This window comes from Mesorhizobium sp. M1396, assembly GCF_040317725.1.
In the GTDB taxonomy this organism is placed as follows: domain Bacteria; phylum Pseudomonadota; class Alphaproteobacteria; order Rhizobiales; family Rhizobiaceae; genus Mesorhizobium.
In genome coordinates this window covers 1-93,005 of record NZ_JAMYLA010000024.1, presented here as the reverse complement: position 1 = coordinate 93,005, position 93,005 = coordinate 1, and the positions used below count along the sequence as shown (strand labels likewise).

The window sequence follows — 93,005 nt, the reverse complement described above, 5'->3', positions numbered from 1 at the left end:
CCGTGGGCGTGGGGGGGCGCCCGGCCCCACCCCTTGCCCCCCCCGCCGCCAAATTGGGGCGGTTGGGGGGGGCCCCCGCCGCCGGAACCCGCCCCCGGCCGGGCCGACCTTCGCCAGCACGCCGCAGCCCACCCCGCAATAGGGGCAGGTGGTCCTCACCTCGCGCGCTTCGTCGATCTCCATGGGTTCAGGCCGCGCGGCTGGCCAGCGCTTCCAGCGCAATGAACAGATGCTCGCCTTCGACCCGCACCGGAATGGTGCGCACCGCGCCCTCGTCGGCGCCGAGCGCCTTGCCCGTCTCCAGCGAAATCACCCAATTGTGCAAGGGACAGGTCACTGCCGTGCCATGCACGATGCCCTGGCTGAGCGGTCCGCCCTTGTGCGGACAATGGTCGTCGATGGCGTAGACCTGATCGTCGGCGGTGCGGAAGACCGCGATCTTCCCCTCGGGCGTGGCGACGCAGCGCGCGCCACGGCGCGGGATGTCGGAAATGGAGCCAATGGCGATCCAGTTCATCATGATCACTCCGCCGCCTGCGCAAAGCCGACCGAGGCCATCGGCCGGAATTCGTGCTTGTCCTTGCCGGATACGCGTTCCGACCATGGATCGACCTGGGCGAATTTCTGGCTGAAGACGAAGCGGTCGTAATAGGCCTTGCGCTTCTCCCCATCGTCCATGATCTGGCGCTTGATCTCGGGGATGCCGACGCGCTTGGCCCATTTGTAGATGCGCTCCAGATAGCGGCCCTGCTCGCGGTACATCTGCGTCAGCGCCACGATGTGCTCCAGCGCCTCGTCCTCGGTCCTGACCAGTCCGAGCACTTCGGTGCCCTTGATGTCGAGACCGGCAGCACCGGCAAAATGGATCTCGTAGCCACTGTCGACGCAGATGACGCCGACATCCTTGCAGGTCGCCTCGGCGCAGTTTCGAGGACAGCCCGACACCGCCATCTTGACCTTGGCCGGGGTCCACGAGCCCCACATGAATTTCTCGATGCGGACACCAAACCCCGTCGAATCCCGCGTGCCGAAGCGGCACCAGTCGGAGCCGACACAGGTCTTCACGGTGCGCAGGCCCTTGGCGTAGGCATGGCCGGAGACGAAGCCGGCCTGGCCGAGATCGGCCCAGACCGCCGGCAGGTCCTCCTTGCGGATGCCGAGCATATCGATGCGCTGGCCACCGGTAACCTTGACCATCGGGATCTCGAACTTGTCGACGACGTCGGCGATGGCGCGCAGTTCGGCGGCGTTTGTCACCCCGCCCCACATGCGCGGCACCACCGAATAGGTGCCGTCCTTCTGGATGTTGGCGTGGACGCGCTCGTTGATGAAGCGCGACTGGTAGTCGTCGGCATAGTCGTCCGGCCAGTCGCAGACGAGATAGTAGTTGAGCGCCGGCCGGCATTTGGCGCAACCGCAGGAGGTCGTCCATTCCAGCTCCTGCATGACCGCTGGAATGGTCTTGAGGCTCTTGGCCTTGATCAGCCGGCGCACCTCATCATGGCCGAGCGTCGTGCAGCCGCACATCGGCTGCACCGCCGCCGGATTGTATTTGTCGCCGATGGTCAGCACCATCAGCTTCTCGACCAGCCCGGTGCAGGAGCCGCAGGAGGCCGACGCCTTGGTGTGTGCCCTGACATCATCAAGCGAGGTCAGGCCCTTGGCCGTGATCGCGCCGGTGATCTTTCCCTTGCAAACGCCGTTGCAGCCGCAGATTTCCGCATCATCCGGCAAGGCTGCAACGGCCGCCATAGGGTCCAGTGGGGCACCCCCCTGGTAGGACTGGCCGAAGATGAGCGTATCGCGCATCTCTGAAATATCGGTCTGTTTCTTCTTCAGATCGTTGAACCAGGCGCCGTCGGCCGTTTCGCCATAGAGCACGGTGCCGATGATGCGGTCGTCCTTCAGCACCAGGCGCTTGTAGACGCCGGCGGAGGCATCGCGCAGCACGATCTCCTGGCGGTCGTCGCCCTCGGCGAAGTCGCCGAGCGAGAACAATTCGATGCCGGTGACCTTGAGCTTGGTCGGCGTGTCCGAATGGACGAAGGCCGCGGCCTCGTCGCCGGCAAGCTGGCTGGCGGTGACGCGTGCCATCTCGTAGAGAGGGGCGACCAGCCCGTAGACCTGGCCGTTGACTTCGGCGCACTCGCCGAGCGCGTAGATGTCGGGGTCGTTGCTGCGCATGCCGGCATCGACGACGATGCCGCGATTGACGGCAATGCCGGCCTCCTTGGCCAGCGCCGCGTTCGGCCTGATGCCGACCGCCATCACCACCAGGGTCGCCGGGATGATGGTGCCGTCGGCAAGCTCAATCTGCTCGACCTTGCCGTTGCCGGTGATGGCCTGCGTGTTGGCCTTGGTGATGACCTTGATACCGCGCTGCTCGACGGCGCGCTGCAGGAGATAACCGGCGGCCGGATCGAGCTGGCGCTCCATCAATGTCGGCATGACATGCAGCACGGTGACGTCCATGCCTTGCGCATTCAGCCCGGCTGCCGCCTCCAGGCCGAGCAGACCGCCGCCGATGACCACGGCCTTGGCCCGCGATTGGGCGGCAAGCATCATCGCCCGGACGTCGTCCAGATCGCGATAGGTGAGCACGCCGGGCAGATTGTGGCCGGGCACCGGGATGATGAACGGCACCGAGCCGGTGGCGATGACGAGCTTGTCATAGGGCTCGGTAACGCCATGATCGGAGGTGACGGTCTTGGCTTCCCGGTCGATGGCAACGATCTTGTGGCCCTTGTAGAGGGTGATGTTGTTGGCGATGTACCAGCCATCGCCGTGGATGATGATTTCCTCATAGGCCTTCTCGCCCGACAGAACGGGCGACAGCATGATGCGGTCGTAATTGACGCGCGGCTCGGCGTTGAAGATGGTGACTTGGTAGCGGCCGGGAGCCTTTTCCAAGAGATGCTCAAGCATGCGCCCAGGAGCCATGCCGTTGCCGATGATGACGAGTTTTTCGGTCATATTCCTGATCCGCTCCGGTGTCACTCAGCCGCGTATGAAAGGGCTGGGGCTTCGGAAGATGCCGCGCGCTCCATCCGCCGAATGCTGAACTGCATCCAGGCAAAGCAAGCGACGACGATGACAAAGAGCAGCATGAAGCAGCTCGACCAGACGCCCGTGAGGTCGTTGAGCGCGCCGAAGGCAATCGGCAGGACGAAACCGCCGAGCCCGCCGATCATGCCGACGACGCCGCCGACCGCGCCAACGCTGCCTGGATAGTAGGCCGGTATGTGCTTATAGACGGCAGCCTTGCCGAGGCTCATGAAGAAGCCGAGCACGCTGGCGACCGCGATGAAAGCCACCGGCCCGATGGCGAAGTGGAAAGCGATCGGCCCGGTAATGCCGTGCACGATATAATCGGTGGGTGGCAGCGACAGGATCAGCGTGGCGACGGACGACACCGCGAAGGTCCAATAGAGCACGGTGCGAGCACCGATCCGATCGGAAAGCACGCCGCCATAGGCACGGAAGACACTCGCCGGGATCGAATAGGCTGCGCCGATCATACCGGCGGTCGCGATGCCGAAACCGTAAACACCGATCAGGTAGCGCGGCAACCACAGCGACAGCGCCACGAACGCGCCAAAGGCGAAGAAGTAGTAGAAGGCGAAGCGCCAGACCTGCACGTTCTTCAGCGGCGCGAATTCCTGCCAGAAGCTTCTCGCCGGTGCCGCCTTGCCGGCGCGGCGCTCGCGGATGACCGGATCGTCGCCGGTGGTGAACCAGAAGACGGCAGCCATGACGACGAGTGCTGCCGCCCAGATCAGCGCGACCGACTGCCAGCCCCAGGACAGAAGCACGAACGGCGCAAGGAACTTGGTGACTGCGGCCCCGACATTGCCGACACCGAAGATGCCGAGCGCCGTGCCTTGCTTGCCGGCGGGGAAGAAGCGCGAGACATAGGCGACGCCGACGGCAAAGGAGCCACCGGCGAGCCCGACGCCGAGCGCGGCGATCAGCATCTGCCCGTAGGTGTGCGCAAAAGCCAGCAGGAAGGTCGCGACCGCGGCCGCAAGCATGGTCGCGGTGTAGACCAGCCGTCCGCCAAAGCGGTCGGTCCAGATACCGAGCAGCATGCGTACGAGCGAGCCGGTGAGAATTGGCGTGCCGACGAGCAGGCCGAATTGCGTCTCGTTCAGCCCAAGCTCCGTCTTTATGCGGATGCCGATGATTGAAAAGATCGTCCACACCGCGAAGCAGACGGTGAAGGCGATGGTGGACATCATGAGCGCCTGCCGGGAAGCATTGTCCTGGCTCGGCGCGGCTGGGAGATTTGCGGTCATTATTGGGCTCCGGTTTGCGGCATGGGAGGCACCGCCCTTGTCTGTTCGTTCGCGACTGTCAGCGGCGCGGCATCGGCGAACTGGTTGAAATCGACGTTTGCGCGGTCACTTCGAGGCCCTTGCCGTCAGTCTTGGCGCCTGCGGGAAAGAGGATGAGCGCAGCGGTGAACAGCGCCGCCGTCAGCGCGCTACTGGCCAGAAAATCGCGGCGCGTGAAGTCCGCGAGGGACGCGCCAGTTCCGATCCGTTTCGTCATCGTCGTCTCCGGTTGGGCGCTGCTTGGACCAGCGCCGTCGATTGCGTGTTCGGTCAAAACAAAAAAGCTGCCGGCCAGGCCGCCGCGTCCGTCTATCCGGAATCGCGTATTGACCTGAGCAGCAGCTTTGCTTGTGGCGCCCGCCATTGGACGCCGTGTCACTTGGCCCTTGCGGGCCTACATTCTGAAACGCAGGAAACGTGCCAATTCGACAGCGCTCTGAATTATCGAGTGAAATCAATGAGAACCGCAGCCGCGCGACTTTTGACCAAGCCCGGCAGCGGATCAAAGATTAGTCAGAATGCCTTGCAGGGCAGCATAATATTTGTGCAATGCGGTATGTTGCCCATTGCCGATGCGGATTGCTTTTCGGCCATGGCTTACTCCGCTGCTTCGACGAAGCGGTGGCGTTCGTAGAGGAACTTCAGCACCGCCTCCCGGCAGCGCAGGAAGGTGCGGTCGGAAGAGAGTTCGACGCGGCGGCGCGGCCGGGCAAGCGGCACGGCAAGCACCTCGCCAATGGTCGCCGCCGGGCCGTTGGTCATCATGACGATACGGTCGGAGAGCAGCACCGCCTCGTCGACATCATGGGTAATCATGATCGTCGTCGAGCCGAGCCTGGAATGGATGTCCATCACCGCGTCCTGCAGATGGGCGCGCGTGAGCGCGTCTAGCGCGCCGAACGGCTCGTCGAGCAGCAGGATCTTCGGCTCCATGGCCAGCGCCCGGGCAATGCCGACGCGCTGCTTCATGCCGCCGGAGATTTCCGCCGGGCGCTTGTCCTTGGCATGCGCCATCTGCACGAGGTCGAGATTGCGCATGATCCAGTCATGCCGCTCGGCCTTGCTTTTCGAGCGACCGAAGACCTTCGACACGGCGAGGTTGATGTTTTCGTAGACGGTCAGCCACGGCAGCAGCGAGTGGTTCTGGAACACCACGGCGCGTTCGGGTCCGGGGCTGTCGACCTCCTTGTCCTCGAGCAGCACGGCGCCGGCGGACACCTTGGTCAGCCCGGCGATCAGGTTCAGCAAGGTCGACTTGCCGCAGCCGGAATGGCCGATGATGGAGACGAATTCACCCTTGTCTATGGTCAGCCGGATGTCCTTCAACACCTCGCTGACCTGGTTGCCGCGGGCGAAGGACTTGTCGATATGGTCCAGTTTCAGATAGGCCGTCATCGCCCCTCTCCTCACTTTGCCGTTGCGCCGCGGGTGACGAAGGCGCCGACCGCCGCGACCAAACGGTCGAGGCAGAAGCCGGTGACGCCGATATAGGCGAGCGCGACGATGATGTCGGGCAGCCGCGACGAGTTCCACGCGTCCCAGATGAAGAAGCCGATGCCGACGCCGCCGGTCAGCATTTCGGCGGCGACGATGGCGAGCCAGGAAAGGCCGATGCCGATCCTCAAGCCGGTGAAGATGTACGGCGCGGCGGCCGGCACCATGATTTTCACGAAGAACTCGAACTGGTTGAGCCGCAGGATGCGCGAGACGTTGCGGTAGTCCTCGGGGATGTTGCGCACGCCGACGGCGGTGTTGATGATGATCGGCCAGATCGAGGTGATGAAGATGACGAAGATCGCCGACGGGCTGGAATCGCGAAACGCGGCCAGCGACAGCGGCAGCCAAGCCAGCGGCGGCACCGTGCGCAGGATCTGGAACACCGGGTCGAGACCGCGCATCGCCCAGATCGACTGGCCGACCAGCGCGCCGAGCGCCACGCCGACGATTGCCGCCAGGCCGAAGCCGATGGCAACGCGCTGCAGCGAGATCAGCACGCGCCAGGCGAGCCCGATATCCTGCGGGCCATTGTCGAAGAACGGATGCGCGATCAAATCGTAGGCCTCGTTCCACACCTGGCTCGGCGGCGGCAGGCTTGACGTCGGCGACGAGCAGGCGATCTGCCAGACGACCAGCATGAGGGCGATGACGATGGCCGGCGGCACCAGCGCACTGGCCAGTTTGCCAGCGATGGCGAGCAGATCGAAGCGGCGCCGCGCCTTGGCGGTGAACGCGATGACCGCCGCCGGTTTCGCGGGGAACGCCTTCACCTTTGTGTCCTCGATAGTCTGGATCGACATGTCCGGGAAAAACTCCGTGGTCGGGATTTGCGACAAGCGGCGCGAGCGCTGCTTGCGTGCGACAACGGCGCGAGAGGCGCCGTTGCACTTTGGGTCGACAAACGGCGCATTGCGCCGTTTGCGACGGTCAAGCCGAAGCCTTTATCTTCAGGCTGTCGAGATAGGCGGATGGGTTGGCCGGATCGAAGACCTTGCCGTCGAAGAAGGTCTCGACGCCGCGCGACGGCGACGCCGGGATGTCGGCTGCCGCGACGCCAAGGTCCTTGGCCGCCTCGCGCCATAGATCCTCGCGGTTGACCTGGTCGACCAGCGCCTTGATGTCGGTGGTCGGCGCGAATTTGCCCCAACGGATGTTCTCGGCGAGGAACCACGAATCGTGGCTCTTGAACGGATAGGAGACGCCGCCTTTCCAGAATTTCATGTAGAGATCGGTGCCGTTGGCGACGCGGCCGTTGCCGTAATCGATGTCGCCCTTGAGGCGGCCGATGATGTCGGCGACGGGCACGTTCATCCATTGCCGCTTGCCGATGATGGCGGCCATCTCGTCCTTGTTCTCGCTGGCCTCGCACCATTGCTGGGCCTCCATCACGGCCATCAGGATCGCCTTGGTGGCGTTGGGGTATTTGTCGATGAATTCGGCGCGCAGGCCGAGCGCCTTTTCCGGATGCCCCTTCCACAATTCACCTGTCGTGGCGGCGGTGAAGCCGACGCCCTGGTGGACAAGCTGCTCGTTCCATGGCTCGCCGACGCAGAACACGTCCATGTTGCCGACCTTCATGTTGGCCACCATCTGCGGCGGCGGCACGACGATGGTCGAAACGTCCTTGTCGGGATCGATGCCGCCGGCGGCCAGCCAGTAGCGCAGCCACAAATCATGCGTACCGCCCGGGAAGGTCATGGCGGCCTTGATCTCCTTGCCGGCCGCCTTCTTGGCGGCGAAGACGTCCTTCAGCTTCGAGGCATCGAGGCCGACACCGGTGCCGGCATATTCCTGAGCGACCGAAATGCCCTGGCAGTCGTAGTTAAGCCGCGCCACGATCGCCATCGGCATCGGCTGGTTGTTCTGCGTCACCTTGCCGGTGTGCATGAGGTAAGGCAGCGGCGTCAGGATGTGCGCGCCGTCGATGCCGTTGGCCGCACCGCCGAGCATCAGATTGTCGCGCGTCGCGCCCCAGGAGGCCTGTTTGAGCACCTCGACATCGGGCATGCCGAACTTGGCGAACAACCCTTTCTCCTTGGCGATCATCAGCGGAGCCGCATCGGTCAGCGCGATGAAGCCGAGTTTGGCGCCGGTGACTTCCGGAGCGGCCGTTGCGGCATAGGCGCCGGAGGGCAGCAGCGCGCGCGCGGCCGCCAGGGTTGCTGCGGTGGCAGCACTTGCCATCAGGAAATTGCGGCGAGTCATTCCCTCGATAGGGGCTTCAGTCTTGATGCGTTTCGTCATCATCGTCTCCCGTTGGGCACTGCTTGGGATCAGCGCCGTCGATTGCGTGTTCGATCAAAACAAAAAAGCCGCCGGCCAGGCCGCGCGCGTCCGTACATCCGGGATCGCGTGTTGACCTGAGCGGCAGCTTTGCCTGTAGCGCCCGCCATTGGACGCCTGTTCCGTGACCCTGAGAAGAGTCTGCTTATTGCAAAGCAGGAACCATGCCAGTTTCGGGCTGGATGACAAACGTCAATGAGATCAACGAGATGCCACAATCATCGGCGATCCGGCTCGCCGGGCAAGCAAGCCAAAGATTGTTCATTAGCGCAGGTGCACGCACAACTTTTGTGCAATGCACAAGAATGGCGCGGAAATGATCAGGCTTGGATCTCGGCGGATTTCTGGCCGGCAATGTAGGCATCGATCTCGTCGGGATCGAAGATCTGACCGTCGAAGAACCCGTCCGGTCCGAGCACCAGGCCGGCCCCTGTCGCGCCGACCGCGGTCGCTGCCTTGAGCGCGCCCTCGACCTTCGAATTGGCGCCGGGAAGTGCGACGCCAAGCGGCTTCAGTGCAGAACGATAAAGGTCCGGCCGGTAGCAGTTGCGGGCGATGGCGAGATTTTCCGGCGTGTGCGCCACATGCCCCCAGCGCACCATCTGCGTGTAGAACCACAGCGCATGGCTCTTCCAGGGAAAATTCGCCGCCTTTTCGAAGGGCAGGAAGAAGTCGTCGATGGTCCGATCGGCCCCGCCGCCCAATTGGAGATGGCCGGTCAGGATCGGCATCTGGACGGCTGGCGGAAGGCCGAGGAAGCCGGGCTGCGCCATCACGGCGGCCAATTCGCCATGATTGGCTGGGTCCTGACACCAGCGCGCCGAATGATGGAGCGCGCGCAGCAATGCCGCCAGTGCCTCCGGGTTTTCATCAGCCCACGCCTTGCGCACGCCGATCACCTTCTCCGGGCTGTTCCTCCACAGCAGCGCCTTGACGGTGACGATATGGCCCGTGCCGGCGGCCACCGAGGCGCTGTTCCAGGGTTCGCCGACGCAATAGCCGTCGATCCGCCCAGCGGCCAGCGCGTCGGCCATGAAGGGCGGCGGCACGATTACGATCTCTATCTGCCGCTCTGGATCGATGCCGCAGGCGGCGAGCCAGTAGCGCAGTTCGTAATTGTGCCCGGAATGTGGATGCACCACCGCGAAGCGCAACGGGTCGTAACCGGCCATAGCACGCTCGCGGATGAGCGCGCCAAGTGCCGCACCGGCGCACGCCGGGTCGAGATCGGGTTCGGCGCCATGCCCCGCCATGCCGGCCCAGACGGCGTTGGAGATGGTGACGCAATTGCCGCCGAGCCCGAGCGAAAACGGCACTATGGTCTCCGAAGCGAGCGGCGTCAGCCCGAGATTGCAGGCGAGCGGCATCGGTCCCAGCATATGGGCGAGATGGAAATGGCCGATGGCGATGCGGTCGCGGATGTTGGCCCAGGACGTCTCGCGGTGCAGCGTGAGGTCGATGCCTTCGCGCGCGGCAAAGCCAAGTTCGCCGGCCGCGACCAGCACGGCGCTGTCGAAAAGCGGCATGAAGCCGGCGGTGATCTGGTGCTCGGCGCCCATGCTCATTCGTCCTCCGCCGGTCCCAGCAGCCCGGCGGCGGTCACCAGGCTCTGGGCGATGTCGCTGATCTTGCGGTTCTGGTTCATTGCCGTCTTGCGCAGCAGCGTGTAGGCGGCCTCTTCGGAGAGGCCGCGCGATTTCATCAGGATGCCCTTGGCGCGGTCGATCACCTTGCGGCTCTCGAGCTCGCCGCGAACCTCTTCCAGTTCGCGCGCCATGCGCGAAAAAGCGTTGAAACGGCTGACGGCCATGTCGAGGATCGGCTTGACGCGCTCTTGCCTGAGCCCGTCGACGACATAGGCCGAAACGCCGGCATCGACCGCCGCCTCGATCGAGGCCTGGTCGGAACGGTCGACGAACATGGCGATCGGCCGCTTCACCGCGCGCGACAGCTGGAACATATTTTCCAGCATGTCGCGGTTCGGGTTTTCGAGATCGATGACGATGACATCGGGCTCGATCTCGGCGATCCGCCGTGCAATGCCGGTCACGTCGTGGATGACGGTGACCCGCTCATGGCCGGCCTCGCGCAAACCCGCCTCGATGATCGCGGCGCGGATGCGGTTTTCGTCGATCACCAGGACGGCGAGAGAAGTTCGGACCATGCCTGCATTGTGACCAAGCGAGGGAATTGTGCAATGCGGTATGATCGAACAATCCCGACATTCGCTGAGCGCGGCGATTGCTGCCTGCCGGCGCGCACAGCGGCGATCGCCACCGCCAGGCCGAAGCAGGTCGTCGTCGACCTCGGCGCCCGCGCCTTCCGTTTTGGCGAGCGGGACACGCCCACTATCGCCCCTTGCGGACAGGAACTCCAAAATCGTCCACGAAAACGATTGCCCTGGTCCATCCTGAGCTTTCCAAGTTCAGAGGGGTTCGAGTCCCTGACTTAATTGAGCTTTTTGTGGGCAGAAATCAGAAATCTTCCCGTATCGTTCCGTATGATTTCCGCGACCGCCTCGTCCAGTCGAATTTCACTTAGCCTATACGCGCCCAAGAAAAGCCTGAACTGAAAGTCAGGGACCGCGCCCAGAAACGGACAGCTTTTGATCTGCCCCAGCCAATGGCGAAAAATCGAACTTGGCCAGCACCCCAGCTATCCTGGCAAAGCTGACAAATGCCTGTCGCGCCTGTTCGGTTGTCATCTGCCCGGCAATCGCGGCGTTGCAGCTTCTCACCGCGCAACTGTATACCGGTCCGCGACGGGCCTTCGGCCATTGATTCAAGAATACGAGCGCCTCCCGAACAGAGTTGATGTCGTTTATCGCGTCACTGGTCTTAACCTGCACCGGGGCAAGGAAAGCCAGACTGTTCATTGTTGCCTCCCTGTGATTGTAAGGGTTGATTCAGCTTCCCATGATGCGGCTCTTTCGTTTGAGGCTATCGGACGTCATTTGACCATCCTCGCTGTCCTGCGAGGGCCGGGGCTCGCCCCGGCCCTCCTTCGCGACCGTTAGTTGGTGCCGTTGATCGCAATGCGCTTGGCGCTTGCCTGCGCCTTTTCGGACTTCGGCAGCGTTACGGTGAGCACCCCGTTCTTGAACGTCGCTGCCACCTTGTCCTCGTCGATCTCGCGGCCCATGCCAAAGCGCCGTTCAAAGCGTCCGTAATAGCGTTCGCTGAACTGGCGATCCTTGTCCTCGGTTTCGGATTTCTTCTCGCCGCGAAGCGTCAGGACGCCGTCTTCCAGCATGACCTCGATGTCTTTTTCCTCGAGGCCCGGCACTTCGGCTATCAGTCGAATTTCCTTGTCATTCTCCGAGAATTCGACGCTTGGCCAACTGCCGTTTCCAGGAGTCATCCGGCCGAACACCGAGGGGGTGTCAAATCCGCGTAAGACTTCATCGAAGAGCTTGTTAACGTCACGATGCAACGACATGAATGGATCCACGTCACCACCGCGGTAGACACTGGGGTGGTTGTTGCCCCGGTTCCAAGGCACCAAGTCACGTACACTCATTGTCTTTTCTCCTTTTCTTTTGTTTTTATGGGTCGTAGCCCACCCGTCGGGACGGGAGTGTTCGCGAAGGCCGATCGCCGAAGGTCAGGCGGCTACGTTGCCTTCAATCCGCTTCGACGCTGGCCCGTTGCCGGGTTCGGTATTGATGGCGATGCGGCGCGGCTTCATCTCCTCGGGAATTTCCTTCTTGAGGTCGATGATCAGCAGACCGTTTTCGAGCCTGGCTCCGACAACGCTCACATGATCGGCCAATTCGAAACGGCGGAAGAACGGCCTCAGTGCCAAGCCATGATGGAGGTACTGAACCTCCTCGTTCTCCGCCTTGGTGCCCTCGATCACGAGCATATTTGGCTCATGCGTGATCGTAAGCTCGTCTTCACCGAAACCTGCGACCGCAACGACAATGCGGTAGGTATCCTCACCGAGCTTGGCGATATCGTAAGGCGGCCAGTTATCCGCATTCTGTGAAGGGCTGGCGTTTTCGAGCAGGTTGAAAATACGGTCAAAGCCGATGCTCGACCGGTAGAAGGGTGAAAAGTCCAGGTTCGTTCTCATAACTACATCCTCCTTGGAGCAACATAGATACGAGGGAACGCCAAGAAGCTTGGCGCTCCCTGACACATCGGCCCCATAACGGCGACCGATCAAAAATAAGTTGGGAATCGATTTCCGCAGCGTCAAGGGGGGAAAGACTGCCGAGGCAGTTTCGCGGCCGTCTTCAAATATCTATTGGCAAGCGCTCCATCGAATACCCATGTGCTTCGCTGGTATTTCGAACGGAGGAAAAAAGATGACCATGACGCGCCAAGACGTTATCTCGGTCCTCGGGCCCGTGGACGACGCGACGATTGCCGAAATCATCACGTCCGGTGCCTCGCTCGAGGAATTGAGAGAGGCATGGGCATGGGCCTTTGGTGACGAGGCATGGATGAACCAAGGCCGGCCGCTGCCGGGAACACGGGTGGCAGCGCTAATCGACCTGATCGAGCCCGACGACGAAGGCGACCTAGCAGATCTGGCCCAGGGGGACCCGGGCAAATCATGAAGATGCCGCCGGCGGCTCACCATTCAGGCAGCAGCGTTTAATCGTTTGATCCGTTTGGCAAGTTCCTGCTGAAGGCAATCTATGGCAACGATAAGGAGGTTCGGCTTCCGCTCCCGTTGCCGCGATGTCGCACCGTTCCGCGGCGGTAAATTGCCGCCGCGGTGAATCCAGCGTCCCCCTCTTAAAGGAATTTAGCCATCACTTTCTAAAAGATAGTCTCCTTGGATCTTCGGCCCTGTCATCCATGGCGGCGCTGCGGGTACGGCCTCAATGACACCCACCCTATGTGCCCAAGTGGCAAAGGCCTTATGTGCCGCCTCGACAGACTTTCTGCCATCGTACGCAGAGTAGCATGCATCAGACGCCGCTGCGTGGAGAAGCCCGCGCCTTTCAACCGGCCATTCTTCCAGAAACTCTATCGCATCCATGGCACAGCCGATCTTTTGGATACCATAGCCGTCGTCTCTTACGAAAACCGGCTGTTTGAACGTCGCATTTTCCATTGGTGACCTCCCTTCAAACCGTGCGGCAACTGATCCTGCCTCACCGTGTGCGGCGACGATGTCAGTTCCCGGCATGCCGTCGAGCTTGGCAACGCCATGGCAGACCGGGACGGAAACGGGATTTTCAAAGAAAATCGCCTCCATGCGCTCCTTCCGCTTCTGTTCGATTCGACATCCGGCAACCGCACATAGGAAAAAGATTGGAAACACCTCTTTTCAGTTCAAGGGGAGTTTGGCGAAACGAACAGAAGACCTCCCGAAGCACCTTCGCACACATGCCGGGCTGCTTCGGGATCGCTGCTAGTGTCCTGATTCCGAAGTTTGAGCCATTTCGGTTTGGTGTTGTGCGACTTGAAGCGTAGCCAGACAGAAGCGCTTGATGGTGTTGAGGATATCGTCGGCCGACTTGGTCCATCTGAAGGGCTTTGGATCGGCATTGACAGCTTCGATGTAAGTTCTGATTGCCGCCTCCAACTCCTGTGTCGACCTGTGGACGCCGCGCCTGATCTGCTTTTCGGTCAGGTTTGCGAAGAAGCGTTCGACCTGGTTGAGCCATGAGGCGGCTGTCGGTGTGAAGTGAATATGCCAGCGGGAACGCTTGAGGAAGAAAGCGCGCACGGTGCTGGTCTTGTGGGTGGCGTAGTTGTCCATGACGATGTGGATATCGAGGTCAGCCGGGACATTGGCCTCGATCTCGCGCAGGAATTTCAGAAGCTCCTGCGCGCGGTGGCGCTTAAAGCAGCGGCCGATGATGGTGCCGGTGGCGGCATCGAGGGCAGCAAACAGGGAAAGGGTGCCGTGCCGCGTATAATCGTGGCTGCGCCGCTCGATCTGGCCGGGGCGCATCGGCAGCACCGGCTGCGTGCGATCCAGCGCTTGGATTTGGCTCTTCTCGTCGACGCACAGGACCAGCGCTCGCTCGGGCGGGACCAGATAGAGGCCGACAATGTCACGCACCCTTCTCCACAAACAGCGCATCCGATGATAGTTTGAAGCTCTCTGCGCGGTGCGGCTGAAGGCCGAAGGCCGTCCAGATGCGGTGGATGGCAACTCGCTTGCCAACGTGATCACCGGCAACACCGGCAACAACACCTTGGCAGGCCTGGGCGGCGCCGACACACTCATCGGTGACGCAGGCACCGACACGCCCAGCTATGCGGCGTCGGCGGCCGGTGTGAATGTCAGCCTGATGACCGGTGTGGCTCAAGGCGGCGATGCCGAAGGCGACACCTTCTCCAGCATCGAGGGCCCTCTGGGCTCTGCACAGAACGATACGCTCGAAGGCGATGGCGGCAACAACGTGCTGAATGGCGGCGCCGGCATCGATACGCTGAACGCATTCTGTGGCCAGCTTATGAGCCAAGTCGTCATCAAACGCTCTCCGGGCTGTACATATCGAACGGAAACGTGATCCTAAATACCCCGTTATCGGGACCTGCGTTCTTCGCTTTCACCAGAGTTGCAATAGTCTCTGATGCAAAACGCTCTATGGGGTGTGACAGGATCAGCGAAATCGTACCGTCTATCAAAGCAGCCCGCGTATCTTCAAAGAGTTCATAGCCTACGGTAACGAAGTCTTCCCGTTTTGGAGTAGCCCTGAGTGCGGCTATCGCACCTGTAACACCACCCCCTGAGATGAATAGTCCGCACATATCCGGATGGTCCGTCAGCAGCTTTTCGACATGTTCACGGGCAACCACGGCTGACTCGTAAGTTGGCAGCGGTTCGAGCAGCGTGAATCCCGAATTATGTTCACGGAAGTAAGAACGAAACCCGCTTTCGTTCATTTCCTGGTTTCGCAATCGGTGGCTGCCCAAAAGAATGCCTATTTTCCCCGGCTGTCTCACCATGCGGTCAAACGCCCAGGCAGCGGTGCGTCCTACTTTCCAATTATCGAGCCCCACAAAGCTGATGCCTCCCTTGGCCGTAAGGGGGCCGATAAGTGAAACGACCGGCACGCCGCTTTCAAGAACTGCGTCAATCGCGTCAGCAACGGCAGGATGCTGCGGCGCTACAATCGCAAGTGCTTCGCACCGCCCGCCGAGCGACTGAATATGTGCCGCGACTTTCTCCGGCGTGAGGTCTTCCATGTACTCGACCGTTAGATCGATATTGCAGGCAGGATAAGCTTCCGCAGCTTGCGCAATTGAATCGCCGAGTAGGCGATAGAAGCGTCTCTCCCGTCGCTGCAGCAAAACCCCGACACGGTGGATCACCTCTTGTGCCTTCGCCGCCTGCTTGATGGTGCCAAGTCCGTAGAAGCCGATTTCCTCAGCGGCTGCCAAAACGCGTGTGCGCGTATTGCTCCGGACCGATTCAGGCTCGGACAGTACACGATTGACCGTTGACACGGATACACCTGCGGCTTTTGCCAAGTCTGGAATGGTTGGTCTCTTCATGTCAAAAATTCCATTACTCTGGTTTCGGCATCTCAAAAAATATCATTCATACAAATTTTCGAAATGATTTGAGACGAATTTCTGAAGCGATAGTAATCCAGATTGACCTGAAAGATGTCAACGTAGCATTCATTGCGCGTTGACGGTGCTCAGCGATCTAGGAGCCGTCAGCGCTTTGGGGGGAGGCCCGGCGCACAATTTGGACGAGGAGGCTCAACGTCGTTGCGTTGAGATCGCGGACTTGCGCGTGCCTGCCGGGATCGGCCGCACGGCCAAAAAAGGCAAAAAGTATGTCGAGCCGCAGCCATGCGGCTTTAACCTGAGGAGGAATTCGACATGTCGTTCACCAAGAAAATAGCCACCGCAGCCATGGCATTCATGCTGGCATCCAGCGCTCATGCGGGTGACACGGATATCGCCGTCATCGTGGGCTCGGCCCAAGATGGCTTCTGGAACATGGTCAAGAAGGGCGTCGATGATGCTTCGCTGATGGTCAAGGCTAATGGCGGCACCGTCAATTTCATGCAGACCCAAAACTATGACAACTTCGGCCCGGACCTCGCTTCGCTAATCGAACAGGCTGTAGCCCAGGGTGCTAAAGGTATTGCTATCCCGAACTGGCTGCCAGAATCCGAAACCCCTGCCCTCAAGGCTGCGCGGGACAAGGGCGTGGTGATCATCTCCTTCAACGCTGGCCAGAGTGAGATGGATAATTACGGCTCGCTAAACTATTTCGGGTCGGACGAATATCTGGCAGGTGTTGAGGGTGGCAAGTATCTGGCTTCTCATGGTGCAAAGAAAATTCTCTGCCACATCCAGAACCCAGGTGCCGTAAATCTCGAGACCCGCTGCAAGGGCGTTCAAGACGGTGCGAAGAAGGCTGGCGCAGACACCTTCATCCTCCGTGTTCCTGCTAACCTTGACCAGGACATGAATGGTACCTCTGAAGCAATCAAATCCGAGCTGATCGCCGATCCGTCCATTGACGCCGTCATCACGCTCGCTGCATGGGCTGCAGATGCTGCCGCTAGCTCCATCGATCAGCAGAGCAAGATCGGCAAGATTCAGCTTGGTACCTTCGATATGTCCGCCTCGGTTCTGGATCGCATTTCGAAGGGCACCCAGACCTTCGCAATCGACCAGCAGCCTTATCTGCAGGGGTTCCTCGCAACCTCCATGCTGTTTGCAAACCTGAAGTTCGGCACTGCGGTTGCAACGAAGCCGGTTCTGACTGGTCCGGCGATTGTCGACAAGACCAATGTTGCTTCGGCAATCGACGGCGTCAAACTCGGCGCACGTTGAGGCTGGCCCGAGGCTGAGACCTGGCCGCTAACCTAGCCGGGTCTCATCCATGCTCCCTCTATGTAGCTTCGTCTGCGCTAACTGAGGATTTTGCTTCCATGACCACCACAAACCTAAGAACCAGCACCGTTGAAACACCCGCCATCGAGAGTGAATCGGCCATTTCATCCATTAAGGCCTTTTTTCGCACCCCCGCCGCTGGTGCTTTCATGGGTTTCGTGGCTGTATTCATCCTTTTTGCGATGTTCGGGTATAGCCGCAACTTTTTGTCCGTAGCTGGTGTAACTACGTGGGTGAACTTCGCGTCACTCATAGGAATGATTGCGATTCCGGTCGGGTTCCTCATGATTGCCGGTGAACTCGATATTTCAACCGGTGCTGTACTTCCCGCGTCCACGATGACAGTTGCGATTGTCTGCGAGCATTATCAGATGCCTGTGCTTGTCGGTGTAGCTGCAGCGCTTGCCATCGGTGCACTGATCGGCTTCATCAATGGATACATCGTAACTCACACGCGCGTGCCGTCGTTCATCGTGACATTGGCGACGCTCTTTGCAGTGGCAGGCATCACGCTCTACCTGTCGATCTTCTTCATCAACAACACCAATTCCTTCTATCACGCGCCAGATTGGGCAAAATCGCTCTTCGGCGGGAAGGTGTATGGCTTCAATTCTTCCGTCTTCTGGTGGGGTGGGCTTATCGCAGCATTCGTCTTCTTTCTGCATTACTCTCCGAAGGGAAGCTGGGTGTTCGCTCTTGGTGGAGACCAAGAAAGCGCGAGAAACGCAGGTATTCCTGTAACCAGGATGAAGATTGCACTCTTCATGCTGTGTTCCATATCGGCGGCCTTTGCTGGTGTCCTTCAGGTGATGACATTCAGCTCCGCAACGTCTCAGGCCAATTTTGGCCTAATCTTCAACACCATTATCGCCGTGGTCGTAGGTGGCGTTCTCCTCACGGGTGGTTTTGGTACTGTAATGGGCATTGTCTTCGGGGTGCTCACCCTTTCGATTGTTACCCAAGCTATTGGTTTCACAGAGATCGACAGAAACCTGTCCTTCCTAATTATCGGTGTCATGCTTTTGATCGCTGTCCTGCTCAACGACACGTTTCGTCATTTGGCCACCAGCTGGTCGACGTCCAAAAAGAAATAAGGAGAGCGACAATGTCCGATAAGAAACCCGTTCTCGAATTTCGAAACGTCGACAAATCGTTTGGCCATATTGATGTTCTGAACGATATCAGCCTCAAGGTCGGTGAAGGTGAAGTGCTCTGCCTGCTTGGCGACAACGGCGCGGGTAAGTCGACGCTCATCAAAACGCTGTCTGGTGTCTATCAGCCGACGCGTGGCGAAATTCTGATGGATGGTCAGCCCGCACTTTTCTCCAGTCCCCGTGAGGCTCAGGAACGCGGGATAGCTACAGTTCACCAATTCGGTGGGACATATCCTTTGATGTCCATAGGACGTAACTTTTTCATGGGTTCGGAGCCGACAAAGGGTTGGGGACCGTTCAAATATTTCGACCGCAAAACCGCCACCCGAGTGGCAGTTGCAGAGGTTCAGAAAATGGGGATCACACGCATCACCGACGGGGATCGCTTGGTCGGTGGCCTTTCCGGAGGGGAACGCCAGTCGCTCGCGATTGCCCGTGCTGTCTATTTCGGAGCCCGTGTTCTCATCCTTGACGAGCCGACGGCAGCCCTCGGCGTCAAGCAGGCTGCTCACGTACTGCGTATCATCAATGAAGCCAAGCGTCGTGGCCTCGCGGTCATTTTCATCACCCATCAGGTGATGCATGCCATGGCAGTGGGCGATCACTTCGCAGTGCTCATTCGGGGTGCAATTGCGGCTGACTTCCGCAAGGGGGAAAAGACACGCGAGCAGATCGCTGATCTGATGGCCGGTGGTGAATCCATGGCCAGTCTCGAAGCCTCACTTGAAGGGTATATGGAGACCCATGACGGTCTTCCGCCACCGCCCGCTCACTGACTGAATATTGGCATTGCCGCCAAGTAGTGGAATTTGTTGAATGGAAGCGGTTGAGCTCTTGTGCCAGCCGAATGGAAGGAGTTTGTCCAATGGTGCGTGTAGCAGTCATTGGTGCAGGGCTGATGGGCGCTGACCACGCCAAGATCGTCGTGGAGGAAATGCCGGGCGCGACCCTTCAGGTGGTCTGCGACATGGATAAAGTCCGCGCTCGCAAGGTGGCCGATGCCCATGGTGCGGCAGACGTTGCAAGTAATCCGGAAGCCGTGATTGCCCGTGCCGATGTGGATGCGGTGATCGTCGCGAGCCCGGACTTCACTCATGCGCCGCTGTCACTCGCCTGCATCAACGCGGGCAAGAAGGTGCTCTGCGAAAAGCCCCTATCGCAGTCCTCGGCCGAATGCCTCTCGATCATGCAGGCCGAACAGGAAGTTGGTCAAAAGTTCGTCCAGCTCGGCTTCATGCGGCGCTACGACCAGTCCTATGTCGAGATGAAAGAGGCAATTGAAAATGGCACGCTTGGCCGAGTCCTGATGATGCACAACTTCCACCGCAATGTGGAAACGCCAGCCTCCGACTTCACCGGTGCCATGGCAATCACCAATTCCGCCCCGCATGAGTTCGACGTCGTGCGCCATGTACTTGGCACCGAATATGCCTGGATCTCTGCCTTCCAGCCGAAGCGCTCTGATCGACGCGTCGCGCCCGTCTTCATGGTCCTCGAAACCGTCGATGGCCAGCTCGTCAACATCGAGATCAACAACAACGCTGCGTACGGCTACGACGTTCGTGCCGAACTCGTGGGCGAGCACGCGAGCATTTCCATGAGCCATGTCGCTTATACCCATCTCGAACGCTCGCTTGGCGTCCACACCGGCTACGATGCCGATTGGCGGACCCGCTATTTCGATGCCTATCGCCGCCAGAACCGCGCCTTCCTACGCTTCGTCGACACAGACGTGTTTCCCGAAATCGCATCAAGCTGCTGGGATGGCTATGCCGCAGCAGTTGCCGCCGAGGCAGGCGTAACGGCACTCGCTTCCGGACAGAAGCAACCCGTCACCATGATTTCCAAGCCGGAGTTCTACGCATGAAACTGGGTTTCGTATCCGACAGCCTTGGGGGCATGCCGCTCAATGACCTTCTCGACAATGCTGCCCGCATGGGTGTCTCGGGGGTCGAGGTCAACACCTGCGGCTGGTCGACCGCTCCGCATTTCGACCTGAAATACATGCTCGGCAACACGGCCGCGCAGAAGGAGTTCCGGAAGTCCTTCTCTGACCGTGGGCTCGAAGTCATCAGTCTCAATGCCAACGGGAATCCCTTGCATCCCACCGATCCCGCTCAGGGCGAAGACCTGAAAAACACCATCCGTGTCGCGGGCGAGATGGGCATCAGGACGGTCTGCACCATGTCGGGCCTGCCTGCGGGCAATCCCACCGACACCATGCCGAATTGGGTGGTCTCCTCCTGGCCGCCGGAAACCCAGGCGATCCTCAAATACCAGTGGGAAGAAAAGCTCTTCCCGTTCTGGGCGGAAATCGTGGCGCTCGCGAAGGAATGCGGGATCGAGAAAATCGCGCTCGAACTGCATGGCAACCAGTGCGTCTACAATGTGCCGTCTCTGTTCAGGCTCCGCAACGAAGTCGGCCCGGTCGTTGGGGCCAACCTCGATCCCTCGCATCTCTTCTGGATGGGGGCCGATCCGCTGATCGCGGCCGAAACGCTGGGCGACGCCGTCTATCACGTCCATGCCAAGGACACTTTCCTCAATGCCCCGAAGCAGGCGACGACCAGCCTCTTGGAAAACGGCAGTCTCACCGACATCCCGGCGCGAAGCTGGTCCTACATCACGCTCGGCTTCGGCCACAGCGAGGAATGGTGGCGGCAGTTCTGCTACCGCCTCAAGATGGCAGGCTATGACGGCTGGCTCTCCATCGAACATGAGGACGTCCTCCTTAACGCGCTCGAAGGGCTCGAGAAATCCGTGACCCTTCTGAAGGGCGTCATGCCTGTCGCCCCAGCCGATTTCAAATTGCAGGATATCTGACATGAGCTTTCAACTGGCAGCCTGTGCGGAAATGCTCTGGCAGGACAAACCGATACATTGGCGAGCGTCCCGCTTGCATGAGATGGGGTTTGGCGTCGGCCTGTGGAATTATCCCGCCTGGGACCTCGATGAACTGGAGAAAACCGGCGCGACATTCACAATAATGAACGGCTATCTTGTGGGGCGATTGGCTGACTCAGAGGGGGCCGACCTTATCCTCAAATCTGCGCGGGAAACCGCACAGGTTGGCAAGCGCCTTGGTGTTCATCGCCTGAACCTTCATGGTACTGGTCTTGGAGATCAGGGGCTGCCCATTCAGCAAATGGCACATGTCGCACCGGGCATGTGGCTGAAAGCACGCGATACCCTGCACCGCATCTGCGACATGGCAGAAGAAGAGGGCGTCACGTTCACCCTTGAAAACCTGAACCTTCGCGAACATCCCGGCTGCCCGTTCAATTCAACGGCAGATGTACTTTCGCTGGTCGCTACCGTCGATAGACCGCAGCTCCGGATCAATCTCGACCTCTATCATACCCAGATCGGCGAAGGGGATGTGATCCGCCATGCAGAAGCGTGTCTTCCATGGATCGGAGAAATCCAGGTCGCCGACAACCCAGGGCGATGCGAACCGGGAACGGGTGAAATGAACTGGCCGATGATTGCAAGAGCCTTGGACGCCATTGGGTATGCGGGGCCTGTGGGGATGGAAGCCTTTGCGAAAGGCAACCCGGAAGATGCGCTAGAGGCATTCCGTAATGCGTTCACGATTTGAAACAGTAAGGAAATTGATATGCTGAAAGTAGGTCTCCTCGGGGCAGTCCGCATCGCAGGCGTCCACGCAACGGCCATCTCCACGAATCCGGGCAGCCGGGCAGGATCCGGAAGGGTATCGACTGGTCAATCGCTCAATTCGAATAGGTGGCCATTCAACGAGCATCCAGCTTGAGGCCACTTTTTGGACGTTGTTGGACGAGATCGCCCACGGACAGGGGATGACGGCGCCGAAATTCCTCTCGACACTTTACGATGAAGCACTGGAAACCAACGGCCATATCCCGAACTTTGCCTCCATGCTGCGCACCACGTGCGCGCTCTACCTGCGCGACAGGCAACCACTCGACAGCGAACCCTCGGAATTGACGAACAAGGCAGCCTGACACGCGGGCACTACTCAAAACGTCCGAATACCGGAAATCCCGTGTAGCAGCCGCCTGCTACCAGCGACCCGAATTTTGGCGCTATCTATTAGCATTGGCGGATCTGACTGAGGCGGTGTAGGGTTCGCGTCACAAGAAGAATGAGCCGTATCCACGGCACTGCGAATCTGGGAGGATTCATGGTCGAGATTATCTCCAAGCGGGATGGCCCGCGGCGCGAGGACATACAAGTCAAAAGACTGATCGAGCAGAACCGCTCGACCATCGTTCGCCTTGCCGACCAGATCAGCGGCGGCGGCTATTCGGCTTCCAAGAAGCCACGCCAGCAACCAAAGGCCGAAGGCCTGATCATCCATGTTGGCGGTGGTGCCTCGCCTGTGGCTGAAGCCAAACCGTCCATCCATGTCACCATGAACGGTCGTGTGATCTCCAAGGATCAGAACACCGGCCGCCAGCTTCATCATATCGGCGATGTCCGCAACCGGGATGGTAACCAGATTTTCGTCCTGGCAACGAAGCAGAACGGCTTTTTCTCACCAGTCGACGAAACCGTCGCCGAGGCGCTTGCCGAACTGGACGGAGCCCACCTGACTGCGACCTATAGCGAAGAACAGCTTGCCGCCGACATCGGCGCGAAACTCGGCATCGACTGACCACCGGCACTCGGGCGTCGCTGAGCACGCCCAATCCGCGACAGCATACAGAAATGGCATACCTCAAAGGTACTGTGATGACTGAATGAGACACGCGAACGGCCCCGATCAGATGAAGACCGATGCTCTTCCGGCGCGTGCGTCGATGGCCACCGGACAGTTGGTTCTGGACAACATCGACTATGACGAGCGCGCCACCATGCGCGCTTGGGAAAGTTTTCTGGCTGACGAGCCGAAGTGCGCCCGCGATCCGGTCCATGTCCGCTCGCTGATCCACGATTCCTGGTATCGCAGCGCCACCGGCGGCATCAACGCGCAAGGCATCGAAGCGCCGCTGAGCAGCGATCGTGACGAGATCGAATATCTGACCCGTGCCAATGCCGAGCTGCTTTCGGCGGCGCGGCGATCGTTTGCGTCCCTTGGCCAGTTGCTGGAAGGGACGGGAGCGATGCTGGTGCTCGCCGACAGTGATGGCGTGCTGATCGACGCGATCGGCGACAAGAAGACCTTGCATGACGGCATGGACATTCATCTGGGCGTCGGCGGCAAATGGAACGAGGACGCCGTCGGAACCAACGGCATCGGCACGGCGCTTTGGACCGGCGAACCGATTTTCGTCCACGCCGCCGAACATTTCTGCGCCGGCATCAAATCCTGGACCTGCGCCGGTGCGCCGATCCGCGATCCCCTGGACGGCAAGATCATCGGTGTCGTCGACCTGTCAGGCTATTCGCCGATCTTCCGGCCGCACAACACGGCGCTCGTCGCCGCCACCGCCAGGCAGATTGAAAAGGCACTCGCCGAACAACAGCAGGAGCAGCGCACGCGCCTGCTTGAGGCCTTCATTTCCTCGGCACCCAGCTACCGCCGGAAAGACGGGTTGGTGATCGTCGATCATCGTGGCCGCGCGATCTTCTGCAACAACGTGCCCAATGGCGACACGACGGAGATGATGGACGGCCCGATGGAGCCTGGCCGTGGCCGCTGGCTCATGAACCTGCCTGCCTCCGGCTCGGACACCGATCTCGCCAACGCGCTGCCGCCGCATCTGCGATCCTGCCACGTCACGCCGCTGAAGCTCGACGGCGATCTTCGTGGCGCGGCTCTGGTGTTTCCCTCGGTGCCGGCCGTCTCGAGCATGACGGTGATCCGCCGGGAGGAGAACAAGCACCTGCGGACAGCCGCGGCGGTGATCGTCGGCGAAAGCGAAAAATTGCTGGCCGCCGTCGATGTCGCCTCCCGTGTGGCCGGGTCGAAGGGTGTCACCTCGTTGCTGATCGAAGGCGAGACGGGTGTCGGAAAAGAGTTGTTTGCACGACTTGTCCATGCCGGCAGCCGGCGCACCGAAAACGACCCTTTCATCGCCATGAACTGCGGTGCAATCACCAAGGAACTGTTCGGCAGCGAATTGTTCGGCCACGTCGGCGGCGCCTTTACAGGAGCTTCGCGTGACGGCAAGCCGGGCATCTTCGAACTCGCCAATGGCGGCGTGCTCAGCCTTGATGAAATCGGCGAGTTGCCGCTCGAAATCCAGCCCTTCCTGTTACGTGTGCTGGAGGAGCGCGTCGTCCACCGCATCGGTGACTCCAGAGGCCGGCCGGTGGACGTGCGACTGGTCGCCTCGACCAATCGCGACCTCAAGCAGGAAGTCGCGGCCGGGCGCTTCCGCAGCGATCTCTATTACCGCATCGGTGCGGTCTCGATCCATGTCCCGGCGCTGCGCGAGCGCGGCGACGACGTGCTGCTGCTGATCGAGCATTTCAACCGTCAGATCGCGAAGCTGGCAGGCAATGAACCGTTGGAGTTTTCAAACGCCGCGCTCGATGCGCTGCTTGCCTACCGCTGGCCGGGCAATGTGCGCGAGTTGAAGAACCTGGTGGAACGCCTGCATATACTGGCGCGCGGGGGCACGATCGACTTGCAGGACCTTCCCGGAGAAATCAGTGCGGGCGATCGCAGCGCAATAGCCATGCACGGCGACCATCCCTCAGCCATGCTTGAAGCACCCGTATGTACTTTCCAGGATGCGGAACGCCAGGCGATCAAGAATGCGCTTGCCGCGGAGAGTGGCAATCTCAGCAAGGTTGCGCTCAGGCTCGGCATTTCGCGGCCGACGCTCTATCGCAAGCTCGGTCAATACGGAATCCGGCGCGGCTTCCTTTAGGCGCAACTCCTTTCACCTCCGCAATAAAAAACCGCGGCATTCGCGCCGCGGGATTGGGAGAATGTCGACCGAGATTGCCTTCAGGCAGCGGTCGCGGAAATGATCAGGCCTTTACGACCGCACCGGTCACTTTCTCCGAGACGTAGCCGAGGATGTTGCCGATGATCAGCGAGATCACCACGGCGGCAGCAACCTTGATGATGCCGCCGGCACCTTCGCCATAGGCGGCGGCAGCAAGCAGAAAAAGCGCGGCAGTCGTTGCATAGCCATAGACCGCTGACGGAATGGCGCTCAGCAATGGCAGCTTGGCGGCGAGGATCAGGACAATGATTGAAATGTCGACACAAATGCCGGCCATGATCGCGGTAACACCAATAGACGTCAGTGCTATCAGTGCGCCGGCGGCGCAGATCGCTCCCCACAAATTTGCAACGGCCGAATTCTTGAACCCGGCCTCCTTGCCACCACAGTGATAGAAACTCCCCCAGCCGACAAATACCGCCCAGATCAGCAGATAGGGACTGCCTATCGTGATCGCCGCCCATGTTGCAATGCCACCCATAATGCCGATGACGATGGCCAGCCCTGTAACAAGACCATGTTGTCCTCCCGTTTTTCCACACCACGAAGCAAGGAAGCTCGTATAGGGATCGCGCTTCGCTGACGTCCCGACACGGAAATGCCATGGCATCAGCCAAGGAGCTCAAGAAGGCAGGCCTGCCGGATCAGGCAAGCAGTCGGATCGAACCGGACGTGGCACCCGTCCGCGCGAAGTCCGGTCCAAATGTTTCAGGGCACGATGACGCCACGGCCGGTGAACCGGCGGTTCTTGAAATCGTCGAGCGCGGTGTTGATGCTGGCGAGATTGTATTCGGTGTAGTGCATCCTTACCTTGCCGTCGGCGTTGAGCTCCATCAGTTCGACAAGCTCGGTGAAATTGCCGACCAGGCTGCCGCCAATGTTGATCTCCTCGATGACAAGATGCGCGGTCGGCACGTTTATGTTGCCGCCATAGCCGACGACGAACAATTGCCCACCCTTGCGCACCATCTTCCAGCAGATGTTCTCGACACCGAGTTCACCGACGAAGTCGATCACCACATGGGCGCCGCCACCGGTGATCTGGGCGACTTCCTCGACGACATTCGGCCCACCATCGAGGATGAAATCGGCGCCAAGGTCCTTTGCCAGTACCCGCGCCGCCGGCTCGCGATCGACGGCGATGATGCGGCAGCCCGAAATGGCGTGCAGCGATTGCAACGCGATATGGCCAAGCCCGCCTATGCCAAGCAGCACACAGTAGCTCCCCGGTCGTAGCAGCTTGGCGGCACGCTTGGCGGCGCGGTAGGCGGTGATGCCGGCATCGGCCAGCGGCGCCACCTCGATCGGCGTGATGTTGGCGTTGAGCTTGATCAGCGAACGCTCGCTGGTGATGAAATACTCGGCGAAGCCGCCATTCATGCCAAGGCCGGGGAATTGGCCGTTGGCGCAATACATGTCCTCGCCATGGCGGCAGTTGAGACAGATCCCGCATGAGCGGAAGGGATGGCAGATTACGGCGTCACCGCGCTTGACCGACCTGACACCGCTGCCGACTTCCTCGACCCAGCCGGCATTTTCATGGCCCATGATGTAAGGCAACAGCGTGCCGTCGGGATCCATGGTCGGCTTCCACACGCCCTCGATGATGTGCAGGTCGGTGCGGCAGAGGCCGGCGGCACCCACCCGCACGATCACCTCGTCGGGAGCGGTGATCGTCGGCGCCTTGACCTCCTCGATCTTGAGCAGGACGTTCATCTTCGGATCGTATTCGTACAGTCTGGCAGCTTTCATGGCTGTGTCCTTTCAACGTCGAAATCGTTGCGTTGGAATTTGTCGCTTCAGGCGCGGCCGAGCCTTTCGGAGCCGCCGCCACGCGCCGGGCCGGCCGTCGGATCCTCATCCTCGGCGAGATCGCCAATCAGCGTTTCGGTGGTCAGGATCAGCGTCGCCACGGAGGCTGCGTTGGCGAGCGCCGTGTAGGTGACGCGGACCGGATCGATGATCCCTGCCTCGAACATGTTCTGATACGTGCCGGTCGACGCGTTGTAGCCGTAGCCGCCGTTGATGCGCGTGACTTCCGCCACCACCGCTTCGGGATCGGCGCCGGCATTGGCCGCGATGCGCCACAGCGGTCGCGACAGAACCGAGCGTACGAGGCGCACGCCTTCGGCGACATCGCCGTCGACGCCGGCCGCCAGCTTGTCGAGCAGTGGCGCGATCTGGGCGAGCGCCGAGCCGCCGCCGGCGACCACGCCCTCTTCGGACGCGGCGCGCACCGCGTTCAAAGAATCCTCGATCAGCTGGATGGTCCGCTTCTGCTCGACCGGCGTGACGCCACCGGCATAGAGGATCGCGGTACCACCGGAGAGCTTGGCCAGGCGTTCGCGCAGCTTGTCCTGGTCGATGTTGGGCGGCGAGGCTTCATACTGCCGCTGCACCTGGGCGCGACGCGAGGCGATTGCCGCATGGTCGCCGCCGCCGCGAATGATGGAGGTGTAGGACGAACTGGTCTTCACCCGGTCGGCCGTGCCGAGATCCTCGGCGGTGATATCCTCCAGCCGGCCGCCGAGATCGCGCGCGATCACCTTGCCGCCGGTGATGATGGCCAGATCCTCCATCATCGCCTTTCGCCAGTGGCCATATTCCGGCGGATGGACGACGAGATATCGTCCTGGCCCCTGCTTGCCGAGCAGCGTCACCACCACTTCCGGCGACATTTCCTCGGACACGATCAGCAGCGGGCGGCCGGCCTCGTCGGCAATGCGGCGAACCGCATCGAGTTGCCCGGGCTCCTTGATCTTGAGGTCGGTCATCAGGATGTAGGGCCGCTCGAGCACGGCCTCCATCTTCTCCTGATCGGTCACCATGTGATGGGAGAGATAGCCACGTTCGAAGGACATGCCCTCGACGACATCGAGCGTGGTCTCGGTGGTGACGCTGAAGTCGGTGGTGATGACGCCTTCGGCGCCTACCCGCTGATGGGCTTCCGCCACCAGCGCGCCGAGCTTGCTGTTGGTCGCGGCGATGTTGGCGACCGACGCAAGAATGCCGTTGCCCTTGGCCGGCTTGGCCGAGGCCTTGAGTGCCGCCACCACCGCCGCCACGGCGAGGTCGATGCCCTTGCACAGATCGACGGATTTCACGCCACGCTCATTCGCCTCGACGCCACCCTGGATGAGCGCGTTGGCGAGCACGATCGCCGTCGTGGTGCCATCGCCGGCGACCTCGTTGGTCTGCATCGACACTTCGCGCACGACTTGCGCGCCCATATTTTCGAAACGGTCGTGCAGCTCGATCTCGGAGGCGATGCTGACGCCGTCGCGGGTCACCATGGGCGTGCCGATCGGCCGGTCGATCATGGCGTTCATGCCTTTGGGGCCGAGCGTCGGCTCGACGGCGGCTGCAAGCCTGAAAACGCCACGGGCGAGAGCCCGGCGAGCCTCGGAATTGTGAAGCATTATCTTGGGCATGATTCCTCCTTCCGCCTTACGGGCGGGTTGTTGGTTAGGGGCCTCGTGCAAGGGAGGCCGTTGTGTCAGTTCTGCTTCAGGCAGTCGGCGCCGTTCCGGCCGGCACGCGATCCAGAATGAAATCGACCAGCGTCGGTTCGCCGTCGATCACATCCAGTTCCTTGTATCTGGTCTGCTTGAGCCCCCGGCACAGCGCGCCGTTGAACTCCATGTTGATGCGCACACCGCGCAGCTCGGCGAGGTGGGCACTGAGTGCGGCCGGTGGTATGCCTTGCCCCTCCCAGGTCACGAAGACAGGATCGTCCGCCCGGCGGTCGGGAAACCGCTCGAGCAGCGCCGCGCGGTACCTCGGCTGCTGTTTGGCCGCCTCGCCCGGTTCGAACCGCGCGACGTCGTAACCCGGCAGGTCCATGCCGAGGATCTCCCGATCGGTCAGGCCGTGCGCCTTGAGGCCGCGCAGGACCGCCTCCTGGCGCCGCTTGAATGCCTTCATCGCGAAGGTGTCGCGCAAGCCGCCGAGATCCTGATCCTCGGCAAGCACGGCGAAGATATCGCCGAAGGCCTTGCCTTCCGCCATGCCGCGATTGACCTCTTCCGCGAACATGTGGTCGTGCAGTTTGACGCGGTAGGCCGGCGCCCAGGAGAGCTGGTCGAGCGCCTTGCGCACGCCGTCCAGCATCAGGAACGCGAAGTTGGGCGAGCACCAGTAGGTCGGCAGGCGGAAGTCGACTTCCACGCTGCCATCGCCCGTCACCTCGCCCCGTTCGACAAAGCCCATCTCGGTGACGGGTTCGTCGAGTTCCGGGTCGTTGACCTCACCAAGGCGCCGCCAGAGTTCGTTCTCGCGGCTGCCGGAAACGCTGGCGGTTGCCATGGTTCCTACTCCGCCGCGATGCTGAAGGGCGAGCTGGCCAGCGCCTTCTTCTTGGCTTCGATATCGATGTTGTAGAGGCGCGCGGCGTTGAGGCCGAGGATCTTCTCCTTGATCTCGTCGGTCAGCTGCACGCCGCGTTCGGCAGCGATGTCCTCTGGTATCTGGTAGGCCCAGAATTTCTCGACCAGCCAGCGCGGCGTCCAGATCGCGTAGTCGGAACCGAACAGGATCTTCTCCGGCCCGAGCCAGAACAACAGCTCGGCGATGACCTCGCCGAAATAGCGCGGGCGCGCGTGGATGAAGGGCAGTGCCACCGCCAGTCCGCCATAGACGTTGGTTTCCTGCGTCGCGATCCAGCAGAAATCGTCGAGACGCGGCAGGCCGCAATGCTCGATGATCCAGTTGAGGCCCTGAAAATCCGTCGCCGCATGATCGACGTCATGGACGTCGAAGGCATCCTTCGAGAGCGGCAGGATGGTCGGGCCCTTGTGGACGTGGATGTTCCTGATGCCGAGCTTGTCGCAGAGTTCGAAGCACTTGTAGGCATCGGGATCAGTGAGCTTCCAGCCCTTGGAGGCGCCGTTCCATTCGGCCGTGTACATCTTCACGCCCTTGACGTCGTAGGTCTCCTTGAGGAAGTGGATGTATTCCAGCGCCTTCTCGCCGTCGCGCGGATCGAAGGCGCCGTTGACGATGAAGCGCTCCGGATAGCGCTTGGCCACCTCGGCGTTGCGCTCGATCGTGTTGAAGCCGTTCTTGTAGAAGTCCTTGAGATAGGTCGACTGGACGATCGCCACATCGTCGGGCCCGTCGATGAACAGGTCGCGATAGAGGTCGTCGGCGCTGTATTTCTCGAACTTGCTCTTCTCCCACAGCTGGTCCTTCGGGCTCAAGCCAGTGTGATAGGCATAGAAGCACTCGATGAACTGCTTGCCGTGGATGTTCTTCTGGTTTTCCGGGCTGCCGTCCCAGAAATGGGTGTGGCCGTCGACCACGAAAATGTCCTTGCCTTCCGGTGTTCTGTACATGGTTGCCTCCGCAGCAATCGCGTTGATCGGTTCGGCGCGCCGCACCCAGCGGCACGCCGGATTTTTCGTGGCGGCTATTCGATGTATTCGAACATCTCATCCATGTTGCCGAACAGGATCACAGTGTTGTCGTCGACGCGAACCATGCGGCCGTAGTGGGTGGAGCTGTTGACCTCGAAGGTTTCCGCCGTCATCTCGCGGCCGAGATATTCGCTGATCTCGTCCATCTTGAAGATCAGCTTGCCGGTGCCGTCGATGCGGATCATCGCCGGCTGGTAGGTGACGGTTACGTTCGGCTTCTGGCCCATGAATTCGGCGATGGCCCTCGCCTCGACAGAGTCGTTCATGGTGACGCCGCACTGATGCGAAATCGTCTGTTCGAAGGTGATGTCCTTCATCGCCTTGAAGATGTTGGAATGCGTTGCGTCGCGTGCAGATAGTGACATGACGATTTCTCCTGTTTCAGCGCTTGAGGCCGAGTTCGCCGAGGATCTGGCCAATCCGCTCTTCGGATTTGGCACGGACGTCAGTGAACGCGACCGGCTTGGAATGCGGCATCGACCAGATCGGCTGCAGGCCGGCGGCTGCCTTGTCGGCGAGCGCGCCGTGTTTCTTGACCCAGCCCTGGAAGAGCTTCTTGTTGGCGGCGCCATGCTTCTCGTCATTGGCGAGGAGATGCATGAGGTCGATCGTGTTGGCGAGGTTGCGCTCATAGTCGGCCTCGGCTGCCGAAATCACCGCCGGCGTGATGAAGTCGTGGTTGGCGGCGGCGATCTGCATCAGGAAGCCGGAGCGGAACACTTCGCCCACCAGCGGCTCGAAGATGATGTTGATGGCGAAATACTGCTCGAGATAATCGGTCGCGCCCATGATGGTTTCGACCGCTTCGCGGGTGCCTTGCCAGTTCCTGTCCTCGAGCCAGGCTTTCTTGCCTAGCTCATCGTCCCAGTCGGGAAGATCCATCCCGATCTCGGCGAGGTAGAGGGTGATGTCCTGGGCGAGCCTGAGCTTGTAGGACGAGTTGGTCAGCGTCGCGTTGTTGATCATCTGGGTGTAGCCGTAACGCTGCGCCTGCATCAACGACGTACCGAGCCCGAATTCGGCGTGTTTCCAGGCGCCGAGCTGCGTCTGCAGGATCTTGACCCAAGCCTTGTCGAAGGTCTTTGGGGTGCCCGACTTGCGCGCATTGTTGATGACGCTCTGCACCATCGTCTCGATCTTCGACTGGCGCTGGTAGTGCGTGCGCTCCCACTCCTGGTCGGGAGCGCGGAAGGCATGCCAGTTGGAGCTCTGCGCGGCGGTGTTCTGCTTGACATAGGCGCCCTTGCCGTCGGCGAAAGAGATGATCCAGTCCTGGATCAGATAGCGTTCCGGGTCGGGCTGGACGTCGACCGTCATGTCCTCGTAGTGGGTGGCGCGCTGGCCTTTCGGGTCGAAATACCGGTACTTCCGGCTGTCGGAGTCGGCGAAGATTGCCGCGCCGGCGGCTCCTGATCCGACTGAACTCGAGGTTGCAGGCATAGTCTCTCTCCCTTGTTGCAGTTGTGGTTGGCTTGCGCGACCGCCCTCAATGGGCCGGCGTTGCACCTGCCGATGTGGTGAACTTGTCGAAGAAGATCCGCTCCGTTTCGAAGCCGTTCATGAACAGGACCGGCTGCAGCGCATCGATCATCGGCGGCGGGCCACAGGCATGGACATCGCCCTGCCCGTCGACCGCCAGTTGCTTGAGCACGACGTCGACACTCTGGTGCACGAAGCCACGTTCGCCCTGCCATTCGGCGTCGTCATTCGCGTGCGACAGCACGGGAATGAAGGTGACGTCGGAATGATTGCCGACCAGCTCGGCGATCCTGTCGAGATAGAACAGGTCGTTGCGGGTGCGGGCGCCGTAGAAGAAATAGACCGGACGTTTCTCGCCGCTCTTCAGGTGATCGTTGAGGATCGACCAGATGGGCGACATGCCCGATCCTGCGCCGACCAGGATCAGGGGTCCTTGCCGTTCGTCGCGGCGGAAGCAGGTTCCGTAGGGTCCGACGACGGTGACTTCGGCTCCGGCTCTGATGCCTCCGGAATCGAGCTCTCCGGAAAACTTTCCCTCAGGATATTTTTTGATGATGAAGGAGAGTTTTTCGGTTTGGTCCGGCGTATTTGCCATGGAGAACGAGCGCGTAATCGTCTCCCCTTTTTGCGTGGTAACCGTGATGTCGACATATTGCCCCGCCCAGAACTTCATTGGGGAGCCGAGTTCGATCTCGATGCCGCGAATGTCGTGGGTCAGCTGCTCGATGCGAGCAATCCGGCCCTTGTACGTCTTCACGGCGATCGCTTTCGCCAAAATCTCCTCGTCATAGTTGAGAAGCTCGACTTCCAGGTCGGAGAAGGCGATGCAGCGGCACAACAGGACGTGCCCGCTCTCCTTCTCCATGTCGTTCAGCGCGAAGGTCGAGTATTTCAGCATGTCGACTTCGCCTTCGAGCAGCACGCTTTTGCAGGCCGAGCATTGCCCTTCCTTACAGCCGTGCGGCAGCGCGATGCCCTGGCGAAAGGCGGCGTTGAGCACCGTTTCGCCATGCTCGACGTCGAATTCGACGCCAACCGGGCTGAGCCTGACCGTGTGGGTTTCCGACATACGGACCTCCAGTGTGAAAAGAGAGGGCGGGACGAACCCGCCCCCTCTGGCCTGATCAGTTGCAGGGATTGATCGTGAAACCGGCCCGGTATTCCGCCAAGTGCTTCTCGCGGTCCGCGGGCGACATGGCACGCAGCGCGTTGAGCGGCGATCCGAGCGTATTGCCGCGCACGTCGTCGAGCGTCCACATCTCCTTGTCGTCGAAGCGAAGATGCGGCTGCGGAACCAGGGTCTTGCCGTCGGAACGGACGAAGTTCAGGTCCTTGATCGCATCGGCCAGATCCCAGCCGTCATAGAGCGTCTCCCACTCGCGCTTGCCGCTGAAGCGGCCCATCGCGGGCGTCGGCCGGCCCTGATACTCGTCGGCGAAGGCGACTGTTGCGGTCCACTTGTCGAGTTCGTGGGCGAAGGTATGGAGCTGGCCGTCGATCTCGCCGACCACCATGTCCTCACGGATCAGACAGGGAACGAGGCAGGACCAGCAGCGGTGCGGGTAGACGTAGCCGACATCGCTGTTGAACAGCAGCACCTTCTCGCCCTTGTGGCTGAGCTTGGCATACCATTTCCAGAAATCGCCGAACTCGGCGTACCAGCCCGGATACTTGTGCTCGAACCACTCGAAGTCCTTGTCGGTCTGGGCTTCGATACGCCAGAAATTGACCGGCCAGCCGACCGCGAAGAACTGCCCGACCTTGTGGACATAGTTCTTCTTGGTGATGCGCTCCCAGGCCGCCTGGACGTCATCGTGATGGACCTTGATGCCGTATTTTTCGAGCGGCAGCATGTAGGTGCGATAGTAGTCCTCATAGATCCAACGGTGCCACATCTCCGCGTAGGACTCCTTGTTCTTGTCGCGGTTGGTGGTGCCGTATTCGATGAAGGTACCGATGGCGGCATCGACGATGGCGTGGTTCTGCCAGAAGGCGTAGCGCAGGTCGCGCTCGAGCAAGAGGTGGTTTTCCGGCTCCTTGAGCGCCGCCATCAGCAGCGAGTGGCCATTGCCGATATGCCGGCTCTCGTCGGACTGCACCGACAGGAACACCGTCGGCAGCGCGTAGTCGCCGTTGCGGGCGGCCTCCGAAGGCATGGCGACGAACAGCGTGTTGGTGAAGGCGGTTTCAGCCACCACGGTCAGGTACATGCAGGCGGCGGTCATCGTGTCGCCGGTGATGAAGCCTTCGGCGAACTGTCGGCCGATTGTCGTGGCGTAGCATTTTCCGAAGGCTTCTTCGGTGATGTCGAAGCCGGCCGGATCGATGTAGTTCTCCATGTACCATTTCTTCAAATTCATCTGGATCGTCGAGTGACGAAACTCGTCGATCATCTGCATGGTGAAGCCGGTTCGGAGTTCCTCACCAGGCGCTATGCGGGCAACCATCGCCATCGAGCGGGCAGCCGAGATTTCCGGGAACGGAATGATGGCCAGGAAGAGCTTCATCCACTCGACCCAACGCGGCTCGACGTTGCGGAACATGTCGCCGCGCAAGGCCGCATCGAGCGCGCCATAGACGCGGTTGTCTTTTTCTTCCTGCATCGGGAAGTACGACCGCAGGACCTGCTTCATCGGGTCGCGGGGCGTCTTGTTGATCTTGTAGTCGGTCGGAAACGTCATCGCTTCCTGGACGTAGGAAGGATTCCAGCCGAGATCGGCAATCTTCTTGGTCGCCTCGCCGACGGAGATTCCGCGTTGCGAGGTAATCTTGTTAAGCGTCAGAGACGTCATGGTCATAAGCCTCCACCAGGTTTGAGCCGCAGGTCCCTTGACCCCGGCATGAAGCGGCACAAAGCACCGCCAGTGAGAGTGCGAACGGCACGACAAAGGGTTGCGCATTCAGGCGCGACTCATGGTCCGGCCGTTCAAGTGGATCGCGGCAAAGGTTCTCGAGGTGTTTTGGCGGAGACCCGCGGCGCCAACCGCATGTGCGATGGGCGTATCGAAGCGGTCTCTGCTTCCTCCGTTCCTTCGTTCTTTTGGCACCGCGTCAAAAATGCGATGGGCTTCTTGTGGAAAGGTACAAAGCAAGCGCCGTGCCAGTTTGAAAAGAGCGCCCATGGCTGACGTTCAAACAAAATCGCCACTCTTTCGGCATATGAGCAGATGGCCGACTGTAACGTTGTTTTACAGTTGTAAAGTACGCTTGTAATATTTAAAATCTATTCGCATACGCAATATGTTTAGTTAGCAAGTGCAGCAAAAAAAGAAAACAGATATCATCTATTCAATTCTTCGTCTTTCTCTACTATCTGAAGGAGACGGCCGTGGATGGGCCTGGCGCTGGAGAGAGACCATGCCGAACGATAGAGACAGCCGGGGGCCACCAGAGCCAATGTCCAGCCAGGCCGACGGCGTCACCGGCGATCTTGTCAGGCTGATGCCCCGCGATCTGGTCTTTGTCATGCGCTTCATGGGCGAGAGCCAACATCGCCTCCAGAGCCACTTCCAGGACTTCATCCGGGCCGAGCTTGCCGCCGGCGGCGTCACCACGGAAACGCATCCGATGATCCATCTGTTCATCGAAAACCACGCGATCCTGTTGCGGGACTTCGTGTTTTCCGGCGTTTCGCTGACGCGCCAGTTCCGCGTCGACGAGATCGAGCGCCTCACCGGTGACACGACATCGATGATCCGTGTCGACATCTGGGATCAGCTCAAGAGCCATATCGAGACGGCCGAAAGGCAGTTCCAGTCGCAGGCCGGTACGTTGCCAAAATTGCTGTCGGCTTTCGAAAAACCGCCGGGATCTTTGGGGAGCAAACAATGACGGGAGGATCCGATATCGCCAGACGCCACGCGCTGCTCGCCCGCCGGCTCGATCTGGTCGCCAATGTCTCCGCGCTCACTGCCGAGGCGCTGCGGCTCAATCAGAAACGCTCCGGCATCGAGATGGATGTGCTGCGCCTGGAGCTGGAAATCGGCAGAAGCGGCGCCAGCGAGCAACTGGTGCGGGACTTGCATGAGGCAGAGCAGAGCGCGGCGGCGGTCATGCAGGCATGCGCGGTGTGCGAGCAACGCATCGTCGCAGTGGAAGGCGATGTCGAGGACATTGATCGCCGGCTTGCCGCGACGGCGAACGAGGACTGACGGGAGAGAGAGCATGAACCAGCAGACGATGCAGAACCTAACCTTGTTCGACCTTCTGGCGCGGAGCTGGCGTCGTCCGTCGGCAATCGCCGATTTGCGCTTCAGCGCCGATGGCACGGCTGTTGCCTTCGCTTCAGTGGATGCAACCATCGCCATTGCCACGGTCGCGGATCACGAGCCGCCGGAAACGCGGATAAGGGTAAGCAACGATCTGGGGCAGACGACGATCCGCCCAAGGGAAAGGCCACCTGTCCCATTGATCGCCACGGCGGCATTCGGAGATGGCGATGTCCCGCTCGCCGCCTATGCGCATTCCGCCTTTCTGGTCGGCGCGGCCAGCGGTGAGGTGCTGCATCTGGCCCCCGACGGTGAAGCAGCGGCCCCTTTGGTCCGGATCGACGGACCGATCGTAGCCATCGATCACAACGCTAGGACGGACATGACAGCCATCAGCAATGGGCATGATGCCTTTCTGTCGCGCGGCCAAGGCCGCGCAGTGCAACTGAAACACGCCGTGACATCGTCCATGGACGCCCTTGCTTTCTCGCCAGGCGGGCGGCGCCTCGCCTGCGGCGGTGGTGATGGACTGTCGATCTGGTCTGTCGAAGGCGACGCTGCCTTGATACGCGATGTCTCCTTTCCAGCGCGCCCGGTGTCGATCCGTTGGAGCGGCGACGGCACGTGGTTGGCCTGCGGGCTCGAAACCGGAGGCTTTGCCCTGGTCAGCATGACCGATGGCCGCGCTGACATCGTCGCGGGATTTCCATCGCCGGTGCGGACCGTGTGCTGGAGCCGGCCGGCGAATGCGCTGTTTGCCTCGGGCGCCTTCCGGATTGCCGGGTGGTCGATGACCGCGCCGCCGGTTGGCGGCGAAACCTCCGGCGCGCTGGAGACGGGTCGTGCCGGGCTGGTGCTGGTCGAAACGGTGGCGGCGCACCCTGAAAAGAAACTCATCGCGGCCGGCTACGCCAACGGCCGGATCACCATCGCCGAGATCGGCGCCCGCGACGAACTCCTCGTCAGGCCTTTCGGCAGCGCGGTCACCGCGCTTGCCTGGTCCGGCGACGGACGGCATCTGGCGGTGGGCGCCGTCGACGGCACCGCCGCGATCGTCACCTTTCCAGCCCAGATGTTCAAATAACGGACGCAGTCCGTATGAAACAGGAGGATAGAATGCAGACCGAACTCACCGCAGAGGACGAGAGCAAGGACGAATTTTTCGAGCGGCTGGCCAAGCTGTCGGAAGAGATGGTGGCCAAGCACGGCAAGGATTTCAGCATGGGCGCGCTGGTCCTCGCCGCCCGCTGGATCGCCGAAAACCGCATCGGCCAGTTGAAGACCAACTAAACTAACGAGGCTGACCAGCCGGTCGGTGATGTATTGTCTACCTCCGGTGTCTCAGCGAGCTGACGGATGATCCTACCCGGCGCTTCGAGGTCTGGTGCGCATTCCACAGCGGACAAGCCGCGCCGAAGCGGGCAGATTGCAGCTTGGCAGTACTGTGGCGTTTGGTGATGTTCCCGGCCCGGTCGATGCGCGCGAAACCTTGGTCGTTCGATCCTGCGCAAGAGGCCGGCTGCGGCGGCCTTAAGTTCTGACGCCGAAATCACTGCGACGTATTCTGCATATCACCAAGGGCATCACCGCCAGCATCTTCCACATCATCAACAGCCTCGCCGTCGACGCCATCGAGAGCGGCCGCGAGTGCATCACCGATGCATCGATTGAGAACTGGGAGCCGGAGTTCGATGCCGAGGCGGCATTCGCATAATGGAGAACATACGAGAACGGTAATTACCGGTGCGGTTGCCGCCCCATTCGGACGAACCTCTGTCGTGCTGGATCAGTCGCCATGCCGCCTTCAACGCGGCCTCTCCGTTTGTCATGCTTTGGCACTGCCTTCCAGAGGTGCCGTCGCTGCGCAGCGCCGACCTCCATCTCAGCGACGCTGACCAGATCAGGCTGGCCAACATGTTCGCCATCAAACCGACCGTCTTGCGCGGCATGACCTTCACCAGTGCACCAACGTTGTCGCATCGGCACCGGACACAAATAGAACTCCGTTGCGTTAACAAGGCCTACAGGTATATGATGTAAACCTAGCGTCAATCAGGCACCTGAAGTCGCCTAGGTATATCGAAGGAACCCATTATGCTTGAACTGGAACCGCTCTGCTTTTCTTCTGAATGCCCGAGCCGGGCTCTATTCGATCAGATCGCCGACAAGTGGTCGATGATGGTGATTGCGGTTCTCAATGAGGGACCGCAGCGCTTCAATGCCATCCGCCGCCGCTTGCAAGGGGTGACGCAGAAGGCTCTCACTCAGTGCCTTCGCCGCCTCGAGCGCAACGGTCTTATAGCGAGAGAGGTAATTTCACTCTCCCCAGTGGCGGTGCAATATCAGCTGACGCCACTCGGCCATACTTTGCGGGAGCCCCTTCAGGAACTGCACAAGTGGACGTTGGTGAAACTGCCGGAGGTCACCGAAGCGAGAGAGGTTTTCGACAGCAAGGGCGGCGGGCAGAAGGCAGCGGACAGGTCGCTGATACAATTACGCCTGTGACACGAACTGAGCGGCGGATGCTTTCAACAGATGGTTCGCCACCGTGCACGGAATGATGAACCCGGGTCAAGTATACTCTGCCCTACCAGCGCGACTTCAAGTGCCTGATTGACGCCAAGTTTACGAAAGATACTTATGGCTCCATCAACAATGATGGAGCTTTCTCATGCGTAACAATCTTCAATTCTATATCGACGGAACCTGGGTGCAGCCCAAAAGCACAGCCGTAATCGATGTTATCAATCCCGCGGACGAAACCGTCATTGGTCAAGTCGCGCTGGGCGATGCGAGTGACGTGGACGATGCGGTTTCAGCCGCGCGAAAGGCATTTGAAACGTATTCACTCACCTCGATTGAGGAGCGAATTTCGCTCTTCGACCGGATTATTGCTGCCTACGACAAGCGAGCTAGCGACCTAGCCCTAGCGGTAATGGATGAAATGGGCGCGCCGCAATGGCTTTCAGAGCAACTGCAGGTGACCGTCGGTGTTGCCCATTTCCAGATTGCACGAGCAGCGCTTGCGACCTACCGTTTCGATGAGCCGCTTGGCACAAGCGAAGTCGTGCGCGAGCCGATCGGCGTTTGCGCCCTGATCACGCCGTGGAATTGGCCATTGATGCTGATGGCCGCAAAGGTGGCACCTGCGCTTGCTGCGGGTTGCACCGTGGTGTTGAAACCGTCTGAGATCGCACCCTTCTCAGGTACGATCCTTGCTGAGATCCTTCATGACGCCGGAGTTCCCAAAGGAGTGTTCAATCTTGTTCATGGCGATGGCCGTGCTGTCGGCAATGCGCTGACGAGCCATCCCGAGGTCGATCTCGTCTCCTTCACCGGCTCCACCGCGGCTGGGATCGAGGTGGCTCGCACCGGTGCGCTGACTGTCAAAAGAGTACATCAGGAACTTGGAGGAAAGTCACCCAACATCGTCCTGCGTAGTGCAGACCTCGCATCTGCTGTCGAAGGCGGTGTAGCTCAGATGATGCTGAACAGCGGACAGTCCTGCAGCGCACCGTCTCGGATGCTGGTCCATGTCGATCAGGCTGCCGAAGCTATTGGCTATGCCAAGACAGCCGCCGAAACCTGGTCGGTCGGCCATCCTTCTTCCAATGCAAAAATGGGACCGGTAGCTTCGGAAGCGCAATGGAACAAAATCCAGCGTCTGATCCAGTCGGGGCTCGATGAAGGCGCCACGCTTGTGACTGGAGGGCTTGGCCGTCCCGATGGACTTGATGCTGGCTTTTACGTCCGGCCTACGATCTTCGCTGACGTTCGCAACGACATGACGATCGCGCGTGAAGAAATCTTCGGGCCAGTCCTGGTCATCATCGCCTATTCCGACGAAGGGGAAGCGGTGAGGATCGCCAACGACACGACCTACGGCCTCGCCGCCTATGTGCAGGGTGAGCGGGTTGCGGCCGAAGCTATCGCGCGTCGCCTGCGTGCCGGCCAAGTCTACTTGAACAATGTTAATCTTGATCTGGCTGCACCCTTCGGCGGCTACAAGCAGTCCGGCAACGGACGTGAATGGGGTCCGATGGCAATCGCCGAGTTTCTCGAGATCAAGGCCATCGTTGGTTTCCGCGATGCAGCCTGACATCTAGGTTACTTTGACAATGGATGCCCGGAGCCAGATTGGTCCGGGCATTCAGCGAATGTTTACCGACTGGCAACCAAGTTATTCGTGGGACTATTTTTGAAAAGCCACGATGTTCTCACTCAACCAGGCAGCGACAGATCGCGGCGCCTTGCCGGTCAGGTCTGTAAAAGTCGCTGTCGTTTCCGCGAACTCCCTGAACAATCGGTCGATTCCCAGCAGAACATCGGCCACCAGGTCGCTGGCGCCTGAACCGATCAGCGAGTGACGCACCTGCCGCTCCTGCCGATAGACCTCCCGGATGAGATCGAGGCCGAGGAGTTCAACGTAGAACCGTCGCGACCGATCGTAGTCGGTGCAGATGAGCGCGACGTGGTGAATGGCCTTCAGCATACTACGAACTCTAGCCAAGCTGGGGTTTGAGGCCAAGGTCACTATCGGGTACGCAGCACTTTGTTGATGTCGCCTTTCGCAAAGGCCGCCTCGGCGAGCATGGCGTTGTAGACGTCGCCTTCGGTGAAGGCCAGGAAGTTGCGGCCCATGCGGTGGTCCTGCTTGAGATGCCCCATGACCGATTCGACGGCGCACGGCGTCGCAGTGCCCGCTTTGATGGCTTGGTGAGACCACGCCTGTAGCCGGCGGCATGGACCTTGAACGTCTTTGCTCAATCCTGGAGAATCCCAATTCAGCTAGAATGCGCAGCTGGGAGCCAGGGAGGCATCGCCCCCCTGATCGTGAGAATCATTCCCCGCGCATGGTCGCCGGGAAGCGTCGCAGGTGCGTTTGGCTGTGCAGGGCATGGACCGAGTCGTACGGCTGGTAACGCGCAAGCCGCTGCTTGGCGAACCTGTTGGCGAACCTCGTGGCGAACCTGCCAATAAACCATTGATAAATAACGATAATGGTGGGCCCGGAGGGACTCGAACCCCCAACCAAGCGGTTATGAGCCGCCGGCTCTAACCATTGAGCTACAGGCCCCACGCCGGCTGGATTAATGTTTTTCCCGTCGCGGCACAAGGCTTTCCCGACGGGCTTCCGCAGATCGCCCAAATCAACCCATAATCGCGATCTACGCGACCCTTGCGACTTGATCGCGGACCAAGGAGATTTTCATGACCAGACATCTTTTGCCTCTCGCGCTCGCCGCTGCAATCGCTTTTCCGGCGATGGCTGGAGCCACCGATTTGACGCCGCCGCCCCGCATCATCGTGTCAGGCGAAGGCGAAGCAACCGTAGCCCCCGATCTGGCGGTCCTGACGCTGAGCGTCATGCGCGAGGCCAAGACCGCGCGCGCCGCGCTCGACGCCAACAATGACGCCATGGCCGCCGTAATCGCGGCGATGAAGTCGGCCGGCATCAACGACCGCGACCTGCAGACCGCGGGCATCCAGATCAACCCGCGCTACAACTACACCAACAAGCCGGATGGCAGTCAGGAAGCCGAACTCGTCGCCTATCAGGTGACCAACACGCTTTCGGTGCGGGTGCGCGATGTCGACAAGACCGGCGAGATCCTCGACAAGGCGGTGTCGCTCGGCGTCAACCAGGGCGGCGGCATCGCCTTTACCAATGACAACCCGGCGGCAACGGTCACCGAAGCGCGCAGGAAGGCGGTCGCCAACGCCATGGCCAAGGCCAAGACGCTGGCCGCGGCCGCCGGGGTCAGCCTTGGCCGGGTGATCGAGATCACCGACCAGAACATCGCGCCGGCGCCGATGCCGATCAACGCCAAGGCCTTCGACGCCGCGGCGGGTGCCGCGGCTCCCGTGCAGGCCGGCGAGAATTCCTACAATGTGCAGGTCACCGTCACCTTCGAGCTGAAGTAGCGGCCTTGACGATCCGTGACTGAGGATCCGACCAGCCAACAGCGTGCATGAAAAATCCCGCGGGATCGCTCCCGCGGGGTTTTTCGAGCCACACCCTTAAATGGCAAGGGGCTCGGCTAGTCCGGACCGACCTTCGCAGAAGGTCGTGTCTCCAAGCTGATCTTCGCAGAAGATCATGCTGCCCGGCTGATCTTCGCAAAAGATCATGCTGCCTGGCTGATCTTCGTAGATCATGCCTCTAAGCTCCCGGGCTGATCTTTTCCGAACCGCAGGTTCGGGAAGATCATGCCCCTGCAATCAAGCCGAACCCGGCCTCAGCGATAGATAACCGGGCAGCCGCGCTCATTGGCGAATACGACCACGACACGGTCGCCGTCCTGGCGGCCCATCACCTTCACCGTACGACGGCTGACGTCGACGATGCGGGCACGGTAGAGGCCCATGCGTTCGGCCTTGTCGAGGGCGCGGTCCGGCGAACAGCCACGACGCCAGCCGCCGCGGCGTTCATCACGCCAGTCGCCACGGCGTTCATCACGGCGATGGCGATAGCCATCGTCGCCGGTATAGACGCCAAAACGCGGGTCGTTGTTGTTGCCGAAGCCGAGGTAGAGGCTGTCGGCATGAGCGGGGATGGCCGTCAGCGCGCCGAGACCGACCAGAGCCGAAAGGGCTGCCGTCCTGATGGTGTTGAACATCGTTTTTTCTCCTTTTTTGCGGGCTTTCACCCGTCCTCGTGAACCGATGGTGGGAGAATGCACTTGCCTGTCTGAACTCTTTACGAACCTGATGTTCATCTCCGGTTCATGTGGCGGGAAAAAGGAAATTGCCCGCCATTCATCCCGTCACGCACCCCGGTGAACGCCAGGAACGCCGCCGGTTTCCGATCCGGCCGATTGGCTGAGGAGCAGGCGTCACCGGCGCGATCCCTGCGGTTCGCCGTTCCCAGCGCGAGCCCCTGGCTCGTCGTCGCGGCGCGGGCCCTACGGCTCCTCGTCGAGCATGTAATCAAAATAGTCTTCCGGCTCGGCAAGATCGGTTTCGCTCGCCTTGACCCGGCCGCGCATCGAGATGCCGGCTTCATGCACGGTCTCGGCGCTGCCCGACACCAGCCGGTGCCACCAGTAGAGGTCGCGGCCCTCGGCCACCAGCCGGTAGGCGCAGGTGCTGGGGAGCCAGCTGATGGTGCGCACATTTTGCGGCGTCAGCCCGACGCAGTCGGGAACGCGCGCCAGCCGGTTGGCGTAGTCCGAACAGCGGCAGGTCTGCGCGTCGAACAGCCGGCAGCCGACGCTGGTCCAGTAGATTTCGCCGGTGTCCTCGTCCTCGAGCTTCGACAGGCAGCATTTGCCGCAGCCGTCGCAGAGCGATTCCCACTCGCTCTGGCTCATCGCCTCCAGCGTCTTGGTTTTCCAGAATGGCGTTTCCATTGCCGGCATGTGGCCCCAGCCGCCGGCAACGTCAAGCGTGGCAACGGGCGGAATGCGGCGTTCGCCAGTCGAAAGACACGAAGTTGCCTTCAAAAGGCCGGCCAATAGCCCTGCACGGTCTCTATTCACGCCAAACCGGAACCAATTGATGCAAGATCGGTTTCGGCAAGGATGGGACCCCACAAGGAGAGTTTTCGATGAAACGCCAACCACGGATTCTGGCCGGCACCGCACTTGGCCTGCTGATGGCATCCACGCCTTTGGGCGCGTTCCCGCTTCCGGAAAGTGCCGCGTTCGGCCCTACCCAGCGCACGTCAGTCCCATTCAATTTGGCGCAAGCAGCATGCGCCGAGGGCGAATCGGCCGAAGCCTGCGCGCAGAAGCAGCAGGCGGAACCGGAACAAAAGCCCGAGCGCAAGAAGGCCGAGCGCAAGAAGGCCGAGCCTGAACAGCAGGCGGCGCCGGCCCAGAGCGAGCAGCCCGCCGAGGAGCAGCAGCCACGCAGGAAGAAGCGTGATCAGCAGCAACAGACCGAGCAGGCACCAGCCGAACAGGCAGCACCCGCCGAGGAACAACTGCCGCGCAGGAAGAAGCGCGATCAGCAGCAGCAAACCGAGCAGGCGCCGGCCGAACAGGCAGCACCGGCCGAGGAACAGCAGCCGCGCAGGAAGAAGCTCGATCTGCAGCAGCAAACCGAGCAGGCACCGGCCGAGCAGGCCGCGCCCGCCGAGGAACAGCAGCCGCGCAGGAAGAAGCGCAATCAGCAGCAGCAGACCGAGCAGGCACCGGCCGAGCAGGCCGCACCGGCCGAGGAACAGCAGCCGCGCAGGAAGAAGCGCGATCAGCGGCAGCAAACCGAGCAGGCGCCGGCCGAACAGCCTGCCGAGCAGGCGGCCCCGGCAAACGACAACAACCCACAGCCCCTGCGCAAGAAGCACAAGCAGGACCAGCAGATCGAAGCCGCGCCCGCAGAACAGGCGCCGGCCAGGAAGCAAGCGCCCGCCGGCGAGCCGGTTCCGCAGGCCGAACCGCTTCAGCCCGAGCAGCAGGCGGCGCCCGCCGAGGGCGAACAGCCTCGGGAAAAGAAGAAGCGCGGCAAGAAGCCTGTCGGCGAGCAGCCGGTGACGGGAGAGCAGCCGGCCCAAAGTGAACAGCCGGCCCAAGGTGAACAGCCGGCCCAGGGTGAAGCCGCGGCCAACAAGAATGCAGCCCCCATCCTCGACAGCCAGAAGGATGTCCTGCGCAAGCGCAAGGGCAAGAACGGCCCGCACGGAGGCGAGAATGCGAATGGCGAGCAGGCCACCCAGCCCGCCCAGCCGACTGGCGAGCAGGCGCAGGCTCCAAAGCCTGCCCCGGTCGACCAGGGACCACCACCCACCGACGACAAGTCGGCCCAGCAGGCAATCCAGCCTGAAAAGATCGCCCCTGTGACGGAGGAAAAGGGCAAACGCGTCGAGCGTGCACCCGATGAGAACGTCCGCGACCGCCGGCGTCCGAAAGGCGTCGACGTCGTCAGGGAGTTCGGTGACCGCGTCATCCTCCAGTTCAACAACCAGACGATCGTGGAAAGCAATGACGCTCCGCGCATGCACCGCGGCGCCAGGAACGTGTACTATGAGGATCTGTCGGGCGATCGCACCCGGGAAATTGTCGAGCGTGACAACGGTGTCCGGATCGTCACCATCCGCAACCGCTATGGCGACGTCATCCAGCGTTCGCGGATCGCGCCGGATGGACGCGAGTATGTGCTGAGCTATGTCGACGAGCGGCACTATGAGGATGACGGCGACTGGCGCGATCCGGGCGACGACCTGCCTCCGATGCGGCTCACCATTTCGCGCGAGGAATACATCCTGGACTCCGAGGATGTAGAGGATCCGGACGACTATTACACCTTCCTCGAACAGCCGCCGGTGGAACGGGTCCAGCGCCTCTACTCGATCGACGAGGTCAAGCGTTCGGCCCGCGTGCGCGACATCGCACGCCGCGTCGATCTCGACACACTCAACTTCGAATTCGGGTCGGCCTCTATCTCCGATACCGAAGTGCAAAAGCTTGAGGGCGTCGCCAACGCCATGGAAAAGCTGTTGAAGAAGAACCCGGCCGAGACCTTTCTGATCGAGGGCCACACCGACGCCGTCGGCACGCCGGAGGCAAACCTGGCTCTGTCCGATCGCCGCGCGGAAGCGGTGGCGGAGGCGCTGACCAACGCGTTCGGCATCCCGCCGGAAAACTTGACGACACAGGGCTATGGCGAGGAGTATCTGAAGGTCAACACGGCGGGGCCCAACCGCGAGAACCGACGCGTTGCGATCCGCCGGATCACCCCACTGGTGGCGCCTGTGGCCAGCAACAATTAGGTCATGATTTCAAAACCATGACCTGGTTTGTGGAATCGGTACGAGAAGCCATCCCCGGCCCTGCCGGGGATGGCTCGACGTGCCGGGATGCAATAAGAATTGTACTGGTACGCCGCCGGGCTCATTGAATCGAAGACGTACCTACCCCAAATTCAGAAGTGGGCGTTCCCTGCCCCGTCCCGACTCCAGCGGGACGCATTGAGCCCCGTCGGACCCTCTCCGGCGGGGCTTTTGTCTTGCCAACTGCAAACCGGAGCGACCCGACCGAAATACGGCTCTGCTGGCCGTATCACGCGGAGCTTGCTGAGTTCCAAGCCACGCCATCGCAGATCAGCTGATAGCTCCGCGCTTCCGAGTTCTCGGCCTAATAGATTCCTCTTATCTCCGTGCTCGAATTAGCAAACACCTCGTCCGGCACAAAAAAGTCGCCGGCCAGAGGCCCGGTCGCATCAGGTGAATAGACCGAGAAATCGCTGACGCCCTCGGCGCGCAGCACCTCTTCGTCGATGTAGAAATTGCCCGTGGTCTCGCGCGCCGGCCGCATGAAAATGGCATGCGCGGCATCGGCCATGATGTCGGGCAAACGGCTCATCGCCGCCACCGTCGCGCCGCCGAGCAGATTGCGCACCGCCGCCGTGTCGATGGTCGAGATCGGCCACAGTGAATTTATCGCAATGCCGTCCCTGGCGAATTCGGCGCTCATCCCCAGCGTGCACATCGACATGCCGAACTTGGCCATCGTGTAGGCGACGTGGTTCTTGAACCATTTGGCCTTCATGTCGAGCGGCGGCGCCAGATTCAGGACATGAGGATTGCTGGCTAACTTCAGGTGTGGAATGCACATTTTGGACACCAGGAAGGTGCCCCGCGTGTTGATCTGGTGCATCAGGTCGTAGCGTTTCATGTCGGTCTCCAGCGTGCCGGTGAGCTGGATGGCGCTGGCATTGTTGACGCAGATGTCGATGCCGCCGAATTTTTCCACGGTTCTGGCAACCGCCTCGGCAACCTGCGCCTCTTCACGGATATCGCACAGCACAGGCAGCGCCTTGCCTCCGGCCTGCTCGATCTCTTCGGCCGCCGTATGGATCGTGCCCGGCAGCTTGGGATGCGGCTCGGCGGTCTTGGCCGCGATCGTCACATTGGCGCCGTCACGCGCGGCACGCAGCGCGATCGCCAGCCCGATACCGCGCGACCCGCCGGAGATGAACAGCGTCTTTCCCTTGAGCGACATTTTTCCTCCGCCTGCATTTGTGGTTCGCTGCGCGATCCTTGCCCGTGGCGATCCCGGACACAAGGGGCTGTAACGGCAAGCGATGATGACGCAGCGGAGCCCTCTCAGAACGTCGGATCCTCGCCCCCGCAAGGCGGGACGAGGAATTCGAGCCTTCCTAAACCAGCACCAGCCCCTGCCGCATCGCGATGGCAATGGCGTCGGTGCGGTTGGCCGCACCCAGCTTGATCAGGATCGCTGCGACATGGAACTTCGCCGTGTGCACGGAGATGTTCAGCCGCCGCGCGATCACCTTGTTGGGCGCACCCTCGGCCAGCAGCGCCAGCACTTCCGCCTCACGCGGCGACAGTGTTGGGCGGATCGCATGCTCGTCGGAGGCTTCATCCTCGAACGGCTCGCCGTCGCCGGCATGGAAGTCCTCAAGGCGTCCGCTTCTGCCGCCGCCCGATACGCGATAGCCGGCCGCGGCCAGCCGTGCCGCCGCAGCGATCAACAAATCATCCGCGTCCGCAGGCATGACGGCCAATACCTCGCCAGCGGGTCGCCCGCCATTGGCGCGTCCCGACAGCAGCACCCGAGGCGTGGACGCCGGCACGGCGTCGCCGCTCCTGTCGTCGACGATGGCGACATCGGGTTTGCCATCACCGGCCACGACCGGCAGCAGGTCATCGCTCGCGGCAAGCGCGGCCGCCAGGCGCTCGGCGCGCGACGCGTCGCCAAGCGCAATCAGCACCACCAGCCGCCGCGAGACGGCACCGTCAGTCATGATCCGGTCGCTGGTGAGCGTGTCCATCACTCCTCTCAGGAAAGCGGCTTTTCGCCGATCGTCAGCGCGACATCGCGCTGTTCGCCGCCGCGCACGACGCCAAGCGTCACCGAAGCGCCGGCACTGTCGGGTCCGAGCCTGCGGATCAGGTCGCGCGGACCATGCACGGCTTCGCCGTTCCACGCCACGATGATATCGCCGAGAGAGAGACCGGCGGCCTTGGCCGGGCCATCCTCGTCGAGGCTCATCACCATCGCGCCCCGCGCGTCGCGATCACGCACCGGATGCAGGCCGGCGCCGAGATAGCCGCGCGCGACATGACCCTTTTCGCGCAGGGTCGCGACCGCCCGCTCGATCGTCTCGTAAGGCATCACCAGCGCCCGGTGTCGCGGCCCGAACAAGAGCATGCCGACCAGAGCGCCCTTGGCGTCGAGCACCGGGCCGCCCTCGAAACGGCCGCCGGCGCCGACGGCAAGATTGATGCGCCGGTCGATGGTGCCTCCGCGCATCGAGCGCCAGGCCGGACCGACCTCGCCGACCGAGCCCGACACGGCCAGAACGGAACCGTCGCTATTGCCGATGGCGATGGCGACGTTGCCCGGCCGCACCGCATCGGCCTTGGCCAACGACGCGGCGCTGACGGCGGTAACCGGCTTCAGCAGGGCGACTCCGGTCGAAGGATCACGGCCGACGAGTTCGGTCTTCACCGTCTCGCCGGAGGCCAGCGTCAGTTCGATCTCCTCGCCGGCCTCGACAGCCTCTTCGGCGGTGACGAAATAGCCGTCACGCCAGTGGAAGGCGCTTGCCGTGCGGTGGTGATGCGTGGCGAAACTCGCCGTAGCCGGCGCCGCCTTGGCGGCGAGATCGGCGATGGCTTCCGAAAACGCACTCAGATTGAAATCGCTCATATTGGTCTCCTGGGTTCATTCATGCCCCAGATATCGCTCGATAGCGCGCCTAGAGGTACTCGCCTGACGGCTAGTTGCCGGTTGACTGGCCATCTGGTCAGGTCGCGGCCGGTCGGACTGCTCCGCACATATAGTTATCCTTGCGCCCGACAACACGGAACCCCGCCGATGGCCTTCCTCGCCCCGAAATTCCAAACTGACGATAGATTAGCCGACGACACGCTGCTCGACGCCTATTCGACGACCGTTGCCGACGCGGTCGACCGCATTGGCCCTGCCGTCTGCCGCATCGAGCGCGTCAGCGGTCAGGGCGGCCATGGCTCGGGCTTCGTCATCGCGCAGGACGGGCTGGTCGTCACCAATTTTCACGTCGTGGGTGATGCAAGAACGGTGCGCGTCTCGATGCCGGACGGCGCCTCGCGAGAAGGCCACGTGCTCGGCCGCGACCCGGACACCGACATCGCGCTGGTGCGGGCCGACGGCAGCTTTGCCGATGTCGCGCCGCTGGGCGATTCCAAGCGGCTGCGGCGCGGCCAGATCGCCATTGCCATCGGCAACCCTCTGGGCTTCGAATGGACCGTCACCTCCGGCGTTGTGTCGGCGCTGGGGCGCTCGATGCGCGCCTCCACCGGCCGGCTGATCGACGATGTCATCCAGACCGATGCGGCGCTCAACCCGGGCAATTCCGGCGGTCCGCTGGTTTCGTCGGCCGGCGAGGTCATCGGCGTCAACACCGCCATGATCCATGGCGCGCAAGGCATCGCCTTCGCGGTCGCTTCCAACACCGCCAATTTCGTCATTTCGGAGATCATCCGCTTCGGCCGCGTGCGCCGCGCCTTCATTGGTGTCTCGGCCGACACTGTCAATTTGCCGCGCCGCGCCGCCCTTTTGTCGCAAGTCTCGACCAGTACGGCGGTGCGGCTGCGCGGCGTCGAAAAGGACGGCCCGGCGGCAAAAGCGGGCTTCAAGGAAGGCGACATCATCGCCGCCATCGATGGCCGCCCGGTCACCGGGGTCGACGATCTCGTGCGTATGCTCGACGCCGAGCGCATCGGCCGCGAGACGCTGTGCACCGTCGTGCGCCGCACCGGCGTCAGCCAGGTGACGGTGACACCGGTGGCAAGGGCTGGCTAAGGCTGGCGCTCAGGCTCCCGCCGCCCCTTCCGCATATTGCGCCAGAAACTCCCCACTCGGCGGGATCGGCTTGATGACGTCGATCAGCACGCCATTGGGATCCTTGGTGATGAAATGGCGCTGGCCGAAGGGTTCGTCGCGCAGAGAGCGCAGGATCGGCAGGCCGGCGGCAAGGATCCGCTCATAGACCGCGTCCGGGTCGCGGACCTCGAAATTGATCAACAGGCCCGATGTGCGGCCCCGCCCCTCCTCAGGGATCGTCTCGTGATCGCCCTGGACAATGCCGAGATTGACACGTTTGGTGTCCACCGATTGCAGGTGCACGTACCAGTCGCTCTCGAACAGCGGCCGGAAGCCGAAATGCCTGACATAGAAAGCCGCCGTACCGGCAACGTCGCCGGTCATCAGCACCGGATAATAGCTCCTGGTCTTCATCTTTTCTTCTCCAGTCAACTAACATACAGTCTGCATGTAGGTGAATTAACATACAGGCTGCATGTATGCAACAGGACTCCGCGCGCCGCTCCAACCGCGACCGCACCGAGGCGACGCGCGCCGATCTGATCGCCGCGGCGCGAAAGCTGTTCACGGAAAAATCCTATGCCGAGACCGGCACGCCCGAGATTGTCGCCGCCGCCGGCGTCACGCGCGGTGCGCTCTATCACCATTTCGCCGACAAGCAGGCGCTCTTTGCCGCCGTGGTCGAGCAGGAGGCGGCGGCGGTGGCCGACGAGATCGAGCGTGCCTCGCCGCCATCGCTCGATGCCCGCGACGCGCTGATTGCCGGTTCGGATGCCTATCTCGCCGCCATGCGCGCACCCGGCCGCACGCGGCTGCTGCTGCTCGATGGTCCCGCCGTACTTGGCCGCGCCGCCATGGATGCGATCGACAACCGCCACGGCAACCGCTCGCTGCGCGAGGGGCTGGTCGCGGCAATGCGGGCGCAGACGATGACGAGATTGCCGGCGGAGGAGCTGACCGCGCTGCTCGGCGCAGCCTTCGACCGCGCCGCCCTGGCCATCGAGGCCGGCGCCTCGGCCGAGGATTACCGGGCCGTTCTCATGGCGCTGATCGAGGGACTGTCTCCGGCTCTTCCTCGGGCACCTCGCCAGGCTCGAACTCGTTGAAGCAGCCGAGCTGGCGCTTGAATTGGTCGATCAGCCAGGCCGCCGCCGGCTTCGGGCTGCGATCCTTGCGATGCATGGCAAACAGGGGCGAACTGACCTCCCTGAAGGACTCGAGGTCGAGTTCCACCAGCCGGCCGCTCGCCAGATCGTCGGCGATCAGCCAGCGCGGCAGCCCGCCCCAACCCAGCCCCTCGCGCATCAGCGTATGCTTGGTACGCACGTCCGTCAGCCGCCAGGTGCGGTAGGCGTAGACGCCAAAGTCGCGCCCCTTGGTGCGCTCCGATTGATCAGTGACGACAAGCTGGGTGTGTTCGCGCGCATCCTCGATCGCCACTGGTTTTGGCAGCAACGCCAGCGGGTGGGTGGGCGCGGCAGCGAGCACGATCGACATGAAGCCGATACGCACAAGATGCACGTCGACCTCGCCCAGCAGGCCGCCAATGCCAAGGTCGGCCTGCCCGCTGACGACATGATCGGGGATCAGCCCAAGCGTGCCGATGTGCAGGCGTAACATCACGGTCGGAAACTGTGCCTCGAACGCCTTCAGCACCCGAACCAGCACCGGTGACGGCAGCGTCGCATCGACCGACAGCGCAACTTCGGCCTCAAGCCCCTGATGATGGCTGTCGACGCGCGAGCGCATGCGCTGCAGCACGCCGATCATACGACGCGCATCTTCCAGCATCGCCCGGCCGATCTCGGTCAGCTGCGGCTCGCGCGTGCCCTCGCGCTCGAACAGTTTCAGCCCGAGCTGCGCCTCGAGATTGGCGATCCCGTAGCTGATCACGGACTGCGCCCGGTTGAGCTTGCGCCCGGCAGCCGAGAAACTGCCGGTTTCGGCGACCGTCACCAGGATCTGAAGTTGGTCGAGCGTCGGATTGGGTTGCATCGCTGTATCTATTTTGTAGATGGATCGTATAGGAATTATACTGGTTTATCCAATGGATCGATAGCCCCATATGTGGTGGGACAAATCATTCCAACCGCTGGAGAGCCCAAAATGTCCATTCTTCTTGTCACCTCGAGCCCGCGTGGCGCTGCCTCGCACTCCACCCGCATCGCTACCGAATTCGCCGAGAAGCTGCTTGCCGCCGATCCGTCCAACACGCTTGTGGTGCGTGATCTCGTCGCCAACCCGCTGCCGCACATCGATGCCGACTATGCGACCGGCATCTATACGCCGGTCGAGGCCCGCACCCCGCGCCAGGCGGAAGTCGTCGGTGTCTCCGATGTCGTGCTCGACGAACTGTTCGCCGCCGACACGGTGATCCTCGCCACCGGCTTCATCAATTTCAACATCTCCTCGACGCTGAAGTCGTGGGTCGATCACATCGCCCGCTCCGGCAAGAGCTTTGCCTATGGCGAAAACGGCCCCAAGGGCCTCGTCACCGGCAAGAAGGTCTATATCGTGCTCGCTTCCGGCGGCATCTATTCGGAAGGCGCCGCGGTGCAGTTCGATCACGCCATTCCCTACCTGCGCGGCGTGCTCGGCTTCCTTGGCATGACCGATGTCGACGTCATCCGCATCGAAGGCGTCGGCATGGGCCCCGACGCGGTCGCCACAGCGCTCGCCAAGGCGACCGCCAAGGTCGACGCCGTGGTTGCAGCCAGCCGCGATGTCGCGGCGGCAGCGTAAGTCACACCGACCATCTGGATTGAAAAAGGCAGACGCCTCGGCGCCTGCCCTTTTTCGTTTTAGCCAATCAGATGCCGCAACAGCCCCGCCGAAGAGATCCCGATCAACACAGTTGGCAGCATGGACAGCCGCGTTGCGGCGGCGAGAGTGATCCCCAGCGCCAGAAGGTCGGCCGGATTCCTCGACACGAAGGCCGGCGCGATCACCGAGATCAGCACGCAACCAGGTGCCGCCTCCATCACCGCCGTGGCGCGGGCACCGAGCGTGCGATTACGCAGCACGACATAGCCGCCGATCCGGGTCAGGTAGGTAACGCAGGCCATCAGCACGATGGTGAGAAGGGTCGTTGCGTCGATCATGCATCACCTGCCATCAGCCAGGCCGCGACCAGCCCTGACACCGCGCCGGCGGCGACATACCAGGCGCCCGGGACGAAGAGATAGAACAGCGCCGCGACGACGAGGCTGATCAGCCAGGGCCGCGCCGCCGCCATGTCCGTCCACATGCCGCGCATCAGCACCAGGAAGACGGCCGGGAACGCCATGTCGAAACCGTAGGTCTCGACATGGCCCAGCATCGGGCCGAGCAAGGCACCCAGCGTGGTGAAAGCCACCCAGGTGAGATAAATCGCGAGTGCGGCGCCCATATAATAGTGCGGGCTGAAGGCCGGCGTGATGCCTGCAACGGCACGCTGCCTGGCATCGGCAAGTCCAAGTGCCCAGCTTTCATCGCACATAAAAAACAGCGCCGGAAAGACCTTGCGCTTCGGCAGATCGCGCAGGAACGGCGCCAGTGCCGCTCCCATCAGCAAATGACGGCTGTTGACCAGGAAGGTGATGGCAACGATGAGCGCGATATGCGGCGGCGACGTCCACAACTGGACCGCCGCGAATTCCGAGCCACCGGCAAAGTTCAGCCCGGTCATCGCGGACAGTTCGACCGTGCTCAGCCCTTTCTGGGTTGCCTGGGCGCCGAGCACCAGCGCATAGGGGATGGTACCGAACAGCACCGGTGCGCATGACGCCACGCCACGACGGAATTCGGATCTCGAACCGTCGCCCGCCGTCTCGACTGCCTGTGAAATACTCATGGTTATCCATCGGCTGACCTCACGGCCACCGCTTCCCTGCATTTGAAATCAACTGATGTCGGGGCAAACATACCGATATCGGTCCGCAATTTGGTTGCAAAGATTGTTGTATTTCACCGAATTTCGGCATTTAGTGTCACAAATTGCCGAATAGATGGAATCAAAAACCATGAAGCTGGACGAGATCGACAAGCGGATCCTGCGAGCGCTGCAACGCGACGGCCGCATGGCCAACACCGATCTGGCCAATGAAGTCGGGCTGTCGCCCTCGCCTTGCCTGCGGCGCGTGAAGCTGCTGGAGGAAGCCGGTATCATCGACCGCTATGTCGCCGTGCTCAACCCGGCCAGCATCGGCAAGGGCCTGACCTTTTTCACCCGCATCTGGCTGAAGGCGCAGGACGAGGACACGATCGAGCATTTCGCCACCGAAGTCGCCAAGCTGCCGCAGGTGATGGAGTGCTACCTGATGCTCGGCGACTGCGATGCCATGGTGCGCGTGGTGGCGGCCGGCATCGACGACTACCGCCGCTTCCAGTCGGAGCATCTGAGCCGCATCAAGGGCGTGCAGAACGTCAAGACGGACGTTCCCAGCCAGACGATCAAATACACGTCGGAACTGCCGATCTGACGCATGTCGCCCAAAAGTGCGAAGCGGTTCTGGGATAACGACATGCGTCGAAAAAAGACCATGCCAACGAAAAACCCCGTCATTTCAGACTGGATAAAAAATGCAACCGGATTGTAGGATCGGCCTCGGTGCCAGCGTCCTTCGGAGGCAAGCAGCGCGCAGCGCTGCCCTCTGGCATGGGAGATTTGAATGAGCCTTTCCTATCGTTGGGTCATCGTCGCCGCTGGCGCGCTGATGTCCTGTGTCGCCATCGGAACGATGTTTTCGCTGGCGATCTTCCTTGAGCCGATGGCGATCGACACCAACTGGTCGCGCGCCGGCATTTCGAGCGCCATGACGCTCAACTTCCTGGTGATGGGCCTTGGCGGCTTCGCCTGGGGTGCCCTGTCGGACCGCTTTGGTGCCCGCATCGTCGTCACGATCGGGGCGGTGCTGCTCGGGCTGGCGCTGGTGCTGGCCAGCCGCGCCGGCTCGCTCCTCACCTTCCAGATCACCTATGGCGTGCTGGTCGGCCTCGCCGCCAGTGCCTTCTTCGCGCCGATGATCGCGCTGACCACCGGCTGGTTCGACACCAACCGTGGCCTTGCGGTCTCGTTGGTCTCGGCCGGCATGGGCGTGGCACCGATGACGATCTCACCCTTCGCCCGCTGGCTGATCACGGCCTATGACTGGCGCACCGCCATGTTCGACATCGGCATCACCGCCTGGGTGCTGCTGTTGCCGGCCGTGCTGCTGGTCCGTCAGCCGCCAAAGCCAGCAACGGCGGCTGCGAGTCCAGCGCCGGCTACCGAGGGCGCCGGCCTGACGGTCGGCCAGGCGCTGCGCTCGCCGCAATTCATCGTACTGGGCCTCACCTTCTTTGCCTGCTGCGCGGCGCATTCCGGGCCGATCTTCCATATGGTCAGCTATGCCATGCTGTGCGGCGTCGCGCCCATGGCAGCCGTCTCGATCTACAGCGTCGAGGGCCTTGCCGGCCTCGGCGGCCGACTTTTCTACGGCGTGCTGGCCGACAGGCTTGGCGTCAAGCCGGTGCTGATCGCGGGCCTAGCGATCCAGGCGATCGTCATTGCCGCCTATCTCTCGATCAGCCGGCTCGAGCAGTTCTACATGCTGGCCGTCATCTTCGGCGCCACCTATGGCGGCGTTATGCCGCTCTACGCGGTGCTGGCGCGCGAATATTTCGGCCAGCGCATCCTCGGCACCGTGTTCGGCGCCGCCACGATGCTGTCCAGCCTCGGCATGGCGCTGGGACCGCTGGCCGGCGGCATGGTGTTCGATGCCTACGCCAACTATTCCTGGCTGTTCATCGGCTCGGCCCTCATCGGGCTTGGCGCGGTCGGCATCGCCATCGCCTTCCCGCCGCTGCCCCGCCGGGAGTTGCAGGCGGCTTAGAGCAATTCCAGGAAAAGTGTGAAACAGTTTTCCGTCCGGAATTGTGTCAAAATAAAGAGTTAGAGCAGTTCACCGTTTCATGGAAACGGTGAACTGCCCTGGTCCTCGGCCGGATCGAATCCGAGCCATGCGGGCTAGGCACGTGTGAGTCTGGCCCGTTCGGATCAACTGGTTCTGCCGGCTTTACAGCCGTCCCAGGCCTTGCCGAAGTGTAGTGGTCCACGGCCAGCATATTTTCTGCGACGAGGGATCGGGGCTAGCTCGCGCGTCCCCGCCACACCAGAGAGGCACCCTTATGGCCGAACGTCCGAGTGGAAGAGAAAGCAACCGAATTGTCGCAAGCGGCGTTGCCGAGGACGATCCGCGTCTTGCGTTCATTTATCAGGAGGCGGTGAGAGGTCTCACGCAACAGCAGACCCTTGTGGAGAACATGAGCACCCGCGCCGGCAGCCTTATCTTTGCCACCGCATTCGCCAACTCGTTGCTCGGCGGCGCGGCCCTTGCCAACGGTCTTGGGCCTTGGGACTGGACGGCGGTGGCCTTGCTGTTCGGCATCGGCGGGCTGATCGTCTTCATGCTTTGGCCCTACCACCAATATGCGTTCCGCTTCGATCCCGAAGAGCTGCTCCATCAATATGTCGACGGCGACAGGCTGACGACGATGCCGGCCATGCACCGCGCGCTTGCCCTCCGCATCAAGGCGGACATGGCCAGCAACTGGCGAATTATCCAGCGGCTTCGGGTGGCGTTGCAGATTGCGCTGCTCTTACTGTTGCTCGATATCCTGGCCTGGCTTTTGGCGATTGCGCGCGTTTAAGCCGGGGCACGCGGCGGCGCCACGGCCAGGTCCATTTCCAGGACTGACGAACCTCTTACTTCACCGTGATGGACATACCGCTGAGATCGGCGTTGACTTGCAGGCCTACCTGCTTGCCTGACAGTTCGAGTTGGGCGCCCTTGTCATTGGTCATGACGATCACCTGAGCCCCTTTGCCGAGCGTGCCGCCACCGCCCGCCGCACCGTAGACCCCCGTCACATCCCGGGCGCGCCTGATGTGGCGCACGGTCCCGTGGAAATAGGTCTTGGAGACCCCGAAGGCGAGGCCGCCCGAGACGCCGGCGACCGAGATGGGATAGCGACGACCATGGAAGGTCAGCGTGCCCTCGCCCCCGGATCCACCAACGAAAAAGGCCGCCTTGTAGATGGCAAAGCGAATCGTGCCGCTGTCGGCATGCGCGGCGCCGGCAACGCTGACTGCCCCTGCCGCGATGACGGCAACCGCGAGTGAACGAATTCTGGAAATCGTCATGATGAGAGCTCCTTGAGGTGGCCGCTTGCCCAAAGGCTGGGCTCGTCAGCGTGGTTCAAAGTTACAACTGAACAGTCTCACCCGTCATTGGTTCCAGGCACTCGCCCCGGTCGTGCATCATACCGATGTCCAACTAAGAAATGGACAGGATCTCAAGCTCGCGCTGCCCTAGCTGGACAAAGTCGCCAACGGTTTTGCCAGTCAGCACGATAGCAACCGGCGAACCATGCGATATCGAAGCTTGAGACGGGTTGGCCTCATCCTCGCCGACGATACGGAAGGTCTGAATGCGTCCATCATCACGCTTGAAAGTGACGCTGTGCCCGAAGGCGATCACATCATTGGACGTGGGCGCCGACATAAGCTGAGCCGTACGGACGCGCTCGGCATAATAGCGCATATCTCGAACCGGAACCGCCGACTGCCGTCGCCTCTCGTTGACATCCTCCAGCATGTTGGCGGCCTCGAGAGCCTGCTGAGCGCCAGCCAATTCATCCTGCAGCATCTTGAGGCCCGCCTCCGTGACGAGGTTGATCCGGTCGGAGACAGGGCGAGCCGGCAGGATGGTTTCCGATGCTGCCTCAGCACTTTCCTCCTTGGCAAATGCTACGCTCAATTGTCGAGACTCTCTGCTTGCGGCCCACGGCCGTTGTTCGAGAAACTGGCGGCGAATAACTGCTTCCTGCGGAGGGCCGACATTTCGTTGCCTCGACCAGTCCTGCCTAACCGAAAATCCGCTCGCCCTGCTCGTCGACCAGCTGAATGCCCTTCTTGATCGAGATGTCGACGGCGTCATCGAGCCCGGCGAAGCGGTCGGCGCGGATGAATTTGTGTTCCTTCACCACACCGTCGATCTCCTTGGAGACGACGCCGCAGGTCTGGTATTGGCCGTCCGCCTTGTAGGGCGTGGCGCTGATCAGAAAGCCCTTGTGCTCGACCTGCTTGGCTGGTGCCGCGTTTTTTGGCTCGGCCGCTTCATTGCCGCCACCACCGCCGAAAAGACGCTTCAGAAAAGACATCGGGGCTTCCTCCAACAGCATTCATCCCACACCATGTAGCGTGGCGCGGGATGAATTTCACTATCGGTCCTTGGCCCGGCGGGCAAGGGCTGCGGCCGGCCGTGCCGGAAGACCTTACTTGTGCGACAGCGCTTCCAGCGCCTCGGCGGCGGCTTCGAGGATGGCGATCGCCTCGGCCTGCTTGTCGGCCGGGGCATCGACGAAGTCGCCCAGAGCCGCGCGCAGCCGGTGGCGCACGGCACGGAACTCGTCGCGTGCTTCCGAACGGCCACCACGACCGCCACGACGACCGCCCTCTTCGCTCTCGTCGTTCCAGCCGAACCAGTCGCGCGCCTTGGCCATCTTGCGGCCGAAACGCTCGAGATGGTCGAGCACGCCGTCGATCATCTCGCGATTGTCGGCAAGATGCGCTTGGCCCGCCTCGGTGATCGAGAACACCTTCTTGTTGCCGTCGGCGGCGGAGGCGGCGTAGCCGGCCTCTTCCAGGAAGGTCAGGGTCGGGTAGACCACGCCCGGGCTCGGGCTGTAGATGCCGCTGGTGCGCTCTTCCAGTGCCTTGATGATGTCGTAGCCGTGGCGCGGTGCCTCGGCCAGCAGCGACAGCGTGATCAGCTTGAGGTCGCCGTCGGCCAGCATGCGCCCGGCGCGGAACATGTCGCCCGGGCCGCCGCGTCCACCGCCACGACCGCCGTGCCCGAACGGGCCGAAGCCGCTGCCTCCTCTGCCACCAAATTTGCCGGCCATGTGCATGAACATGCGCTCGCCGAAATGATTGTGCCCGAATTGCTTGTGCATTGATTGCTCCTTGAGTTCTATCTTACGATATATCTTAATTAGGCAAGCCAATCGCTGGAGTCAAGATATATCTTACGATGTAACTCGAAACGATGCCAGAGGCTTGCTTTCACCGGAACGTGCCGCTAGAAGGCCCGCGAGCGCCTCGGCTGCTCCGTAAGCGTCTGACGTCAAGCAACGCATCCAACCCCGGCCTTTCCGGGCAATTCAGCCGATCACCGGCGAATGGATGCCAATGCGACGGACCGGACAATTCAGGGAAACTCCCAAAATGACTGCAAGACATCAGCGCAGGAAGCTGCCTGCGCGCTATGCCGCTGTTCTCAGCCCGCTGGTGCTGTCGCTGTTGATGACCTTCATCGTCTCGTTCATCTCGACGTTGAAAAGCCTTGGCTTCCACCCCGACCTGCCGTTCATCTGGCTTACCGCCTGGGGCCTGTCCTGGCTGGTGGCGTTTCCGACACTGCTGCTGGTGCTGCCGATGGTACGCCGCATCGTCGGCGCGCTCTGCGAACCGGCCAGCCGATAACGCCCGGCGAATGCAACAAGGCCCGGAGACGTTCTCCGGACCTTCGCGCTCCCGCTCATGCATGACGAACCGCTACCAGCGCCCCTTGCGCCGGTTCCAGGCATAGAGCAAGTCGGCGAAACGATCATAGGCAAAGCGTGTCAGCGGCAAGGTAATCGGATTGCCGACCAAAGTCGCCAGCCAGCCCTCGCCCGGCGTAACTTTCCACACGGCAATCGCCACATCGGCGCCGACCAGCAGTTGGCCACCCGCGTCGGTGGCGTGCAGCCGGCGGCGGATATCCTCAAGCGACGCGCCGTATCCGGCAAGCGCTGCCGGTTCAAGGTTGATGTCGCGAAATTCGATCCGCCCGGCCTTGACCGCTTCGATCAGCCGCCGCTTCTGCCGGCTGATGCCGGCATCGCAAACCGGGCAGCGCGTGTTGTACCAGACGGTCAGCATTTTTACCCGTGGCCATGCCTGTGGTGCAGGTCGGGATAATGCGGATGCCGGTGGCGCATCGGCGCATGCCGGTGCCAGTGCGAATGCGGTTCGCTCACCGGCCCGTCATGATGGTGCTGGTGGTGCTCGTCATGCACATGGCTGTGCTCGTGTTCAAGTTCCTCGTGTTCGTGCTCGTGCTCATGGCGTTCCGACAGATGCAGCCAGAGGCCGATGCCCATCAGAAGCCCTGCGACCGCCAGCTTGAGTGTGACGGCGTCACCCAGGATGGCGATTGCCAGCAATGCGCCGATGAAGGGGGCGAGCGAGTAATAGGCCCCTGTCCGTGCCGTGCCGAGATGACGCAGTGCCACGATGAACATCACTAGGCTGACGCCGATGCCGAAGAAGCCGACGGCCGCGGTGGCCGCGACGATTGACGCAAGGGGAAACGAAGCTCCGCCGGCAAGCGCCAGCGCGACATTGACGACACCCGCCACCAGCCCTTTGAGCATGGCGATCACCACCGGGTCGGTGGCCGAGATCCTGCGCGTGAAATTGTTGTCGAGCCCCCAGGCCACACAAGCCCCCGCCACCAGCAGGGCGCCACGGTTGAAGGCGATGCCGTCACCTTGCCAGGACAGCAGAACGGCGCCGGCCAGAATGGCGAAGGCGCCAAAAAGCAGACGCCGGTCGACATTCTCGCGATAGACGAGCCAGGCGATCGTCATCGTCGACAGCCCTTCCAGATTGAGCAGCAGCGCCGAACTGGACGCCGTGTTGAGGGTCAAACCGAACATCAGCAGCACCGGCGCGATGATGCCGCCCATGCCGATTGCCAACGTCAACCAGGGAATATCCCCAGCGGTCAGCTGCGCTTCCTCGGCTGCGGCCTGCCTGCCCCGAAGCAAACGATACAAGGCGAGGCCGAGACCGGCACCGAGATAGAGCAGTCCGGCCAGCATGAAGGGATTGACGCCGTCGAGCAGCAGCTTGCTGAGCGGCGGCGTCGCCCCGAACAAGGCGGCGGAGCCAAGCGCGAGCGGCACGCCGGGCCACAGATGCGAATGGGAATGCGGTTCGGACATGGCCACATCCTAACGCACGTTACCCAAAAGTGGCGACGCGCTTTACGCGCTGTCTCGTCACGGCTCTATCCGAGCGAGGTGATGATCTCGCGGTAGGCGAATTCGGGGAAGGCCTTCAACGTTCGCGTCCTGACGTTGCCGGCCGCCGCCAGCATCAGCGAGAAACGCGCCAGGACCGCGTCGTCGGGGGCTTCGACCAGCGCCACCATGTCGTACTCGCCCATGGTCAGGTAGAACGCCTTGAACGATCCGCCCATATCTCCCAGCTGCTTCCTGGCGGCGTCGAGCCGCTTCGGTGAATCGCGCACGTTTTTGGCGCCCTGCTCGGTCCAGTTCATCAGCACGATGTAGCTTGTCATGGCACACCTCCTCCGGGGCCACGGAGCACGGCGGCTTCGCCGGGGCGGGCATCCGGGTTGTCGCCCAGAAAATGCATCCGATACGAAATTATCCTCCCGAAGCGTCCGAGCCGCAAGAGCATGCCCCGAAACCGAAAAAGGGCGCCAGTGGCGCCCTTGAACTCTTTGATGTCGGAGGTCCTAGCTATCCAGGAAGCTCCTGAGCTTGCGGCTGCGGCTCGGGTGCTTCAGCTTGCGCAACGCCTTGGCCTCGATCTGGCGGATACGTTCGCGGGTGACCGAGAACTGCTGGCCGACTTCTTCAAGCGTATGGTCGGTGTTCATGCCGATGCCGAAGCGCATGCGCAGAACGCGCTCCTCGCGCGGCGTCAGCGAGGCCAGCACGCGCGTGGTGGTCTCGCGCAAATTGGCCTGGATCGCCGCGTCGATCGGCAGGATCGCCATCTTGTCCTCGATGAAATCGCCCAGATGCGAATCCTCCTCGTCGCCGACCGGCGTTTCGAGCGAGATCGGCTCCTTGGCGATCTTCAGCACCTTGCGCACTTTTTCGAGCGGCATGGCGAGCTTTTCGGCCAGTTCTTCCGGCGTCGGCTCGCGGCCGATCTCGTGCAGCATCTGGCGCGAGGTGCGCACGATCTTGTTGATCGTTTCGATCATGTGCACCGGAATGCGGATGGTGCGCGCCTGATCGGCGATCGAACGGGTGATCGCCTGCCTGATCCACCATGTCGCGTAGGTCGAGAACTTGTAGCCACGGCGGTATTCGAATTTGTCCACCGCCTTCATCAGGCCGATATTGCCTTCCTGGATCAGGTCGAGGAACTGCAGGCCGCGATTGGTGTATTTCTTGGCGATGGAGATGACGAGGCGCAGATTGGCCTCGACCATTTCCTTCTTGGCGATCGCCGCTTCGCGCTCGCCCTTCTGCACCTGGTTGACGATCTTGCGGAATTCCAGGATCGAGATCGCCGTTTCGGTGGCGAGGTTCTGGATCTCGGCGCGCAGGTCCTTGATCGCGTCCTTCTCGTTCTTGGTGAATTCCTTCCAGCCGCGCGAGGTCAGGTTGCCGATCGCGCGCGTCCAGTTCGGGTCGAGCTCGGAACCCTGATATTCCTTCAGGAACTCCTCGCGGCGCACGCCATAGCTTTCGGCGAGCCTGAGCAGCTTGCCCTCGTTCTGCACCAGGCGCTTGTTGATGTCGTAGAGCTGCTCGACCAGCGCCTCGATGCGCGCCGTGTTGAGCGACAGCGACTTCACCGCCTTGATCAGCTGGTCCTTCAGCTCCTTCAGCCGGCGGTCCTGGCTGGGCGACAGCGTGCCGGCGGCGGCCAGACGGTTCTCGACCTGCTGGTCCTGCAGCTTGCGCAGCTTCTTGTAGGTGTCGGCGATGACGTCGAGCGTCTCCATCACCTGCGGGCGGAGTTCCGCTTCCATGGCCGCCAGCGAAAGGCTCGCTTCGTCCTCGTCTTCCTCGTCGTCATCGACCAGCCCGCGCGTATCGGCGGCGACATTGGTGATGTCGTCTTCCTCGTCGCGCGAACGGCGCGGCTTATCCTCGACCTTGGCTTCCTCGATGCGCTCGACGACCGGCGCCTGCTTGGCTTCCGGTCCGGCATAGGTGGCTTCGAGGTCGATGATCTCGCGCAGCAGGATCTTGGATTCGTTGAGCTCGTCGCGCCAGATGATGATGGCCTGGAAAGTCAGCGGACTTTCGCACAGGCCCGCGATCATCGTCTCGCGGCCGGCCTCTATGCGCTTGGCGATGGCGATTTCGCCCTCGCGCGACAGCAACTCGACCGAGCCCATCTCGCGCAGATACATGCGCACCGGATCGTCGGTGCGGTCGGTCGGTTCTTTCTTGGTCGTGGCGGCGGCGACCGCTGTGCCGGTTTGCTCGGCCAGTTCGTTGGCGTCTTCCTCGGCATCGGCCGCGGTATCGGCGGCCTCGGGCTCCTCGCCCTGCTCGTCGTCCTCGACCACGTTGATGCCCATGTCGGACAGCATCGCCATCGTGTCCTCGATCTGCTCGGAGGTCACTTCCTCGGAGGGCAGCACCGAATTCAGCTCGTCCATGGTGACATAACCGCGCTTCTTGGCGGCCTTGATCATCTTCTTGACAGCATCATCGGAAAGGTCGAGCAGAGGGCCATCGGTGGCGCCTTCGCGTTCGGTTTCGACCTCTTCCTTTTCCTTTGTCGCCATAGTCTTTATCTTCTCCTAGCGGCCGAACATCAAAGCCGCGTAAGCTGTCGGACCAGTCAAATCGGATGCGCTCGCTTATGAACGCGCTTCACCGGGCCAGTAACTGCATCAACTCGTCGTTTGGTGCATGTCGTTGCCCCAAAACCGGTTTCCTTTTGGGCAACATGCATTAAGTCCAGATTAACCCTGGTATCTGTGGCAGGCAGGCTGCCTGTCCAGTGACCAGTACCCTCACATCGCTTATTTCCCGTCGACGCGGGTTCGGGTTAACGTTTCGAATCGTCCTGATTCCGTCATTCTGCCAGAAGGTCAAGCGCCTCTCGCATGATTCGCCTTAAAAAAGCGAATCAATTACCCGACTTAGCCCGCCGCACGCCATTTCGACGCGCAACAACGCCTTCACATTTCACTCGCTTCAAACTAAGCCCGCCCGGCCCTGCCCGAGGACACGCCGAATCCTTCGATCAGCGCTTCCGTTGCCTGTACATCCTGAAATTGCGCCTGAATTTCGATCAGGTGCCGGTAGTTTTCGTCCGTGGGATCGGTGGCGAGCGCCGCTTCCGCCTGTTTCAGCTCCTTATGTAAGGTGCGCGCGCTGCGCTGCAAGTGCAGTGCCTGGCTGAAAGCGTCGCGGGCATCGTCAAGGGCAGCGGTCTCCAGCGCCGGCCATTGACGCATACGCCGGATCAAGCCGACGGCCCGCTCCCAGATCTCGGCGCAGCCGGCGCGTTCGATCGTGGCGATAACGGCATGACGGTCATTGGCCATGTCATGCGCCATCGCATCGAGGATCGCCGCATGCAGCCGTCGCAGATCGGAGTTGGCGAGATCGAGAAACTCGATATGCGCGAAATTCTCGTCGATCAACGCTGGATGGTTGATCAGCGCGACAATGATCGTCGCCTCGCGCACCGACATCCCCTCGCTGCCACGCTTGACCAAAGCTGACTGGCCGAGGCTTTCAGTGATCGCGATGCGGCCGCCACCACTCTTGGCGAACTGTCCGCCGGGTGCGGGCGTCTTGCCCTGGCCGCGCTCGCCTGGCCGGCCGCCATCTTGACGCCCTTGGCGCGCACTGCGCTGCGAGCCGAAGAAGCTCAGCACGCGTTCGCGCATCTCCTGCTGATAATGGTAGCGCAGGCTTTCATCGCGAATGCGGCTGGTCAGTTCGCGCAGCGTCTTCTCGAGCTCGGCCCGCCGCTCCGGCGTGTCGAAGACGCCGCCCGCCGTCTCACGCATCCACAACAGATCGACCAGCGGCCGCGCGTCGGCCAGTACGCGACGGAAAGCATCCGGTCCTTCGGCCTTGACCAGATCGTCGGGATCCTTGCCTTCCGGCAGCAGCGCGAAGCGCGCCGAACGCCCGGCCTGCACCGACGGCAGCGCCATGTCGGCCGCGCGCCACGCCGCTTTGAGCCCGGCCTTGTCGCCGTCGAAACACAACATCGGCTCCGGCGCCATGCGCCAAAGCAATTCTAGCTGGTTTTCGGTGAGCGCGGTGCCGAGCGGCGCCACGACATTCTCGAAGCCGGCCTGCGCCAGCGCGATGACGTCCATATAGCCCTCGACGGCGATTACCGTGCCGCCCTTGGCCAGGACCCCCTTTCCCATTGCTTGGCGGGCGCGGGCGAAATTATAGAGCACATTGCCCTTGTGGAAGAGCTCGGTATCGGGCGAGTTCATGTATTTGGCCAGCGCATCCGGCTGCAGCGCGCGCCCGCCGAAGGCGATGATCTTGCCGCGCGAATCCGGGATCGGGAACATGATGCGGTCGCGGAACCAGTCATAGGAGACCGGGATGTCGTCGCCGTGGCGCACCAGCCCGCAGGCCTCGATATCGGCCTTCGGCACCCCCTTGGCGGCAAGATGCTCCTTGAGCGCATTGCGGCTATCGGGCGCGAAGCCGAGCCGGAACGATTGCTGCGTCGCCGGTGTCAGTCCACGATCGCGCAGATAGGCGCGGGCTTTCGCGCCTTCCGGTCCCTGCAGCCGTTCCTGGAAGAAGGTGGTCGCCATCTCCATGACGTCGGTCAGGCTGGCGCGTTCCTTTTCGCGCCGCTCCTCCTGAGCATCGCGAACCGGCATCGGCACGCCGGCCATGTCGGCGATCTTTTCGACCGCTTCGGGAAAGCTCATCCCGTCGAGTTCGGTCAGGAACTTGAAATGATCGCCCGAGACCGAGCAGCCGAAACAATGGTAGCGGCCCTTCTTGTCCTCGCAGTGGAAGGACGGGCTCTTCTCGCCATGGAACGGGCAGCAGGCCCAATAGTCGCCGCGCGGCGCGTTGGTCTTCTTCCGGTCCCACGCAACGCGCTGGCCGATAACCGATGAAATCGGCACGCGGTCGCGTATCTCGTCGAGGAAAGCAGGCGGAAAGCGCATCGGGGAACTCGTTTCCCCACCATATAATCATGCCCGCGAAATCCGACGACCCCTAATGCGGGCCATACCCGGTTTCCACAGGGCAAAAGGCGGCCTTGCCCATAGTCTGTCGATCAATCGCCTTCGTCGACGAGACTTTCAACCGGCAGTTCGAGCGCGCGAGCCAGCCGCAGCCAAAGCGCGACATCCCCTCCACGCTTTCCGTTCTCGATTTCAGAAAGGTAGTTCTGCGTCACTCCGACGGACGCGGAGAGCACAGCTTGGGTAAGCTTGCGATACCTGCGCCAGAAAGCAAGCGGAGAGACCGCTGCGACAAGAGCCCGCGCCTCGTCCGGAGTAAGTCCTGGAATCTGGCCTGCGCGAAAGCTGCCCAGCGCCTGTGCGTGGTCCAGCGATTCCCGCAACGCATCCAGTTCGCTGCGTGGCAAGATGGCCAGTTCCTCGCCACCTGGCGTCGTGACATAGGCAACGTTGTTCACCTTGGCATCCCTTCAATCATAAACCGACCCGCGCGGTCCGATCCTGGTGACGATGATCTCCTGATCCGTTTCCTCGAACACCACACGATAGTCACCCACCCTCAAACGCAGAGCGGTCGAGCCTTGCAAAGCCTTGACCATGTTTGCAAGGCTGGTCGGGTCATTGGCATATGCTTCTATCTTCGACAGAATTCTCTCGGCATCCGCCCGATGCTTTCGCAGCGCCTTGGCAGCCAGAGGAAGGAGAATGACCCGCTTCACCTCGAAAATATCGCACATCGTGATATTTTCGGCAAGCAGTTTCAAAACTTCTTAATGTTGGTGAGGGGTTGGTCGCGGACGGCAGAAAAGCGGCCGTGGCGGGCCGCCTCCCTTCAATGTCCGGCTAAGTGCCGGTTAATGAGCGGCAAGCGCGCCGAAGATGACGCCGGAGAGGATGCCGACCAGCACATAGTCGTTGCCGACGCGGATCCATTCCTGGCCACGGCCGGGACGATGCAGGCCATAGCGGCCATAATCGCGGATCGGTTGGTGACGCTTCCAGCTGGAATATTTCTGGCCATTGCGCCAATGGCTGCGCTTCACGACGACCGTCTTCTTGAAGACGCGCTTCTTCACATCGGTATGGTGGCCGGGCTTCTGCCAGTCGACCTGGCTATAGTTCGACTGCGGCGCGACCGGTGCATTCAGAGGCGCGGCCTGGCCGGTGAGTGACGTGGCGGCCAGCATCGAGAAAGCGAGGGCGGAAAGGACAATGCGTTTCATGGAAGTCTCCTTGGTTGTCGACATCAGGGGAATAGCGCGGCACTGATGAACCGAAACTGAACGCCGGCATTACAATTGTGTAATGAATTCCTTCATTTAATCGAGGGAGTTGAACATCCTCGCAAAGGTAGGAGACAAGCGCGGCAACCCGCGCGAATCCGCCGTGCCACGGTAGCCCGGCAATGCAACCTTTTGCGCCTCAATCCATTTTCCGACACTGCCTGTCGCGCGGCAACGGCCCTTTGAAATCGACAAGATTTTATTATCCGGCTAAAATATTCGAGTTATTATCGACCATCGCCATGAACATGATTCGTAACCCCGCTTTTCATCCCGCTCGCCACGCTGGCCGCGTCGCGCGCCCCGTTCGCATGCAGGCGAAAAAGAAATGAGCGGCTCCGTCGTCCTTCTGCATCTGGCCGGCGCCGTGGCGCTGATGCTGTTTGCCACCCGCATGGTGAAGACCGGCGTCGAGCGTGCCTATGGCGACGTGCTGCGCCATCGTCTGCGCGCCACCATGCGCAATCCGATCATGGCGGTGCTGGCCGGCACCGGCCTCGCCATCGCGTTGCAGAGCTCCACCGCCGTCACGCTGCTGGTCGGCTCCTTCGCCGGCTCCGGCATCGTCTCGGGCGCCGCGGGCCAACTTGCCGTGCGTGGGGCCGAGATCGGCTCGGCGCTGGTGGTCAAGCTGCTGACCTTCGATCTCACCCTGCTGGTGCCGCTTTGCCTGATCACCGGCACGGTGATGTTCATGGCCACCGAGCGGCGCGACTGGCGCCAGTCCGGCCGCATCCTGGTCGGCATCGGCCTGTTGATCCTGTCGCTGGAAATGATCGGCCAGGCATCGGAACCGCTGCGCAACAGCCAGCTCCTGCCGGTCATCATCAACTACTTCTCCACCGATTCCATCACCGCCTATCTGCTGGCGGCGCTGATCACCTGGCTGTTCCAGTCGAGCATCGCGGCGGTTCTCTTGATGGCGACGCTGGCCGGTCGTGGCCTGATCACGCCGGAACTCGGCGTCGTCCTCATCCTCGGCGTCAATCTCGGCTCCTCGATTATCGCGCCGATGCTGACACGCTCGTCGAGCCCCGAAGTGCGCGTCGTGCCGATCGGCAATCTCCTGATGCGCGGGCTTGGCTCTCTGGTCATGCTGATCCTGGTTATGATCTTCAGGCCGCACTTCGCCTTCCTCGGTTCGACGGCCGCGGACCAGATCGTCAACGCCCACATCCTGTTCAACGTGCTGATCCTGCTCGCCGGGCTGCCGCTGGCCGGGTTCGTCTACCGCGCCTCGGAGAAGATCGTGGCGCTCGGCACTAGGCCCGTGCCGGCCGCCTCGCTCGACGTCGTCGAGCTGTCCGCGCTCAACGAGAGCGCGCTGGACGTGCCAAGCCAGGCGCTGGCCAATGCCACGCGCGAGGTGGTGCGCGTCTGCGAGACGGTCGAGATCATGCTCAAGCGCATCATCGAGCTCTATGAAAGTGCCGACGCCGACAAGATCATGGCGCTGGCTGCACTCGACGATCGCGTCGACAGGAAGCATGCCGCGATCAAGCTCTATCTGGCCAAGCTGACCAGGAACCCGCTGACCGAGGACGAGGCGCTGCGCTGCCAGGAGTTGATCGGCGCCTGCGTCAAGCTCGAGCAGGTCGGCGACATCATCGTGCGCAACATGCTGGTGCATGTGAAGAAGAAGTTCGAGCGCGGACTGGAATTCACCGACGAGGGCTGGAGCGAGTTGTTCGCCTTCCACAGTTCGGTGCTCGCCAACGCGCGGCTTGCCTTCAACGTGCTGGTGTCGCGCGATCCCGAAACCGCCCGCCAGCTGGTGCTGGAAAAGGACCAGCTGCGCGACCGCGAGAAGGAAACCAGCGCCAGCCATTTCGAGCGCCTGCGCGATGGCACCGCCAAGAGCGTCGAGACCAGCTCGATCCATCTCGACACCATCCGCGACCTGAAGCAGATCAACTCGCTGCTGGCCTCGATGGCCTATCCGGTGCTCGAAGAGCGCGGCCTGCTCACCGGGTCGCGGCTGAAGGCGAGCTGATCACGACACCGTCTAGCACCGTACTCGCTTCGGCGGCAAAATACCTTTGCTCTGTTTCCTCCAGTCGGGATAAGGGTTCATTAGCCCAGCCTTTCGGAGGAAATCGATGGACACCCATTCGCGCAGCTTCGCCAAGGCGCTCTCCTGGCGGGTGACCGGCACCATCGACACGATGATCATCTCGCTGGTCGTGACCGGAAGCATCAAGCTCGCCGCGGCAATCGGCCTGACCGAGGTCGTCACCAAATCGCTGCTATACTATTTTCACGAGCGGACGTGGCTGAAAATTCCTTACGGGCGCAAAACCGTGGCATAGCGGCCCTCGGTGCACGACCGAGTTCGCGTGCCCTCGCCGGGCCGTCGCGCGGAAACTCGATCAAGAAAAGCTAAAGCGGCGCCAACAATTTCTGGATTGCCCGCGACGCTCATCCGTGGTTTGAGGCCTGCGTTCGAGGATCCAATTCCCGCTATGTCGCTTCCGCTCATCGCCTTGTTCATCGCCGCCTTTGCCTTCGGCACCACCGAATTCGTCATTGCCGGCGTGCTGCCGCAAGTGGCGCAAGGGCTTGGCGTTTCGGTTCCCTCGGCCGGCTATCTCGTCTCCGGCTATGCCTGCGGCATAGCCGTCGGCGGTCCGCTGCTGGCGCTAGCCACCAAGTCGCTGTCGCGCAAGAGCTTGCTGCTCGGCCTCGCCATCGCCTTCACCATCGGCCAGGCGGCCTGCGCGCTGGCACCCGACTTCACCTCGATGCTTTTGTTGCGCATTGCCGTCGCGGTCGCGCATGGCGCCTATTTCGGCGTCGCCATGGTCGTCGCCGTCGGTCTTGTGCGCGAGGACCAGCGCGGCATGGCGGTTGCCGTCATCCTGTCCGGCCTCACCGTCTCCAACGTCATAGGCGTGCCCGCCGGCACCGCGATCGGCAACATCTGGGGCTGGCGCGCCACCTTCTGGGTGATGTGCGCGCTCGGCGTGGCGGCAACGCTTGCCATGGCGGCGCTGTTGCCGCGCGCGACGGGATATCAGGTCAAGCCCGCCGGCCTCGCCCGCGAGGTTCGCGTGCTGGCTCGCCAGCAGGTCTGGACCTCGCTGATCCTGATGTTGATGCTGATGATCGGCCAGTTCGGCCTGTTCACCTACATCACGCCGACTTTGCTGGAGGTCACCGGGCTCGACGAGAACCTGGTGCCGTGGGTGCTGCTGCTCAACGGCGTCGGCGCAACGCTCGGTGTCGTTCTCGGCGGCAAGCTCTCCGACTGGAAGCTGATGCCGTCATTGATCACCATGCTGGCCCTGCAGGCGGTGACGCTAGCCATCATCCATGCCGTGAGCCCCTATCCCCTGCCGATGATTGTCGCCATCGTCATCTGGGGCGGTCTCAACTTCGCCATCGGCACACCGATCCAAACCCGGATCCTGGCCTGGACGGCAGACGCCTCGAACCTCGCTTCGTCGCTCATTCCGTCCGGCTTCAATGTCGGCATCGCGCTGGCCGCGTCGCTGGGCGCCGCCATGCTAAATGCCGGCTATGGCTACCGCAGCCTGCCGCTGCTTGGTGCTATCGCCATGCTGGTCGCCGTCGCGGTGGCGCTCGCCTCTTATGTCTGGGAAGGGCGCAGCAACGCCACGCCGCCACTGACGGCCCCAGCGGAGTAGAGTGGACGCCGGTTTTCCGCCACGCCCGCGACCTCGGTTTCGCTGTCGAGGACATCCGCTCGCTGATCGAATTGTGCGGCCACGCCGACCGGATCGCCGAGGAACAACTGATCTCGGTGCGGGAGAAGATCGCCCGGCTGAAGCGGCTGGAGGCCGAACTCGAACGCATCGCCACCTGCTGCAATGGCGAGAAGGTCGGCGACTGCTACGTCATCCGCGAGCTATCCGACCACGCGCTGTGCGCTGACGAGCATGATTGAGAGGTTCGACGGGGCAGCTTGCGTGTCGGGCAGTTGCTATACCGATCCCATGTCTACGTCGGCGCCGCCCCTCATCTGGCTGCCGCCATCTTCTCCCCGTAAACGGGGCGAAGGACGCCCTCATCAATGGTTTCGCCAATCACCAGCGCTGCAGAAAAGGCGCCGAGGTCGCGGCAGCCCCCTTCACCCCGTCGCTATACGGGGAGAAGGTGCCGGCAGGCGGATGAGGGGCGGCGCAACGCTCGAAGAGAGGGCGCGAGCAGATTCAACCCCGCCCCACCTACAGCTCGATCCGAAACCGCAAACTCTCCGCCCCGCCATAGGCGGCGTCCTCGAAGAAGCGTTCGACGAGCTTGCCGCCATTGGCCAGGATCACCTTGTGCGATGCCGGATTGCCTGGTTTGGCGGTGATCTCGACATAGGGCAGCCCGACCGCCCTCGCCTCGTCCAGCATCAGCCGCAGCGCCTCGGTGGCGTAGCCGCGCCGCCGCTTCCACGGCACCACCGCATAGCCGATATGGCCAAGCACATGTGGTGGCAGCTCCGCCGTTCCTGGCTGCCAGCGGAAGCCGATCGAGCCCGACGCCTCGCCGTCCCATATCCAGCGGCGGAAGCCCGGCAGGCGCGGCACTTGCCTGCCATCCGGCAAGGTGATCGGGCCGCCCCTGGCTTGGGGATCGTCGAGGTCGGCGAGAAAGGCCACTGGATCTTTTTCGATTGCCGCAAGCTGCTCGCGCGTCGCTTCCATCAGCCGCACATTGTCCGGCGACCAGCCACGCTCGAGCGCCGCCTTGTAGGACGGCAGATGTTCAAGCGCGGGTTTGACGATTTCGACCATGGTGCACCGGCGGAGACGCTACGGCGATAAGATAGCAGCATCGCCCGGCGAGGCACGGTCCACCAAGGGGCAGCCTCTTGCGACAGGGCCGCGTTCCCATCGCTGGAAACGCGGCCCTGATCCAAGTCCTTGGGAGGATTGCCGCTCCGGCACGGTCGCACTGGATCGCCACTAGAGCATTTTGCAGCCAAGCGGAATCGCTTGGCGTCGCAGAAATGCGGCTAAAACAAACAGTTAGAGCGGGATGCCAGGTTCAATTCAAATGCATCCCGCTCTAGCGATCTCAGGCGATGTCGAAGCGGTCGGCGTTCATCACCTTGGTCCATGCTGCCACGAAATCCCTGGCGAATTTCTGCCCGGCGTCCGCGGAGCCATAGACCTCGGCAAGTGCACGCAATTGTGCGTGCGAACCGAAGATCAGATCTGCGCGCGTGCCGGTCCACTTGACCGCCTTGGTCTTACGGTCGCGCGCTTCGTAGACTTCGTCGGAGCCGGCGGCCGGATCCCAGACCGTGTTCATGCTGAGCAGGTTGACGAAGAAGTCGTTGGTCAGCGTCCCCGGCCGGTCGGTGAACACGCCGTGCTTCGACTTGGCCGTGTTGGCGCCAAGCACCCGCAAGCCGCCGACCAGCACCGTCATCTCCGGCGCCGTCAGCGACAGCAATTGCGCCCGATCGACCAGCATGGCTTCGGTCGACATCGGCTGTTTGCCCCTGGCATAGTTGCGGAAGCCATCTACTTTCGGCTCGAGCGGCGCAAAGGAATGAACATCCGTCTGTTCCTGAGTGGCGTCCATGCGGCCTGGCGTGAATGGCACCTTCACCTCATGGCCCCCGTCTTTCGCGGCTTTTTCGACCGCGGCGACGCCGCCGAGCACGATGAGGTCGGCAAGTGAGACCTTCTTGCCGCCGGTCTGTGCCGCGTTGAACTCGTTCTGGATGCCTTCAAGGCTGGCAAGCACCTTCGCCAGTTCGGCCGGCTGGTTGACCTCCCAGTCCTTCTGCGGCGCGAGCCGGATCCGGGCACCGTTGGCGCCGCCGCGCTTGTCGGAATTGCGGAACGTCGAGGCCGACGCCCAAGCGGCCGAGACCAACTCGGAGACCGACAGGCCCGATGCCAGGATCTTCGACTTCAGGGATGCGACATCCTGCTCGCTGACCAATTCGTGGTCGACCGCCGGGATCGGATCCTGCCAGATCAGCACTTCCTTCGGCACGAGCGGGCCGAGATAGCGAGCGACCGGGCCCATGTCGCGGTGGGTCAGCTTGTACCAGGCACGGGCAAACGCGTCGGCGAACTGGTCAGGATGCTCGTGGAAACGCCGCGAGATCTTTTCGTAGGCCGGATCGACCCTCAGCGCGAGATCGGTGGTCAGCATGGAAGGCGCGCGGCGCTTTGACGGATCATGCGCATCCGGCACGGTGCCGGCACCGGCGCCGCCCTTCGGCGTCCATTGATGGGCGCCCGCCGGGCTCTTCGTCAGCTCCCATTCGTAGTTGAACAGATTGTCGAAGAAGTTGTTGCTCCACTTGGTCGGCGTCGTGGTCCAGGTCACCTCGAGGCCCGAGGTGATCGCGTCGCCTGCAATGCCGGTGGCATGCTTGCTCGACCAGCCGAGGCCCTGCGCTTCGATGCCGGCGCCTTCCGGCTCGGCTCCCACCAACGAGGCATCGCCGGCGCCGTGCGTCTTGCCGAAGGTGTGACCGCCCGCGATCAGCGCCACGGTCTCCTCGTCGTTCATCGCCATGCGGCCGAAGGTTTCGCGGATGTCGCGTGCCGAAGCCAGCGGATCCGGCTTGCCGTTCGGCCCTTCCGGATTGACGTAGATCAGACCCATCTGCACAGCGCCGAGATGGCCTTGGAGTTCACGATCGCCGGAGTAGCGCTCGTCGTCGAGCCACTTGGTTTCCGAACCCCAGTCCACGTCCTGCTCGGGCTCCCAGACGTCGGCGCGGCCGCCGGCGAAGCCGAAGGTCTTGAAGCCCATCGATTCCAGCGCGACATTGCCGGCGAGGATCAACAGGTCGGCCCAGGAGATCTTCCTGCCGTATTTCTGCTTGACCGGCCACAGCAGCCGGCGCGCCTTGTCGAGATTGGCATTGTCCGGCCAGCTGTTGAGCGGCGCGAAACGCTGCTGGCCGGCGCCGGCGCCGCCACGGCCGTCGCCGATGCGATAGGTGCCGGCACTGTGCCAGGCCATGCGGATGAACAGCGGTCCGTAGTGGCCGAAATCGGCGGGCCACCAATCCTGCGAATCCGTCATCACATGGTGCAGATCCTTGATCACCGCATCAAGATCGAGCGACTTGAATTCCTTGGCATAGTCGAACGCCTCACCCATCGGGTCGGTGAGGTTCGATTGCTGATGCAGAACGCCGAGGTCAAGTTGGTTTGGCCACCAGTCACGGTTGCTCCTGCGGGAGGACCCATGCGCAACCGGGCATTTGCCCTTGCTGTTGTCGTCTGTGTTGGCGTCCATGTTTTTCTCCGATCGTGGCTGTGTTGTGCTGCTTCAACTGCTGCGTGAGCAAGGACACTGGATGTCCCTGGAGGTGGTCCGTTCATGGCAGGCGCGATGACCTGCGCCCGATACGCGACCGAATATCTTGGAAGTCCCGTCACTGCGGGCGCCTGGACCAGGCGGTCCTGGCTGCTCCTCCTTACAGTTCCTATAGCAAAGCCGCGTGATTAATTTAAGTTGGATTTCCTGATTGCAGCGATAAGATCACACTATGACAAACCTGACGCTGAAGCAGCTGCGTTATTTCGAGGCGCTGGCCCGACACAACCATTTCGGCCGCGCGGCCGATGCATGCGCGATCTCCCAGCCCGCCATCTCGGTGCAGATCAAGGAATTGGAGGCGACGCTCGGCACCGAGCTGTTCGAAAGAGGTCCGCGGCAGGTCCAGCTGACCAATTTCGGCGAGGAGTTTGCCTTGCGCGTCCGCGACATCCTGCGCTCGGTGGACGAACTGACTGATCTCGCCCGCTCCTCGCGCGACCGGCTGGTCGGCCGGCTCCGCATCGGCGTCATCCCGACGGTCGCGCCGTACCTTTTGCCGACCATCATCGGCAATCTCTCGCGCATGCATGACGGTCTCGATATCCATGTGCGCGAGACGCTGACGCAAAAGCTGATCCAGGAACTGGCGGATGGTCGGCTCGACGCGGCTATTGTCGCGCTGCCGGTGTCCGAACCATCGTTGACGGAGGTCGTGCTGTTTGCCGAGAACTTCGTGTTGGTCCGGCCCGGCGAGGACGAGGGAAAGCCGGTGCCCAATCGCGAAATGCTGCGCGAGATGCGGCTGCTTTTGCTGGAGGAGGGCCATTGCTTTCGCGACCAGGCGCTGTCGTTCTGCAGCATGCATTCGGCGCGGCCACGCGAGTTGCTGGACGGCAGCTCGCTGTCGACCTTGGTGCAGATGGTCGGCGCCGGCATCGGCGTCACCTTGATTCCGGAAATGGCCGTGGCGGTGGAGACGCGCTCGGCACCGGTTTCCATCGCGCGCTTCAGAAGTCCCCAGCCCTCGCGCACGATCGGCATGGTCTGGCGCAACACCAGTCCCATCGCCAAACAGCTGCTGCGGATTTCCGAAGTCGTTCGTCAGTCAGCCGACGCGCTGCGCGCGCAGCACAATCCACCATCGGTTGCGCACCTCTTGAACCTGGCGGCAGCCGCCCAATGAAGGCTGCCTGACAGATCCGTCCTGGTGGGTGTGCTAAACAAGATGTGTTTCGCAGATTGATGCGGGACCATTTATGATTGATTCTCGGCGGCAACACCGCAGGGAATCGCAAAGCGCTTCGACAGGAGAATTGATCCGGTGCGGTTGAGATCTGTCTCTCTGGGTGTCGTCGCCAGCCTTCTTGTCATCGTCATCGCCGTGGCGGTGTCGGCCCGATCCTTTGCCGCACCATCTGACGTTCCGACCTGGCTGCAGGCCCATGTCGGCGACAGCGACGGGCAGATCTCACAAGTGGTGCTGGAACGGGCACGCGCGCTCTACCTCAAGAAGGTGGCGCAAGGTGCGGTCAAAAACCCCTGCTACTTCGCCATGGACGCGACGCGCCCCAGCGATCTGGGCAATGGCAAGCCCGGACACCGCTATTATGTCGTTTGCGAAGCCAGCCAGTCGTTTCGCGCGATTTCGTCGGGCCACGGCAGCGGCCGGAATTTGAAAGGCGTCGTCGATTTCGCCAACGGCAGACGCTGCGCGAAGAACTTCGGCAATGCGATGGATTCATCGTTGACCGCCGGCGGCGCCTATATGACCAGCGAGGCGAAAACCTCGTTCAAGGGCTACTACCGTACCGGCGCGAAACAGGATGCGGTTTTCCAGCGCACCTTCATACAGTTCGACGGTGAAGGCGAAGCCGCGAACGCCAGGCAACGGGTGATCGGCGGCCACGCTGCCCAGGTGCTGCACGGCATGTGCCTGCGCAAAAATCCCAACAGCTCGCACGCCGACCATGATGGCTACGTGCCGTTCGGCAAGCTGGTGGACTACGCAAGCGGCCGCAGCAATGGCTGCACCAGCTGGTCGCCGGCGGATGCCAAGCAGATCATCCCAATGGTCAAGGACAACCCGACGACGCTCTACATCTACCCTGAATCACGCGACATCGCCGCGGTAGCGTCCAGCCGTTCGCGGTCGGGCGCTTACTGGAACGCATCCTGCCTGAAGGAAATCGGCACTCCGAAATTCTGGCCGAGAAAGACCCTCGAGCCGATCATCGCTCAGTACAGCAAGGATCACCCGGCACCGGCGCCGCAGCCGGTGCCGATTTGCAAAGGGCCATGAAGTTCGCTCTCTGCGGACTTCGCTCAAGCACGCCGAGGCTCAGCGTAGAAAACCGGGCACGGCCTGCATGAACTCGGCTGGATACTCCAGCCAGCAAGCGACCTCCACGGCGCTTGCCTGATGCTGCGGCTGCCTCGGTCGTGAATGGCCCCGCCGCGATGTCGGCAGCCGGTGCTTGTGCTGCGCCTTCATAATGCTCTTCAGGATTCGGCGATTTCGCCGCGCATGGCGCATTCTCCTTCGACGGCCGCCGACGGCGGTTCGCCCATGAAAAGAGTACCAAAGATGTCGGCAGGCTATTTGCTCGCGAAGACCGAAACCATGGAACGTTTTCCAAGGGCGCTCATTCAAGCATCAGGTGGCGCGGGGCCGCGGAACGAGAGGAGGTTACGATGAGAATTGCCGATTGTATGACGAAAGACGTCCAGATCGCCAATCCGGAGCAAACCATACGCGAAGCCGCCCGAACCATGGGCCGTCTCGACGCCGGCGTCATGCCGGTGGGTGAGAACGACCGGCTTGTCGGCATGATAACGGACCGGGATATCGCGATCCGGGGCATCGCCCAGGGCAAAGGACCCGACGCCAAAATTCGCGAGGTAATGAGCCCTGATGTCGAATATTGTTTCGACGACGAAGACGCAGACGACGTCCTTCACAAAATGGGTGAGCTTCAAGTGAGGCGCCTGCCGGTGTTGAACCGCGACAAGCGACTGATCGGCATTGTTTCGCTTGGCGACCTCGCCATGAATGGCGAATCGGCAAGGGCGGGTGAGGCATTGAGCGGCATCTCGCAGCAAGGCGGACAGCATTCGCAGATGCATTGAGGTCGGCTTAACAAGGCCGGCGTCGGGCTGCGCGCTGCCGACCAGATTGCGATAATCGACCCAGACAGAGGCGGATGTCGCTTGGTATGCCGCAACCGCATGGTCTATCCGTTCGGGTTTGGTGCCAATGTTGCGTGACGTCGACTATGTGCTGCGAAAACTCGATTGGATGCGCGCCGAACGCATCTGGCCTAATGGCTTGCGTTACCTCTGGACCGATGCGTTCGGGGTCGTGCTCTACGTCTCACTCTATACGGAAACTGGCGAGGCGCGCTGGCTGGACGAGGCTGAGCGGCTTGTGGCCGATGTTGAGCGTGTGCTCGGCCGTCGGCGCGGACTGAGAATCGGGGAAGCAGCTGATCGTGACGGTCAGTATTTCCACTACCTGGCGATGTGGCTGTTTGCCTTGGCGCGTCTCGGCGATCTGAAGCCGCGATACCGCGCGCGCGGTATCGTGCTGGCGCGTGACATTCACCCGGCTTTTGTGATCCCGGGCCGCGGTGTGATCTGGAAGATGCAGGAGGACTTGAGCAATCCTTATCCCGGCTATGGCCTCGGCAGCATGGACGCCTATGATGGCTATGTCTCCTACCGGATGCTCGATGAAGACGGGCTGGCGCCCGAAATCGCGCAGATGCGTGACCTGATCGAGCGCGATTGGCAAGCGCTCGATATCGAACAGGATCTCGGTCTCGGCATGATGCTGTGGCTCGCCCACTTCTTCCCCGCGGAGCCATGGGCCGAGACCCAGACGAGGCGATCGCTTGGAACCCTGGAAACAATGTGGGTCGACCCGCCGGGTTATTTCAGCCGCGCGCCGTGGCTGCGCGACACGAAGTTCGCTTTCACCAATTTCGGCGTGTCACTGGGGCTGCAGGCCAGCGACGTCTGGCCCGAGCGTGTCGACACGTTGAACGCCTACTTCGAGGACTGGCGCTCCGGTGACCAATATGATCGAGAGGCGATCACATGGGTGATGGCCTGCGCCTCGCACCTTCCCGCTGCGTTTATAACCCGCGGACGGATCAAGAGTGGCTGAATGCTTCCAGCCGGGGAAAATGGCTCGGCGCCACGCACAGCCGATGGTGCTCCAGATTTGTTGATTGGAACCAATGGCCTGCAACGCAGTTAGAGAGCCAGCAAGTCCGGTTGTAGCCCTGCCGCCATGTGGATCGGCGGTTTCAAGGCCAGCCGACTGAGCTTCGGAAGCGTGGAAAGCACGCTTGATGGAGAAAAATCATGAACCAGTGGTCAAACGCCAAGCTTTGTGACGTGGCAAATCTGATCCTTGGAGCAGTTCTCTTCTTCTCTCCGTGGATCTTCGCCTTCGCGGCGGGGACACAGTCCCAGAACGCCATGGGCAGCGGCATCGTGATTTTCTTGCTTTCGGTTGCCGCCCTCTCCGCCTTTGCTGTTTGGGAGGAGTGGTTGAACCTCGTTGTGGGTCTTTGGGTACTCGTGTCTCCCTGGGTGCTTGGATTCCAGGCAACCACGGCAATGGGCGTGCATGTTGTAATCGGCGTTCTGGTCGCGGTCCTTGCTGCGATCGAGCTGTGGATGATGTATCAGAACCCTCCAACGCAATCCGCAGCCTAGCAGGACTGGCGTCCTTGCGGCGCCGATTGTGATCTGGCGGGTGGCCCGCGCGAGCAAATGAACATGCGGGCGCCACAGCAATCGGGGCCGCACAGCCGCTAACGTCGACCCGCAGACAGCGTCGCCGACAGCCGAACCAAGAGGAGGTATCGACATGAAAGCAGTCCGCATCCATGCGTTTGGCGGACCCGAGGTTCTTTCGATCGATCAAGTCCCCTTGCCTCAGCCACTTGACGACGAGGTTCTGCTCAGGGTTCGCGCGGCGAGCGTCAATCCGATCGACTACAAGACCCGCGAAGGTTCGACGAGCCAGCCCCTGCCGGTCACGCTCGGTCGTGACGTGTCCGGCACGGTGGAAACATGCGGCACGCGAGCGCATACGTTGAAGAAGGGCGACCCGCTATTTGCCATGCTTGGGCATGACCGCGGCGGCAATGCCGAATATGTCGTGGTCAAGGCGACGGAGGCGGCTGCGAAGCCGGACCGTCTAAGCCATGTGGAAGCCGCTGCCGTTCCACTCGCAGGCATTACTGCGTGGCAGGGCCTGTTTGAGCATGGCGGCCTCAAATCCGGGCAAAGGGTTCTCATCCATGGCGGCGCCGGCGGCGTCGGTCATCTGGCGATCCAGTTGGCCAAGGCCGCGGGCGCGTTCGTCGCGACAACCGTTTCCGCCGAGGACATCGTTTTTGTCCGCGAGCTCGGCGCGGATCAGACGATCGACTACAAGGACCAGCGTTTCGAAGAGGTCGTCGACAAGGTCGATCTGGTGTTCGACCTTGTCGCGGGCGACACGCAGGACCGCTCCTGGGATGTGCTCAAGCCAGGCGGGACGCTCGTTTCCACGCTTTCCCAACCTTCGCAGGAAAAGGCAAACGTGCGTCGGGCGCGTGGCGTCTCCTATCTGGCCGAGCCGAATGCGGCACATCTCGCGAAGATCGGCCATCTCATCGACGCCGGCAAGGTCATCCCCTTCGTGCAAGCTACCTATCCTCTTGGAGAGGTCGCCAGGGCGGAGGAACGGCTGGAAAACGAGCATGTGCGCGGCAAGATCGTGCTTGAGGTCTCGGCCTAGCGACCTGGTGGCAGCGATCGCGGATCTCTCCGACGGGACAGTGGTCCTGCCATCGCTCTCGATCGGTTTATCTGATGCGCGCCTCGCCTGCGCGGTCGCCGCCATTCCGCGCATTTGGAAACAGCAGCCTCAGTTTGTGTTCCGCGCTTTGCCCAGCCGCTCGACCATTGGGCGCCAGTTGAGGAACGTCGGGCGGGTTCCGGCGCAATCGAGAGCGTTCCCGGATTCCGCCGACAAGCAGATCTCGAGCCGCCGGAGAGATTTTCTCGACGGATAGCGAAACGATTGCCCCCGAGCATCGTTTCGAAACCAGGCACGAATAAATGAGGAGGCGATAATGAGCGCTACCGGTTTGGACGTTTTCGACAGGACGCTGCAGACAACGAACATCTGGCTCGATGAGATCATGGCCGATCATGGCCCGGATCGGCGGATTGCATGGCACATATTGGGCGCGGTCTTGCGGGCCGTAAGGGACAGGCTGCAGATCGGACTTGCGGCGAAGCTTGGGGCGGAATTGCCGCTGCTGGTGCGCGGCGCTTACTACGATCACTACCGGCCCGCAGCTGAGCCAGACAAAACGCGCTCGCTGGAAGACTTCTCGCAGCACATCGACGAGGAATTAAAATCAATCCGCCCCGTCGATCCCGAGGATGCAGCCCGCACGGTCTTCCGCGTTCTTACACGGCATATTGATCTTGGCCAATCGGCCAAGGTTCGCGATGCGCTGCCGAGGGAAATCCAGGCGCTCTGGCCCGAAAGCGTCGGCGTCAAGTAGCGACGGCAACGATTCTGGCGATTCCCAGCCGTGCCAAGGTGGTGCCCTGTCGGGCGTCAATCCCGCAACCGGTTGGCGACGTGATCCTGGCGCTGCTCGGTCGCGACCTCTCTAGAATCCAAGCCGCGTTCTCGGGAATGCTGTGCCTTGTCGCGATTGGATAGAACCTTGTTTTCTTCGAGCTTATCCTTTGGCGTCACGGTCATGGCGCCTGCGCCAGAGCCCTTTCCCTGCGAACCTGCTCCGATGTGTTTCTTGCTGCCGCGTGCCATGGGCTGCCTCCAATCTATGCCAAAACGTCTCACGATGGTGCCTAGTCGTCAGCACGGTCTTGTTCGTGTTGTCGCCCGGATGAGGAAGTGGTGCGTCGCCGCCGTGTCACGGCGTTTGCCTGTCCGGGCCTGCCCTCGTGCTGATAATGGCAAAGCGACGGGATCGTTCCGAAAGGCGTCGAATAGTCTTCTCGCCAAGTGGCTCGGTTCGGCTTAGCGCTGCTGCCGCCTGATCTTCGGAGCCTTGGTGCCCTTCGAACGCCCGGCGACCGCCGGACTGGCGCCGGATGCTTTTTCCGTCGCGGTACCCGGCGTGGCTTGCCTCGGCGGGTTCTGTCCGTCCGACTGGTGGGTTCGGCCTTCCACTTCGCCCATCCGACGGGTGAGCCCCACTCCGCCGGCAGGCTTCTTGTTGCCGGCCGCATCCTGGGAGAATTCATCGGATGCGTCGGCATCGGTCTTTGCCGGATACTTCGTCGCACCGGTTTCGTAGTGGGTTTTGTTCTCAGCCATGACATCTCTCCGGTTGCATGGCGGATAAACATCCCGGCGGTATCCGAGTTCCAGCTCCTGGCCTTGGATTCGGGAAGCGCCCAGTCGAATGAGGCTCTTCACCTTCGGCATAACGGAACAGAACCACGGACCTTGTGCCTTGTGGCAATTCCAACCCGGCAAAGGGCGTTGCCGTCCAGAGGGGATCGGAACTCACCACTGAAACGCCGCCCGTCCAAGGACAAGCAGACCGATCTGCGATTCCCGTTGCCCTCGCACCGCCAGCCGGACAGGCGCAGGGCAGCCGATTTTTCCCGCCCCAGCGACGAGATGGGCAGCAACCCTTACTGCAGCAACCCCTTGACGATGCCGCTCGCCTTGCCGAAATCCATCTGGCCGGAATATTTCTGCTTCAGCGCGGCGATCACCTTGCCCATGTCCTTCTGGCTGGCCGCGCCTGTCGCCGCGATCGCCTCGCGCGCCGCTGCCTGGATGGCGGCATCGTCAAGCTGCGCCGGCAGGAAGGTGCGGATGATCTCAATCTCGCCGCGCTCCTGCGCGGCCAGTTCGGGCCGTTTGCCGTCGTCGAATGCCTTTGCCGATTCCTCGCGCTGCTTCACCATCTTGGCCAGGATCTGCAGGATTTCCTCGTCGCTGGCCGGCTCCTTGCCCGAACCGCGATTGGCAATGTCGCGGTCATGAATGGCGGCCTGGATCAGCCGCAAAGTCGGCAGCCGGTGCTTGTCCTGCGCCTTCATCGCGCTCTTCAGGGATTCGGCGATTTTGCCGCGCATGGTGCATTCTCCTTCGATCGGCGCGGACAATAGCGCCGGGGGCGAGCCAACGCAAACCCAGAAATGCCAGGGCAAGCCTCTGATATTGCTAGATGAAATAAATCGAAGCCGCATTTCGCATGATCATTGACCGCCCTGCCCCCTTCCCCTATGTACTGGGCCTTGCATGAACTGAAGCTTGACTGCGTGGAAGCCGCGAAATCGCTGCTTGGCGCCGTTTGCTGCGCGGACGGCCCGCCGGGCCGTTGAGCCACGCAGCTTGATAGGAGTGCCGCCATGGCCGAGATGACGCCCGCCTGGGCAATCGAAAAGCCGACCGCCCTGCTGGTGCTGGCCGACGGCACCGTCATCGAGGGTCGCGGCCTCGGCGCCACCGGCTCCGCCGTCGCCGAAGTCTGCTTCAACACAGCGCTTACCGGCTACCAGGAAATCCTCACCGACCCGTCCTATGCCGGCCAGATCGTCACCTTCACCTTCCCGCATATCGGCAACATCGGCACCAATGACGAGGACATCGAGGACCTCAATCCGGTCGCCCGCGCCGGCGCCGTCGGCGCCGTGTTCAAGGCCGATGTCACCAACCCGTCCAACTATCGCGCCGGTACCGGACTCGACCAGTGGCTGAAGAAGCGCGGCATCGTCGCCCTGTCGGGCATCGACACCCGCGCGCTGACCGCGCTGATCCGCGAAAAGGGCATGCCCAACGCCGTCATCGCCCATGCGCCCGATGGCGTGTTCGACCTCGACGATCTGAAGCGTCGCGCCGCCGCGTGGTCCGGCCTGATCGGGCTCGATCTCGCCAAGGAGGTCACGTCGGGCCAGTCCTCGGTCTGGCGCGAGACGCCATGGGTGTGGAACGAAGGCTTTGGCGAACAGACCGAGCCTTCGATGCACGTCGTCGCCATCGACTACGGCGTCAAGCGAAACATCTTGCGCCTGCTCGCCGGCCTCGGCGCCAGGGTCACAGTCGTGCCAGCCAAGACCGGCGCCGAAGAAATCCTCGCCATGCAACCGGACGGCATTTTTCTCTCCAACGGTCCCGGCGACCCGGAGGCCACAGGCGACTATGCCGTCCCGGTTATCCAGGACCTGTTGAAGACCGACATTCCGGTGTTCGGCATTTGCCTCGGCCACCAGATGCTGGCGCTGGCGCTGGGCGGCAAGACCGCCAAGATGCATCAGGGCCATCACGGCGCCAACCATCCGGTCAAGGACCACACCACCGGCAAGGTCGAGATCGTCTCGATGAACCACGGCTTTGCCGTCGATGCCGACTCGCTACCGTCAGGCGTCGAGGAAACCCACGTCTCGCTGTTCGACGGTTCGAACTGCGGCATCACGCTCACCGGCCGGCCGGTGTTCTCGGTCCAGCATCACCCCGAGGCATCGCCCGGCCCGCAGGATTCGCACTATCTGTTCCGCCGCTTCGTCAACCTGATCCGCGAAAAGCGAGGCGAGGAATTGCTGGCCGAGCGGGCCTGACTTGACCCGTCAGCGCTGCCCCCAACGCCCTGCCGGGCACTTCCTTCTGAGACGGGGCCTCATATCTGTGCTCCATCTTCGGCGACGCCGGTAGTGACATTTGTGCGCGCCGCCGGCCTCGCCACTTTCGTCACGAAGACGATGAGCGCCAGCGTCAGGAAGCACGCTCCGAGCACATAGGGCGCGCCGCCGAAGGTCACGGGCGCGTTCGGCCCGGTGAACCAGGAAAAGATCGCCGTATAGAGCAGTGGCGTGATGATCGAGGTGATCGAGAAGATCGAAGTCATCGCGCCCTGCAATTCGCCCTGCGCCGAAGGCGGCACCTTGGCTGCGGCGAGGCTTCTCAGCGGCGGGTCGGCCAGCGCTTCCAGACAGCCGACGACGATCACCGCATAAATCATCCAGCCCTGCGACGCGAACGCGTAGCCGAAGGCGCTGAGTGCCGTGAAGGTAAGGCCGATGACCGCCGTCCTCCACTCGCCAAGCCGGGGGATCACGCGCGGCAGCACCGTCGCCATGACGATCGCGCCGCACAGGCCGAAGGCGCCGAGCGAGAAGCCGATCTGCTGCTCGCTCCAGCCATAGCGATAATTGGAAACGAACGACCAGACCGCCGGATACATCATGTGTCCGAGCGTCATCAGAAAAAAGGCGAGCCCGATCCAGCCGATGCCCTGATATTGGCGCATCTGGAGGAGCGTGCCGACCGGATTGGCGCGCTTCCACTCGAAGCGGCGGCGATGCTTGTCGTCGAGCGTTTCCGGCAACAGGAACAGCGCGATCAGGAAATTCACGAAGGCGAGTCCGGCAGCGAAATAGAACGGCACGCGCGGCCCGAACGTGCCGAGCAACCCGCCCAGGACCGGCCCGATGACGAAGCCGACGCCGAAGGCAATGCCGAGCAGGCCGAAATTCTTCGCCCGGTTCTCATCGTTCGAAATGTCGGCGATGAAGGCGGATGTCGTCGAATAACTGGCGCCCGAAATGCCGGCCAGCACACGGCCGATGAACAGCATCGGGTAGGACCAGGCCACGGCGCAGATCAAATTGTCGATGGAAAAGGTCAGCACCGAGGCAAGCAGGATCGGCCGCCGCCCGAACCGGTCACTCAACCCGCCCATGATGGGCGCGAAGAAGAACTGCATGGCCGCATAGACGAAGAACAGCCAGCCGCCTTCGATCGCCGCTTCGCTGATGCTGACCCCGGTCAATTCCCTGAGATAGGCCGGCAGCACCGGCATGATCATGCCGAAGCCGATGATGTCGAGCAGCAGCGTGGTGAAGACGAGCGCAAGGCCCCGTCTGGCGGTTTTGGGGTCGATCATGACGGCTCAGGCTCCCGTGGTCGCCCTGGGGCGCAGGCGGACGCACCTTATAGGCGAGTCCGCCGTAAGGAACAATGCGGGAACAGATCGGATTCTTTCATCCTGACAGCCCCTGACGGCGCCTTGGCCGTCAGGTCAGCGCCCGGAAGCGGCTATTCAAATTGGCCCGCTCAGCGTGTTGCAATCCGAAAGCTTGCCGCTCTTGTAGCCGCGCGCCAGCCAGGTCTGCCGCTGCTGCGAGGTGCCGTGGTTGAAGCTTTCCGGCACGACATAGCCTTGCGCCTTCTTCTGCAGAGTGTCGTCGCCGATCTGCTTGGCGGCGTTCAGCGCGCTTTCGATGTCGCCCTGCTCCAATATGCCTTTCTGGTCGGTGTAATGCGCCCACACGCCGGCGAAGCAGTCGGCCTGAAGCTCGATGCGCACCGACATCTGGTTGGCCTCGACCTCGCCCATGCTTTGCCGCATCTGGTTGAACTTGGACATGATGCCGGTCAGGTTCTGCACGTGGTGGCCGATCTCATGCGCGATCACATAGGCGCGGGCGAATTCGCCAGAGGCGCCGAATTGCTGATCGAGCTGCTGGAAGAACGTCATGTCGAGATAGACCTTGCGGTCGCCGGGGCAGTAGAACGGTCCGGCCGCCGCGGAGGCAAAGCCGCAGGCCGAGCGGACCTGGCCGCTGAACAGCACCAGCTTCGGATCCTCATAGGTCAGGCCCTGCGATTTGAAGATGCCGGTCCAGGTGTCCTCGGTCTCGGCCAGCACGGTCGCCACGAACTGCTTCATCTCGTCATTGGCGGGCGTACCCGCGCCGCTGTCCTGGCCACCGCCGCTGTTGTCGGTGATCAGGCCACCGCCGCCGTCGCCACCGCCCAGGATCGTCGATGGATCGAATCCGAAATACCATCCAGCCAGCACCACCAGGATGACGAGGAAGATGCTGCCGCCGCCGCCGGCGCGACCGCCAATCGGAATGCGGAACTGGCCGGGGCTGCCGCCGCCGAGCCCGCCGCCGCTGTCGCTGCGGTCGTCCTCGACATTGTCACTCTGACGACGGCCCTTCCAGAGCATGGCAACTCCTCGTGCTGCGAATTTCCCCGCTGTTCCGGGGCTCAACCCAACAAACAATTATCCCAATGGTTGCGCCAAGTCACAGCATTTTTCCAGACTGCGGCGGTGCTGGCATGGCGGCCTCACCGCTCTGGCCGAGAGTGCGCAAGGCCTGTAGCATTGCCCGTAATGGGGGATGTGTTGGGCTTGAGGACGATCGGTTCGTTTCTGTCGCTGATTGCGGCGTTGTTTTGTCTCGGCACGCCGGCCGCCGGCGCGGTGACGCTCGATTCCAGCGTCGCCGTCACCGATCCCGCCACCTTGCAGGCGCTGGAGCGCGGCGGTCTGTCGATCAGCCGCCTGCTCGGACCCGCGCTCGGCCTCACCCGCGAGGTCGACAATCGCGGCCTGTTTTCGGTGCCGGCGCTGGCCACGGTGCGCGACACCGTCAAGCTTGAGATCACCGACGAGCCGAAGACCAGCCCGGACCCTTATGTTGCGGCCATGGCGAAATCGAAGGACACCAGCCAGAAATTCAATCCAAAATACATCGACGACGACGGCTCGACGCTCGACCTGACCGGCGTCGTCAACCGCATGGATCGCGGCTATCTCGGGCACACCGAATGCGGCGAGATCCGGCTGATCTACCGCTTCCACTATTCGGTCGCGGAAAAGCCGGTCAAGGGAAAGGCTGGCCAGCGCATTTCCTCGCGCCTGCCGCTGACCATGAGCCTGGTGTTCAACGCCAAACCCAGGCGGGCGCAAGCCCGCGCCTCGAAGGATTTGCCAAGCGCCACCGATGTGTCCTGCGCCGATGTCGCCCGGCGCTGGCTGGCTGCCGGGAAACGGGACCTGCCGCCCGATCAGCTTGCCGCCTGGCTGCGCTCCGACGAGGGGCCGCTGTCGGGTGCCATGCTGAATTCCTCGCAGATCATGCGGCTGGAACTCAACATGCAGGTGCTTCGGCTGTCGGCCTCGACACGGCGCGATTTCGGCGGCCACGCCGAGTACCTGCTGAAGATCTTCAAATGGGATCCGGCTACGTCCAGCTTCTATGAAGCGAAGATGGAAAACCAGATCGATCGGACCACAGTGCTGGCCGACAGGCCGTCCTTCGCCAAATGGCTGCTCACCGACCGAAACATCTACGACCTCGATCATGGCCGGCTGGTCATCGACGAAAAATTCCTGGCCAAAAGCGCCGTTTCCGTCGCGCCCGGCGGCCTCAGCCGGTCGCAGAACAACATCGCCCATGGGCTGGTCGACGACGCCGATATCGACAAGGCGCTGAAGGACTATGTCGCCAGGGGCAACACGCTCGCCACCATCAAGTCGGTGGCCGGCTTCGACTTGCGGCTCAACGAGATGAGCTGCACCGGCTGCCACCAGACGCATGGCATTGCCGGCTTCCACTACACCGGCGCCGATCCGGCCAGCGAGCCGCGCCGCAACGCCGTCTTCGTGCCGGGCTCGGCCGTCTTCTTCGGCGACCTGCCGCGCCGCCGCGCCATCGTCGAGCAGTTCGCCGCCGGCGGCCACCCGGACTTTACGCGCGGCTTCGCCGCCCGTCCGGACGCGAAATATGCCGAGGCACTGAAGGACACCGACCTCTACAATGGCTGGGGCTCGATCTGCTATCGCGGCGAGGACCTGAGCTTCAAGGACTGGACCTGCGGCGCGGGCCTGCGCTGCGCCGGCGTCCATGAAAGCGCCATCCATCCGGGCTTCGGCACCTGCGTCAGCGAGGCCGGCACGGCGGTCGGCGATCCCGTCGAATTCGGCGAGATCAAGATGTCGACCTGGGGCAACGACCAGTATTGCCGCCTGTCGCCGGCCACCGCCAAGGCCTGCGCCATCGACCCGGCGCGGGACAAGAAGCCGGTGGTCAAGCTCGCCGGCTATGGCGCGGCGCGCCAGCGCTACGACAATCCCGAACAGAAGACCGGCGGCTTTCCCGGCGGCATGCTTCGCAAGGCGGGCTGCGACAAGCTTCCCGACGAGGCGACGTGCGGTCGTCTCGCCAAGACCGGCTTCAACGACTGCGTCGCCTCGGGCAAGGACCACAAATTCTGCACCAGGGAGTTCACTAAGACCGCCGGCCTGCGTGCTTGCGACAAGGCCCATCCCTGCCGCGAGGACTATATCTGCACCGCCGGCTATGACGATCTGGCGGAAGCGAAAGCCGGCAAGGGCACCTGCATTCCGCCCTATTTCATCTTCCAGTTCCGCGTCGACGGCCACCCGCGCAGCTGGGTGCAGGATGTCAGGGAGTGAGGGACCGGTTTGCCGCAGGCAAATTGAAAGGTCCAGTGGACCTTTCAAAGGACCCGAACGCCCGGAGCCATAGCGGAGGGCCAAGCGGTGCTGCCCTCAGCGAGTCTAATCTTTCTGCTTGGCGCCGGCGCTCTTGCCGTCGGAACTCTTAGAACGTTCCTCGAAACGCGCCGCGCCCTTTTTCAGGGGATGGCCGGTCTCGGCCTCGGTCTTGCGCTCGTCCTTCGCCGCCGCCTGTTTCAGTCCCTTGGCTGCCTGCTTGCCCTTTGCGGTCGGTGCCTGTTCAACGCCCATCGCTTCCTCCCTTGCCGCGCGACTTGCGCGGGTTTCAGGAGCAACGTGCGTAGCGCGCGGCGGTTCCCGCGGCTCGGGAAATCCGGCGGCGAACGCGGTTCAGCGCGCCGCCGTCATTGCTTTGCGAAACGCTTCCAGCGTCTCTGCGCTGACATGGTGCTCGATGCCCTCGGCATCGATGCGCGCGGTCTCGGCGCTGACGCCGAGCGAGCGCAGGAAGGCTTCCACCGTCTGGTGGCGGATGCGGCTTTGCTCCGCGACCTTGCGGCCGGCATCGGTCAGGAACACACCGCGATAGGGCTTTCTCGACACCAGCCCGTCGGCGCACAGCCTGGTCAGCATCTTGGCCACTGTCGGCTGGGCGACGCCAAGCCGTGCGGCGATATCGACCTGGCGCGCCTCGTTGCCGTCCTCGATCAGGTCTGCGATCAACTCGACATAATCCTCGACCAGCGCGCTGCGGCGCGCTTCGCGCGTCTGCCGGAAGCCCTCCGAATGAACGTCGGCGTCGAGCAGCGGCTCACGCGGGACTGATCTGTTCTTCGGCGCCAATACGCGCTCCTCCCGAGGCTTTTGCTGTCCATGCATTTATAGCACAGGCTCTGATTCTTCAGGCCGTTTATTTGCATTCCGCCACAGGTGCAACCGGCGTTTGCGATTGCCCCTTCGCGCGCTGATGGCCGTCATATAAAAAGCACGAACAATGAAATATAGCATATTGCATAATGTTGAGCCATGGCATAGCTTAAGGCAACATCGTACAGTTTCGCGGAAAGCCCTCCCTCATGTCCAACGTCGAAGCCACAGTTCCCCGCTCCTCATGGCGCTTCGCCAGGCCCGAGGAAGACGAACAGCCCAGCCTGCGCGAAGTCAATTCCTCGATCGCCGTGCCGAATTCGGGTATCTGGTTCCGTCGCCTGTTCGCCTTCATGGGCCCCGGCTACATGGTCTCGGTCGGCTACATGGATCCCGGCAACTGGGCGACCGACCTCGCCGGCGGCGCGCAGTTCGGCTACACGCTGCTGTTCATCATCATGCTGTCCAACCTGATGGCAATCCTGCTGCAGGCGCTGGCGGCACGGCTCGGCATCGCCACCGGCCGCGACCTTGCCCAGGCCTGCCGCGCCTACTATCCCCGTCCGGTCAACTTCGTGCTGTGGATCGCCTGTGAACTGGCCATCATCGCTTGCGACCTGGCCGAGGTCATCGGCACCGCGATCGCGCTGCAGCTTCTGTTCGGCATTCCGCTGATCGGCGGCGCGATACTGACGGCGCTCGACGCCTTCCTCGTGCTTCTCTTGATGAACAAGGGCTTCCGCTATCTCGAAGCCTTCGTCATCGCGCTTCTGATCATCATCTTCAGCTGCTTTGCCATCCAGATCTTCGTTGCCGCCCCGCCGGCCGGCTCAATCCTGCATGCGATGTTCGTGCCGTCGTCGGAAATCGTCACCAATCCGGCGATGCTTTACATCGCCATCGGCATCATCGGCGCCACCGTCATGCCGCACAATCTCTACCTGCACTCCTCGATCGTGCAGACCCGCGCCTATGAACGCACCGACAAGGGCAAGCGCGACGCCATCAAATGGGCAACGACCGACTCGACCATCGCCCTGATGCTGGCCTTGTTCGTCAACGCCTCGATCCTGATCGTGTCGGCGGTCGCCTTCCATAACACCGGTCACCATGACGTCGCCGAGATCGGCCAGGCCTTCGAGCTGTTGTCGCCGCTGCTCGGCCTCGGCATCGCCTCGATCCTGTTCGCGGTGGCGCTGCTGGCTTCCGGCCTGAACTCCACGGTGACGGCGACGCTGGCCGGCCAGATCGTCATGGAAGGCTTTCTGCGCCTGCGCATCCCCAACTGGGCGCGCCGGCTTCTGACGCGCGGCCTCGCCATCGTCCCGGTGGTGATCGTCACCGCGCTCTATGGCGAAAAGGGCACCGGCCAGTTGCTGGTGTTCAGCCAGGTGATCCTGTCGATGCAGCTGCCCTTCGCGGTCATTCCGCTGGTGCAGTTCGTGTCCGACAAGAAGAAGATGGGCAATCTCGCCATCCCGCGCGGCGTCGCGGCCCTTGCCTGGGTGGTCGCGACGGTCATCCTGTCGCTCAACTTCAAGCTGCTCTACGACACCATGTTCGGGATCGGCTGAGCTCCGCCTCACCGGATACCAGCTCCGCGCAAAGGGTAGTCCAGCGACAAATCGGCGATCCGCGCTATCTTCTCCGGCATCATGACGCGGATCGAAGACATCAGGAAGTTCTACGCGCGGCTGATGGCCGCCAATGCCGGCTCGCCCGACCCGCGCCTGGAGGCGGTTTTCACCGAGGTGCCGCGCGAAACGTTTCTCGGTCCCGGGCCGTGGAAGATCATCGCCGGTAGCGGCAAGATCACGACGCCGAGCGCCGATCCGGCCCACATCTACCAAAACGTGCTGGTGGCGCTCGACGACGACAAGGGCATCAACAATGGCGAGCCGTTCCTGCACGCCATGTGGATCGGAAAGCTTGCACCGAGACCCGGCGAAGCTGTTTGCCATATCGGCGCCGGCACCGGCTACTACACCGCCGTGCTGGCCAGGCTGGTTTCACCAGGCGGCACCGCCACCGCTTTCGAACTCGATGAAAATCTAGCCAACCTCGCGCAACGAAATCTCGAAGCCTATGGCAATGTAACCGTCGTCCATGGCAATGCGGTGACGATGCCCTTGCCGTCGTCCGACATCATCTATGTCAATGCCGGCGTCGTCGCCCCGCCAGCCGGATGGCTGAAGGCGCTGCGCCCAGGCGGCCGCATGATCTTTCCCTGGCGCCCGGCCGAGCGTGTCCCTCTGGCGGTGATGGTGACCCGCACCGAAAAGGGCTTCGCTTGCGATCCGTTTATGCGATCGTGGTTCATTCCCTGTGTCGGCGCCTCGGTTGCGGGCCCCGCGGCGACGATCCCGACGCGCGAGCAGGCCGCGCGCAGCCGCTCGATCTGGCTGGTGCGGGACAAAACGCCGGACCGCACTGCCACCGCGATCTTCGGCGATGTCTGGTTCTCATCGAAAAATCTCGACGCCGGACCGCGCAAATGACGGTGGTCCGCCAAAATTTTCACATGTCCTGTCGGACCGATTAGCGCTCGCCCGTCCTTGGGCTGAAGTCCCGCCGCGACGGCGTGGATTGAGTTAAAGGGAGCATTGGAATGAGAAAGATCATCGCCGCGACATTCGTCAGCCTCGACGGCGTCATGCAGGCACCGGGCGGTCCGGAAGAGGATCCTGTCGGCGGCTTCAAGTTCGGCGGCTGGACGTTCCATTACTTTGACGACGTGGCGGGCGCGGCAATAGATGAATTATTCTCCAAACCCTTCGCCCTGCTGCTCGGCCGCAGAACCTACGACATCTTCGCCGCGTACTGGCCGTATCAGAAAGATTCGATCGCGGATGCCTTCAACCCCGCGACCAAATATGTGGCGACGCATCGGCCGGATTCGCTCACCTGGCAGAACACGCAATCGGTTGGGCCGGATATCGTCGCGACGTTGCGCCGCCTCAAGCAGGAGGATGGACCCGACCTGCTCATCCAGGGATCGGGCAATCTGATCCAGACCTTGCTCGCCAACGGGCTGATCGACGAGATCAGGCTGATGATCTTCCCGCTGCTGCTGGGCAAGGGCAAGCGGCTGTTCGGCGATGACGCGATGCCGGCCGCCTTCAGGCTTGCCAAGTCGCAAGTCTCCAGCACCGGCGTCATCATGGCGACCTACGAGCGCGCGGGCGAAATCAAGGTCGGGTCGTTTGCGACGGAGAAGCCGTCCGAGGCCGAGATCGAGCGGCGCAAGAACTGGAAGTAGCAGAGCCGGAACATGGCGCCAAGCTGGACCACCCCTCATCCGACCGAGCTTCGCTCGGCCACCTTCTCCCACAAGGGGGAGAAGGTGGAGCCTGGGGTATGTGGCTCGGCCAATCTTTAACGTCAATGATTGGCAGGGACATGCGCGCAATCTTGCCTTCTCCCCTTGTGGGCTAGCGTGCGCACACATTTGCTTCGGGGTCAGTTTGGTTTGGCAAGGGCGAAGCCGTCTGCGATGGCGTGGAAGCGCCTGAG

Annotated in this window: 99 protein-coding genes, 1 tRNA gene and 4 pseudogenes; 43 read left to right on the top strand and 61 right to left on the bottom strand. The window is 62.1% G+C overall.

The window, feature by feature from the left end; all coding sequences use genetic code 11:
* The 13 genes and pseudogenes from NKH02_RS17550 to NKH02_RS17490 all read right to left on the bottom strand — a co-directional run.
* Window positions 1-183: pseudogene (locus NKH02_RS17550) on the bottom strand (hypothetical protein); the annotation flags it as partial.
* A 4-nt stretch (window positions 184-187) separates the two neighbouring features.
* Window positions 188-517: a nitrite reductase small subunit NirD gene (nirD, locus tag NKH02_RS17545; RefSeq protein ID WP_352606443.1), complete on the bottom strand. Its 330-nt coding sequence runs from the start codon at window positions 515-517 to the stop codon at window positions 188-190.
* 5 nt (window positions 518-522) lie between these two features.
* Window positions 523-2,973 carry a nitrite reductase large subunit NirB gene (nirB, locus tag NKH02_RS17540; protein WP_352880291.1) on the bottom strand — a complete coding sequence of 817 codons (2,451 nt, stop codon included), beginning with the start codon at window positions 2,971-2,973 and terminating at the stop codon, window positions 523-525.
* A gap of 20 nt (window positions 2,974-2,993) precedes the next feature.
* Entirely contained in the window at window positions 2,994-4,295 is a 1,302-nt protein-coding gene (locus NKH02_RS17535) for an MFS transporter (RefSeq protein WP_352880289.1), read from the bottom strand.
* A gap of 58 nt (window positions 4,296-4,353) precedes the next feature.
* Window positions 4,354-4,698 (bottom strand): hypothetical protein, encoded by a 345-nt coding sequence (locus NKH02_RS17530; protein ID WP_352880287.1) that lies wholly within the window; start codon window positions 4,696-4,698, stop codon window positions 4,354-4,356.
* 233 nt (window positions 4,699-4,931) lie between these two features.
* A complete protein-coding gene (locus NKH02_RS17525) occupies window positions 4,932-5,729 on the bottom strand; it encodes an ABC transporter ATP-binding protein (protein WP_136620067.1) in 798 nt (265 codons plus the stop codon).
* A gap of 11 nt (window positions 5,730-5,740) precedes the next feature.
* The gene (gene ntrB, locus NKH02_RS17520; RefSeq protein WP_352863491.1) at window positions 5,741-6,631 is read right to left on the bottom strand and encodes a nitrate ABC transporter permease; all 891 of its coding nucleotides are present in this window, start codon (window positions 6,629-6,631) and stop codon (window positions 5,741-5,743) included.
* A 127-nt stretch (window positions 6,632-6,758) separates the two neighbouring features.
* Window positions 6,759-8,075, bottom strand: coding sequence for a CmpA/NrtA family ABC transporter substrate-binding protein (locus NKH02_RS17515; protein WP_352880285.1), 1,317 nt, complete (start codon window positions 8,073-8,075; stop codon window positions 6,759-6,761).
* 359 nt (window positions 8,076-8,434) lie between these two features.
* Window positions 8,435-9,673: a CmpA/NrtA family ABC transporter substrate-binding protein gene (locus NKH02_RS17510; protein ID WP_352880302.1), complete on the bottom strand. Its 1,239-nt coding sequence runs from the start codon at window positions 9,671-9,673 to the stop codon at window positions 8,435-8,437.
* Window positions 9,674-9,675: 2 nt separating this feature from the next.
* Window positions 9,676-10,278: an ANTAR domain-containing response regulator gene (locus NKH02_RS17505; RefSeq protein ID WP_352863495.1), complete on the bottom strand. Its 603-nt coding sequence runs from the start codon at window positions 10,276-10,278 to the stop codon at window positions 9,676-9,678.
* 411 nt (window positions 10,279-10,689) lie between these two features.
* Window positions 10,690-10,989 (bottom strand): DUF982 domain-containing protein, encoded by a 300-nt coding sequence (locus NKH02_RS17500; protein WP_352863497.1) that lies wholly within the window; start codon window positions 10,987-10,989, stop codon window positions 10,690-10,692.
* 137 nt (window positions 10,990-11,126) lie between these two features.
* A complete protein-coding gene (locus NKH02_RS17495) occupies window positions 11,127-11,633 on the bottom strand; it encodes an Hsp20/alpha crystallin family protein (protein WP_352880283.1) in 507 nt (168 codons plus the stop codon).
* Between the two features lie 84 nt (window positions 11,634-11,717).
* Window positions 11,718-12,188, bottom strand: coding sequence for an Hsp20 family protein (locus NKH02_RS17490; protein ID WP_352863952.1), 471 nt, complete (start codon window positions 12,186-12,188; stop codon window positions 11,718-11,720).
* A 235-nt stretch (window positions 12,189-12,423) separates the two neighbouring features.
* Here NKH02_RS17490 and NKH02_RS17485 point away from each other — a divergent pair, with 235 nt between their 5' ends.
* Window positions 12,424-12,678: a hypothetical protein gene (locus tag NKH02_RS17485; protein WP_352863501.1), complete on the top strand. Its 255-nt coding sequence runs from the start codon at window positions 12,424-12,426 to the stop codon at window positions 12,676-12,678.
* 191 nt (window positions 12,679-12,869) lie between these two features.
* Here the strand turns inward: NKH02_RS17485 and NKH02_RS17480 are convergent, their stop codons facing one another.
* Both NKH02_RS17480 and NKH02_RS17475 read right to left on the bottom strand, forming a co-directional pair.
* A complete protein-coding gene (locus NKH02_RS17480) occupies window positions 12,870-13,325 on the bottom strand; it encodes a DUF982 domain-containing protein (protein ID WP_352880281.1) in 456 nt (151 codons plus the stop codon).
* 156 nt (window positions 13,326-13,481) lie between these two features.
* Window positions 13,482-14,226 (bottom strand): annotated as a pseudogene (locus NKH02_RS17475) (IS630 family transposase); the annotation flags it as partial.
* Between NKH02_RS17475 and NKH02_RS17470 the strand changes: the two are divergent.
* A complete protein-coding gene (locus tag NKH02_RS17470) occupies window positions 14,188-14,592 on the top strand; it encodes a calcium-binding protein (RefSeq protein WP_352880279.1) in 405 nt (134 codons plus the stop codon). The pseudogene NKH02_RS17475 and the gene NKH02_RS17470 overlap by 39 nt on opposite strands.
* On the opposite strand, the gene NKH02_RS17465 is transcribed toward NKH02_RS17470, so the two are convergent.
* On the bottom strand, window positions 14,552-15,580 hold the full coding sequence (locus NKH02_RS17465; RefSeq protein ID WP_352863507.1) for a LacI family DNA-binding transcriptional regulator: 1,029 nt from the start codon (window positions 15,578-15,580) through the stop codon (window positions 14,552-14,554). The two genes, NKH02_RS17470 and NKH02_RS17465, sit on opposite strands and share 41 nt — an antisense overlap.
* 336 nt (window positions 15,581-15,916) lie before the next feature.
* Here NKH02_RS17465 and NKH02_RS17460 point away from each other — a divergent pair, with 336 nt between their 5' ends.
* The 9 genes from NKH02_RS17460 to NKH02_RS17420 all read left to right on the top strand — a co-directional run bounded on the left by NKH02_RS17460 (window position 15,917) and on the right by NKH02_RS17420 (window position 24,896).
* Window positions 15,917-16,882 (top strand): substrate-binding domain-containing protein, encoded by a 966-nt coding sequence (locus tag NKH02_RS17460; RefSeq protein ID WP_352863508.1) that lies wholly within the window; start codon window positions 15,917-15,919, stop codon window positions 16,880-16,882.
* 98 nt (window positions 16,883-16,980) lie between these two features.
* Complete coding sequence (locus NKH02_RS17455; RefSeq protein ID WP_352863510.1) at window positions 16,981-18,036, top strand: ABC transporter permease; 1,056 nt, start codon at window positions 16,981-16,983, stop codon at window positions 18,034-18,036.
* An 11-nt stretch (window positions 18,037-18,047) separates the two neighbouring features.
* The gene (locus tag NKH02_RS17450; RefSeq protein WP_352863512.1) at window positions 18,048-18,872 is read left to right on the top strand and encodes an ATP-binding cassette domain-containing protein; all 825 of its coding nucleotides are present in this window, start codon (window positions 18,048-18,050) and stop codon (window positions 18,870-18,872) included.
* An 89-nt stretch (window positions 18,873-18,961) separates the two neighbouring features.
* Window positions 18,962-19,963: a Gfo/Idh/MocA family protein gene (locus tag NKH02_RS17445; protein WP_352880300.1), complete on the top strand. Its 1,002-nt coding sequence runs from the start codon at window positions 18,962-18,964 to the stop codon at window positions 19,961-19,963.
* Window positions 19,960-20,919 carry a sugar phosphate isomerase/epimerase family protein gene (locus tag NKH02_RS17440; protein ID WP_352880277.1) on the top strand — a complete coding sequence of 320 codons (960 nt, stop codon included), beginning with the start codon at window positions 19,960-19,962 and terminating at the stop codon, window positions 20,917-20,919. The genes NKH02_RS17445 and NKH02_RS17440 overlap by 4 nt, the downstream gene beginning before the upstream one ends.
* 1 nt (window position 20,920) lies before the next feature.
* The gene (locus NKH02_RS17435; RefSeq protein WP_352880275.1) at window positions 20,921-21,694 is read left to right on the top strand and encodes a TIM barrel protein; all 774 of its coding nucleotides are present in this window, start codon (window positions 20,921-20,923) and stop codon (window positions 21,692-21,694) included.
* Window positions 21,695-21,779: 85 nt separating this feature from the next.
* Entirely contained in the window at window positions 21,780-22,079 is a 300-nt protein-coding gene (locus NKH02_RS17430) for a ribbon-helix-helix domain-containing protein (RefSeq protein ID WP_352880298.1), read from the top strand.
* A gap of 179 nt (window positions 22,080-22,258) precedes the next feature.
* Window positions 22,259-22,732, top strand: coding sequence for a hypothetical protein (locus tag NKH02_RS17425; protein ID WP_352880273.1), 474 nt, complete (start codon window positions 22,259-22,261; stop codon window positions 22,730-22,732).
* Between the two features lie 85 nt (window positions 22,733-22,817).
* Window positions 22,818-24,896 carry a sigma-54-dependent Fis family transcriptional regulator gene (locus NKH02_RS17420; RefSeq protein ID WP_352880271.1) on the top strand — a complete coding sequence of 693 codons (2,079 nt, stop codon included), beginning with the start codon at window positions 22,818-22,820 and terminating at the stop codon, window positions 24,894-24,896.
* Between the two features lie 103 nt (window positions 24,897-24,999).
* Here NKH02_RS17420 and NKH02_RS17415 read toward each other — a convergent pair whose 3' ends face one another.
* The 9 genes from NKH02_RS17415 to NKH02_RS17375 form a co-directional block, all read right to left on the bottom strand.
* Window positions 25,000-25,587: a DUF1097 domain-containing protein gene (locus NKH02_RS17415; RefSeq protein ID WP_352880269.1), complete on the bottom strand. Its 588-nt coding sequence runs from the start codon at window positions 25,585-25,587 to the stop codon at window positions 25,000-25,002.
* Window positions 25,588-25,685: 98 nt separating this feature from the next.
* A complete protein-coding gene (locus NKH02_RS17410) occupies window positions 25,686-26,729 on the bottom strand; it encodes an NAD(P)-dependent alcohol dehydrogenase (protein WP_352880267.1) in 1,044 nt (347 codons plus the stop codon).
* Between the two features lie 47 nt (window positions 26,730-26,776).
* Complete coding sequence (locus NKH02_RS17405; protein ID WP_352880265.1) at window positions 26,777-28,408, bottom strand: molecular chaperone GroEL; 1,632 nt, start codon at window positions 28,406-28,408, stop codon at window positions 26,777-26,779.
* 76 nt (window positions 28,409-28,484) lie between these two features.
* Window positions 28,485-29,282: an iron-sulfur cluster assembly protein gene (locus NKH02_RS17400; RefSeq protein ID WP_352880263.1), complete on the bottom strand. Its 798-nt coding sequence runs from the start codon at window positions 29,280-29,282 to the stop codon at window positions 28,485-28,487.
* A gap of 5 nt (window positions 29,283-29,287) precedes the next feature.
* Window positions 29,288-30,310: an amidohydrolase family protein gene (locus NKH02_RS17395; RefSeq protein ID WP_126068116.1), complete on the bottom strand. Its 1,023-nt coding sequence runs from the start codon at window positions 30,308-30,310 to the stop codon at window positions 29,288-29,290.
* 74 nt (window positions 30,311-30,384) lie between these two features.
* Window positions 30,385-30,756: an MmoB/DmpM family protein gene (locus tag NKH02_RS17390; RefSeq protein ID WP_352863530.1), complete on the bottom strand. Its 372-nt coding sequence runs from the start codon at window positions 30,754-30,756 to the stop codon at window positions 30,385-30,387.
* 16 nt (window positions 30,757-30,772) lie between these two features.
* On the bottom strand, window positions 30,773-31,831 hold the full coding sequence (locus tag NKH02_RS17385) for an aromatic/alkene monooxygenase hydroxylase subunit beta (RefSeq protein ID WP_352880260.1): 1,059 nt from the start codon (window positions 31,829-31,831) through the stop codon (window positions 30,773-30,775).
* 46 nt (window positions 31,832-31,877) lie between these two features.
* Window positions 31,878-32,939: an NADH:ubiquinone reductase (Na(+)-transporting) subunit F gene (locus NKH02_RS17380; protein WP_352880259.1), complete on the bottom strand. Its 1,062-nt coding sequence runs from the start codon at window positions 32,937-32,939 to the stop codon at window positions 31,878-31,880.
* Window positions 32,940-32,994: 55 nt separating this feature from the next.
* Window positions 32,995-34,668 carry an aromatic/alkene/methane monooxygenase hydroxylase/oxygenase subunit alpha gene (locus NKH02_RS17375; protein ID WP_197033322.1) on the bottom strand — a complete coding sequence of 558 codons (1,674 nt, stop codon included), beginning with the start codon at window positions 34,666-34,668 and terminating at the stop codon, window positions 32,995-32,997.
* Between the two features lie 559 nt (window positions 34,669-35,227).
* Here NKH02_RS17375 and NKH02_RS17370 point away from each other — a divergent pair.
* The 4 genes from NKH02_RS17370 to NKH02_RS17355 are packed head-to-tail and all read left to right on the top strand — an operon-like array spanning window position 35,228 to window position 37,368.
* Window positions 35,228-35,701 carry a hypothetical protein gene (locus NKH02_RS17370; protein ID WP_352880257.1) on the top strand — a complete coding sequence of 158 codons (474 nt, stop codon included), beginning with the start codon at window positions 35,228-35,230 and terminating at the stop codon, window positions 35,699-35,701.
* Window positions 35,698-36,021 (top strand): hypothetical protein, encoded by a 324-nt coding sequence (locus tag NKH02_RS17365; protein WP_352863537.1) that lies wholly within the window; start codon window positions 35,698-35,700, stop codon window positions 36,019-36,021. The genes NKH02_RS17370 and NKH02_RS17365 overlap by 4 nt, the downstream gene beginning before the upstream one ends.
* A 13-nt stretch (window positions 36,022-36,034) precedes the next feature.
* The gene (locus NKH02_RS17360; protein WP_352880255.1) at window positions 36,035-37,162 is read left to right on the top strand and encodes a WD40 repeat domain-containing protein; all 1,128 of its coding nucleotides are present in this window, start codon (window positions 36,035-36,037) and stop codon (window positions 37,160-37,162) included.
* 32 nt (window positions 37,163-37,194) lie between these two features.
* On the top strand, window positions 37,195-37,368 hold the full coding sequence (locus NKH02_RS17355) for a hypothetical protein (RefSeq protein ID WP_352880253.1): 174 nt from the start codon (window positions 37,195-37,197) through the stop codon (window positions 37,366-37,368).
* 41 nt (window positions 37,369-37,409) lie between these two features.
* Here the strand turns inward: NKH02_RS17355 and NKH02_RS17350 are convergent.
* Window positions 37,410-37,564 (bottom strand): annotated as a pseudogene (locus NKH02_RS17350) (short-chain fatty acyl-CoA regulator family protein); the annotation flags it as partial.
* 608 nt (window positions 37,565-38,172) lie between these two features.
* Here NKH02_RS17350 and NKH02_RS17340 point away from each other — a divergent pair.
* A complete protein-coding gene (locus tag NKH02_RS17340; protein WP_352863541.1) occupies window positions 38,173-38,583 on the top strand; it encodes a winged helix-turn-helix transcriptional regulator in 411 nt (136 codons plus the stop codon).
* Between the two features lie 166 nt (window positions 38,584-38,749).
* Complete coding sequence (locus NKH02_RS17335; protein ID WP_352880250.1) at window positions 38,750-40,177, top strand: aldehyde dehydrogenase family protein; 1,428 nt, start codon at window positions 38,750-38,752, stop codon at window positions 40,175-40,177.
* 93 nt (window positions 40,178-40,270) lie between these two features.
* Here NKH02_RS17335 and NKH02_RS17330 read toward each other — a convergent pair whose 3' ends face one another.
* From NKH02_RS17330 to NKH02_RS17320, 3 genes are all read right to left on the bottom strand, one after another.
* Window positions 40,271-40,570, bottom strand: a complete 300-nt coding sequence (locus NKH02_RS17330) for a VOC family protein (protein WP_352880248.1) — start codon at window positions 40,568-40,570, stop codon at window positions 40,271-40,273.
* 41 nt (window positions 40,571-40,611) lie between these two features.
* Entirely contained in the window at window positions 40,612-40,746 is a 135-nt protein-coding gene (locus NKH02_RS17325; protein WP_352880304.1) for a hypothetical protein, read from the bottom strand.
* A 333-nt stretch (window positions 40,747-41,079) separates the two neighbouring features.
* Window positions 41,080-41,155, bottom strand: a tRNA-Ile gene (locus tag NKH02_RS17320).
* 134 nt (window positions 41,156-41,289) lie between these two features.
* On the opposite strand from NKH02_RS17320, the gene NKH02_RS17315 reads away from it, so the two are divergent.
* The gene (locus NKH02_RS17315) at window positions 41,290-42,003 is read left to right on the top strand and encodes an SIMPL domain-containing protein (protein WP_352863639.1); all 714 of its coding nucleotides are present in this window, start codon (window positions 41,290-41,292) and stop codon (window positions 42,001-42,003) included.
* A gap of 96 nt (window positions 42,004-42,099) precedes the next feature.
* Here the strand turns inward: NKH02_RS17315 and NKH02_RS17310 are convergent, their stop codons facing one another.
* The 4 genes from NKH02_RS17310 to NKH02_RS17295 all read right to left on the bottom strand — a co-directional run bounded on the left by NKH02_RS17310 (window position 42,100) and on the right by NKH02_RS17295 (window position 44,593).
* Window positions 42,100-42,237 carry a hypothetical protein gene (locus tag NKH02_RS17310; protein WP_352880246.1) on the bottom strand — a complete coding sequence of 46 codons (138 nt, stop codon included), beginning with the start codon at window positions 42,235-42,237 and terminating at the stop codon, window positions 42,100-42,102.
* Window positions 42,238-42,317: 80 nt separating this feature from the next.
* Complete coding sequence (locus NKH02_RS17305; RefSeq protein WP_352880244.1) at window positions 42,318-42,698, bottom strand: hypothetical protein; 381 nt, start codon at window positions 42,696-42,698, stop codon at window positions 42,318-42,320.
* Between the two features lie 285 nt (window positions 42,699-42,983).
* Complete coding sequence (locus tag NKH02_RS17300; protein ID WP_352880296.1) at window positions 42,984-43,430, bottom strand: YcgN family cysteine cluster protein; 447 nt, start codon at window positions 43,428-43,430, stop codon at window positions 42,984-42,986.
* Between the two features lie 314 nt (window positions 43,431-43,744).
* Window positions 43,745-44,593 carry a hypothetical protein gene (locus NKH02_RS17295; protein ID WP_352880242.1) on the bottom strand — a complete coding sequence of 283 codons (849 nt, stop codon included), beginning with the start codon at window positions 44,591-44,593 and terminating at the stop codon, window positions 43,745-43,747.
* Here NKH02_RS17295 and NKH02_RS17290 point away from each other — a divergent pair.
* On the top strand, window positions 44,552-45,790 hold the full coding sequence (locus tag NKH02_RS17290; RefSeq protein ID WP_352880240.1) for an OmpA family protein: 1,239 nt from the start codon (window positions 44,552-44,554) through the stop codon (window positions 45,788-45,790). The two genes, NKH02_RS17295 and NKH02_RS17290, sit on opposite strands and share 42 nt — an antisense overlap.
* Before the next feature lie 364 nt (window positions 45,791-46,154).
* Here NKH02_RS17290 and NKH02_RS17285 read toward each other — a convergent pair whose 3' ends face one another.
* The 3 genes from NKH02_RS17285 to NKH02_RS17275 all read right to left on the bottom strand — a co-directional run bounded on the left by NKH02_RS17285 (window position 46,155) and on the right by NKH02_RS17275 (window position 48,695).
* The gene (locus NKH02_RS17285; RefSeq protein ID WP_352880239.1) at window positions 46,155-47,021 is read right to left on the bottom strand and encodes an SDR family oxidoreductase; all 867 of its coding nucleotides are present in this window, start codon (window positions 47,019-47,021) and stop codon (window positions 46,155-46,157) included.
* A gap of 157 nt (window positions 47,022-47,178) precedes the next feature.
* Window positions 47,179-47,814 (bottom strand): helix-turn-helix transcriptional regulator, encoded by a 636-nt coding sequence (locus NKH02_RS17280; RefSeq protein WP_352863648.1) that lies wholly within the window; start codon window positions 47,812-47,814, stop codon window positions 47,179-47,181.
* Between the two features lie 8 nt (window positions 47,815-47,822).
* The gene (locus tag NKH02_RS17275) at window positions 47,823-48,695 is read right to left on the bottom strand and encodes a S1C family serine protease (RefSeq protein WP_352880238.1); all 873 of its coding nucleotides are present in this window, start codon (window positions 48,693-48,695) and stop codon (window positions 47,823-47,825) included.
* Window positions 48,696-48,863: 168 nt separating this feature from the next.
* Between NKH02_RS17275 and NKH02_RS17270 the strand changes: the two genes are divergently transcribed.
* Window positions 48,864-49,829 carry a S1C family serine protease gene (locus tag NKH02_RS17270; protein WP_352880237.1) on the top strand — a complete coding sequence of 322 codons (966 nt, stop codon included), beginning with the start codon at window positions 48,864-48,866 and terminating at the stop codon, window positions 49,827-49,829.
* A gap of 9 nt (window positions 49,830-49,838) precedes the next feature.
* Here the strand turns inward: NKH02_RS17270 and NKH02_RS17265 are convergent, their stop codons facing one another.
* Window positions 49,839-50,264 (bottom strand): VOC family protein, encoded by a 426-nt coding sequence (locus tag NKH02_RS17265; RefSeq protein ID WP_352880236.1) that lies wholly within the window; start codon window positions 50,262-50,264, stop codon window positions 49,839-49,841.
* A 65-nt stretch (window positions 50,265-50,329) separates the two neighbouring features.
* Here NKH02_RS17265 and NKH02_RS17260 point away from each other — a divergent pair, with 65 nt between their 5' ends.
* The gene (locus NKH02_RS17260) at window positions 50,330-50,956 is read left to right on the top strand and encodes a TetR/AcrR family transcriptional regulator (protein ID WP_352880234.1); all 627 of its coding nucleotides are present in this window, start codon (window positions 50,330-50,332) and stop codon (window positions 50,954-50,956) included.
* Here the strand turns inward: NKH02_RS17260 and NKH02_RS17255 are convergent.
* Window positions 50,889-51,845, bottom strand: a complete 957-nt coding sequence (locus tag NKH02_RS17255; protein WP_352863654.1) for a LysR family transcriptional regulator — start codon at window positions 51,843-51,845, stop codon at window positions 50,889-50,891. The two genes, NKH02_RS17260 and NKH02_RS17255, sit on opposite strands and share 68 nt — an antisense overlap.
* Before the next feature lie 111 nt (window positions 51,846-51,956).
* Here NKH02_RS17255 and NKH02_RS17250 point away from each other — a divergent pair, with 111 nt between their 5' ends.
* Window positions 51,957-52,592, top strand: a complete 636-nt coding sequence (locus tag NKH02_RS17250; RefSeq protein ID WP_352880232.1) for an FMN-dependent NADH-azoreductase — start codon at window positions 51,957-51,959, stop codon at window positions 52,590-52,592.
* A 59-nt stretch (window positions 52,593-52,651) separates the two neighbouring features.
* Here the strand turns inward: NKH02_RS17250 and NKH02_RS17245 are convergent, their stop codons facing one another.
* Together NKH02_RS17245 and NKH02_RS17240 are read right to left on the bottom strand one after the other, a co-directional pair.
* Entirely contained in the window at window positions 52,652-52,951 is a 300-nt protein-coding gene (locus NKH02_RS17245; protein ID WP_352863657.1) for an AzlD family protein, read from the bottom strand.
* A complete protein-coding gene (locus tag NKH02_RS17240; protein WP_352880230.1) occupies window positions 52,948-53,682 on the bottom strand; it encodes an AzlC family ABC transporter permease in 735 nt (244 codons plus the stop codon). Before NKH02_RS17240 ends, NKH02_RS17245 begins: the two co-directional genes overlap by 4 nt.
* Window positions 53,683-53,851: 169 nt before the next feature.
* On the opposite strand from NKH02_RS17240, the gene NKH02_RS17235 reads away from it, so the two are divergent.
* The 3 genes from NKH02_RS17235 (at window position 53,852) to NKH02_RS17225 (ending at window position 56,519) form a co-directional block, all read left to right on the top strand.
* Window positions 53,852-54,310, top strand: coding sequence for an Lrp/AsnC family transcriptional regulator (locus NKH02_RS17235; RefSeq protein WP_352863660.1), 459 nt, complete (start codon window positions 53,852-53,854; stop codon window positions 54,308-54,310).
* A 189-nt stretch (window positions 54,311-54,499) separates the two neighbouring features.
* Entirely contained in the window at window positions 54,500-55,702 is a 1,203-nt protein-coding gene (locus tag NKH02_RS17230; RefSeq protein ID WP_352880228.1) for an MFS transporter, read from the top strand.
* Between the two features lie 214 nt (window positions 55,703-55,916).
* On the top strand, window positions 55,917-56,519 hold the full coding sequence (locus tag NKH02_RS17225) for a hypothetical protein (RefSeq protein ID WP_352880226.1): 603 nt from the start codon (window positions 55,917-55,919) through the stop codon (window positions 56,517-56,519).
* Window positions 56,520-56,574: 55 nt separating this feature from the next.
* On the opposite strand, the gene NKH02_RS17220 is transcribed toward NKH02_RS17225, so the two are convergent.
* The 4 genes from NKH02_RS17220 to NKH02_RS17205 form a co-directional block, all read right to left on the bottom strand.
* Window positions 56,575-57,012, bottom strand: a complete 438-nt coding sequence (locus tag NKH02_RS17220) for a hypothetical protein (RefSeq protein WP_502911015.1) — start codon at window positions 57,010-57,012, stop codon at window positions 56,575-56,577.
* A 133-nt stretch (window positions 57,013-57,145) separates the two neighbouring features.
* Window positions 57,146-57,628: a transcription elongation factor GreA gene (gene greA, locus NKH02_RS17215; RefSeq protein ID WP_352863663.1), complete on the bottom strand. Its 483-nt coding sequence runs from the start codon at window positions 57,626-57,628 to the stop codon at window positions 57,146-57,148.
* 106 nt (window positions 57,629-57,734) lie between these two features.
* On the bottom strand, window positions 57,735-58,031 hold the full coding sequence (locus NKH02_RS17210; protein ID WP_352863664.1) for an HlyU family transcriptional regulator: 297 nt from the start codon (window positions 58,029-58,031) through the stop codon (window positions 57,735-57,737).
* A 114-nt stretch (window positions 58,032-58,145) separates the two neighbouring features.
* The gene (locus NKH02_RS17205; RefSeq protein WP_352880224.1) at window positions 58,146-58,826 is read right to left on the bottom strand and encodes a PadR family transcriptional regulator; all 681 of its coding nucleotides are present in this window, start codon (window positions 58,824-58,826) and stop codon (window positions 58,146-58,148) included.
* A 271-nt stretch (window positions 58,827-59,097) separates the two neighbouring features.
* On the opposite strand from NKH02_RS17205, the gene NKH02_RS17200 reads away from it, so the two are divergent.
* On the top strand, window positions 59,098-59,355 hold the full coding sequence (locus NKH02_RS17200) for a DUF2798 domain-containing protein (RefSeq protein ID WP_352880222.1): 258 nt from the start codon (window positions 59,098-59,100) through the stop codon (window positions 59,353-59,355).
* A 72-nt stretch (window positions 59,356-59,427) separates the two neighbouring features.
* On the opposite strand, the gene NKH02_RS17195 is transcribed toward NKH02_RS17200, so the two are convergent.
* From NKH02_RS17195 to NKH02_RS17160, 8 genes are all read right to left on the bottom strand, one after another.
* Window positions 59,428-59,796: a thiol-disulfide oxidoreductase DCC family protein gene (locus NKH02_RS17195; protein ID WP_352880220.1), complete on the bottom strand. Its 369-nt coding sequence runs from the start codon at window positions 59,794-59,796 to the stop codon at window positions 59,428-59,430.
* 2 nt (window positions 59,797-59,798) lie between these two features.
* Window positions 59,799-60,863, bottom strand: coding sequence for a DMT family transporter (locus tag NKH02_RS17190; protein WP_352880219.1), 1,065 nt, complete (start codon window positions 60,861-60,863; stop codon window positions 59,799-59,801).
* 65 nt (window positions 60,864-60,928) lie between these two features.
* A complete protein-coding gene (locus NKH02_RS17185) occupies window positions 60,929-61,222 on the bottom strand; it encodes a GYD domain-containing protein (protein ID WP_352863672.1) in 294 nt (97 codons plus the stop codon).
* A gap of 180 nt (window positions 61,223-61,402) precedes the next feature.
* A complete protein-coding gene (gene rpoD / locus NKH02_RS17180) occupies window positions 61,403-63,424 on the bottom strand; it encodes an RNA polymerase sigma factor RpoD (RefSeq protein ID WP_352880217.1) in 2,022 nt (673 codons plus the stop codon).
* A 420-nt stretch (window positions 63,425-63,844) separates the two neighbouring features.
* Window positions 63,845-65,806 (bottom strand): DNA primase, encoded by a 1,962-nt coding sequence (gene dnaG, locus NKH02_RS17175; protein WP_352880216.1) that lies wholly within the window; start codon window positions 65,804-65,806, stop codon window positions 63,845-63,847.
* 113 nt (window positions 65,807-65,919) lie between these two features.
* Window positions 65,920-66,285, bottom strand: a complete 366-nt coding sequence (locus tag NKH02_RS17170; RefSeq protein ID WP_352863677.1) for a helix-turn-helix transcriptional regulator — start codon at window positions 66,283-66,285, stop codon at window positions 65,920-65,922.
* Between the two features lie 12 nt (window positions 66,286-66,297).
* Window positions 66,298-66,591 (bottom strand): type II toxin-antitoxin system RelE family toxin, encoded by a 294-nt coding sequence (locus NKH02_RS17165; protein WP_352880214.1) that lies wholly within the window; start codon window positions 66,589-66,591, stop codon window positions 66,298-66,300.
* 90 nt (window positions 66,592-66,681) lie between these two features.
* Window positions 66,682-67,050, bottom strand: a complete 369-nt coding sequence (locus NKH02_RS17160; RefSeq protein ID WP_352880212.1) for an RcnB family protein — start codon at window positions 67,048-67,050, stop codon at window positions 66,682-66,684.
* A 388-nt stretch (window positions 67,051-67,438) separates the two neighbouring features.
* Between NKH02_RS17160 and NKH02_RS17155 the strand changes: the two genes are divergently transcribed.
* From NKH02_RS17155 to NKH02_RS17140, 4 genes and pseudogenes are all read left to right on the top strand, one after another.
* Window positions 67,439-69,103, top strand: coding sequence for a Na/Pi cotransporter family protein (locus NKH02_RS17155; RefSeq protein ID WP_352880210.1), 1,665 nt, complete (start codon window positions 67,439-67,441; stop codon window positions 69,101-69,103).
* A 106-nt stretch (window positions 69,104-69,209) separates the two neighbouring features.
* A complete protein-coding gene (locus NKH02_RS17150) occupies window positions 69,210-69,419 on the top strand; it encodes a DUF2061 domain-containing protein (protein ID WP_352863683.1) in 210 nt (69 codons plus the stop codon).
* 153 nt (window positions 69,420-69,572) lie between these two features.
* A complete protein-coding gene (locus tag NKH02_RS17145) occupies window positions 69,573-70,757 on the top strand; it encodes an MFS transporter (RefSeq protein ID WP_352880208.1) in 1,185 nt (394 codons plus the stop codon).
* Between the two features lie 17 nt (window positions 70,758-70,774).
* Window positions 70,775-71,017 (top strand): annotated as a pseudogene (locus NKH02_RS17140) (MerR family DNA-binding protein); the annotation flags it as partial.
* Between the two features lie 280 nt (window positions 71,018-71,297).
* Here the strand turns inward: NKH02_RS17140 and NKH02_RS17135 are convergent.
* On the bottom strand, window positions 71,298-71,855 hold the full coding sequence (locus NKH02_RS17135; RefSeq protein ID WP_352863687.1) for a GNAT family N-acetyltransferase: 558 nt from the start codon (window positions 71,853-71,855) through the stop codon (window positions 71,298-71,300).
* 283 nt (window positions 71,856-72,138) lie between these two features.
* Entirely contained in the window at window positions 72,139-74,334 is a 2,196-nt protein-coding gene (katG, locus tag NKH02_RS17130) for a catalase/peroxidase HPI (protein ID WP_352880206.1), read from the bottom strand.
* Window positions 74,335-74,587: 253 nt separating this feature from the next.
* On the opposite strand from katG, the gene NKH02_RS17125 reads away from it, so the two are divergent.
* The 8 genes from NKH02_RS17125 to NKH02_RS17090 all read left to right on the top strand — a co-directional run bounded on the left by NKH02_RS17125 (window position 74,588) and on the right by NKH02_RS17090 (window position 80,930).
* A complete protein-coding gene (locus NKH02_RS17125; RefSeq protein WP_352880204.1) occupies window positions 74,588-75,541 on the top strand; it encodes a hydrogen peroxide-inducible genes activator in 954 nt (317 codons plus the stop codon).
* Between the two features lie 138 nt (window positions 75,542-75,679).
* Window positions 75,680-76,657, top strand: a complete 978-nt coding sequence (locus NKH02_RS17120; RefSeq protein ID WP_352880202.1) for a hypothetical protein — start codon at window positions 75,680-75,682, stop codon at window positions 76,655-76,657.
* A 392-nt stretch (window positions 76,658-77,049) separates the two neighbouring features.
* Window positions 77,050-77,484 carry a CBS domain-containing protein gene (locus tag NKH02_RS17115; RefSeq protein ID WP_352863697.1) on the top strand — a complete coding sequence of 145 codons (435 nt, stop codon included), beginning with the start codon at window positions 77,050-77,052 and terminating at the stop codon, window positions 77,482-77,484.
* Window positions 77,485-77,653: 169 nt separating this feature from the next.
* Window positions 77,654-78,523, top strand: a complete 870-nt coding sequence (locus NKH02_RS17110) for a hypothetical protein (RefSeq protein ID WP_352880200.1) — start codon at window positions 77,654-77,656, stop codon at window positions 78,521-78,523.
* A 200-nt stretch (window positions 78,524-78,723) separates the two neighbouring features.
* A complete protein-coding gene (locus NKH02_RS17105; RefSeq protein WP_352863701.1) occupies window positions 78,724-79,080 on the top strand; it encodes an SPW repeat protein in 357 nt (118 codons plus the stop codon).
* Between the two features lie 154 nt (window positions 79,081-79,234).
* Window positions 79,235-80,152 carry an NADP-dependent oxidoreductase gene (locus NKH02_RS17100; RefSeq protein ID WP_352863703.1) on the top strand — a complete coding sequence of 306 codons (918 nt, stop codon included), beginning with the start codon at window positions 79,235-79,237 and terminating at the stop codon, window positions 80,150-80,152.
* 7 nt (window positions 80,153-80,159) lie between these two features.
* Complete coding sequence (locus NKH02_RS17095; RefSeq protein ID WP_352880198.1) at window positions 80,160-80,429, top strand: hypothetical protein; 270 nt, start codon at window positions 80,160-80,162, stop codon at window positions 80,427-80,429.
* 60 nt (window positions 80,430-80,489) lie between these two features.
* Window positions 80,490-80,930, top strand: coding sequence for a DUF2267 domain-containing protein (locus NKH02_RS17090; RefSeq protein ID WP_352863708.1), 441 nt, complete (start codon window positions 80,490-80,492; stop codon window positions 80,928-80,930).
* A 56-nt stretch (window positions 80,931-80,986) separates the two neighbouring features.
* On the opposite strand, the gene NKH02_RS17085 is transcribed toward NKH02_RS17090, so the two are convergent.
* The 3 genes from NKH02_RS17085 to NKH02_RS17075 all read right to left on the bottom strand — a co-directional run bounded on the left by NKH02_RS17085 (window position 80,987) and on the right by NKH02_RS17075 (window position 82,488).
* On the bottom strand, window positions 80,987-81,202 hold the full coding sequence (locus tag NKH02_RS17085; protein ID WP_352863710.1) for a hypothetical protein: 216 nt from the start codon (window positions 81,200-81,202) through the stop codon (window positions 80,987-80,989).
* Between the two features lie 213 nt (window positions 81,203-81,415).
* Window positions 81,416-81,715, bottom strand: a complete 300-nt coding sequence (locus NKH02_RS17080; RefSeq protein ID WP_352880196.1) for a hypothetical protein — start codon at window positions 81,713-81,715, stop codon at window positions 81,416-81,418.
* 323 nt (window positions 81,716-82,038) lie between these two features.
* Complete coding sequence (locus NKH02_RS17075) at window positions 82,039-82,488, bottom strand: GatB/YqeY domain-containing protein (protein WP_352863714.1); 450 nt, start codon at window positions 82,486-82,488, stop codon at window positions 82,039-82,041.
* 276 nt (window positions 82,489-82,764) lie between these two features.
* Between NKH02_RS17075 and carA the strand changes: the two genes are divergently transcribed.
* The gene (gene carA / locus NKH02_RS17070) at window positions 82,765-83,970 is read left to right on the top strand and encodes a glutamine-hydrolyzing carbamoyl-phosphate synthase small subunit (protein ID WP_352863716.1); all 1,206 of its coding nucleotides are present in this window, start codon (window positions 82,765-82,767) and stop codon (window positions 83,968-83,970) included.
* A gap of 59 nt (window positions 83,971-84,029) precedes the next feature.
* Here carA and NKH02_RS17065 read toward each other — a convergent pair whose 3' ends face one another.
* Window positions 84,030-85,295, bottom strand: a complete 1,266-nt coding sequence (locus NKH02_RS17065; protein ID WP_352880195.1) for a TCR/Tet family MFS transporter — start codon at window positions 85,293-85,295, stop codon at window positions 84,030-84,032.
* Window positions 85,296-85,451: 156 nt separating this feature from the next.
* A complete protein-coding gene (ypfJ, locus tag NKH02_RS17060) occupies window positions 85,452-86,366 on the bottom strand; it encodes a KPN_02809 family neutral zinc metallopeptidase (RefSeq protein ID WP_352880193.1) in 915 nt (304 codons plus the stop codon).
* 177 nt (window positions 86,367-86,543) lie between these two features.
* Here ypfJ and NKH02_RS17055 point away from each other — a divergent pair, with 177 nt between their 5' ends.
* A complete protein-coding gene (locus NKH02_RS17055) occupies window positions 86,544-88,622 on the top strand; it encodes a hypothetical protein (protein ID WP_352880294.1) in 2,079 nt (692 codons plus the stop codon).
* A 105-nt stretch (window positions 88,623-88,727) separates the two neighbouring features.
* Here NKH02_RS17055 and NKH02_RS17050 read toward each other — a convergent pair whose 3' ends face one another.
* A complete protein-coding gene (locus tag NKH02_RS17050; RefSeq protein WP_109659990.1) occupies window positions 88,728-88,916 on the bottom strand; it encodes a hypothetical protein in 189 nt (62 codons plus the stop codon).
* 99 nt (window positions 88,917-89,015) lie between these two features.
* The gene (gene mntR, locus NKH02_RS17045; RefSeq protein ID WP_352863724.1) at window positions 89,016-89,468 is read right to left on the bottom strand and encodes a manganese-binding transcriptional regulator MntR; all 453 of its coding nucleotides are present in this window, start codon (window positions 89,466-89,468) and stop codon (window positions 89,016-89,018) included.
* A 233-nt stretch (window positions 89,469-89,701) separates the two neighbouring features.
* Between mntR and NKH02_RS17040 the strand changes: the two genes are divergently transcribed.
* From NKH02_RS17040 to NKH02_RS17030, 3 genes are all read left to right on the top strand, one after another.
* A complete protein-coding gene (locus tag NKH02_RS17040; protein ID WP_352880192.1) occupies window positions 89,702-91,066 on the top strand; it encodes an Nramp family divalent metal transporter in 1,365 nt (454 codons plus the stop codon).
* A gap of 81 nt (window positions 91,067-91,147) precedes the next feature.
* The gene (locus NKH02_RS17035; RefSeq protein WP_352880190.1) at window positions 91,148-91,990 is read left to right on the top strand and encodes a protein-L-isoaspartate O-methyltransferase family protein; all 843 of its coding nucleotides are present in this window, start codon (window positions 91,148-91,150) and stop codon (window positions 91,988-91,990) included.
* Window positions 91,991-92,100: 110 nt separating this feature from the next.
* The gene (locus tag NKH02_RS17030) at window positions 92,101-92,751 is read left to right on the top strand and encodes a dihydrofolate reductase family protein (protein ID WP_352880189.1); all 651 of its coding nucleotides are present in this window, start codon (window positions 92,101-92,103) and stop codon (window positions 92,749-92,751) included.
* Window positions 92,752-93,005: the final 254 nt, after the last annotated feature.

Coding starts and splice junctions, on each gene's coding strand:
- NKH02_RS17515 (WP_352880285.1), bottom strand. CDS start 8,075: ATGACGAAACGCATCAAGACTGAAGCCCCTATCGAGGGAATGACTCGC.
- NKH02_RS17465 (WP_352863507.1), bottom strand. CDS start 15,580: ATGAAGAGACCAACCATTCCAGACTTGGCAAAAGCCGCAGGTGTATCC.
- NKH02_RS17260 (WP_352880234.1), top strand. CDS start 50,330: ATGCAACAGGACTCCGCGCGCCGCTCCAACCGCGACCGCACCGAGGCG.
- NKH02_RS17065 (WP_352880195.1), bottom strand. CDS start 85,295: ATGATCGACCCCAAAACCGCCAGACGGGGCCTTGCGCTCGTCTTCACC.
- NKH02_RS17030 (WP_352880189.1), top strand. CDS start 92,101: ATGAGAAAGATCATCGCCGCGACATTCGTCAGCCTCGACGGCGTCATG.
- NKH02_RS17240 (WP_352880230.1), bottom strand. CDS start 53,682: ATGAGTATTTCACAGGCAGTCGAGACGGCGGGCGACGGTTCGAGATCC.
- NKH02_RS17050 (WP_109659990.1), bottom strand. CDS start 88,916: ATGGGCGTTGAACAGGCACCGACCGCAAAGGGCAAGCAGGCAGCCAAG.
- NKH02_RS17525 (WP_136620067.1), bottom strand. CDS start 5,729: ATGACGGCCTATCTGAAACTGGACCATATCGACAAGTCCTTCGCCCGC.
- NKH02_RS17150 (WP_352863683.1), top strand. CDS start 69,210: ATGGACACCCATTCGCGCAGCTTCGCCAAGGCGCTCTCCTGGCGGGTG.
- NKH02_RS17335 (WP_352880250.1), top strand. CDS start 38,750: ATGCGTAACAATCTTCAATTCTATATCGACGGAACCTGGGTGCAGCCC.
- NKH02_RS17270 (WP_352880237.1), top strand. CDS start 48,864: ATGGCCTTCCTCGCCCCGAAATTCCAAACTGACGATAGATTAGCCGAC.
- NKH02_RS17285 (WP_352880239.1), bottom strand. CDS start 47,021: ATGTCGCTCAAGGGAAAGACGCTGTTCATCTCCGGCGGGTCGCGCGGT.
- NKH02_RS17250 (WP_352880232.1), top strand. CDS start 51,957: ATGTCCATTCTTCTTGTCACCTCGAGCCCGCGTGGCGCTGCCTCGCAC.
- NKH02_RS17325 (WP_352880304.1), bottom strand. CDS start 40,746: ATGGGGCATCTCAAGCAGGACCACCGCATGGGCCGCAACTTCCTGGCC.
- NKH02_RS17355 (WP_352880253.1), top strand. CDS start 37,195: ATGCAGACCGAACTCACCGCAGAGGACGAGAGCAAGGACGAATTTTTC.
- NKH02_RS17375 (WP_197033322.1), bottom strand. CDS start 34,668: ATGACCATGACGTCTCTGACGCTTAACAAGATTACCTCGCAACGCGGA.
- NKH02_RS17435 (WP_352880275.1), top strand. CDS start 20,921: ATGAGCTTTCAACTGGCAGCCTGTGCGGAAATGCTCTGGCAGGACAAA.
- katG (WP_352880206.1), bottom strand. CDS start 74,334: ATGGACGCCAACACAGACGACAACAGCAAGGGCAAATGCCCGGTTGCG.
- dnaG (WP_352880216.1), bottom strand. CDS start 65,806: ATGCGCTTTCCGCCTGCTTTCCTCGACGAGATACGCGACCGCGTGCCG.
- NKH02_RS17185 (WP_352863672.1), bottom strand. CDS start 61,222: ATGACAAGCTACATCGTGCTGATGAACTGGACCGAGCAGGGCGCCAAA.
- NKH02_RS17210 (WP_352863664.1), bottom strand. CDS start 58,031: ATGTCTTTTCTGAAGCGTCTTTTCGGCGGTGGTGGCGGCAATGAAGCG.
- NKH02_RS17115 (WP_352863697.1), top strand. CDS start 77,050: ATGAGAATTGCCGATTGTATGACGAAAGACGTCCAGATCGCCAATCCG.
- NKH02_RS17245 (WP_352863657.1), bottom strand. CDS start 52,951: ATGATCGACGCAACGACCCTTCTCACCATCGTGCTGATGGCCTGCGTT.
- NKH02_RS17370 (WP_352880257.1), top strand. CDS start 35,228: ATGCCGAACGATAGAGACAGCCGGGGGCCACCAGAGCCAATGTCCAGC.
- NKH02_RS17450 (WP_352863512.1), top strand. CDS start 18,048: ATGTCCGATAAGAAACCCGTTCTCGAATTTCGAAACGTCGACAAATCG.
- NKH02_RS17155 (WP_352880210.1), top strand. CDS start 67,439: ATGAGCGGCTCCGTCGTCCTTCTGCATCTGGCCGGCGCCGTGGCGCTG.
- NKH02_RS17310 (WP_352880246.1), bottom strand. CDS start 42,237: ATGATCTACGAAGATCAGCCAGGCAGCATGATCTTTTGCGAAGATCAG.
- NKH02_RS17235 (WP_352863660.1), top strand. CDS start 53,852: ATGAAGCTGGACGAGATCGACAAGCGGATCCTGCGAGCGCTGCAACGC.
- NKH02_RS17305 (WP_352880244.1), bottom strand. CDS start 42,698: ATGTTCAACACCATCAGGACGGCAGCCCTTTCGGCTCTGGTCGGTCTC.
- NKH02_RS17135 (WP_352863687.1), bottom strand. CDS start 71,855: ATGGTCGAAATCGTCAAACCCGCGCTTGAACATCTGCCGTCCTACAAG.
- nirB (WP_352880291.1), bottom strand. CDS start 2,973: ATGACCGAAAAACTCGTCATCATCGGCAACGGCATGGCTCCTGGGCGC.
- NKH02_RS17500 (WP_352863497.1), bottom strand. CDS start 10,989: ATGAACAGTCTGGCTTTCCTTGCCCCGGTGCAGGTTAAGACCAGTGAC.
- NKH02_RS17380 (WP_352880259.1), bottom strand. CDS start 32,939: ATGTCGGAAACCCACACGGTCAGGCTCAGCCCGGTTGGCGTCGAATTC.
- NKH02_RS17460 (WP_352863508.1), top strand. CDS start 15,917: ATGTCGTTCACCAAGAAAATAGCCACCGCAGCCATGGCATTCATGCTG.
- NKH02_RS17125 (WP_352880204.1), top strand. CDS start 74,588: ATGACAAACCTGACGCTGAAGCAGCTGCGTTATTTCGAGGCGCTGGCC.
- NKH02_RS17415 (WP_352880269.1), bottom strand. CDS start 25,587: ATGCCATGGCATTTCCGTGTCGGGACGTCAGCGAAGCGCGATCCCTAT.
- NKH02_RS17080 (WP_352880196.1), bottom strand. CDS start 81,715: ATGGCTGAGAACAAAACCCACTACGAAACCGGTGCGACGAAGTATCCG.
- NKH02_RS17110 (WP_352880200.1), top strand. CDS start 77,654: ATGCGCGCCGAACGCATCTGGCCTAATGGCTTGCGTTACCTCTGGACC.
- NKH02_RS17200 (WP_352880222.1), top strand. CDS start 59,098: ATGACTGCAAGACATCAGCGCAGGAAGCTGCCTGCGCGCTATGCCGCT.
- NKH02_RS17255 (WP_352863654.1), bottom strand. CDS start 51,845: ATGCAACCCAATCCGACGCTCGACCAACTTCAGATCCTGGTGACGGTC.
- NKH02_RS17480 (WP_352880281.1), bottom strand. CDS start 13,325: ATGGAGGCGATTTTCTTTGAAAATCCCGTTTCCGTCCCGGTCTGCCAT.
- NKH02_RS17145 (WP_352880208.1), top strand. CDS start 69,573: ATGTCGCTTCCGCTCATCGCCTTGTTCATCGCCGCCTTTGCCTTCGGC.
- NKH02_RS17440 (WP_352880277.1), top strand. CDS start 19,960: ATGAAACTGGGTTTCGTATCCGACAGCCTTGGGGGCATGCCGCTCAAT.
- NKH02_RS17195 (WP_352880220.1), bottom strand. CDS start 59,796: ATGCTGACCGTCTGGTACAACACGCGCTGCCCGGTTTGCGATGCCGGC.
- NKH02_RS17300 (WP_352880296.1), bottom strand. CDS start 43,430: ATGGAAACGCCATTCTGGAAAACCAAGACGCTGGAGGCGATGAGCCAG.
- NKH02_RS17530 (WP_352880287.1), bottom strand. CDS start 4,698: ATGGCGGGCGCCACAAGCAAAGCTGCTGCTCAGGTCAATACGCGATTC.
- NKH02_RS17105 (WP_352863701.1), top strand. CDS start 78,724: ATGAACCAGTGGTCAAACGCCAAGCTTTGTGACGTGGCAAATCTGATC.
- NKH02_RS17535 (WP_352880289.1), bottom strand. CDS start 4,295: ATGACCGCAAATCTCCCAGCCGCGCCGAGCCAGGACAATGCTTCCCGG.
- NKH02_RS17090 (WP_352863708.1), top strand. CDS start 80,490: ATGAGCGCTACCGGTTTGGACGTTTTCGACAGGACGCTGCAGACAACG.
- NKH02_RS17360 (WP_352880255.1), top strand. CDS start 36,035: ATGAACCAGCAGACGATGCAGAACCTAACCTTGTTCGACCTTCTGGCG.
- NKH02_RS17385 (WP_352880260.1), bottom strand. CDS start 31,831: ATGCCTGCAACCTCGAGTTCAGTCGGATCAGGAGCCGCCGGCGCGGCA.
- ypfJ (WP_352880193.1), bottom strand. CDS start 86,366: ATGCTCTGGAAGGGCCGTCGTCAGAGTGACAATGTCGAGGACGACCGC.
- NKH02_RS17510 (WP_352880302.1), bottom strand. CDS start 9,673: ATGGGCGCCGAGCACCAGATCACCGCCGGCTTCATGCCGCTTTTCGAC.
- NKH02_RS17160 (WP_352880212.1), bottom strand. CDS start 67,050: ATGAAACGCATTGTCCTTTCCGCCCTCGCTTTCTCGATGCTGGCCGCC.
- NKH02_RS17400 (WP_352880263.1), bottom strand. CDS start 29,282: ATGGCAACCGCCAGCGTTTCCGGCAGCCGCGAGAACGAACTCTGGCGG.
- rpoD (WP_352880217.1), bottom strand. CDS start 63,424: ATGGCGACAAAGGAAAAGGAAGAGGTCGAAACCGAACGCGAAGGCGCC.
- NKH02_RS17205 (WP_352880224.1), bottom strand. CDS start 58,826: ATGCACAAGCAATTCGGGCACAATCATTTCGGCGAGCGCATGTTCATG.
- NKH02_RS17190 (WP_352880219.1), bottom strand. CDS start 60,863: ATGTCCGAACCGCATTCCCATTCGCATCTGTGGCCCGGCGTGCCGCTC.
- NKH02_RS17485 (WP_352863501.1), top strand. CDS start 12,424: ATGACCATGACGCGCCAAGACGTTATCTCGGTCCTCGGGCCCGTGGAC.
- NKH02_RS17425 (WP_352880273.1), top strand. CDS start 22,259: ATGGTCGAGATTATCTCCAAGCGGGATGGCCCGCGGCGCGAGGACATA.
- NKH02_RS17340 (WP_352863541.1), top strand. CDS start 38,173: ATGCTTGAACTGGAACCGCTCTGCTTTTCTTCTGAATGCCCGAGCCGG.
- NKH02_RS17390 (WP_352863530.1), bottom strand. CDS start 30,756: ATGTCACTATCTGCACGCGACGCAACGCATTCCAACATCTTCAAGGCG.
- NKH02_RS17410 (WP_352880267.1), bottom strand. CDS start 26,729: ATGAAAGCTGCCAGACTGTACGAATACGATCCGAAGATGAACGTCCTG.
- nirD (WP_352606443.1), bottom strand. CDS start 517: ATGAACTGGATCGCCATTGGCTCCATTTCCGACATCCCGCGCCGTGGC.
- NKH02_RS17275 (WP_352880238.1), bottom strand. CDS start 48,695: ATGAGCGATTTCAATCTGAGTGCGTTTTCGGAAGCCATCGCCGATCTC.
- NKH02_RS17265 (WP_352880236.1), bottom strand. CDS start 50,264: ATGAAGACCAGGAGCTATTATCCGGTGCTGATGACCGGCGACGTTGCC.
- NKH02_RS17230 (WP_352880228.1), top strand. CDS start 54,500: ATGAGCCTTTCCTATCGTTGGGTCATCGTCGCCGCTGGCGCGCTGATG.
- NKH02_RS17035 (WP_352880190.1), top strand. CDS start 91,148: ATGACGCGGATCGAAGACATCAGGAAGTTCTACGCGCGGCTGATGGCC.
- NKH02_RS17395 (WP_126068116.1), bottom strand. CDS start 30,310: ATGTACAGAACACCGGAAGGCAAGGACATTTTCGTGGTCGACGGCCAC.
- NKH02_RS17075 (WP_352863714.1), bottom strand. CDS start 82,488: ATGCGCGGCAAAATCGCCGAATCCCTGAAGAGCGCGATGAAGGCGCAG.
- NKH02_RS17220 (WP_502911015.1), bottom strand. CDS start 57,012: ATGACGATTTCCAGAATTCGTTCACTCGCGGTTGCCGTCATCGCGGCA.
- NKH02_RS17445 (WP_352880300.1), top strand. CDS start 18,962: ATGGTGCGTGTAGCAGTCATTGGTGCAGGGCTGATGGGCGCTGACCAC.
- NKH02_RS17085 (WP_352863710.1), bottom strand. CDS start 81,202: ATGGCACGCGGCAGCAAGAAACACATCGGAGCAGGTTCGCAGGGAAAG.
- ntrB (WP_352863491.1), bottom strand. CDS start 6,631: ATGTCGATCCAGACTATCGAGGACACAAAGGTGAAGGCGTTCCCCGCG.
- carA (WP_352863716.1), top strand. CDS start 82,765: ATGGCCGAGATGACGCCCGCCTGGGCAATCGAAAAGCCGACCGCCCTG.
- NKH02_RS17040 (WP_352880192.1), top strand. CDS start 89,702: ATGTCCAACGTCGAAGCCACAGTTCCCCGCTCCTCATGGCGCTTCGCC.
- NKH02_RS17315 (WP_352863639.1), top strand. CDS start 41,290: ATGACCAGACATCTTTTGCCTCTCGCGCTCGCCGCTGCAATCGCTTTT.
- NKH02_RS17490 (WP_352863952.1), bottom strand. CDS start 12,188: ATGAGAACGAACCTGGACTTTTCACCCTTCTACCGGTCGAGCATCGGC.
- NKH02_RS17365 (WP_352863537.1), top strand. CDS start 35,698: ATGACGGGAGGATCCGATATCGCCAGACGCCACGCGCTGCTCGCCCGC.
- NKH02_RS17330 (WP_352880248.1), bottom strand. CDS start 40,570: ATGCTGAAGGCCATTCACCACGTCGCGCTCATCTGCACCGACTACGAT.
- NKH02_RS17495 (WP_352880283.1), bottom strand. CDS start 11,633: ATGAGTGTACGTGACTTGGTGCCTTGGAACCGGGGCAACAACCACCCC.
- NKH02_RS17455 (WP_352863510.1), top strand. CDS start 16,981: ATGACCACCACAAACCTAAGAACCAGCACCGTTGAAACACCCGCCATC.
- NKH02_RS17280 (WP_352863648.1), bottom strand. CDS start 47,814: ATGGACACGCTCACCAGCGACCGGATCATGACTGACGGTGCCGTCTCG.
- NKH02_RS17420 (WP_352880271.1), top strand. CDS start 22,818: ATGAGACACGCGAACGGCCCCGATCAGATGAAGACCGATGCTCTTCCG.
- NKH02_RS17100 (WP_352863703.1), top strand. CDS start 79,235: ATGAAAGCAGTCCGCATCCATGCGTTTGGCGGACCCGAGGTTCTTTCG.
- NKH02_RS17405 (WP_352880265.1), bottom strand. CDS start 28,408: ATGCCCAAGATAATGCTTCACAATTCCGAGGCTCGCCGGGCTCTCGCC.
- NKH02_RS17505 (WP_352863495.1), bottom strand. CDS start 10,278: ATGGTCCGAACTTCTCTCGCCGTCCTGGTGATCGACGAAAACCGCATC.